This is a genomic window from Cupriavidus sp. CPT47-8839-RL05A, assembly GCF_058792255.1.
Window position 1 is genome coordinate 111,030 of record NZ_JBYTEG010000009.1, and the last position, 111,113, is coordinate 222,142.

Genomic DNA, 111,113 nt, shown 5'->3' on the forward strand with positions numbered 1-111,113 from the left:
CCAGGCCGAGGACATGATCGCCTATACGCAAGGGCTGATGGACCTGGGCGCCACGGTGTGCTCGCGCGGCAAGCCGGCCTGCCTGGCCGATGCCGGTGCGTGCCCGCTGTCGGCCGACTGCGTGGCGCGCCGCGACGGGCTCACCGGCGTGCTGCCCACGCCCAAGCCGCGCGCGGCCATCCCCGAGCGCAGCACGGTAATGCTGCTGGTGCGGCGCCAGCGCGAAGTGCTGCTGCGCCTGCGCCCGGGCAGCGGCATCTGGGGCGGCTTGTGGAGCCTGCCGGAGATGCCGGTCGACAGCGTGCCCTTCGACGCGGAAGCCGCCGAGGCGGCGGCGCTCGACTATGCCCGCGCCTTCGGCAAGCCCGCGCGCGCCGCGCTGACCGGCGAGCTGACCCACGTGTTCACGCACTTCCGCCTGCTGATCCGTGCCATCCGGGTCGATGTGAGCGCGGACGGCGCAAGCCTGATGGCGCAGGGCGGCGCCGCGGAAGCCGCGCAGCGCTGGATCTCGCTTGACGATCTCGATGCGGTGGGGACGCCCGCGCCGGTGCGCAGGCTGCTGGAGGACCAGGCGCGCGGCGGGCTGTTCTGAAGCCTGGCAGGCGCATCTGCGGGATCCGCGCCTAGAGCATGTGGTTCTGGCGCATGTAGCGGTGCACGATCTCGATGCGCATGCCGGCATCGGGCAGCGCCATCAGCATCTGCTTGGCCTTGAGCGGCACCGGCAGCAACTCGCACAGCCGGTTGGCGACCCAGCTCGGGTCGTCCCACAGGTAGGGCTCGTCGAACGGCAGCCGGTCGGGTTGCTCGGCATGCAGCCGCGTGACAATGCGCCGCAGCGCATCCAGGCATTCGCCCAGCAGCTCCAGCTTGCAGTCGATGATGTCGGGAGGAAGCACCTCGGCGCGGGCGACCAGCAGGCCGTCGTCGCGGGTGTCGTGGCTGACGATATGGAAGCGCTCGCGGCCGCGCGCGCGGATCAAGAGCACGCCCAGCTGTTCCATGTTGCAGTCGACGATCTCCGCCAGGCAGCCGACCGGTTCCGGCACGGTGGGCTGGTCCGGCCGGGCCACTTCCTCGCCGCTTTCGATCAGGCAAACGCCAAAGGGCGTGTTGTCGCGCAGGCAGTTGCGCACCATGTCGACATAGCGCGCCTCGAACACGCGCAATGGCAGCCGTCCACCGGGAAACAGCACGGTGTGCAACGGGAACAGCGGCAGGTTGTCGAGCGTCCGCGGCGGATCTTCTGATCCCGTGGGACGGTAGAGGTCGGTCGAGGACATGCAGTGCCAGCTTGGGTATCGCGCAGCAATGGGCCAGCCGGCCAACGCGGCGCGCAGATGCCAGTTGGCAGTCCCGCCTGCGTCAGCCCGCCGGTGCGAGCTCTCGGTGTCTTACCAGCACATTACCATGCGCCCGGAAGTAGTTGGCAAGCCTTTCCGCAATATAGACCGAGCGATGCTGGCCGCCGGTGCAGCCGATCGCGACGGTCAGGTAGCTGCGGTTGTCGGCAATGAAGCTTGGCAGCCACTTTTCCACGTAGGCGCGGATATCCTCGGCCATTGCCAGCACCATCGGCTGGGCCTGCAGGAAGTCGATCACCGGCGTGTCGCGCCCCGTCAGCGGGCGCAAGGCCAGGTCGTAATAGGGGTTGGGCAGCGAGCGCACGTCGAACACCATGTCCGCATCGCTGGGCACGCCGTGCTTGAAGCCGAACGACTCGAACAGCAGCGTCAGCCGCTGGCTGTCGTCGCGGATCAGCTCCTTGATCCAGCTGCGCAGCGTATTGGTGCGCACATTGCTGGTGTCGATGCGGTGCGCGGCCTCGGCCAGCGGGCTCAGCAGCGCGCGCTCCATCTCGATCGCTTCCATCAACGCGGTGTCGTTGAAGGCGGGTTCACCACCCGGGCCCGGCACGCCGTCGGTACGGACCGAGAGCGGGTGGCGGCGGCGCGTCTCGGAGTAGCGCTGCACCAGTGCATCGGTGCTGGCGGTCAGGAACACCACCTCGACCTGGTGCTCCGCGGCCAGCGCGCGCACGGTGTCGGGCAACTGGTCGAGCGACTCGCGGCTGCGGATGTCAGTGGCGACGCCCAGGTGCGTATAGCCCTGGCTGTCGAGATAGCGGGTCAGTTCCGGGATGAACTGAGCCGGCAGGTTGTCCACGCAGTAGTAGCCTGCGTCTTCGAGCACGTTCAGTGCGACGGACTTGCCGGAACCGGATATGCCGGTGATGAGGATGATGCGCATAGCACCTGAAGCATAGCATCACGTGATGAAGGCGTCATGACACCACGCGCAAAAGCAAGCATGGCGAACCTCGCGGTTCGCCATGCTTTTGGCGTCAGCTTGCGGAACTGGTTGCGGCTCAGGCTGCCTTGGACAGGCATTCCTTCATGTAGGCCTTGTATTCGTCGCCCTTCTTGCCCTTGCCCGACTTGCTGCAGGAGGCCATTTTCTCCTGCTGGGTCTTGGATGCGCCCTTGGACAGGCATTCCTTCATGAACGCCTTGCGTTCGTCGCCCTTCTTGCCGGCGGCTTGCGTATTGCAGGCCTTCATCTTGTCCTGCTGGGAATTGGCTGCGGGCTTGTCCGGGTTAGCCGGGGTGGCAGGCGTGGCAGGCATGGCCGGTGTTGCCGGGGCGGTGGCCGCTGGCTTGGCTGGCGTGGCGGGGGTTGCCGGCGTGGCAGTGGTCTGCGCAAATGCGCTGGCGGCGATCATCGGGGTGACCAGCGCGCACATCGCGATCAGTTTCTTCATGCTTGCTCTCCTGGGTGTGGAAAACTTCATGGCCGCGCGCCATTGCCGGCGTTGCAGCTTCCGTAACGGGCGCGATGCCCATTACAGCACAAAACGGAGCATGCCTGAAGAACGTTGACGTTCTGCGTCAACGTCGTTGTAAGCAAATGAAAACGCTGGCGCTCAGAGCAGGCGGCCCTGGCCGCGCGAAACCGCATCGGCCTGCATCGCGGCGCGCTGCCGGTCCATGAAGTCGCGCAGCGTATCGATGCCGCGCAGGCGCAGGATGGTGTTGCGCACCGCGGCCTCGACCAGCACGGCCAGGTTGCGCCCGGCCGCCACCTGGATCTTGACCATGTGGATCGGCAGGCCCAGCACGTCGAGGTATTGCGAATCGAGCGGCAGCCGCTCGAACTCGCCGTCATTGCGACGCACCAGCTGCACCACCAGCTTGATCTTCATCTTCCGGCGCACCGCGGTCTCACCGAAGATAGTCTTGATGTCGAGCAGGCCCAGGCCGCGTACTTCAAGCAGGTTCTGCAGCAGCGGCGGGCAGCGGCCTTCAATGAAATCCGGCCCCAGGCGCACGAAGTCCACGGCATCGTCGGCTACCAGCCCGTGGCCGCGCGAGATCAGTTCCAGGCCCAGTTCGCTCTTGCCCAGGCCCGATTCGCCCATGATCAGCACGCCCATGCCCAGGATGTCGAGGAATACCCCGTGCATGGTCACGCGCGGCGCGGAGATACGCGACAGGTACAGGCGCAGGTGGTCGATCACCGCGGCCGACGACACCGGCGTGGTGAACAGCGGCGTGGACGAGCGCGTGCAGCGCAGTTCCAGGTCGGGCGGCGGCTCCATGCCGTCGGCGATCACCAGGAAGGGCGGCTCCAGCAGGATCAGCTCGCCCATCTGGCGCTTGCGGGTCTCGTCGTCCAGCCGCTGGTAATAAGTGATCTCGGGCTTGCCGAGCACCTGGATGCGGTTGGGGTGGATCAGGTTCAGGTGGCCCACCAGGTCGGCGGCGGAGGTGGCTTCGCGGGCGAACTCCACGTCGAAGGCGCGGTCCGCACCTTCCAGGCCGGCCACCCACGAGAGTTTGATGTCGGCTGCGTTGTCGTCGAAGATGGACTGGGAGGTGACGCCGGTGAGTTCCATGCGGTATGACTGGTGGGGCGGTTTGCGAAGCGCCTTGGCGCCTGCCCGGTCTGGTGCCGGCCCGCTTGGGGGATCAGGGGATCAGGGGTGCCATGTGATCAGCAACTGATGGACGGCATCGGGCGTGGGCAGCGTGGCCAGCCCTTCACGCATGTCGCGGTCGGAAAGCAGTTGCGCGATTTCGGACAGGATTTCCAGGTGCTGCTGCGTAGCCTGTTCGGGCACCAGCAGGAAGATCAGCAGCGATACCGGCTTGCCATCGGGCGATTCGAACGGAATTGGTTCGGCCAGGCGCATGAACGCGGCCAGCGGCTGCTTCAGGCCCTTGATGCGGCCGTGCGGGATTGCCACGCCGGCGCCCAGGCCGGTGGATCCAAGCGACTCGCGCGCGAACAGGTTGTCCGTCACGATGGCGCGCGCCACACCATGGTTGTTCTCGAAGAGGAGCCCGGCCTGCTCGAACACACGCTTCTTGCTGGTGACGCTGACGTCGAGGGTGATGTTGCCGGGTGGCAGCAATTTGGCCAAACGATTCATGGGCGATGCGCAGGATTTCAGTTAGCGGGCGGACCGTTCCGCCGGGCAGTGGGCTGGCTCCGGCCTGCCGTTGGCCTGGCCGGAGGCGTCCGGCCCATTATAGAGCAGCGACTACTCCCGCATTGTGCAGCGCAACGGGGCAAGCCGGTGCAGAACGATACATGGTGATGCAATCGTGCCTCCGCGGCGGGGAGCCGGTGCACCGGTGCGGGGCACGGCCAGGATTCCCTCTCTTTGTATGGCGCAGCATACACCTTGGCGCAGCGCTTGCGAACACCCTTGCTCATTCGGGTGAAAAGCATTGGCTCCGGCGCCACAGCCGGGCCGCGCCGCCAGTGCGGGCGCGGCATGCCGGCGGCAACCGGGAACGCGAGGGCGCAAAAAAGCCGCGCTTCGTGGCGCGGCTTGCCTGTTCAATCCTGATTCAGCAGCCCGCTGCGGGGCTGCCGGGCACGGTCATTGCTGCATTTGCGCTGCGGCCATCTGGTACTTGACCGCTTCGCGGTCGTGGCCTTGCACGCGATCCTTGTAGCGGATCACCTGACGGTCCAGCTTGTCGACGAGTGCGTCGATCGCTGCATACAGGTCTTCGTGATGCGCTTCGACAAAGATGTCCTTGCCCTTGAGATGTAGATTGATTTCCGCGTACTGACGCCGGTCCTTTTCCTTATGGTTGTCGACAGAGAGCAGCACACTAACGCCAATGACTTGATCGAAATGCCTGACGATTCGCTCCAGCTTCGTTTCCACGTACTCACGCAGAGGGGGCGTGATGTCCAGGTGGTGTCCACTGATCTTGAAGTTCATAGCGCTTCTCCTTCTGAAAGAGCCTCACCAGGCAGGCGGTGGGCTCGGCTACAAAGACTTGCGGAGATTGACTGCGGGGATCTTCAGGGCTTCGCGATACTTGGCAACGGTGCGGCGTGCGACAACGAAGCCTTGTTCGCCCAGCAGTTCGGCAATGCGACTGTCGGAAAGGGGATTCCTCGGGTCTTCGGCTCCTATCAGTTGCTTGATCAAGGCGCGGATGGCCGTTGATGAAGCCGCGCCACCGGTTTCGGTGGACACGTGGCTGCCGAAGAAGTACTTCAGTTCGAAAGTACCCATCGGCGTTGCCATATATTTATTGGTCGTCACCCGGGAGATGGTTGACTCGTGTAAACCCAGTGTATCGGCAATCTCCCGCAAAACCAAGGGGCGCATGGCGATTTCGCCGTGGCTGAAAAAGTTCTTTTGACGCTCGACAATGGCCTGCGAGACACGCAGGATTGTGTCGAACCTCTGCTGGATGTTCTTGATCAGCCAGCGCGCCTCCTGCAGCTTCTGCTGCAGCCCGGCGGTGCCGGACTCACCCTTCGCGCCACGCAGGATTTGTGCATACATGTCATTGATGCGCAGCCTCGGCATCACATCCGGATTGAGCTGCGCGATCCAGCCGCCGCCACCCTTGCGCACGAACACGTCCGGCACCACGAAGTCCGCCTCCGGGCGGCTGTATGCATGGCCGGGGTAGGGCGCCAGCGAGCGGATCAGTTCGTGTGCGGACTTCAGCGCCGCTTCATCGACCTGCAGCGCCTTCTTCAGCCGCGTGTAGTCGCGTACTGCGAGCAACTCCAGGTGGTTGGTCACGATGTTCAGGGCCAGTTCGCGCTGCGGGTGCGTCAGGCGCCGCAACTGCAGGGCCAGGCACTCGGCGGCGTTGCGCGCGCCCACGCCGGGCGGGTCGAAGCTCTGCAGCAGCGTGAGGATGGCGTGGACTTCCTCGATCTCGAACTCGAGTTCTTCCGGCAACTCCGTGCAGATCTCCTCAAGCGATGCGCTCAGGTAGCCATCATCGTCGAGTGATTCGATCAGGAAGATGGCCAGGCCCTTGTCGCGCGCGGAGATCTTCAGCGGCGTGAGCTGTTCCATCAGGTACTCGCGCAGCGTGGGCTCGGCTTCACGCAGCTGCATCGGCGTTTTTTCATCCTCGTCGCCCTGGGGGCGGCGGGCAAAGTCGTCCAGGCTCCAGTCGCCGCTGCCATAGTCGTCGCCGTTGCCGCTGTCGCCATAGCTGTCGTCGTCAGCCGCGCCATCGGCGCGGGCCTCGCCATTGCCCTGCGGCTCTGCCGGCGCGGGCGCCGGTGCGCTCTGCAGGTTGACCGAGCCGTCGGCCGCAACGCGCAGCGGGCTTTCGATCCAGTCGTTCTCACGTTCGAGCAGAGGGTTTTCCGTCAGCGCCTGTTCGACCTCTTGCTGCAGTTCCAGCGTGGAAAGCTGCAGCAGCCGGATCGACTGCTGCAGTTGCGGGGTCAGGGCCAGATGCTGGGAAAGGCGGAGCTGTAGCGACGGTTTCATGCGACCTATTCTATGCGCATCTTTCCGTTGTTGGAACGGAAATTGCTATCGCTTATGCGGTCTGATCGCTGCTGGCTGTGGCAGGCCCACGTGCGCCCGCGAAGAGGCCTGCCGCTCCATGGCAGGCCGCTGCATCACATGCGGAAGTTCTCGCCCAGGTAGACGCGCCGCACTGCGTCATTGGCGATGATTTCCTCGGGCTGGCCCGCGGCCAGCACCGTGCCTTCGCTGATGATGTAGGCGTGGTCGCAGATGCCGAGCGTCTCGCGCACGTTGTGGTCGGTGATCAGCACGCCGATATTGCGCGCCTTGAGGAAGCTGACGATGCGCTGGATCTCGCCCACGGCGATCGGGTCCACGCCGGCGAAGGGTTCGTCCAGCAGGATGAAGCGCGGCGACGACGCCAGCGCGCGCGCGATTTCCACGCGGCGGCGCTCGCCGCCCGACAGCGACAGCGCCGGGTTGTTGCGCAGGTGCGCGATCTGCAGGTCGTCGAGCAGCGAATCGAGGCGGCGCTCGATCTCGGCCTTGGCCAGCGGCTTGCCCTTGTCCAGCTGCAGCTCCAGCACCGCGCGGATGTTCTCTTCGACGTTGAGCTTGCGGAATACCGAGGCTTCCTGCGGCAGGTACGACAGCCCCATGCGCGCGCGCTCGTGGATCGGCAGGCCGCTGATGTGGTCGCCGTCGAGCACGATATCGCCTTCGTCCAGCGCCACCAGGCCCACGATCATGTAGAACGACGTGGTCTTGCCCGCGCCGTTGGGCCCGAGCAGGCCGACCACCTCGCCGCTCTTCACGTCGAGCGAGACGTCCTTGACCACCGTGCGCGAGCCATAGCGCTTCTTCAGGTGGCGCACGACCAGGGTGCTGCCGCCGGCAAGGACGGTGGAGGCTTCGACGGAAGGCTTGTCGGCGATGGTTGCGGTATCGGTCATTGGCACAGTCTGGCGTTCAGGCGTTTCCGGCGCCGGCCGCATGCGATGCACGCAGCCGGCGCCAGGCGTCAGGGTTTGTTGGCAGGCGCGGGCGCCGGCTTCAGGTCCAGCGGCGAGCCGCTGCTGCCCGTGGCGCCGGCCTTCTGGTCCTGGCGCGGCGACAGCACCGCGCGTACGCGGCCGGACGGATTGGCGGCCGCGGCGTCGCCGCTGCCGCCGCCGGCAGCCGTGTAGAACTCCTTGCGGCTGTCGTAGGTCAGCACCGCGCCGCGGATCTCGTCGACCTGCTTGGCGCCCTGCAGGCGCGCCATGCGGGCATTGCCGATCAGCTTGGAGTACTCCTGCTTGCCGTCGTACTCGATGCGGTCGCCCCAGCCGTCGATGTATTCGTCGACGCCTTCGCGCTTCTGCCGGATGTAGGCCTGCTTGCCCGGCTTGGCGGTGGCCACCGCGAACTGGTAGCCCTCGGGATCGGTGCGCAGTTCGGCGGCGTCGGACTTCAGGATCATGGTGCCCTTGGTCAGCACCACGTTGCCGGTCAGCGTATAGATCTGCTTGACGTCGTCGTAGCTGGCGTTGTCCGCCTCCAGCACCATCGGCTTGTCGCGGTCCGCGCGCTCGGCCAGGGCGGGCTGGGCCAGCAGGCCGAAGGCCATGGCCAGGGCGAGCAGGGCCGGGGCGGTGCGTCGACGGGACGATGTCGTCAGGGAAGCAGTCATGTTGGCAGGGTTGCTTGAGGGCGTCTGGGTACGTTGGTGCGGGTTGGTGCGGCCCCCGGGCCGGGGCTCAGGACCCCGGCGCGCGGCCCGGGGTCGGCCCGGTGATGATGGTGCCGCGTACATTGCCGAGCAATTGTACTTCGCGCGTGACGTTGTTGAAGATCAGGCCGTTGGCGGTCATCACCGACGGCCCGCGCGTCAGCTTGACCGGCTTGTCGGTCTTGACGATGTCGTCATTGACCAGCAGCTGGAAATAACTGGATGCGGCGGTCAGCTGCGGGTCCTTGGACACGTCCACGCCCTGCTGGCGCATGACGAAGCCGTTGCCGTACAGGTCGATCACCGAGCCCTCGGCGTTCATGCGGCCCATATCGGCGCGGGCGGTGACCGGCGGGCGGTCCGGCTCGTACGCGCGCATGGCGGGCCGGGTCACCTCGTAGGTCTGGTCATCTTCGAAATGGATCATGCGCTCGCCGGTGAAGCGGATCTTGGTGCTGCCGTCCGGCGCCAGCTCAGTGGCCGAGAAGCGGTCCATGAAGTAATCGGGCTCATGCTTCTTGGCGCTTTGCGCGGCCGGGTCTTCCTTGGGGGAGTTGATCTGGACCAGCCAGAACGTGCTGCCCGCCACGAAGGCCATCAGCAGCAGCGGCAGCAGCCGCATGAAGATGCCGCTGAGGGAGGCGAGGAGTGCCTGCATGGTGTCCTTGGCGTTGTGCCGGTTGTGCCGGGCCGCGCCCGCTCAGATGACCTTGGCGCGGGTCAGGTCGTGGATATGCAGCGCGCCGGTCAGGCGGCCGTCGTCATCCACCACCAGCAGCTGGTTGATGCGGTTGGCCTCCATCACCTGCACCGCTTCGACGGCGAGCTGGTTCTCGTTGACCACGTGCGGGTTGCGGTGCATGACGTCGCCGATGGGAACGGTCTTCCAGTCGCGCGGGGTTTCCAGCAGGCGGCGCAGGTCGCCGTCGGTGAAGACGCCGATGGCGTGTCCGTCCGGGTCCACCACGGCGGTCATGGCCATGCCCTTGCGGGTGATTTCCATCAGCGCCTGGGCCAGCGGGGTGTTTTCACGCACCTCGGGCACGGCGTTGCCGGTACGCATCACGTCGCGCACATGGGTCAGCAGCTTGCGCCCGAGCGCGCCGCCGGGGTGCGAGCGGGCGAAGTCTTCCTCGCCAAAGCCGCGCGCATCCAGCACTGCCACCGCCAGCGCATCGCCCAGCGCCAGCGCCGCGGTGGTGCTGGCCGTCGGCGCCAGGTTCAGCGGGCAGGCTTCTTTCTCGACCGCCGCGTCCAGGTGGACGTCGGCCAGCTTGGCCAGGTTGGAGTCGGGGTTGCCGGTGACCGAGATCAGCCGCGCGCCGATGCGCTTGACGATCGGGATGATCGACAGCAGCTCGCCGGTCTCGCCAGAATTGGAGAAGGCGATCAGCACGTCGTCGCGCGTGACCATGCCCAGGTCGCCGTGGCTGGCTTCGGCCGGGTGCACGAAGAACGCCGGCGTGCCGGTAGAGGCCAGCGTGGCCGCGACCTTGCGCCCGATATGGCCGGACTTGCCGATGCCCGAGACGACCACGCGCCCGGTGCATTGCAGGATCAGCAGCACGGCACGGGCAAAGTCGCCGTTCAGGCGTCCGGAAAGTGCGGAAACCGCATCGGCTTCGGTCTGGAGAGTGTCGCGGGCGAGCCTGAGTGCTCGATCCGCATCGAAATTGGCTATCATGGCGACGAAGTATACCAACGAATGCGATGGCGCCTGGCCCGACCCATGGCGCACGTCGTGCTTGCCGTGCTCGCCGTATTTTGCCGGCAGGGTGCCCGTGCCGGGTCGGCCGCGCGCCTGGCCGGTCACCCAGACCGCCTGATGCATTCTCCGCTGGAACTGACCCTGGTGCTGCTGGCCGCCGCCGTCTTCGGCGTGGTCGCATTCCGCATGCTGCAGCTGCCGCCGATGCTCGGCTACCTGGCCGTCGGCATCCTGATCGGCCCCCATGCGCTGGGGCTGGCCAGCGACACCGCGCAGACCAAGTACCTGGCCGAATTCGGCGTGGTCTTCCTGATGTTCTCGATCGGGCTGGAGTTCAACCTGACCAAGCTGCGCTCGATGAAGCGGCTGGTGTTCGGCCTGGGCGGCTCGCAGGTGGTGCTGTCGATGCTGGCGGTGGTGCCGGCCAGCTGGGCTTTCAACTGGCTGTTCCCGCTGTCCTGGCAGGCGTCGGTGGCGCTGGGCGGGGCGCTGGCGATGTCTTCCACCGCGATCGTCTCCAAGATGCTGTCCGAGCGCATGGAGCTTGAGAGCGAGCAGGGCCGCAATATCATCAGCATCCTGCTGTTCCAGGATCTGGCGGTGGTGCCGCTGCTGATCGTGATCCCGGCGCTGTCGCGCGATCCGGGCGACCTGATGGTGGCGCTGGGCCTGGCCACGGTCAAGATCGTGGTGGCCCTGGGCGTCATCTTCTTCCTGGGCCAGCGCCTGATGAGCCGCTGGTTCCACGTGGTGGCGGCGCGCCGCTCGCAGGAACTGTTCATGCTGAACCTGCTGCTGGTGACGCTGGGCATGGCGGCGCTGACCGAGCGGCTGGGCCTGTCGATGGCGCTGGGCGCCTTCATGGCGGGCATGCTGATCTCCGAGACGCCCTACCGCCACCAGGTGGAAGAGGACATCAAGCCGTTCCGCGACGTGCTGCTGGGGCTGTTCTTCGTCACCATCGGCATGCTGCTCAATATCCGCGTGGTGCTCGACCACGTATGGCTGGTGCTGGCGCTGCTGGTGGTGCCGGTGCTGTTCAAGCTGGTGCTGATCGCGATGCTGGCGCGGGTCTTCGGCTCGCGCCAGGGGGTGGCGATCCGCACCGGGCTGGGGCTGGCGCAGGCCGGCGAATTCGGTTTCGTGCTGCTGAACCAGATCGACGGCCTGAACCTGGTCGACCCGGTGCTGATCCAGGTGATCCTGGCGTCGATGCTGCTGTCGATGCTGGCCGCGCCATTCCTGATCCAGTACAGCGACGCCATCGTGCTGCGCTTTGCCGCCAACGAATGGCTGATGCAGTCCCTGAACATGACCCGCATCGCCGCGCAGAGCCTGCAGACCGAGAAGCACGCGATCATCTGCGGCTTCGGCCGCAGCGGGCAGAACCTGGCGCACATGCTGGAGCGCGAGGGCATCAACTACGTGGCGCTGGACCTGGACCCCGACCGCGTGCGCGAGGCCGCCGCGGCCGGCGATACCGTGGTCTATGGCGACGCGGGCCGGCGCGAGGCGCTGATCGCCGCCGGCATCCACCGCGCCGCCGCCCTGATCGTCACCTATGCCAACACCCCATCGGCGCTCAAGGTGCTGCACCACGTGCAGGAACTGGCGCCGGCGCTGCCGGTGATCGTGCGCACGGTGGACGATTCAGAGCTCGACACGCTGCAGAAGGCCGGCGCCACCGAGGTGGTGCCCGAGATCATCGAGGGCAGCCTGATGCTGGCTTCGCACGCGCTGGTGCTGCTTGGCGTGCCGATGCGGCATGTGCTGCGCGGTGTGCAGGAGGCGCGCGACGCGCGCTACAGCCTGCTGCGCGGCTATTTCCACGGCCGCGACGATGATGAGGACATGGTCGAGCGCGATTCGGTGCGGCTGCACTCCGTGTCGCTCGGGCCGCAATCCACGGCGGTGGGGCGGCGCCTTGGCGTGCTGGGGCTGGAGCGGATCGGCGTGGAAGTGACCGCGGTGCGCCGGCGCGGCATCCGCGCCTTCGACCCGGAGCCCGAGACCGTGCTGGAACCGGGCGACATCGTGGTGCTGCGCGGCCCGCCCGAGGCGCTGGAAGCGGCAGAGACGCGCATCCTGAACGGCTGAGCGGGGCCGCCGGATGCGTCAGTGGGAACGCGCTTCGACCCAGGATTCCGGCAGGTTGTCGAGCACGGCGCGCGCGTCCAGCGACCGGATCGGCACGCTGGCGTCGGCCGGGATGCGGCCCTCGCCCTGCAGCATCAGGTAGCGCAGGCAGCACACGCGCAGGAAGGACGAGAAATTGCCCGCCACCGCCTCGCTGCCCCGATGTTCGGTGAGTTCATCGTGCAGGCGCGTGATCAGCTGGTTGACGGTCATGTCGTCGCGTCGCGCCAGTTCTTCCAGCACTTCCCAGAACAGGCTCTCCAGCCGGATGCTGGTGGCCACGCCATGCAGGCGCAGCGAGCGCGACTGGCTTTGGTACGACGCCGGATTGGCGCGGATAAAGATTTCACACATGGATGCTCCCGTGCGGGCGGCGCAGCCGGCGTGCATGTGCACGGCTCGCGCTATGGGGCGGGCCGTGCCTTCACGCGTGGGGGCGCCGCGTGCGGAAAGCTCTAATGTACGATCCGCGTGCCCAGCACGGCAAGGAACTGCGCCAGCCAGGCCGGATGCGCGGGCCAGGCCGGGGCCGTGACGAGGTTGCCATCGGTATGGGCCTGGTCGACGGGAATATCGGCATAGGTGCCGCCGGCCAGCTTCACCTCGGGCGCACAGGCCGGGTAGGCGGAGCAGGTCTTGCCTTCGAGCACGCCTGCCGCGGCCAGCAGCTGGGCGCCGTGGCAGACCGCGGCGATCGGCTTGTCCGCCTGGGCGAAGTGGCGCACGATCTCCAGCACGCGCGCGTTCAGGCGCAGGTATTCCGGCGCGCGGCCGCCGGGGATGACCAGTGCGTCGTAACCGGCGGGGTCGATCTCGGCAAAGCTCGCGTTGAGGGTGAAGTTGTGGCCTCGCTTCTCGGTGTAGGTCTGGTCGCCCTCGAAGTCATGGATGGCGGTGGCGCAGGCGTCGCCCGCCTGCTTGTCCGGGCAGGCCGCATGCACAGTGTGGCCGACCATCTGCAGTGCCTGGAACGGCACCATGGTTTCGTAGTCTTCGGCGTAGTCGCCCACCAGCATCAGAATCTTTTTTGCCATCGCGGTCTCCTGTATGGTTACGGGTGTCCGGCGGGTGCCGGACGCGGCAGCCCGGCCCCTGGCTAGCCAAGCGGGCCGGCAGGGCCATTGTGCTGGCCGCCCCGATGGCGCGGGTGGTAACTGGTTACCGCGCCGGCGGCCATCCTGCCGCGACCCGCTGCGACCCCTCTTTCTGATTGGCGCGCCACGCTGCGCGCCTACCGTTTCCAGAACCCTATGGCAGACTCCATCATCCAGTCCCCCGAGCTCGGCGACGTCACCGGCTACCTGCGCGAGCGCATCCGCACCGTGCCGGACTGGCCCATGCCGGGCGTGATGTTCCGCGACATCACCCCGCTGCTGCAGAACCCCAAGACGCTGCGCGTGCTGATCGATGTCTTTGTGCACCGCTACATGGATGCGCAGCTCGACCTGGTGGCGGGCATCGACGCGCGCGGCTTTATCCTGGGCGCGATCGTCGCGTATGAGCTGAACCTGGGCTTCGTGCCGATCCGCAAGAAGGGCAAGCTGCCGTTCCAGACCGTGGCCGAGGAGTACGAGCTGGAATACGGCAGCGCCACTGTCGAGATCCATGCCGACGCCTGCAAGTCCGGCGACCGCGTGCTGCTGGTCGACGACCTGATCGCCACCGGCGGCACCATGATGGCCGGGCGCAAGCTGCTGGAGCGCCTGGGCGCGACGGTGGTGGAGGGCGCCGCCATCGTCGACCTGCCCGAACTGGGCGGCTCGAAGCTGCTGCAGGACGGCGGGCTGCCGCTGTTCACCGTGTGCAAGTTCGAAGGTCACTGAGCCACGCTGACCGGCCCGCAAGATTTCCACGCAAGGAGACCCCATGCCTGACCTGTTGCTGTTCCTGCTGACTTCGATTGCCGTGACTGTGGCCCCGGGGCCCGACAACCTGCAGGTGCTGGCGCGCGGCATGGCACAGGGCCGGCGCGCGGGGCTGGTCGCGGCACTGGGCTTTTCGGTCGGGTGCCTGTTCCACACCGTGATTGCGGCGGTGGGGCTGGCCGCGGTGCTGCGCTCGTCGCCGCTGGCGTTCCAGCTGATCAAGTATGCGGGCGCGGCCTACCTGATCTGGATCGGCATCCAGGCGCTGCGCGCCAGGGGCGGGCTGGCGCAGGGCGGTGACGTCGATGCGGTGCCGCTGGGGCGCGTGTTCCGCCAGAGCGTGCTCGGCAACATCATGAATCCCAAGGTGACGCTGTTCTTCCTGGTGTTCCTGCCGCAGTTCGTGCGCGCCGATGCCGCGCACCCGGGGCTGCAGTTCCTGCTGCTGGGCGTGGTCTTCATGCTGCAGACGGCGGTGGTGTTCTCGCTGTTCGGGCTGTGCGCGGGCTGGCTGGGTGCCTGGCTGCGCCGCCGCCCGGCCACCGGCCGCTGGCTGGACCGCGCCGCCGGGGCGATCTTCGTCGGGCTGGGGATCAAGGTCGCGCTGCCCTGATCCCGGCCCGCCCAAACGCTGCGCAGCCACATGCGCGGCGTGGCTTTCCAGGGTGTTGTTCCTGTGCTGCCTGCGGCCCGCATCGCGGGCCCATGCCGTTGCCGGTGCCAGGTGTCGGGCGCATAATGCCCTCTTGACAACGACACGATGACCGGGCGGAGCCTCCAGTCAGTATTCGGCACCGGTCACACAAAGGCGCACCATGGGCGTACTCCTTCACCTGCTATCAGGCGTTGCCCTGCTCGTCTGGGGCACCAACATCGTCAAGGTCGGCATCCTGCGCGTCTACGGCGCGAACCTGCGCCATGTCCTGTCGACCAGCGTCTCCAACCGCTTCACCGCCTTCCTTGCCGGGCTCGGCGTCACCGGGCTGGTCCAGAGCAGCAACGCCACCGCGGTCATCGTCAGCTCCTTCGTCGGCCAGGGCCTGATCGCCGTGGCGCCGGCGCTGGCCATCATGCTCGGCGCCAACGTCGGCACCGCGCTGATGGTGCAGGTGTTCTCGCTGGACCTGTCCTGGCTGTCGCCGCTGCTGATCTTTGTCGGCGTGATCTGCCACCTGACCTGGAAGGGCAGCAGGGCCGGCCACGTCGGCCGCGTGCTGATCGGCCTGGGCCTGATCACGCTGGCGCTGGAACTGATCTCCATCGCCACCCGTCCGGTGGTGCAGGCCGCCGGTGTCAAGGTCTTGTTCGCCTCGCTGACCGGCGACGCGGGGCTGGACATGCTGGTCGGCGCCTTCCTGACCATCCTGTGCTATTCCAGCCTGGCCGTGGTGCTGTTCTGCGGCGCGCTGGCCTCGGCCGGCGTGGTGTCGATCCACGTGGCGCTGGCGCTGGTGCTGGGGGCCAACCTGGGTTCGGGCATCTCGGCGCTGCTGACCACCTCGGGCAACAACCAGCCGGGCAAGCGCGTGACGCTGGGCAACCTGCTGTCGCGCCTGCTGGGCTGCCTGGTGGCGCTGCCGCTGCTGGGCCAGGCCGAGGAGCTGCTGGCGCTGCTGGACCATGACCCGCAACGGCTGATCGTCAATTTCCACCTGCTGTTCAATGTCGCGCTGGCGGTGCTGCTGCTGGGCGCCACCGCGCCACTGGCGCGGCTGTGCGAGAAGGTGCTGCCCGGGCGCAATACCGGCGACAGCCAGGTCACGCCGCGCCACCTCGATACGGCCGCGCTGTCCACGCCCACGCTGGCGCTGGCCAACGCCGCGCGCGAAGTGCTGCGCATCGGCGACCGCGTCGAGCAGATGCTGGACAACATGCTGCGCGTGCTGCGCACCAACGACGCCAAGCTGGCCGACGCCACCTGCCGCATCGACAACGAGGTGGACGACCTCTACACCGCGATCAAGCTCTACCTGACGCGCATCAGCCTGGAAGCGCTGGACGAGCGCGACGGCCAGCGCTGGACCGAGATCATCTCGCTCACCATCAACCTGGAACACGCGGGCGACATCATCGAGCGCATCCTGCTCGATACCAAGGACAAGAAGATCGCCCACAACCTGATGTTCTCCGAGGCGGGCATGCAGGAAATCGCAGAGATGCACGCGCGCCTGGTCGCCAACCTGCGGCTGGGCCTGTCGGTGTTTCTCAACGGAGACCTCAAGAGCGCGCAGGCGCTGATGGCCGAGAAAGCGAACTTCCGCGAGCTGGAGCGCAAGTACGCGCGCACCCACCTGCAGCGCGTGGCGGTGCAGACCGCCGAGAGCATCGAGACCAGCTCATTGCACCTGGACGTGATCAGCGAGCTCAAGCGGCTGAATTCGCTGTTCTGTGCGACGGCTTATCCGGTGCTGGAGCAGGCTGGGGTGCTCAACCGCAGCCGGATGAAGGAAGACGACCTGCCGGCGGTGCCGACCGTGCAGGCAGCGCAGCACTGAGCGGCGACGCTAGAGCTTGTAGCCGAACTTCCGCAACAGCGCCTTGCGCTCGGCCACATCGGCATCGGTCTCGATCCCCAGCGGCGAGGCGCCATCGATCACGCCCACCACGCCGCGTCCGGCATCGGTCTGGGCGATGATCACCTCGGTCGGGTTGGCCGTTGCGCAGAAGATGCGGCACACCTCCGGCACTGCCCGCACCGCGGCCAGCACGTTGACCGGAAAGAACCCGTCGCCGAGGAAGATCACGAAGGTATGCCCGGCGCCGATGGCGCGGGCATTCTCGCAGGCCAGGTCGATCAGGTCTTCATCTGTGCCCGACCAGCGCACCAGGCGCTTGCCCGAGGCCTCGCAGAACGCCAGTCCGAAGAGGATGCCTGGCACCGTGCCGACCAGCGCCTCGTGCAGGTCTTCCACAGTCTTGATGAAATGCGAATGGCCGAAGATGAAGTTGGTGGCTTCCGGCTTGGTGACCGGTACGACCGTCAGTTCCATGGCTGGCTCCAGAATGGCGGCGCGGCTTGCCGCCATCCGGTTCATGGTAGGGCGCGGGGTGGTGAATGCAAGCGGGCAGGGATCCTCGCATGGCACGCGTACCTGCTATACCGGATGGACTGGCCCGTCACGGAGACGCCGATGCCGCTTCTTCGCCTCTTCCTCGCATGGCTTGCCATGGCGCCGTGCGTGGCCGCCGCCCAGGTCGTTCCGGCATCACAGGGCGAAATCGCCGTCAGTGAGCTGAAACGCCCCAATGTCGTCGTCGTGCTGCGGCATGCGAGTGCGCCGGGGGTCGGCGATCCGCCGGGCTTCAAGCTGGACGACTGTTCGACCCAGCGCAACCTGGACGCGAACGGCCGGCAGCAGGCGGCGAGGCTCGGTAGCAGCTGGAAGGCGGCGGGCTTCCGGCCGACGCGGGTCTACAGCAGCGCCTGGTGCCGCTGCCAGGACACCGCCCGCCTGATCGACCTGGGTCCGGTGCGGGTCCAGCCATTGCTCAATTCATTTTTTGGCGCGGATGCGCAGCGCCGGGAAGCGCAGACCGCGCAGCTTTCGCGCTTTATCGACGGGCTCGATCCGCGCGGCGGGCCTTACCTGCTGGTCACGCACCAGGTGGTGATCACCGCATTGACCGGCCATGGCGCCGACAGCGGCGGTGGGGCAGCAATCGAATTGCAGCCGAACGGCGCGGCCCGGCGCACGCGCGTGCTGCCGGCCGCCGGGCTGGACTGAACGCTCAGGCCCGCCTGAGCAGCGGTGCCAGATACTTGCCCGTAAAGCTCGCCTTGCTCCTGGCCACATCCTCCGGCGTGCCGCGCGCGATCACCTGGCCGCCGCCGGCGCCGCCTTCCGGCCCCATGTCGATCAGCCAGTCCGCGGTCTTGATGACATCGAGGTTGTGTTCGATGATGACCACGGTATTGCCCTGGTCGCGCAGCTTGTGGATGACCTTGAGCAGCAGCTCGATATCGTGGAAGTGCAGCCCGGTGGTGGGCTCGTCCAGGATGTAGAGCGTGCGCCCCGTATCGCGCTTGGACAGCTCCAGCGACAGCTTGACGCGCTGCGCCTCGCCGCCCGACAGCGTGGTCGCCGACTGGCCCAGGCGGATATAGCCCAGGCCCACGTCCAGCAGCGTCTGCAGCTTGCGCCGCACCACCGGCACCGCGCTGAAGAACTCGTGCGCCTGCTCGACGGTCAGGTCCAGCACCTCGGAGATGTTCTTGCCCTTGTACAGGACTTCCAGCGTCTCGCGGTTGTAGCGTTTGCCGTGGCAGACATCGCACGGCACATAGACGTCGGGCAGGAAATGCATCTCGACCTTGAGCACGCCGTCGCCCTGGCAGGACTCGCAGCGCCCGCCCTTGACGTTGAACGAGAAGCGGCCCGGATCGTAGCCGCGTTCCTTGGCCGAGGGCACACCGGCGAACAGTTCGCGGATGGGCGTGAACAGGCCCGTATAGGTGGCCGGATTGGAACGCGGCGTGCGCCCAATCGGGCTCTGGTCGACGTTGATGACCTTGTCGAAATGCTCGAGCCCCTCGATGCGGTCGTGCGGCGCCGGCTCCGGCGTCGAGCCGTACAGGTGGCGCGCCACCGCATGGTAGAGCGTGTCGTTGATCAGCGTCGACTTGCCCGAGCCGGACACGCCGGTGATGCAGGTCAGCAGGCCCACCGGCACCTCGGCGGTGACGTTGCGCAGGTTGTTGCCGCTGGCGTTGACGATGCGCAGCAGGCGCTCATCGTCGGGTGCGGCGCGTTCCTTCGGCACCTCGATGCGGCGCTGGCCGGACAGGTACTGCCCGGTCAGCGATGCCGGCGAATCCTCGATCTGCCGCGGTGTGCCCTCGGCCACGATCATGCCGCCGTGCACGCCGGCGCCCGGGCCGATGTCGACCACATAGTCGCAGGCGCGGATCATGTCCTCGTCGTGCTCGACCACCAGCACCGAGTTGCCGATGTCGCGCAGGTGCTTGAGCGTGCCGATCAGGCGGTCGTTGTCGCGCTGGTGCAGGCCGATCGAGGGTTCGTCCAGCACATACATCACGCCGGTCAGGCCCGAGCCGATCTGCGACGCCAGCCGGATGCGCTGGGCCTCGCCGCCTGACAACGTATCGGCGCTGCGCTCCAGTGACAGGTAGTCCAGCCCGACGTTGTTCAGGAAGTTCAGCCGCGCCGAGATCTCCTTGATGATCTTGTCGCCGATCTCGCGCTTGGCGCCATGCATGTCCAGCGTCAGGAAGTAGGTCAGCGCGTCGCGCAGCGGCCAGCCGTTGATCTCGAAGATCGCGCGTGCCTGCTCGCCTTCGCCCAGCTTGACGTGGCGCGCCTCGGTGCGCAGCCGGGTGCCTTGGCAGGCGGGGCAGGGCTGGTTGTTCTGGTACTTGGCCAGTTCCTCGCGCACGGCGACCGAATCGGTCTCGCGGTAGCGGCGCTCCAGGTTGGGGATGATCCCTTCGAACACATGCTCGCGCACGGTGGTGCGGCCGCGTTCGTTGATATAGGTGAACGGGATCTGCTGCTCGCCCGAGCCGTGCAGCACCGACTGCTGCACGTTTTCCGGCAGCTCCTCGAACGGGGTCTCGGTGTCGAAATCGTAGTACGCTGCCAGGCCTTGCAGCATCTGGAAGTAGAACTGGTTGCGGCGGTCCCAGCCCTTGATCGCGCCCGAGGCCAGCGACAGGTTGGGGAAGGCCACCACGCGCTTGGGATCGAAGAAGGTGATCTGGCCCAGCCCGTCGCAGCTAGGGCAGGCGCCCATCGGGTTGTTGAACGAGAACAGCCGCGGCTCCAGCTCCTGCAGCGAATACGAGCAGATCGGGCAGGCAAACTTGGAGCTGAACATATGCTCCTTGCCGCTGTCGAGTTCCAGCGCAAGCGCGCGGCCATCGGCCAGGCGCAACGCGGTCTCGAACGACTCGGCCAGGCGTTGCTTGATGTCGGCGCGCACCTTGACGCGGTCCACCACCACCTCAATGGTGTGCTTCTCGGTCTTCTTCAGTTTCGGCAGCGCATCGACCTCATAGACCTTGGCCTCGGCCTCGTGCGCGGTGCCGCCGCCCGAGCGGATGCGAAAGCGCACGAAGCCCTGCGCCTGCATGCTGTCGAACAGGTCCGAGTGCTCGCCCTTGCGGTCGGCCACCACCGGTGCCAGGATCATCAGCTTGGTGTCTTCCGGCAGGGCCAGCGCGGCGTCCACCATCTGCGACACGCTCTGCGCCTGCAGCGGCAGGTTGTGGTCGGGGCAGTAGGGCGTGCCGGCGCGGGCGTACAGCAGGCGCAGGTAGTCGTGGATCTCGGTGACGGTGCCGACCGTGGAACGCGGGTTGTGGCTGGTGGCCTTCTGCTCGATCGAGATCGCCGGCGACAGGCCTTCGATCAGGTCCACGTCCGGCTTTTCCATCAGCTGCAGGAACTGGCGGGCATAGGCGGACAGCGACTCCACGTAGCGGCGCTGGCCCTCGGCATAGAGCGTGTCGAAGGCAAGCGAGGACTTGCCCGAGCCCGACAGGCCGGTGATCACGATCAGCCGGTTGCGCGGCAGGTCGAGATTGATGTTCTTCAGGTTGTGGGTACGCGCCCCACGGATCTTGATTTCTTCCATATGCCGAAAAGTCGTCGCCAGACAGGCCGCCCTGCCGGGGTTGGCAAGGCTGTCTGAAGGAATCGCAAAACCCAGAAACAAGTACCGTATTTGGCACTTCCGACCGCTGGCGACGGCCGGAATGCGCGCCCGGGCACACGCCCGGGGGCCAACTGGCATGGCCAGGTGACCCGGGAAGCGCGAAGGAGCAAACCTGTTAATATACCCAACTTCGGTTTCCGGGGTGGCCCGCGCCATGCAGGCGCCCGGCGAAGCCGCCGCCGGCCCCGGGTTCCGGGCGGCAACTTCCCCCCGCGATCCCGATCGAAACTGCCGTTGCGATGCAACGGCAGCCAGCCTGACAGATTCCACGATCCCACGATCGCAATGCCGTCGATCCAGTCTTCTTCCCCGGGTGCGGGTGCCGCTGACGCATCCCAGGCCCCCGCCCGCGAACGCATGACCCGCGTCGAGCTGCGCGCCGCCGTGTCGCTGGCCAGCATCTTCGCGCTGCGCATGCTGGGCCTGTTCCTGATCCTGCCCGTCTTTGCCGAATACGCGCACAGCCTGCCCGACGGGCACGACGCCCAGCGCGTGGGCCTGGCCATGGGCATCTATGGCCTGATGCAGGCATTCCTGCACATCCCGCTGGGCTGGCTGTCCGACCGCATCGGGCGCAAGCCGGTGATGGTGGCCGGGCTGCTGCTGTTCATCGCCGGCGGGCTGGTGGCCGCCTTCTCCGACACGCTCAGCGGCATCATCGCCGGCCGCGCGCTGCAGGGCACGGGCGCGATCTCCGCGGCCATCACCGCCTGCATCGCCGACCTGACGCGCGAACGCCATCGCACCAAGGCGATGGCGATGGTGGGCGGCAGCATCGGCCTGACCTTCGCGTTGTCGCTGGTGATCGCCTCGCCGCTGCTGCACAGCATCGGCATGTCCGGCATCTTCGGGCTGATGTCGGTGCTGGGGCTGGTGGCCATCGGCGTGACGCTGTTCCTGGTGCCGACCCCGCCGCCGCCGCATCCGGTGCGCCTGCCGTTCCGCAAGGTGCTGCTCAACCCCGACCTGGCGCGCCTGAACGTCGGCGTGCTGGCGCTGCACGCTTCCCAGGTGGCCATGTTCATGGTGGTGCCCGCCATGCTGGCCGATGCCGGCATGCCGCTGGACCAGCACTGGAAGGTCTACCTGCCGGTGGTGCTGGTGTCCTTCGTGCTGATGCTGGGCCCGATGATGGCGGCCGAGCGCTACGGCCGCGTGCGCCCGGTGCTGCTGGGCGCGGTCGCGCTGATGACCGCGGTGCAGCTGCTGTTTGCCGCCGTGCACGGGCTGTGGGCCATCGTCGGCGTGCTGCTGCTCTTCTTTGTCGCGTTCAACGTGCTGGAGGCGATGCAGCCTTCGCTGGTGTCGCGCTACGCCGCGGCCGCGCGCGGGGCGGCGCTGGGCGTCTACAACACCACGCAGGCGCTGGGCCTGTTCCTGGGCGGCGCGGCCGGTGGCTGGCTGCTCAAGCACGAGGGGCGCAGCGCCGTGTTCGTCGGTTGCGCGGTGGTGCTGTTGCTCTGGCTTATAATCGCCTGGAGCATGAAGGCGCCGCCGGCGCGCGGGCAGGAAGCTGCACCGGCAACGCCGGCCTGATCCGCATCACATCGTAAAGAATCCGGCCTGGAAAAGGCCTAGCATGATCGCGCCACCCGACGTCTGGCCGGGGGCGCGATGTTCGTTTACGTCACCGCAGTATCGCGTCACACTACATCCGCTTTACCGTCATCGTATTGCCACGCTTTTCAACACAGCGCGTGGCTTTTGGAGAACATTCACATGGCATCGGTCAACAAAGTCATTCTCGTCGGCAACCTCGGCGCAGACCCGGAAACCCGCTACCTGCCCAGCGGCGACGCCGTGACCAATATCCGCCTGGCGACCACCGATCGCTACAAGGACAAGCAGAGCGGCGAGATGAAGGAGGCCACCGAATGGCACCGCGTCTCGTTCTTCGGCAAGATCGCCGAAATCGCCGGCCAGTACCTGCGCAAGGGATCGTCGGTCTATATCGAAGGCCGCATCCGCACCCGCAAGTGGCAGGACCAGTCGGGCCAGGACAAGTACTCCACTGAAATCGTTGCCGACCAGATGCAGATGCTCGGCTCGCGCCAGGGTGGCGGTGGCGGTGGCGGTGACGAAGGCGGCTACGGTGGTGGCGGCGCAGGTGGCGGCGGTGGCTACAGCCGCGAAGCGTCGGGCGGCGGCTACGGCGGTGGCCGCGGTGGTCAGGCGGGCGGCCAGGGTGGCGGCCAGGGCGGTGGCGCTGCGCGCCGGCCGCAGCAGCCGGCCTCGAATGGTTTCGAGGATATGGACGACGATATCCCGTTCTAAAGGCTACCTCTCCTCATTTTGTTAGGTTTTGCCCTGAAGCCCGCTTGCTGCGGGCTTTTTTGTTTTCTGTTGGCGTTCACGGGGTATTTGCACGCTCTCGTATGCGGGTAAGCGCCGCAAAAAGCTGGCATGCGTCGATCATCGGGTCTTCTCGATGAGGGAACGCCGGCTATTGGATAGGGGGCCCTTCTGGTGTAGCGGAGAAGTGGTGCTGCAGAATCTGCCACGCCCCCAGCCGCCTTGTCAGTACCCACGTCGTCCGTAGTGCCGAGGCGGTTTCGCGCCCGTCGGCGAGCACAAAGTGGAAGTTGGCGTGCCCCTGCGCCAGCAGCGTGTCCGCGCCAAGCTCGACCAGCGTTTGATCGACCAGGGACATCGATGCCGAGCGCAACGTCCCGGCGTACGAGGCGAAGTATCCCTGGATTGCCGCTTGGCCCACGGCGTGGCCAGGGCGGCCCCCGAAGAACAAGGCTTCGGGCGCGTACAGCGCGGTCAGCGCGTCGGAATTCCATGTCAGCGCGGCGGCGTTCCAGCGGCGCTCGACGTCTTGCAGGGCGGCCTGCGCTCGCGAGGCGTTCTCGCATGTGGCTTGGTGTTCGGTCATGATTGCCATGTCATTGCCTGGCGCTCCCCGGGCGTTCCCATCCATGCCTTCCTTGTGGGCTTTGCAGCAATGCTACGACGATGACGGTCGCCAGCTCAACCGAAAAGGCGGGGCGTTCCGTACCTTGGAACGCCGCAGCACCGGCGCCCGCACCCGCAGTCTGGATGCGACCGGCTCCAGTAAGGCGGGTAGGCATGAGGAAGGCAGCAAGTCAGGAGTTATTCACATGAACTTACTGCATCGGGCTCATGAAATTTACCTAACGTTTGTCAGGATAACGGGCGCGCCGGTTTGACGGCGGTGCTTGCCGAGATGTTTCAAAGTACGGGAGAGTTGGCGCAAAACCATTGGTCATCTGCCGCAGCTGCGGCATAGTGAATGTGTGCGTGCCGGAAACGGCATCTGTTGTCTCCATGCTCGCGTCCGAGCGAGCTTAAGCCCCAACCGGCTTGCCGCGGGGCTTCCTTTTTTGCGCCATTGGCGCCACGTTCGACCAAAGGCCTTTCCCCCATGCTGCGCATGACGTCCGCTGCCAGGTGATGCCGGGTCTTAGCGTTCGCCGGGCCGCACGTCCGCCAGGATCGACGCGATGTTCCCCACGTTCTCCAGGTCCCGCACCGCATCGATGACGCGATCGATCTTGGCCTCGGGGATGGCGTCCCGCGCGTTGTCGCGGAACTTCTGCACCAACTCTTCCGTGCTCATATGGCTGGCCGGGTCGGGGGACGGACTTCCCTTCGGATAGCGCCGCTCGCCGACAAAGGTCTGGCCGCGCGCCGACACCTCGATCTTCGCCGGCCGGCTGGCTGCGTGGCCGGTCAGAAGCGCCACATAGTCGGGGTGTACCGCGTGCTCGACCTTATCCATCAGACGCATCACGGATTCGCCGAACACCAGTTCGGGCTCCTGCCAGGCCTTGCCCGGCGGCACACGATGCGCACCCAGTGCGATGCCGTGCGCGATGCTGAACTGTGCGTCGTGCACATGCCGGATCTCACGGTTGAGCCAAACGGGCTGCTCGACAAATCCCTCGACCCAGACCCTGATGCCATCGATCTCGTCCGGCCGCAGTTCGTTCTGGTCGACGATCTCGTTGAGGCTGTCCAGCAGCGCATGCAGGATGCGGCAGTGCGGGTAGGGCTTGTAGGCCTGTTCGGTGGGGAACTGCCAGTCGGTGCCGAGTGCCGCGAGGATGCGATCCGGTTCCCAGCGCGTAGTGCCGATAAAGCGCGGGAAACCATATTCGCGGTCATCAAGTATCTGGAGGTCACCACGGTGGCCGAACTCGGCCATGTGCGCGGCGGCCATCGCCGCCTGCGTCAGCGCGCCGGCAAGCAGGTACTTGATGGTGGAGCTGGGCGCATGCTGGAACCAGGCGACCTGCGAGTTCACCGGGCTGATGCTGCCTGCAATCCCCAGCGCATGCGCTGTCGTCTCCGCGCCCAGTCCCTTCAGCTTGGCGACGGCCGCGGTCGCGCCGAAGACGGTGCTGCTGTAGCCATAGATCTTCGGTGGCGAGACCTTGCCGTCCTTGGTGTCGCGCAGGTAGTCCATGGCCTTGCCGAGCCGATACGACATCTCATGCGAGACCGCCAGCGCGGCAATCAGGTCCTGGCCGGACCGGCCCATGGCTTCGCCGACCGCCAGCGCGCCGGGCAGGACATAGGGCGTCACATGGCCCGGCGGCACCACCGCATCCATGTCGAGGGCGTTGATCAGCTCGCCGTTGGCAAAGGCCGCGCCGACGACCGACACCCGCTGGTCGGTGCCGATGATGGTGGCGTCGCCCGCGGCGCCGCCCATCAGTGCGCCGTAGTCGATCCCGATCTTGCCCTTGGGCTGGTCGACGGCGGCCAGCGCGCATCCCAGCGAATCGAGGACGATGCGCTTGCATTCGTCCACGACCGCCGGCGGCAGCGTGTCGTAGGTGCTTTGCTGTGTAAAGCCGGCCAGTTGCTCGACGATGGTTGTTGCCATTGCATTCTCTCCAGGTAAGGTGTCGCGCCCCTGCGGCAGGGGCTGGCAGGGGAGTTCGGCTTGTCGTCCGACTTACTCCTTCGGAATGCCCAGGTCCGCCACGACCTTGATATTGCGCTGCAGATCCTGACGCAAAAACTCGGTGAATTCCTCCGGGGACATGTTGCCGGCTTCGGCGCTGTCCTTGCGGAACCGCTCGCGCACGGCCTCGCTGGCCTGCGCCGCCTTCAATGCCTTCGCCAGCCGCATGACGACCGGCGTTGGCGTACCGGCCGGCGCCGTCAGGCCCATATAGACATAGAAGCTGTAGTTGGGCAGGCCCTGTTCGGCCAGTGTCGGAATGTCGGGAAATGCCGGCAGGCGCTTGGGGGAGGAGACCGCGAACGCGCGCAGCTTGCCGTCCTGGAGGTATGGGCCCGATGAGTTGGCGCCGTCAAATATCATGTTGACGCGGCCGCCAAGTACGTCCGGCATGGCGCCGGCGTTGCCCTTGTAAGGCACGTGAAGCATCTTGATGCCGGCCTGGTGCACGAACAGCGCGGCGGCCATATGGGTACTGGTGCCGATGCCCGCGGTGGCATAGGACATCGAGCCCGGGCTGGCTTTCGCATGCGCGACCAACTGGGGCAGGGTCTTGTCCGGCTGGGCGGAGAAGCCCACCATGATCAGCGGGGCCTTGTTCATCATGCCGATGCCGGTGAAGTCCCGCGCCAGGTCATAGCCCGGCTCCAGCTTGGTGGCCTGCGCCAGCGCCAGGGTGTTGGCGGTGGCGAGGATGGTGTAGCCATCCGGCTTCTGGGTCTTCACATAGCGGATGCCAAGCATTCCGGCAGCCCCCGCCATGTTTTCCACGACCACAGGCTGGCCGAGGTTGTCGGCCATCTGCTGCGCCACGGCGCGGGTCGTGACGTCGAGCAGCGCTCCCGGCGCCGAGTTGACGACGATCCGCACAGGCCTGGCCGGATAGGCGTCCACAGCCAATGTCGGCCCTGCCAGCGACATGATGATCGCGCCGCACAGGTGATGAAGGGAGTGGGTCATTGCTGTGGCCTCCTGTTTCGTAATCTCTGTTGGCAGCCCTGCGTGAAAGGGGGCAGGTATGCATGGTGGGAATGCGAGGCAGGCGAGGTCAATGCCCGGCTTGCGTGCGTTCCGTGCAATGAGCGGGTAAGGCGGAGCGGAAGGTGCTGGCGCCGGGGGTGTGGTGTCTGCGTGCATGAGCGCCGCGCGCACAAAGGGGCCCGCGCTCAGGCAAGTTGCGTTCACCAAAAAAAATGCACCTGACCGCGCTTTGTCACGCGAACAGGCGCCAGTTCCCTTTACCACTTCCCTTTTCTGCTTCTTATCTCGCTGCTTGGCCGCGCGGCATTGAAGTGACGCGGCCGGAGCCAATCCGTCAGAACTTATGGCGGATATTGACCATGACCCCCGTTTGGTTCTCGCCCGGCGTGATGGTGCTGCGGAAGCCGTTCAGGCCAAGGTTGGAGTTGTCCTTGTTGCGCACGTATCCCACGTTCAGGAAGGCATCAGTGCGCTTGGACAAGGCGTAATTGGCGGATGCGACCAGCATCCACGGATCCTGTCCGTTACGCCGGTTATTCAGGTAGTAGCCGGCACCGGTCAAAGTGAGGGCAGGCGTAGCCCGGAAACGGTATCCCAGCCAGAAGAGGTCGTTACGGCGCTGCGGCTGGCCCGGCGCGACACCAATGTCGCCATTGAACCAGCGATAGCCGGCCAGTATCGTCGAGCTGCCGAAGCTGAAGTTGGCCGCTGCTGCGATACGGCGGTCTGTCTGGCCCGAACTCTGCCCGGTGATGCCACGCGTACCTTGCTGCTGGTCATAGATCACGGTAGCTCCGAACTTTCCGCCGGCGTACTCCAGGCCGCCGCCAAAGGCACGGTCGCTCTTGACGTCGCCGGGGACCTCGGTGCCGAACGACGTAGTGCCGCCGCTGGCGATGCTGGTACCGCGCGCAAAGCTGTACAGGGCAGTTGCCGTGACCGGGCCGAACTTGCCGGTGTACTTGGCGGTGTTGTCGTAGCGACCCGCAAGGCTGGTATCGATCGACAGCGCCGAATAGCGCGCCGCCAGCACCATCGGCTCATAGTTGATCAGCAAGTCGAACAGCGCGTTCTGCTGTCGGCCGAGCGTGACGCGGCCCCATTGGTGGTCCAGGCCCACGAAGGCCTGGCGGCCGAACAGCCGGCCGCCCTGGCTCGATACACCGTTGTCGAGATCGAAGCCGCTTTCCAGCGCGTAGACCGCTTTCATGCCGCTGCCCAGGTCCTCCACGCCGCGCAGGCCCCAGCGCGAGCCCGACACGTTGCCGGACGTCATGCGAAACAGCTTGTCGCCGGCCGCATTGGTGTTGTTCAGGTATTCCATCCCGATATCCGCGACGCCATACAGCGTGACGGACGACTGCGCAGTGGCGAATGGTGCAGTCATGGACAACAGCACTGCAGCGTAATAACGACTCTTCATGGGCTCCTCCGTTGTGGTCTTGTGTGTGTGCGGAGTCTGTGAGATGTCGCGTGATGGCGTCAAAGCCCATCCGACAACTGTGCCGTGCAATGAAATGAGAGCACTTGGACGCCCGCGCCGCCGTCTGGCCCCGACACTCGATACACGGACACGAACGGCGCTCCGGACTGCGCCACGGCATTCCAAAGTACGGCACAACACCGCGCCGCGGATTGACTTGCTTCGGTGCGTCGCGCACGCTGGATCTATGCCATGGCGCTCCTGATGCTGCATGAACTGTGCTGACCACGTCGCGCCGCAGCAACTGTGCAACCAACATGCTGGATTTTCGATGAGTGACCCTCTGCACAATGACTGGATCCCTACGGGAGACGATATCGCCACGGCGAACGTGTCGGCGCTGGTCGCCCGCCTCGGCCTGAAGGACTACGACGAACTGCTGGCTTTCTCCAACGAGAAGCCCGACGCCTACTGGAACGCCGTCATCGAATTCTGCGGAATGGTGTGGGATGTTCCGTACACGCAGTACATGGATGCCCCCAAGGGTAAGCCGTTTCCAAAATGGTTCCCGGGCGGGCAACTGAACTGGGTCAAGTCCGCGCTCAAGTGGGCGGACGATCCCTCGATGGCGTGGCGCACCGCCGTGGTGGCGGAGAAAGAGAGCGGTGCGATCGAGCAACTGACCTATGCCGAACTGGCAAACAAGGTAGCCGGCTTCGCCGGCGGCCTGAAGGCGCTGGGCGTCAAGCGCGGCGACCGGGTTGGCCTGCTGATGGAAAATGGCGTCGAAGCGACCGTGACCTCTCTGGCCATTTCATGGATCGGCGCGGTGACGGTGCCCCTGTTCAGCGGATTCGGTGTCGATGCAATCGTATCGCGCTTGTCGTCGTGCTCGGCCAGCGCGCTGGTCGCTACGACCGGCTTCTCCCGCCGGGGAAAGTGGGTCGATACGCGCAGCCTGGTGGACGAAGCGCTGTCGCGCCTGCCGGACATCGGCACCACGGTCTGGAAGCATGCGGGCGAATCGATTGCCTTCGGCGACAAGGTGCTGGACTGGCAGCAAGTGGCCAGCGCGCAGCCGGATGCCGCGCCGGAGCGGATGTCGCCGGACGACCCCTTCATGATCATCTATACCTCCGGCACCACCGGGAAGCCCAAGGGCACCGTGCATACGCACGGCAGCTTCCCGATGAAGATCGCGCACGATTCGGCCATCCATTTCAATGTCAGCCCGAAGGATGTGTTCTGCTGGCCCGCTGACATGGGGTGGGTCGCCGGCACGCTGGTGATGTCGTGCGCGTTGCTGCGTGGCGCAACGCTGGTGTGTTATGACGGCGCCCCGGATTTCCCGGACTGGTCACGCATGTCGCGCATCGTCGAACGCCACGGCGTGACGCACTTTGGCTCGGCGCCGACGCTGATCCGGGGCCTGGCGGCGAACGAGGCTCTTGCCACGCAAGGCGATACGTCGACGGTCAGGCTGCTGATCACCGCCGGCGAGGGCATCGATCCAGAACACTTCCTGTGGTTCCAGAAAGCGTTCGGCGGCGGCCGCCGCCCGGTTATCAACTACACCGGCGGCACGGAGGTGTCGGGGGCGCTGCTGTCCAGCGTGATCGTCAGGCCGATCAGCCCGGCCGGGTTCAACACCGCCTCGCCGTCGGTGGCTGCCGACGTGGTGGATGGGGACGGCAAGTCGCTGACCAACACCGTGGGCGAGCTGGCGATCCGCCGGCCATTCGTCGGCATGACGCACTCGTTCTGGCAGGACGACGAGCGCTATCTGGACGCCTACTGGAACACCGTGCCGGGCATCTGGGTGCACGGTGATCTCGCGCTGCGCCGCGACGACGGCACCTGGTTCATGATGGGCCGCTCTGACGACACCATCAAGCTGGCCGGGAAGCGCCTTGGTCCCGCCGAGATCGAGGACGTGCTGCTCGAATTGCCCGAGATCGCCGAAGCCGCCGCCATCGGCGTGGAGGACCCGGTCAAGGGGCAGAAGCTGGTCGTGTTCCTGGTGCCATCGGCCGCCGTGACGCAGTCGAATGAGGCGCTGACGGCCGCTGTCAGCAAACATGTCGATGGCCGGCTGGGGCGCCCGTTCCGCCCTTCGGTGGTCCACGTGGTCGCGCAGCTGCCCAAGACGCGCAGCTCGAAGATCATGCGCCGCGTGATCCGCAGCGTTTACAACGGGCTGCCTCCCGGCGACCTGTCCGCGCTGGACAACCCGCCGGCACTTGAAGAGATTCGCGCCGCTGCCGCACATTGATGCCGCCATGCGGGCGCATTGATTGACGGGAGCATGTGTATTTCCTTTGTTCGCTGCACACGCCCCGCACTTTTGTTCAGGAGATTCCATGTCGAAAAGCAATGCCGCCGCAGGCGCGGCCTATGAGAACTATTCGAGCCTGGCGTTTGACCGCCCTGGCGAGGGCGTCCTGCGCATCACGCTGAACCGTCCCGAGCGCCTGAACGCGCTGGACGCTCGCGGCCACGACGAGATCGCCCGCGTCTGGCGCGATATCGATGCCGATCCGACCGTGAGCGCCGTGGTGCTGTGCGGCGCTGGCAAGGCCTTCTCTGCCGGCGGCGACTTCGAGATGGTCGAAGAAATGATCGATTCCTTCGACGCCCGCGCCCGCGTCTGGCGCGAGTCAAAGGACCTGGTTTACAACATCATCAATTGCTCCAAGCCGATCGTTTCGGCGATCCACGGCTCCGCCGTCGGTGCGGGGCTGGTTGCCGCGCTGCTGGCGGATATCTCGGTGGCGGCGCGCACCGCGCGGTTGGTTGATGGCCATACCCGCCTCGGCGTCGCCGCCGGCGACCACGCCGCGATCGTGTGGCCGCTGCTGTGCGGAATGGCTAAGGCCAAGTACCACCTGCTGCTGTGCGAACCGGTGAGCGGCGAGAAGGCGGAACAGATGGGCCTGGTGTCGCTGGCCGTGGATGAAGCGGTTCTGCAGGACAAGGCAGTGTCGATCGCCACGCGCCTGGCCAATGGCGCGCCGTCAGCAATCCGCTGGACCAAGTATGCGCTGAACAACTGGCTGCGCCAGGCGGGACCGACCTTCGATGCTTCGCTGGCGCTGGAGATGTTTGGCTTCGGTGGACCGGAGGTCAAGGAAGGCGTGGCCTCGTTCCGCGAGAAGCGCGGTCCGGTGTTCCCGCGCACCACCACGGCCTGAGCGGGAAGGCCGACAGCGGGACGGGCGAGCCGGTCCCGTGCACTGGCGCACAGGGTCGATGGTCACGATCGATTCCTCCAACCCTCGCCTTCTGCGGGCGCGGCAGCCAGTCAAATATGGAAACGAACAAGATGTCCAAGGTGCTTGAAGGTATCCGCGTCCTCGATTTCGGACGCTTCATCGCCGGCCCGTTCTGCGCAGCATTGCTCGCGGACTACGGTGCCGATGTCATCCGGATCGACCGCGTAGGTGGCAGCGAAGACCGCTTCATCGTGCCGGTCACGGAATCGGGGGAGGGGGCACTTTTCCTCCAGTGCAATCGCAACAAGCGGTCGATCACGCTGGACATCGACAGCGAGGAGGGCCGCGAGGCGGTCCGCCGCCTGGTGGAGACCGCCGACGTGGTGGTGGCGAACATGCCGCCGAAGACGCTGGCGAACCTGGGACTCGACTACGCGACGCTGAGTGCGATCAATCCAGCCATCATCCTGACTGCTTCGACGGCCTTCGGCTCGCATGAAGGCGCTGGCCACCGGGTCGGCTTCGACGGGGTGGGGCAGGCCATGAGCGGCGCTGTCTACATGTCGGGCACACCCGAAAGCCCCACCAAGGCGATGGTGCCGGTGGTCGATTTTTCGACTGCCTTGTCGTGCGCGCTCGGCACGGTAATGGCGCTGTACGAGCGGCGCAACAGCGGGCGCGGGCAATGTGTCGAGGCGTCGCTGCTGCAGACGGCGCTGAACCTTTCCAGCGGAGCGCTGATCGAGGAAGCGGCGCTTGCTATCGACCGGCAGGCGATGGGCAACCGCAGCCCCTCTTATGGGCCCTCGGACATCTTCCGCGTGGCCGACGGCTGGATCATCGCCCAGGTGATCGGACAGCCGCTGTTCCGGCGCTGGGCCAACCTGATCGGCGCGCCGGAACTGGTGGACGATCCCCGCTTCAGCGACGACTTGCGGCGCGGCGAGCACGGCGAGTTCCTGAGCGACCTGATGGGCAAATGGTGCGCCAGCCGCACCCGCGATGACGCGCTGTGCGAACTGGAGAAGGCCAGGATCCCGGCGGCGCCGATCTATTCCCCGCGCGAGGCGCTGGACGATGCGTCGATCCAGGAGTCCGGCGCTTACATCTGGCTCGACTACCCCGGCTTGCCGCGCAAGGCACCGATCGTCGCGCCACCGGCAGTCCTGTCGCGCACCCCGCCCGATGTTATGCGACGGCCGCCCACGGTTGGCGAACACACCGAAGAAGTGCTGGCTGAGGTAGGTTACGACCGCTCGCAGGTACAAGCCATGCGCAAGGCCGGCATTGTCTGACGGCACGATCCGCACCACGAGTAATTCGCACAATGCGAACTGGTGGTTCGCCAGGGACTACTTGAGCGCAACCGGCCGGCTCCACTAGCATTGAACCAAAGCAAAGGGGGCTGCCCGAGCCAAGCCAGGCCGGGAAAGCACGGCGCCGGCACCTAGCTAACAGTTGTAAGGCAATGGAAGTGACACGGGCCCGGCCGCATGACGGCGGGCCGACAAGAAAGGAGACAGTAGTGCCAGCAAATCAATCACGGCCGCTCGAGGGCATTCGTGTACTGGACCTGACCGTGGCGCTTGCCGGGCCGTATGGCTCGTTGCTGCTTGGCGGGATGGGCGCGGAGGTGATCCGCGTGGAAGCGCCGGGCGGTGGCGACATTGCACGCACCAACCCGCCTTTCGTGGGCAGCCATGGCATCCACTTCGGCCAGCGTGAGGACGACGAGGTATCTCTGACGGTCCTGAACCGGGCCCGCAACAAGAAGAGCATTACGCTGGACCTGAAGTCCGAACAGGGTCGCGAGCTGTTCATGCGGCTGGCGCAGGAATGCGACGTGGTGCTGGAGAACTTCAGCGAGGGCACCACCGCCAAGCTCGGTGTCGACTACGAGCAGGTCAGGCAGCGGAACCCGCGCATCGTCTATGCGTCGATCAAGGCCATGGGGGAGCCCAGTGCCTTCCCCGGACTCAAGGGCATGGACATCATCGTCCAGGCCCTCAGCGGCCTGATGGAAGTGACCGGCTACGCCGACGGCCCGCCGACGCGCTGCGGCCTGCCGATCGCGGACCTGGTGGCGCCGATGTATACCGTCAACGGCATTCTGGCAGCACTGATCCACCGCGGCCGCACCGGCGAGGGACAGCGCGTGCAGGTGTCGATGCTGGATTGCCTGGCGTCGTGGGTCGCCGAAGAGCACTTTGACGTCATGGGGCGGGAAGGCTACCCGTCGCGCACCGGCAACTACCACGACCGGCTGGCGCCGTTCGGGGTGTACCCGACGCAGGAAGGGCATGTGGCGATCGTGGCGTTCCAGCCGGACTGGTTGCGCGGGCTGCTGGAGTCGATCGGCCAGCCCGATCTGCTCGACGACCCGCGCTTCAGCAGCCGTGGGCCGCGCATGCGCAATGCCTCGGTGCTGAACGAGGCGATCGCGGGTTGGACCAGCCAGCGCAGCACTGCCGATGTGGTGGCCGAGCTGCTCGACAAGCGCGGGGTACCCTGCGCGCCGGTGCGCAAGCCCAACGAGGTGCTGCACGACCGCCGCCTGCATGACAGCGGCGCGTTGATGAACCTTGCCCACCCCCAGTTCGGCCCGGTGGATGCCGTGGGCATGGGCTTGCCGATCCGGTTCTCGGCCACGCCTTCGCAGTTTGACAAGCCCGCGATGGCGCTGGGCGGCGCGAATGAAGAGATCTACGGGGGCTTGCTCAAGCTCAGTCGCGCAGAGATTGCGGCATTGCGCGAGGAGGGAGTCGTCTAAGCGGCCGCCCGACGGCAGCTTGTTTGCTCGCCTCTTCCATTGATGGGCGAGGCGAGCAAACCGCCTGCTTCTCACCGAACATAAAGGAGACAAGAACAATGATGTCACGCCGTACTTGCCTGCAGCTCTTGCCAGCGCTGGCCACGCTACCGCTTACGGCGCTCGCGCAGTCTTACCCGGCGCGCCCGGTCCGCATCATCGTACCGCTCAGCCCCGGGTCGGGTACGGACGTCGTTGCGCGCTACATGAGCAGCGAACTGTCCAAAGCGATGGGCGGCTCGTTCGTCGTCGAGAACCGTGCCGGTGCAAGCGGGGTCATCGGCACTGACTTTGTCGCCAAGGCACCCGCCGACGGCTACACCATCCTGTTCAATTACGCCGCCCACTACTCAAACCAGTTCGTCGACAAGACGCCATACGACGCGGTAAGTGACTTCGAGCCAATCGCGCGCCTGGCGACCTCGGCGATGGTGCTGGTCACGGCCGCCAATTCGCCGCTGCACACGGTGCAGGACCTGATCGCCGCCGCCAGGCGCAAGCCGGGCGGGCTGACCTACGGTTCGCCAGGCAACGGTACCACCCCACACATGGCGGCGGCCCTGATGAGCAACATGGCCGGTATCCAGATGACCCACGTTCCCTACAAGGCGCCGGCGCAGGTCGTGGTCGATGTGGCGGGCGGGCAGCTGGATGTCGGCTTCGGCGGTGTGGCGACATCGCTGCCACTGGTGAAGGCAGGGCGCCTGCGGGTGCTTGCGGTCACCAGCCTACGCCGGTCGAGCTATTTTCCGGACGCCCCCTCCCTGGATGAGGCTGGCCTGAAAGGCTATGCGCTGGAAACGCCGATCTGGGCGTTTGCCCGGCGCGGTACGCCGCAGGACATCGTCACGCAATTGTCTGGCGCCATGACCAAGGCTGCCGCCGCGCCCGCCTTCAAGGCGTTCTGTACCAGCCAGGGACTGGAGGTCGACATCCAGTCCGCCGCGCAAGCCCGCGCTGATGCACCGGCCGAACTCGAGCGCTGGAAGAAGCTCGTGGCACTCTCCCAGGTGAAGGCGGGGTGACGCGCCAAGGTTGAGGTTCTCTCCGGCAAATGGAGAGAGAACCCAGCCGGCAAGGGGGCGCAGAAGCGGCCGGCTTACGAAGCCACGGCCTGCGCCCGCCGCGCTGGCTTGCGCACCTCCCTGGGCCGCACCCCTTCAAACAGGATCGTGCACAGTTCGTCGATCACCTTTTCGGGCGAACCCTTCCTGGGGTTGAACCAGGTCTGCACCGAGGCAATCGTGCTCAGGACAAAGACCCGGCACAAGGCGATGTCGATGTCTTCGCGCAGGCGGCCCTCGGCGCGCAGGTCTTCCAGCATGCCGTTCCAGAAGTCCTGATGCTGGGCCCGTCGCTTGATTTGCCGCTCGCGCACCTTGTCCGGCAACTCTGCGAGCTGGCGCCCGTGCGCCAGCGTGTAGTCGCCATACTTGATCATCGCGCCGATAAGGCCGAGCAGGCCGGCGCGGAAACGCTGCTCGGCGTCGGCGCCGGCCGGGAGTGCCGCGATGCGCGCCCGCGTATGCGCAAAGATGCTTTGGGCCCCGTGCTCCATCACCGCTTCCAGCAATTCTTCCTTCGAGGAGAAGTGGTAATAGATGCTGGCCGCTTCGATGCCGGCCTGGTCGGCAATCCCGCGCATGGTCGTAGCGGCATAGCCTTGCGTGCCAAAGGCGCGTGCCGCGAGGCGCAACAGCTTCTCGCGGGTGTCCACGTTGGTGGCATTGACCTGGCGTTTTGTCATGGTAAGGGAGGGTCTGGAAGCGGCGTATGCGCCGTGGGGTTCGTCCTCATGGAAGTTACTCCATCGGGCGCTCAAAATCTACCTAACGTTTGTGAGAGGTGGCCGTGGCCCACCGCCCCCAGTCCGCCCTGGAGGAGGGCGGCAATTCACGCCGGGCGCGTCCGGCATTCGCGCCGTGTTCGTTTGCTGCGCGCTGCTTTGGAGATAATCCGGTACGACGCTTGGGGAAGGATGTGATGCGCTTTGATCTGGTCGATCTGAAACTGTTCACCCATATTGCGGAGGCCAAGAGCCTGACCGGCGGTGCACAACGCTCCCACCTGTCCCTGGCTGCGGCCAGTACCCGCATCAAGAACCTGGAGGAACACGTTGGCGTCAAGCTGCTGAGCCGCAGCAGCCAGGGCGTGAAAGTGACTGGAGCGGGGGAGACGCTGCTGGCCCACGCGCGCCGCGTACTCCGCCAGCTGGAGCAGTTGAGCGGCGATCTGCAGGAGTACGTGTCGGGCGTGAAGGGCCATGTGCGCGTCTTCGCCAACACCACGGCAATGAGCGAGTTCCTGCCGGCCGTGCTGCGCACCTACCTCGTAAACCATCCGGACGTGACCATCGATATGCACGAACGGCTGAGTCCGGACATCGTGCGCGCGGTGCAGGAGGGGATGGTGGACATCGGCATCATTGCCGGCAACGTGCGTACCGAAGGGCTGGAGGTCATGCCATACCGGCGCGACCGCCTGGTCCTTGCCACCGCGCTGAGCCACCCCCTGGCCGAGCACAACAGCGTGGATTTCATCGAGACGTTGGACTACGACTTCATCGGCCTGCCAGAAGCAAGCGCGATCCACAGTTTCCTCAAGCGGGCCGCCGCGGATTTGCAGCGTGAGTTGCGCTGGCGCGTCCAGGTCAGCAACTTCGAGACCGCCTGCCGGATGATCGAGGCGAATGTCGGCATCGGCGTGCTGCCGGAGAGCACTGCCGCCCGTCACGCGGGTACGATGGCGCTGCGGATCGTCCAACTCAACGACGAGTGGGCCGAGCGCAAGCTGCAGATATGCGTCGCGGACCTCGGCGCATTGCCGCTGTTTGCGCGCAAGCTGGTGGACCTGCTGGTCGAAGATGGCGTCGGGCGGCAGGACTGAAGGGCACCCAGATGCCCCACAGCTGAGAGTAGGTGAGGTCGCGACCAGTGCAGACGCGAACTCAGGACTCCTTCGACAGTTGCGCGATGCGCTTCCAGTGCGCGTCCTCCTTCGGCAAGTCAGCCAGGAACTGGCGGCGATCCGCGATATCAACGTACATCGACTGATGGGCGCAGAACTCCTTGAACGCGGGCGACTGGGCGATTCGTACCAGTTCTTCGGACAGGCGCTCGACGATGGGGGCCGGTGTCGCAGCGGGTGCCAGGGCGCCGATCCACGACGCGACCTGAAAGCCCGCAACCCCCGCTTGCGCCGATGTCGGGACATCGGCAATCTCGCCCCACCGCCCGGCGCTCGTGACGGCCAGACCGCGCAGCTTGCCCGCCTTGATCATCGGCACCACGCTGGGTGCACCCTGGCATGTAAAGTCCACCTGGCCGGCAATGACGTCGGTCACGGCCGGGCCGTTGCCCTTGTAAGGGATATGCCGCGCGCGCGTCTTCGTCAGGTCGTTCAGCATCACTGCGCAAAGATGAGAGGTGCTGCCCGCTCCGCCGGATGAGTAGGTGATCTCGCCCGGCTTGCGCTTCATTGCCGCGACCAGGTCGCTCAGGGTCTTGTAAGGCGAGTCGGCCTTGACCACGATGCCAAGCGCGGAGCTGCTCACCTTGGCAATCGGCACGAAGTCCTTGACCGGATCGAACGTGACCGGACCATCTGCGAACCACCGCGTGGTCAGGTGGGGAACACCGGCGAACAGCAGCGTGTAGCCGTCCCCGGGAGCCTTGGCGACGGTGTCCGTGCCGATGAGCCCGCCGGCACCAGCACGGTTATCCACCATGACCGGGGTTTTCAGGTTCTTTGCCAGTGCTTCGGCAACAAAGCGTGCAGTAATGTCGACCGCTGTGCCTGGAGAGGCTGGCACGACGATTCGAATCGGCCGCGACGGATATTGCTGCGCAAACGCTGCTGGCGCGCAGGCAATGGCCCCTAGTGACGCCAGTGATTTCAGGAAATGCCTTCTGCTAAACATAATGTCTCCTCTTTTATGTCTCGAAGATAGGCGCGGCAGGTGGACTGGGCAATCGGCGCCGGTGCACCGTTCCGTGCTTTGAGAGCAGGCGCAGGGTTCACCTCTCAAAGCACGGAACGGCATGGGCTGGCGAGTTGAGTTCCACGGAGAGGGCGCGCACGATCGGCATGTGGCGGAAGTACGCGCCGCGGGCATCCGCGAGCCCGAGTCAGGCGGATCGGCCCCCCGACAATTCGGACCGCTCTCGCGCCCAATATAGGTGGCGCGCGGAAACCGGGCATAACTATCAGGAGACCATCGTGGGACCACTTGCTGGAGTGCGCATCGTGGAGCTGGCAGGCATCGGGCCGGCTCCCTTTTGCGCCATGTTGCTCGCCGATCTCGGCGCGACGATCATCCGCGTCGACCGCAAAGAGCCATCAGGGCTCGGCCTGTCACGGCCGCTGCAATTTGATCTGGTGCTGCGCAACCGAAAGTCGATCCAGGTCGACTTGAAGGATCCGGCTGAGCTGGAACTGGTTCGCACGCTGATCGACAAGGCGGACGCACTGATCGAGGGATTCCGCCCCGGTGTCACCGAGCGGCTCGGACTGGGGCCTGATGCCTGCCTCTCGCGCAATCCGAGACTGGTGTACGGCCGGCTGACAGGCTGGGGCCAGGACGGCCCGCTGGCCCAGACGGCGGGGCACGATATCAACTACATCGCGATCACCGGACTGCTTAATGCGATCGGGCGTGAGGGCCAGCCGCCGACGGTACCGCTCAATGTCGTCGGCGACTATGCCGGCGGCTCGGTCTATGCCGCACTCGGCATCGTGAGCGCCATCCTGGAGGCGCGTACCTCCGGCAAGGGTCAGGTCGTCGACGCAGCCATCGTCGACGGCGTGGCGTCGCTGCTGACTGTACATACCGGGCTGCGCGCGGCCGGCCTGACCGGATCGGAGCGAGGCACCAACCTGCTGGACTCGGGCGCACCCTTCTACGATGTCTACGAGTGTGCCGACGGCAAGTACGTGTCGATCGGTCCGATCGAGCCCAAGTTCTACCAGCAGCTGCTCGAACGGCTTGAGTTGGATGCGTCCGCGCTGGGCAAGCAGGCGGACCGTGCCGACTGGCCGGTCGCTCGCCACGTGTTTGCTGCGCAGTTCAGGACGCGGACCCGCGCGCAGTGGACCGAACTGCTCGAAGGCAGCGATGTGTGCTTCGCACCAGTGCTCGACCAGGAGGAGGCCTTTGAACATCCGCACCTGAAGGCGCGCGGCACCTTTGTCGAGGTGGATGGCGTAGTGCAGCCGCGCCCGGCGCCGCGTTTTTCGCGTACCAGACCGGCTGATCCGGTTCCCCCGGCTGCGGCCACCCCGGAGAACGCTGCACTGGCGCTGGCGGAATGGCTTTCCAAAGAGGAACTCGAAAAGTTTACCGTCGGCCTCGTCCAGAAGGGGGCAACGCGATGATGACACGCCGTACCTTCCTGCAGTCGCTGCCGGCGCTGGCGGCTATCCCGGCATCATTTCCGGCTTCAGTGCTCGCACAGGCTTATCCCTCCCGCCCCGTGCGAATCATCGTGCCCGTCAGCCCTGGCTCGGGCAGCGATGTCGTGGCGCGCTATATGAGCGCCGAGCTGACGAAGGCCCTGGGCTCTGCGTTTGTCGTGGAGAACCGCCTTGGCGCCAGCGGAATCATTGGCACGGATTTCGTGGCCAAGGCGGCACCGGACGGCTACACCTTGCTTTGCACGTATGCCGCGCACTATTCGAACCAGTGGGTCGAGAAGACGCCATATGATGCGGTCAGGGACTTCGAACCGGTCGCGCGGCTGGGCATGTCGGCGCTGCTGCTGACTACCGCGGCCGATTCGCGATTCCGCACGATCCAGGACGTCATCGCGGCGGCCAAGCGCAAGTCCGGGAGCGTGTCATTCGGGTCTTCCGGCAATGGCACCACGTCGCACATGGCGGCGGCGCTGATGAGCAGCATGGCCGGCATCGAGATGACCCACGTCCCATATAAGGGGCCTGCGCAGGTTGCGGTCGATACGGCGAGCGGCCAGGTAGACGTCGGCTTCGGGGGCGTGGCTTCGTCGCTGGCTCTGGTCAAGGCGGGACGCTTGCGCGTGCTTGCTGTCACCAGCCTGCAGCGTTCGAGCCAGTTTCCGGGTGTCGTGACGATGGACGAGGCCGGCCTGAAAGGCTATGAGCTGATCTCACCGATCTGGGTCATGGCGCCGCGAGGCACGCCGCCTGCCATCGTCACGCAACTGTCCAAAGCGATGACCGCGGCGGCTGCGACGCCCGCTTTCAAGTCTTACTGCATCGGTCAGGGCCTGGAGGTCGATATCGCGGATGCCGCTGCGGTTCGCGCCAGTGCACCGGCTGAACTGGAACGTTGGAAGAAGCTGGTTGCCCTGACGGAGGCCAAGGCAAAGGCCAGCTAAAAGCCGGCCGACAAATATCCGACAAGAAGAGCGAGCCGACCCAGGGTCGGCTCGCTTGTTCTATTACGAAAACCCCGGTGGCTACACCAGTTGCATGATCTCTTCATCAGACGCGCGGCTCGTCCTGAAGCTGTTCGCCGCATGATCGGGATCCGCGTAACCAAACGAAATCGCGCAGATCATCTTCCGGTCGTCGCCAATGCCAAAGTGCGAGCGCACGAACCTGGCATGCCGTGCCAGCGCCCCCTGCGGCGTGGTGGCAACACCATGCGCGTGCGCGGCCAGCAGGAACGATGCGATAAACCCGCCGCAATCGACAGCGGCGTACGGCCCGAGATCCGCGGCCATCGTGACAATTGCCACATGCGGCGCCCCGAACAGCCTGAAATTCTCGAAGCCCTGGCTGGCGCGGCGCTCCCGGTCGTGGCGTTCGATGCCCAGCGCTTCATAGAGCCGGTAACCCGTTTCCTGCCTGCGCTGAGCGTGGACGCCGCGATATTCCTCAGGAAATGGCAGGTCCGAATCGACCTCGGGTGAGCCGGCGGCGTGCTCGACCAGCGCATTGCGAAACTGCTCCGTGGTCGCCTGCGAGCCGATGACCAGATGCCAGGGCTGCACGTTGCACCAGGATGCGCTCTTCTTGGCAACGTTGACGATGCTTCGGATCATCGCATCCGGCACGGCTTTGTCGAGGTATGCGCGGCACGTGAAGCGCTCGGACATCAGTCTTGCGAGGGTGTCGACGTCGCTCCCGGGCGGGCTGCTGGCGGGGTGTTGCTGCATTGCTGATCTCCTGACTATCATGAGCGGCCGACCTGGCCCACTGTGCCGGGTCGGCGCGCTTACTGCCTAATGCCATGACTACTTAGTGCGTCATCGCCATCAGATCTGCAGCCTTGATGCGCGGATCCATCTTCCTGAGCGTGGCCAACAGCGTCTGCGCCCGGGTTTCGCCAAGCACGTCAACCGTCAGCTCCATGAATTTCGTGTCCTGCTCGGCTTCCGACATGGGGTTCGCCAGGGAGCCGATCGGATCTTCCACGAACACATGCTCGGACGTGCCATCGCGGAAGGTCACGGTGACATCGGCAACGAACTTGCCCGGGTAGCGCTGCTCGAGTTCCGGCGCCTCGGTAATGCCGATGCCGCGCGCCACTTCCTTCACGAGGCCCATGTCGAGCTTGCCGTCCAGGTAGTCGCGATGCACCTTGTAGCCATTGCCCATGCCGAGCACGGCGAATGCCATCTGCGTTGGCAGGCTGAACTGGACGTGCTCGATGTTCTTCGGCTCGTACGCGTTGGCATTGGCGGTGCCGACCACCACGTTGAAGGCGGGGTGGATGCGGGCCTGGATATCGGCGATGTCGGCGCGGCGACCGGCGAACGGGCGGATCGCGTCGATGTATGCATGGGTGCAATAGCAGGCGCAGTACGCCTTGAGCCAGACCGTGCCGATTTCGAACGGCTGGTCAAGGCGGAACCGTTCCTCGGCCCGATCGCCGGGGCCACGCTGCAGGAAGGTGCGGAAGAAGCCCTTGTTGCCGCTCAGGAACGCGCGCGGTCCGGTGATGCCAGCTTGCGCCATGTCCGCGGAGATCATGCCGCTGCGCGTGCCAATGCCCGCATGCACGCGCTTGACCGAGCCGCCGGTGGAGGTGTATTCGGTGGTGCCGGCCGCATGGCTCAGCGCGATGGAGAGCGCGTGCAGGGTGGTTTCCGCATCGAACTTGCGCAACTTGGCCGAGACTGCCGCGGCGCCGAAGCTGGACAGTACGGCATGTGGGTGATAGCCGCGTTTGAGCAGGTCCGGCGCCGCCAGCACGCCGATCCGGGTGTAGACCTCGTAGCCGGCCACGATCGCGGTAATGACTTCCTCCAGGGTCGAACCCAGTTCCTCACCGATCGCGATCGCTGCGGGAATGACGCAGCTGCCGGGATGGCTGGCGCTGGCGCCGTGGGCGTCGTCGTACTCGAAACCATGACCATAGGCGCCATTGATGAAGGCGGCGTCCGCGGCACTCATTGTGGCGGTGCTGGCGGCAACCCGGCTGCGCCCGGGTCGTTGCTGCGCGGTGGCGAAGGCCAGCACCTGTTGCGACCAGGGCATCTGCGAGGTGCCGATCTGCAGCGCGAGCTGGTCGCGCATGAGCCGGCTTACCCCGGCATGCGCCGGCGCGTCGAGCTGATCGGAGGTCAGCTCGAGAATCATGCGAACCACTGCCTGCTCAAGGGGTGGGCAGTTGGCCGGCGAACTGGAATCGGGTTGGCTGGTAGTCACAGAAGCGTCCCTGAGGAAATTGTCGTGGATGCATCGCTCGTTTGACGAGCGATGTGCATTGGCTTGGCGACCAGATTCCTCGCAAGCATCGGGCGTGTCAATTCGAGGCGGGCTCCGGTTCCGTACACTGAGCGGATGCCGCGCCCCGGGTGACGGGGTTATTCGCCGGATGGTTCCGGAAATCGAAAACAAGAGCCTTTGCATCAAGCGTGTACGCGCCTGGGCCGCGGCAGTGCCGGCTCACCGGACATGACGGTATACTCGCGGGGGGATTCGGCCTGAGTAGCGCGATGCTGCTGCGCAGCATGCGCGTGCCGCCCGGCCCGGCAGCAGACCGGCGCCAGAAATAAAGGAGACACCATGAGCACGCTGAGCGTGCATGGCCTGACCCGGCGGGTCGACCTGTTTACCCTGCGGCTGTTCCTGACCGTGGTGGAAGAGCGCCAGATCCGCCGCGCCGCCATCCGCGAGAACATTGCCGCTTCCGCGGCAACCAAGCGCATCCAGGACCTGGAAGATATCGCGGGCGTGCAGTTGTTCGAGCGCAATCCCGGCGGCGTGGCGCCGAGTGCGGCCGGCGAAGTCCTCGCGCGCCATCTGCGCCTGCTGTTCGATAATCTGGAGGATATGCGCCGGGAACTCGGCGAGTTCTCCGAAGGCGTTCGTGGCCACGTCACTGTGGGCACTACAGGCGCCGTCATCATCCAGTACCTGGCGCGCGAGATCGGCGAGTTTTCCCGCAACTTCCCGCTGGTCGAGCTGGAGCTGAAACAGGACGCCAACACGAATCTGGTGCGTTCTGTGTTGGCGGGTGATGTCGACCTGGCGGTGTATATCGTCAGCCCGGATATCGATGATGGACCGCTGGACAGCCTCCCGTATCGCGTCGACCGTCTGGTCGCGCTGGTACCCCATGGCCACGCGCTTGGCGAGCAACCCGAGGTGGCGTTGGCAGACCTGATCCGCGAGCCGTTCATCGCCATGCACCCGAACACCACGCTGATGTCCGACGTCAACCGCGCGGCGCGCGAGATCGGCCAGGTAGTGCATCCCAAGTTCACGATCAATGGTCCCGAGGCGGCGCGCAGCCTGGTTGAGGCGGGCCTTGGCGTGACAATCCTGCCGGAGTGCATGGTCTCGCTAGAAGCCAGTACACGCTCGACGGTGCTGCGGATTCCCGAACCATGGACGATCCGCAGCGTGCGGATCGGCACGCGCCGCGGCAAGGCGATCACGGCGGCGACACGCGCGCTGATCCGCCAGTTGACCGAGCAGCCTGAGCCGGCGTCATCCTGAGTCCGCCGTCCGGCACACCTGAATGCCGGATCGCGGATGGCGAAGCGCCCCGTCGCGGAACACCACTTGGCGCATCGCCGCCTGCTGATTACCCTTGAAGCGTAATGGGACGCTGCGTCGTGGCATGCACATGCAAGTCCCGTCTTTCAAGGGAATGCACCCATGCCCGACGCCGCGAGCGGCCGTTATTTCGAGGACTTTGTCATTGGCAGCGCCTGCCGGCATGCCATCCGCAAGACCATCTCGGAGGCCGATAGCCTTCTGTTCAGCACGCTGACCTATGGCATGGAGCCATTGCACGTGGACCAGGCGTATGCCGAAGCCGCGGCATATGGCATGCGTGCCGTCAACAGCATCCTCCTGCTGGGGCTGGCAAGCGGCATCTGTGCGGCCGGACTGGAACGGAGCTTGGTGTCAGGCACCATTGCCTTCAGCGACGTGCGATTCACGCGGCCAGTCTTCATCGGCGACACCATCCATGTTGAAAGCGAGGTGCTGGACAAGCACGACGATCCCGCCCGCGCCGACGCCGGCTTGGTCGAGCTGGAGCGTCGCGCCTATAACCAGCGCAACGAGGTGGTGGCCAAGTTTCGCTGCCTGCAACGGTTGCCGAGACGCTATCCGGCAGGCTGAACCCACCCATGCATCGCCGATTCGCGCAACGCGAATCGGTGGTTCGCCAGTCACCACTTGAGTGAAACCGTCTGACCCACCTAGCATCAAGGCCACGGGATTCCCAAAAATTTTTTGCTGTTTATCTAACGATTGTAAGGCCACAATCATTACCAGGAGACGAGGATGAGTATGAGTGCCATGAAACCGATGCGATCCATGATGTTCGTACCGGGCAACAAGCCGGGCTGGATTGAAAAATCGGTGGCAGCCAAAGCGGATGCGCTGATCCTGGATTTGGAGGACAGCGTGCCGCCGGCCCAGAAGGCCGAGGCGCGTGAGATCGTCAAGTCCAGGCTGGACTGGCTGGCAGGGCAGAAACCGCGCATCTGGGTGCGCATCAATCGCAGCGCACATCTATATGACTTCGATGACATCCTGGCCATCGTCAATCCTGTGGTAGAAGGCATCGTGATCTCCAAGCCCTGCGGGCCCGAGGACATCCATACCGTCTCGTCCATGCTGGCTGAGGCAGAGTACCGCGCCGGCGTGCCGGTCGGCCACACCCGGGTGATTCCGCTGCTGGAGACCGCCCGCTCGCTGCAATACGCCTACGAGATCGCCCAGCACGAGCGCGTGCCCGCCATCGTCGGCGCCACGGCCAAGAACGCTGACGTGGCCCGTGCCCTCAAGACAGTCTGGTCGCTCGAAGGACGCGAGACCCTGTACCTGAAATCGCGCATCGTCATGGCCGCGCGCGCCGCGGGCAAGCTGCCCATCGGCGGCGTATGGCAGCAGGTGCATGACCTGGAAGGGCTAAAGGTCTCGTCTGCCAACGACCGCCAACTGGGCATGAGCGGTGAACTAGTGCTGCACCCCTCCAACGTCGAGATCGTCAACCAGACCTACAGTCCCACCGAGGAAGAAGTGGCCTTCTACCAGGGAATGATCGATGCACTGGAAAAGTCCCAGGCCGAGGGCCGTGCCTCGTGCATTTATGACGGCGAGCACATCGACATCGCACATGTGAAGACGGCGCGCGAAATTATCGAGCTCGCACGCTCGTTCAACAGCTGATTGCGACCACTCAAGGAGATAGAAAAATGGCAGGCCTTTACTTCGAAGAATTCAAGCCAGGCATGGTGATCGAGCACGCCATCCGCCGCACCGTAACCGAGACCGACAACGTCCTGTTCTCGGCCATGACCTACAACTGTGCACCGCTGCACATCGACGCCGAATACAGCAAGAACACGTTCTACGGCCAGCGCCTGGTCAACAGCATGTTCCTGCTGGCGCTGGTGGCCGGCATCACGGTGTACGAGACCACGCTGGGCACCACACTGGGCAACCTGGGCTTTGGCGAGATTGCTTTCCCCAAGCCCACCTTCCACGGCGACACCATCCGCGTCGAAACCGAGATCATCGAAACCCGCATCTCCAAGAGCCGCACAGACTCTGGCATCGTCACCTTCAAGCACGTTGCCAGGAATCAGCGCGACGAAATCGTCTGCACTGCCGTGCGCACCGGCCTGATGATGCTGCGTCCTGCCGACAAGGCCTGATTTCATACCTGCAGGAGTATTGCGATGGACTACCAACTCAGCGCCGATCAGCTCGCCATTGTCGATGCAGCGGAAAAGATCTGCGCGGACTTCCCGCTCGAATACTGGCGGAACAAGGACAAGAATCACGAGTTTCCGCACGAATTCTTCGAGGCCGTTGCCAGCGGCGGATGGCTCGGAATCTGCATGCCCGAGGAATTCGGCGGCGCGAACCTTGGCGTAACCGAAGCCGCGCTCTTCCTGCGTACCGTGGCTGAGTGCGGCGGGCAGGCGGCAGCTTCCACCATCCACATGAACATCTTCGGCTTGCAGCCGGTGGTGCATTTCGGTACCGAGGCGCAGAAGAAGGCCTGGTTGCCGGCCTTTGGCCGTGGCGAGAACAAGGCCTGCTTCGCGGTCACCGAGCCGGACACCGGCCTTGATACCACCAAGCTCAAGGTGGTGGCGAAGAAGCAGCCCGATGGAAACTACCTGCTCTCGGGCAAGAAAGTCTTCATCTCGACCGCGCAGGTCGCCGACCACATGCTGATTCTCGCGCGCACCACGCCGATCGAGGACGTCAAGAAGCACGGCGAAGGATTGAGCCTGTTCTACACCAAGCTTGACCGGAAATATGTCCAAATCCGGGAGATCGACAAGCTTGGCCGTGCCGCTGTCGACACCAACGAATTGTTCATCGACGATCTGCCGGTGTCCAAGGACTCCCTGATCGGTGAAGAAGGGAAGGGCCTCAAGTATATCTTCCACGGCATGAACGCCGAGCGTGTCTTTGTTGCCGCCGAGCAGGTCGGTATCGGCCGCGCCGTGCTCAAGCTTGCCACGCAATACGCCAAGGAGCGCGTCGTCTTCGGACGTCAGATCGGCAAGAACCAGGGTGTCCAGCATCCGCTGGCCCGCAACTGGGCGGAGCTCGAGGCTGCCAACCACATGCTGCTCGCCGCTGCCGACCTCTACGACAAAGGACTCTCCTGCGGCTCCGAGGCAAACGCGGCGAAGCTGCTGGCATCCGAAGCCTGCATGAATGCCTGCCAGACCTCGATTCTCACGCATGGCGGCTTCGGCTACGCGAAGGAGTATCACGTGGAGCGATTCATGCGCGAAGCCTGGATTGGCTACATTGCGCCCGTCACCCCGCAGCTTATCCTTTCGAACATTGCCGAGCGCAAGCTCGGACTGCCAAAGTCGTACTGAGGTCCCGGGCAGGCAGTTGGAATAACGGCTCGGCCCAATGAAGGCCGGGCCGGAAAAGATGGAGACAGCCATGGCAACCATTCAGGCGGTGAAGCAATCGAACCGTGATATCCACAAGGATGACGTGCGGGTGGTGCCGCTGGCCCGCGGCCTGGCCGTGCTGGCTGCGTTCAGCGCCGAGCATCCGTGGATGGGCAACCAGGAGATTGCCGCGGAGACCGACATTCCGGCGCCTACCGTGTCCCGGATGCTGCATTCTCTGGCAGCACTGGGCTATTTGCGCTACGACGGGAGCCGGCGCAAGTACCGGCTTGCCTCGGCCGCATTGACCCTGGGCTACGCGGCCGTCTCGAGCGACAGCGTGCAACGCGCCGCCCGCATCGAGATGCAGAAATTTGCCGACGCCAGCGATACCCATGTCATCCTGGGTGCGCGCGACCGGCTCGATGTCATTGTCAGCGAATCGCAGGTTGGCAAGAACGCCTGTCTCGATACCCACCTTGCTGCCGGGATCCGCGTGCCGATCGCTTCGTCCCCGATGGGCTGGGCGCTGCTCGCAGCATTGCCGGAACGGGAGCGTTTCTACCTCCAGAGCAACGTCGAACGCAAGAGCGGCCGTGACTGGCCTTTGCTGCGCAGGCAGATGGCCGAGGGCATGTCACAGCTCCACCAGTACGGGTTCTGCATGTCGCCATGCGGGCGCGAACTGGCTTCGGTTGCGGTGCCTGTCAGCGTGCCGGGACATCCGTCGGTGGTGCTTGCCAGCGTTGGCCGCAGCGCGGGTATGAATCGCGCCAGGATGGAGCGGGAACTGGGTCCGAGGCTCGCTGCGACGGCACATGCCTTGGAGGAGCGCTTGAGCACCCATCACTAGTGCCGCAGTGGCGCCCTCAAAGGCGCCGCGGATTGACCGTCAGATCTGCGTATCAACATCCCGCAGCAGTTCCACGAGATCGGCAGCTGCGGCCTTCAGCACAGGCGCGAGGCGTTCGGTGATGGCTGCCATGTCTGGCTCCAACTCAACAGCGCCACAGCTCAGCGACATCAGTGTGGCCGAACGTCCCACCGTGACAGGGAGGGCAATCCCGTAAGCATTGCGCTGATACTTGCCCAGGGAAGTGCAGACCCCGAGGGTCTGAAGTTCCTGGAAGGCCCCAGCGATGCCGCGTTCGAGTTCGGCGATGCGCGCGCCGTCCACGCGCTTGAGGGATTCCAGGTATCCATGGCGAGCTTCTGGGCGCAAGCCCCACAGCCAGGCGCGGCCGGTCGCCGTCCAGCCCATCGGCAGCAGCGAGCCAACGCCGAGGCGTAGCGTTCCAATGCGCGAACTGGTTCGATGTGCGATATAGAGCATGTCGAGCTGATCAGGCACGGCAAGGGCGACCGACACATTAAGCCGGTCCGCCAGCTCCTGCAGTAAGGGATTCACGCGATCGGTGACTGGGTTGGTTTCCAGGTAGGTGTCCCCGATGTGGAGGGAGGCCGGGGCCAGCTCGAACTGCGTGCTGCCGGCAACGCGGCGCAGGAAGCCCAGCGCGATCAGGGTGGTGGTCAGGCGCGACACCGTCGCTTTTGGCAGGCCGGTGCGCTTGACGATCTCGCTGTTTGTGAGCGAGGCACGCTCGGCACGGAAGGCGCGAAGCACATGAAGGCCCCGTTCCAAGGTCATCGTGATCTGTGCGGGACGTGTCATGAATGTGTTGCCCTTTCAGCGTACCAGTCCGGGAGGGTGCTTGTCTGATCTCTTGTCGGCGCCGTCGTGCGCGGCGTTTTCCATACCACTGGAATCGATGGTAGAGGCGGCAACCGCACGGCTCAAATGCCAATTCACGAGCCGGCGATTGCCGGAACGCGAACGGTATTCGCGGGGAGCGAATCATGGTTTCGCCGATTATCCTTTGATGCGATGCGGTACGGCTTATCCGAGTCCAGTATCCGTCCTGCCCTGGTGCCGGGCCGCCCGTCTATCGCGATGGCATCCGCCGCCGCGACCAATAAGGAGCAGTGGGCTAGGGACGTTGCATTTGGTATCCCGACTCCGTGCTCGAGGCGGTGATTCCATCCGAAAACCACTCGGCATCGATCGCCTTCAGCATCTCGCCATGCGTAATCTGTTGGCCCATGCGCCCTCGCAGGATGTAACGGTGCTCGAAGGAGCCGGCGCCGCGCTGCATCACCGTCGCGCGGAAGGCTTCGATGTACTCAGGGCCGAAATGGCTGTTGAAGGTGTTGAACAGGACGACGCGCTTGCCGTCGAAGCGGTTGTTTTCCGCGAAGGCCCACATGGGCGGAGCCGGGCTGTAGAGCCAGACAGAGCCGAGATAGACCGTGTCGAATTGCGTCAAGTCGATGGTGCGCGGCGTGATCTCCGCCACGTGCCCGCGCGCGTCGTTCATCGCATGTACCCAACCCGCCAGGCCAAGTGCATAGTCGGTCGAGTGCAGCTGGAAAAGTCGGGCGTTCAGCCGCTGCGCCACCTGGCGTGCGGCCAGCCCGGTGTTGCCCGAGCGAGAGAAGTACACCACCGCAGTCTGACCGGATTGGACAGCTGAGTCTGGTGGGTAAGGGACCATATCCTGTACCTGGCGCGCCTGGCGATTCTCGATCCAGGTGACCGTGATCGGCACCAGTGCCGCAGCGACCAGGGCCAGCCCCAGTGCGATGAATAGCCATTGCATGATGGACATCGGTTTTCTCACATTTGCGGCCATCGTGACAGGATTTCATCCGTACAGGCTTACATGAAATATGGCTTGTCGCTATCGCTGTCTGGCTTGCTCACGCCGAGGTTGGCGCCGGAATGCAACTGGGGCGATTCGATGACCTTCACGATCAGATCCGCTACGCTCTTGCGCGACACCACGGTACCTTTGAAAGGCTCATGGCGCTCAGTCAACTCGTAGTCCACCTCATCCTCGTCGGTCAGCCAGGCCGGACGCAGGATGGTGTAATCCAGGCCCGAGGCTTCGATGGCGTCGGCGGCGCGGCGGAACGGCTTGAGGTCTTCACCGACGGTGGCCCGGTTCCCGCATAAGCGGGCTTTTTTTGCGTCCGCATTTTCCGCGCAAACCGTATTTCCTCATGCGCACACATTCGTATGCGGATGTGCGGCCACACCCTATATTTTGCATTCTTAATTTGTATGCAAAACGGAGGGTGGTGCGTGAAGTCCGAGAACACAAGGCGCAGTCACGCCATGGCGCTTGCCGGCGTGCTGGCGGCGACGGATTCGCGCACCGGCGTGGTCGCCCATTTGTCGGGCGAGAAGGTGCGCCCCGGGCTGAAGGGGCGCGCGGCGTTTCTCTATGGCGTGCGTAGCGTGGTGCCTGGCCTGCCGGCACTCACGACCTTCTGCGGCAACCAGCACGATCCGGCGTTGGCCGCCGACGCGGTTGCCGCGCAGGCCCGCGCCGGTGCCGATATCGTCTTTGCGATGATCGACGGCGGCCGCGACGGTGCCATCGCCGCCTGCCGTGCCGCGGGCATCCGCCAGATCGGCAACGTGGTCGACTGGACCAGCAGGCATCCCGATGTCTTCCTGGCTTCCGCGGTGGCCGACAGCGGCTTGTGCGTCGAGCAGGCGATCGGGGATTTCGAACGGGACCAAATTGCGTGGGGAACCACCCGCAGCTTCGGGCTGGAAGCGCCGGCGGCCGTCCGCCTTGCCCTGGGCCGCGATGTCAGCCAGGCCGCGCGCGCGGCGATCGACCACTGGAGCCAGCGGTTGCTCGATGGCGGCGTGGCCGTGGCGCAGGGCTATGACGGGCCGGAGTTTGCGGTGGCGGGCACGCCCACGGTTGCTTAGCCGCGCCGGACGGGAGGCACGGCAGCATCATGCCAGCACCGGCAAGCCGGCCTCCCGTTCCCACTCCACGCAATTCCTGCCCTTGTTCTTGGCCGCATACAGCACGTTATCCGCGCGCATCAGCAGCGCTTCCAGGTCTTCGCCGGGCCGCAGCGTGGCCACGCCAAAGCTGGCGGTCACTGTGTGCATGCCCGGCAGGACGTCCATTTCCGTGCTCTCCAGCGTCTGGCGCAAGCGTTCGGCCAGATGCAAGGCTGCATCGGGCGGGGTATCGGGCAACAGCACGACGAACTCCTCGCCGCCCAGGCGTGCGGCGATATCGCGCCGCCGGATGCCGGCGGCGATGATTCGGCCGATTTGCGCCAGCACCGCGTCGCCGGCGCTGTGGCCGTAGTTGTCGTTGATGAACTTGAAGAAATCGAGGTCGCACAGCAGCACGCTCAGCGGCTTGCCCTGAGGTGGCGGGATTTCCCGCGCGGCGAGCGCCTCCAGGCTGCGGCGCGTGTGCAGCTGCGTCAGCGGATCGGTGTCGCGTTCATGCCGCAGGCCGTCGATCACGTCCAGCGTGGTCGCCGCCAGCAGCGCCAGCGCCAGCGTGAGCAGCAGCAATGCCATGGTGACCTGCAGCCACAGCCAGTAGGCCGAGCGGGTGAGGGCGGCAGCGTCCTGTCCGATGACCGGAGCAATGGTCAGCACGGTGCGTGGCAGGAAATGGAGGGCAAACAGCAGGAAGACCCAGAACAGCACCTGGTCCGCGGTGCTGCCTGTGCGCAGGCGGGCCAGCGGCGCGATGCCCAGCAGCAGGATCAGCGCGATGCCGACATTCAGGATGTAGATGCGGGCGACCAGCTGGGGCTGCATGAAATCAAACCAGGCAAGCGCAGCAAACAGGGCCAGCGGCAGCGACACCAGCGCGCAGGTATCGACGCGCGCGCCGATGCGCGCCAGCATGCCACGCAGCATCAGCACGGCGCTGCCCAGGTAGAGCGCACCGGTGACGGTGGCGTTGCCGCCGCCGTTGCGCGGCTGCCAGATGATCTGCACGGTGATGGCAACCGCGTACAGCAAATAGCAGGCACCTAGCTCCAGCAGGTAGTGCCGCGTGCGCTCATGGTTCCAGGCCAGCAGGAAGCAGAGCGAAAGCAGGATGGCCATGGCGGGATTGACCAGGGCCAGGAATTGACCAGTATCGTGCAACACGGAGAGTCCCCAGTTTTTATGGTTCTCTGGCAGGGACGGGTGCCCGCGTGCGAAGCGCCGTGAACAGGGCGTAAGCCAGGGAACATCGAGGGCGGTACGCGCCCGCGGCGCGGGCCGCGGGGCCGCGGCCCGCTGACAGACTGAGTAGCGGCCGCCCGTAACAAATTGTTTCTGTCAGGACCCATTCTAGTCATGGGTGGCGTCGGCGGCTCCCCCCCAATGGGTGCGAACCGGCAAACAATTGTGAACAATCTGTCAGGGCGCGAATGCCCCGTCGGTCATATCGAGCGCCGGCGCATGGACGGCGGATGCCGCAGTTGTCCGCATTTGTGACTAATCTGGTAGATGCTGTCCGGATCCTCCGGCAGTTCGGTTTTCCCGTACGCAAGGAGATCACGATGAAGACCAAGAAAGCGATGCCGGCACTATTGCTGGCGGCAAGCGTGCTGGCGGCGCCGTTTGCGATGGCGCAGGGTGGTGCCAAGTCCAAGCCGATGGCAGATCCCATGGCCGCCTCCGCGCCGGCGGCGCAGAACTCGCCTTATATGCAGGTGCAGCAGTGGAAGAAGGGTGACCGGCTGCCCGCCGAGTTCAGGGACCGCCAGTATGTGATCGACGACTACAAGCAATACAACCTGCCCGCGCCGCGCAAGGGCACGCGCTGGGTCGGGATTGGCGCGGAATATTACCTGGTGGCGCCCAACGGTGTGGTCCAGCAGGTCGGATCGGGGTCCTGACCCGGCCTGCTGCGGCGACGATCGCGGGAAAATAAACAAAGCCGCCACGCCTGGGCGCGTGGCGGCTCTTCTTTGCGATGGGCCTCAGATACCCAGGATCTTTTTCGCTTCGAGCAGCGATTTCATCGATTCGTCATGCTTGCCGGCCTTGTGATAGGCCTCGCCGTCGGCGCGCAGCTTGGCAACCTTGGCGGAATTTTCCGGCGACAGCGCCGGCTTGGTCGACAGTTTGGCGTCGATCGCCTTCATCTCGTTGGGGCAGTTATGGGCCAGCGCCAAGCCGGGGGCGCCGGCCAGCAGCAGTGCCGTAAGGACAAGGACAGGTTTGCGCACGATGGCCTCCGCGAGGACGCTGTTGGAATTTCCAGCATAGTCCATCGCCGCGCCATGCTGCGCCTGGCCGTTTGCCGGTGCCGCGCATATCCCCCCACGAAGGGGTAAATGGCGATTATTCGTTTCTCCTTTGAACAGCCCGGAGCCACGCTATCCCATCCGCAAATCAACCGTTTGGGCGAGATATTGCCGGTATTTCCTGGCCGCACCGGCGCGCACGGATGCGGTTGCGTGGTGCTTGAATTCGCCCGCTCTGAATCGGGCCAGGTGCCCGCCAGGCGCGGTAATCCGGGTATTTTCATAATTATTATCCCGAGTCATCCGGGATTTCAAACGGGCGTTGACGCTATTAGGACGGGGGCAGTTTTTCGCTGCTCCGGAAACGCGCTTCATTAATGAAACAGCCCGTGCAAATGCACGATTTATCGGAATCACCGCGATCTCTAGATTGAACTCACCCGGCACAGATCCGGGCATGCCATTCATGAGAAACCGGGGGGCTTCCATCGTGCAACACATCGACCTGAAACTCGTGGCGATCCCGCTCGCCTGCCTCGCCATCCTGCTCGCAGGATGCGGTGGCGGCGGCGATTCCGCGCGAGCCAGCGCCGCGCCATCCGCCAGCGCGGCCGGCCCAGCCGGCGCGAACGGCAAGACCATCCTGTCCGGCGCCAATGCGCCCGCGGCGGACGCTGGCACGGACGGCGACTTCTACCTCAATGCCTCGACCTCGACGCTCTACGGACCCAAGGCTGACGGGGCCTGGCCTGCCGGCGTGTCGCTGGTCGGCCCGCAAGGCGTGGCCGGGGCGCCCGGCGCCGTGCTGCTGCACGGCGCGGCAGATCCCACCGCTGCCGATGGCAGCGAAGGCAGCTTCTACCTCAATACGGCCACCAATACGCTGTTCGGCCCGAAGACGGCCGAGGGCTGGCCGGCCGGGGTCTCCGTGGTTGGCCTGACTGGTCCGGTCGGGGCGCAAGGTCCGCAGGGCGAGAAGGGCGAAAAGGGCGACACCGGCGAAACTGGCGCCACCGGCCCCCAGGGCCAGCAAGGAGAGACAGGCGCCGGAGCGACGATCTACACCGCCAACTTCGCTGTGTACGACTCGCCGGATGGCAATGGCACCTATGTCATGACCGGCACCGCGCTGGACCGGCAAAGCAACGATCCGAATTTCGGCGCGGTGATGCCGGTGGGCTGCAGCGGCGGCCTGACCCTGAACGCGAGCCTGGCGGGCCCCGTGCCCGATGACGAGGTCAAGTACGCCCTGGTGGCATACCGTGTCGCCAGCGGCGCGGCGCTGGAAACGATCGCCCCGCTTGCCATCACCGACGCGTCCGCCTGCTCGCTCGGCGCCACCGTGCGGACCTGCTCGGCGCCGGCCACGACGGCGGTGGCGGCCAACGACATTGTCCAGGTGCAGGTCAGTGGCAACCGCAACTTCAAATGGGGCGGCGGGTTGTACGTCAACCTCTCCTGCAAGAGCAGCATCTGATCCATGCGGCGGCCACCCGGCCGCCACCGACCCTCTGCCAGGGCTACGAGCACGGCCGCGCGCCAGCCGCACCCGCTCCCTGGTTTTCCTGCACGCCTTCCAGTGTTATTTTGGAGGGCGGCTTTTTTTTCCGCGTTGTTCCCGATCGTCACGGACACCGACCAGGCCTGCCGCTGCGCATGGAAACCTCCGCCGAACACTATTCGCTGGCCCTGCTGTGCGCCGCCGTCCTGACCGTGACCGTGGTCGGCATCCACTACGAGGCACTGCGGCTGCTGTCAGCGATACACCCCCGGCGCTGGAGCGGGCGCATGAACATCGGCGTGCTGATCGTCTGCATCATCGTGGTCCATTGCCTGGAAGCGCTGGTGTTCGCGCTGGGTTTCTGGTTCGCCGACCAGGTGCTGGGCCTGGGCGGACTGACCGCGATGGGCGTTGCCGGCGTGTCCGGCGTCCACACGCAGCCAGGCGCGCTGGTCTACGCCTACTTTGCGCTGGAGACCTTCACCACGCAGAGCCTGGGCGACATCGTCCCGGTGGGCGCCAGCCGCCTGATCGCCAGCATCGAGCCTCTGGTCGGCCTGATCCTGATCGGCTGGTCCACCTCGTTCACCTATGTCATGATGCGCCGCGACTGGGAGCTCGAGCGCGACGAGGGCGGCGGGCGCCGCGCGCCCTAGCGGAATCTCCGCGCCACAGCTTGCTGTTGGCCGTATTGTCCTGTGGCCCAACCACGGGCCGCCCTCGGCGGCGGCCGGCAACGGAAGGAGGAAGACCGGACATGGCAAGACTGGTGATGATCCTGCTGGGCGTAGACTACCTGCGCACGCGCTGGCGCGGCCTGCTGCGGCTGGGCTGCCTGAGCGTGCTGCTGGGGCTGGCCATGTTTGTCGATGCGCTGGACAACGCCATCTATTTCCCGATGACGCCGTTCGCGGTGGTGTTGCTGCTGGAAGGGCTGGCAACGCTGGTGGTGGCGCGCACCGGCATCGGCGGGCAGCGCACGCTGCGGCAGGTCAAGGGCGTGTCGTTCTGCTTTGCCGCGGTGCTGATCGTGGCCGGCCATCATCACGGCAACTTCGTGCTGTCGATGATCTTCGGCACGCTGTTCCTGGCGGACGGGCTGCTGCAGGTCGTATCGGCCCGGGTGATACGGTTCCGCACCTGGCGCCTGGCGGTAGCCGTCGGCGTGTTCGAGATCGCGCTGGCCATCTTCTTCTACCAGCCGTACCCGACCCACTATGTCGGCACCGTGCCCTATTGCCTGGCCCTGGGGCTGATCTTCGGCGGCTGGAACATGCTGCTGCTGGCCTCACGCCTGCGCCGGCTGGACCGCAACCCCGGCATGGACGAAGCCGACGCCGCACCGGCCGCTTCCGCCGCCGGCCCGGCAACCGATACGGCTGCTGCCGCCGATGCGCCCGACATGACCATCTGGGACGGTCCGCCCGGACCCGGCGAGCACGCGCTGACCGTCCATGTCTGGACTCCGGTTGGGTCCGCCCGCGGCGAAGCGCGCCGCCAGCCGCTGGTCGACCGCTATATCGCCGCGGTGGACCGCGACGGCGTGATCTCCACCGGCCATGCCGCGCTGGAATCGCCCGAGGGCATCTATATCAGCCTGTACCCGGCCGAGGAGATCGACCGCTCGCCCGACGAATTCACCCGCATCCTGCGCGCCACCCGCGAAAACGACGTGGGCGGCAAGTTCCAGCCGGATTACCAGACCGAATCGCGCGCCTGGTGCCCGTCGACCGTGCAGGTGCGCATCCGCAACTATGACCCCGGGCGCCTGGACCGCTTCTGGAACGCCTACCGCCGGAACACCACCTACAACCTGACCCACCGCAACTGTTCCAGCACCGTCTCGCACGCGCTGGAAGCGGCGCTGGAAGGCGCGTCGGCCCGGGTCTGGCGCGAGGCCAGGGGCTGGCGGCCGCTCTGGCGCCTGCTGACCACGCCGGAGTTGTGGGTGGCGGCGCAGATCCGCAAGCGCGCCAAGACCATGGCCTGGACGCCCGGCCTGACGCTGGACTACGCGCGCGCGCTCAGCATGCTGGCCGATCCGCGGCCGTCCGGCTGGGCCAGCATGACCCGGCTGGCGCTGGGGCAGATGCGGCGCTGGCGCCAGGACTGGCGCGAGGCGGCGCGTACCCAGGCAGGCGCAGGTGGCATCGACGCCGCAAATGCCGGAAATGCCGGTAGTGTCAGACAGGCCGCGAACGATTAAGCTGGCAGCCTTTGCATAAATTCATCGAGCCACAGGAGAGAAGTCATGCCGAGCCAGCGAACCCTGACCCGCATTGCCGCCATCGCTGCCCTGGCGATGGCCTGCAGCGCGCATGCGCAGAGGCCGGACGGGGACAGCGCTGCCGCCGCCGCCATCAACGAAGCGGTGCAGCAGGGCACCACGCCCTACCGTCCCGACCCGGCCGCGACGCCGGGCAGCATCCAGTCGGACGAATGCCGCGCCCTGGCCGCGCAGATCGCCGAAGCGCCCAAGCGCGAATACCGTGCCACCCAGCCGGCCATCGAGACCGCGCAGGGCCGCATGATTCCGGAACTGGAGCGTGACCGGCCGAAGAAGTCGCTGCAGCAGGCGTACCGGGAGAAGTGCACGCAGTAGTGATGAGTGACTGGGGGCCACCTTCACTCGCGCCCCGCCACCACATACGCCCCGGTCCGGTGCAGCTCGCCCTCGGCCTGCTCCAGCGCACGGATCGCGCCCTTGCCCTTGCGCGCCAGCAGCTGCTCGACCAGGGCCTCGACCACGGCCACGCCGGCGGTGACTGACGGAAAGAACGACGGGCTTTCCACCGAGAACAGCAACGTGCAGTCCGCCGCCAGCGCGATCGGCGCGACCGTGCTGTCGGTCAGCGCGATCACCTTGCAGCCGCACTCGCGCGCGGCGGCGGCGACGCGGATGCTTTCCTGCGAGTAGGGGGCGAAGCTGACCACCAGCACCGCATCCTTGGGCGCCAGGCCGCGCAGCTCCATTTCCAGCGTGCCGGCATCGGCGCGGATCAGGTGCACCGTGCTGCGGAACAGCCGGTAGACATAATGGAAGGTGAACGCGATCGGAAAGCACGAGCGGAAACCCGCCACATGCACGCACGCCGCATGCGACAGCAGTTCCGCCGCTTGCTGCAGCGTCTTCTCGTTGTTGGCGGCAATCATGTCCAGGTTGTGGTGCTGCGCGTCCAGCATCTCGCCCAGCATGCGGCTGGAGCTGCTTTCACGCACCACCTTGCGCGCGCGGCGCGCGTACGGCTGGCTGCCGCCGCGCAGCGCATCGACGAACAATTCACGCAGCCCCTGCCAGCCCTCGAAGCCCAGATGCTGCGACAGCCGCACCAGGGTGGCAGGCTGCACCCCGGCACTGGCCGCGATCTTGCGCATCGACAGCACCGGCACGTCCTGCGGATGGTCGAGCAGGTAGCGCGCGCCGCCCTGGAACTGCGTGCTGAGCGTGGGGAAGTTGCTGCGCAGCAGCGCCAGCAGGGCGTCCAGGTCCTGCGGCGGCGCTTGCGGCGATGGGGTGGGGCTGTCGGGCGGCATGGGCATTCCAGATTCAGAGTTTGTAACGATTGTTGCACAGGTGCGCCCGGGCACGCATCGGGCCGGGTCGAACAGGGCGGGTCAGGGTTCCCCCTCACTGACGGATAACGTCTGCCATATGCCTTGGCTGTATGTCCTGAGCAGATCTCGTAACGCCACTGTCTGTTCGCTACAACGCCGGCCAGCCGGCATCATATTTTCCTTACCCACTTAACAGATCGTGACTTACACTCCGCGCCATAACCACCGGAATTCGGTCATCCGGAACATAATTGGTATCGGAGCGCGAGCATGGGACATAGAAGCCCGGCAGTGCGACACGGCGGGAGGGTCAACCCGTCGTTTCGGGTCATTGGGGAAGTTGGGGCAACCGGCAATCCGTGCCGGGGCTGGCGCCTGCGCGGCGCCAGGGCAGCGCATGGCTTCACGCTGATCGAGGTGATGATCACCGTGGCAGTCATTGCCATTCTTGCCGCCGTCGCCATTCCAAATTACAGCCGTCACGTCGTGCGCTCGCACCGGGCCGCAATCGAGTCCTTCATGCTGGAGGTCTCGGGCGCCCAGGAGCGCTACCTGGTCGACAACCGCGCCTACGCCGCCAATCTGGGCGCGCTGGGCATGTCGGTGCCGGCCGCGCAGGCAACGCGCTACGACGTCGCCGTGACGCCGAACGCGGCGCTGCCGCCCGGCTACAGCATCGTGGCCACGCCCAAGGGCAGCCAGCTCGCCGCCGACGCCGACTGCGGCTCGCTGACGCTGACCAGTGCCGGCGCAAAATCCGCGTCTGGTGCAGGCACCGACTGCTGGAACTGACCATGCGGCGCGCCACATTCCCGCCGTCTTTGCCCGGCCGGCCCAGCCGCCGCGGCTTCACCCTGGTCGAACTGCTGTGCGCCATGTCGGTGCTGGCGATCCTCGCAGTCGCGGCGGCGCCGTCGTTCTCGTCACTGATCGCCAACCAGCGCGTGCGCGGTGCCTCGCTTGACCTGACCTCGGCGCTGCTGCTGGCGCGCAGCGAGGCGGTCAAGCGCAATGCCACGGTCACGCTGGCAGCCACCGGTGCCGCCTGGACTGCCGGCTGGGCGGTCACCGCGGGCGCCGAGACGGTGCGCAGCTTCGGGCCCTATGGCGGCCTGACCATCACGCCCAGCGCTGCAGGGGCCCTGGTGCTTGGCAACGACGGCCGGCTCACGGGCGCGGCCATGACTTTCGAAGTGGCGCCCAACGGCGATACGGCAGCGACGTCGCGCGTCTGCGTGCAGGTCAGCGAGACTGGCCGCGTCGCCTCCGCCACGGGAGCCTGCTCATGAAGCAAAGAATTCCGCGGCCGCGGCCGCGCATGACTGGCCGCCGCACACAGGGCGGCTTCCTGCTGATCGAGGTGCTGGTGGCGGTGGTGATCCTGCTGGTCGCGCTGCTTGGCACCGCCGGGCTGGTGGCGCGCTCGGGGCAGACCGAGATGGAGTCCTACCAGCGCGTGCAGGCGCTGGCGCTGCTGCAGGACATGGTTGCGCGCCTCAACGCCAACCGCCAGGTGGCATCGTGCTATGCCAACGGCGCGACCGGCATGCAGCTGGGCAGCGCGGCGGCGCCGCCGGCGGCGTGCACGCAGGGCACCGCCGCGCAGAAGGCTACCGCCGATGCGGACCTGCAGGCCTGGAACACGGCGCTGCTGGGTAGTGCCGAGATGCGCCTGGGAGCCAGCGCCGCTGATGCCGCCCAGGCCGTCGGCGCCATGATCGGTGCGCGCGGCTGCATCGAGACCGTCGACGCCGTCAACAATATCTACCGCATCACCGTGGCCTGGCAGGGCCTGGCCACCACCGGCGCGCCCGCGCTGGGCTGCGGCAAGGGCCAGTACGGCAACGATGCCAATCGCCGCGCGGTCAGCACGCAGATCCGCATCGGCACCCTGGGAACCGTGTCATGAGCCCCCTGCGCCTGTCCGCGCGCCGCCTGCGCCGCCAGCGCGGCATCTCGCTGGTCGAGCTGATGATCGGCATCACCATCGGCCTGGTGCTGCTGACCGCGCTGGCGAGCCTGTACCTGGCCAACAGCCTGTCGCGCACCGAATTCACCAAGTCTGCCGAGCAGGTCGAGAACGGCCGCTACGCGCTGGAGCAGATCCGGCGCGAGGTGGAGCTGGCCGGGTTCTTCGGCGTCGGCAACATTGCACGCAGCACCAAGGCCGCGGATCCGGCGCTGTGCGCGACGGATTCCGCCGCCCTTGGCTTCTCGCCTACTGCCGAAACCGTGCCGGTGGCGCTGACCGGCTATGCGCCGGGCGTCGCGGCACCATGCCTGCCGGATCTGGCGCCGACTTCCGAGGTGCTGGTGATCCGGCGCGTGTCGACCACGGCGGTTGCCGCCCCGGCGCCGGGCGTGCCCTACCTGCAGGTATCGGCCTGTTCGCAGGACACGCAGACCTTTGTCTTCGATGCCAGCGGCGCGGCGGCCTTCGGGCTGCGCACCAAGGCCTGCGATCCGGCCCAGCCGGCCGAACTGCGCCGCGCCATGGTGCGCATCTTCTACCTGGCCGGCTGCGACCGCTGCAGCAACGGCGGCGACGGCATCCCCACGCTGAAGATGGCCGAACTGGTCAACGGTGCGTTCCAGTCGCGCTCGGTCGCGCAGGGGGTGCAGGACATGCATGTGCTGTACGGCGTCGACCAGGACAGCAACGGCTCGGCCGACTGCTACGTGTCCGACCCCCGCGCGAACAACAGCGCCGTCTGCACCGCCGTTCCCGGCTATGACTGGGGCGTGGTGCTCAACAACCTGGCCAATGTCACCACGGTGCGCGTGCACCTGCTGGCGCGCACGCTGAAGCCCTCGGGCGGGCATTCAGACAACCGCACCTATGACCTCGGCCGCGCGGCGGCCGCAGGCCCGTTCAATGACGGCTACAAGCGCCACGTATACGCGCAGGTGGCGCGGCTGGTCAATGTGGCCGGGCTGCGCGAACAATAACGCCATACCGATTCAACACAGCGAAGAGCGAGCAATGATGAAGTCAACGGGCAGGCCGCTGCGCCGCAGGCAATCCGGGGTCACGCTGGTGGTGACGCTGGTGTTCATGGTGCTGTTCCTGCTGATCGCCGTGGCCATGGTCAATTCCGGGCTGGTCAACGTCAAGGTGGCTGCCAACCAGCAGCACAGCGCCGAAGCGCGCGACGTGGCGCAGCAGGCGATCGAGCAGGTGATCAGCGACGACTTCACCAAGGCGCCGGTTGCGGTGGATGTGCCGGTGGACGTGACGGGTGACGGCAAGGCGGATTACATCGCGCAGGTGGCGGCACCGACCTGCGTGACCAGCAAGCCAGTGGCCAAGGTGATCGATCCGGAAAAGCACCCGGAGGATGCCGAATGCACGCTGGGCAGCAGCACCGGCAATGGCAACCTGGTCATGGGCGCAAGCGGTGTCAGTGCGATCAGTTCGCTTTGCAACGATACGCAGTGGGATGTGGCAGCCACCGTCAATGACGTCAATACAACCGGCGCCGTCGCGACGGTGCACCAGGGCGTGGCGGTGCGCACGCTCTATGGCTCCACTTGCCCCTGAAGTCTCGGGCCAGATCCGGATCTTGAAAGGAAGAACCAGCATGTCCATGCCCGCTCGCCGGCTTCGCGCTTCCGCCGCCTGTGCCACAGCCCTGCTCGGGCTGGCTGCCGCGCCCGCGGCGATAGCCGAAGACATCGACCTGTTCACCGGCCTGCAGGCCAACTCCGGGTCGCGTCCCAACGTGCTGCTGATACTCGACAACGCATCGGCGTGGAATGCCAATGCCCAGGTCGATTGCGAAACGCAGAACGTGGTGAGCGCCAACAACGATAACACCAACGTTGGCGCCGAGCAGTGCGCGCTGTACAAGGCGGTGTCGGACCTGATCAATGATGACAAGACGAACGGCAAGATCAACCTTGGCGTGATGATGTTCGGGCAGGGCACCAATACGGGTGGCCAGTTCCGCTTCCCGAAGGTGACGCCGCCCACCGCGCCGTCCGGGCTGGTGCTGATGGAGAAAGGTGCGGGCGGACAGGACATGCTCGACTACATCAAGACCATCGACCGTACCAAGGACAGTGCCAACAACTCGCAGGTCGGCGGCGCCATGCAGGAGGCATGGGCCTTCTTCTCCGGCAAGACGGGATTGTCCGGCACCACATACAAGTCGCCGATCACCAACCCGTGCCAGAAGAACTTCATCATCTACATCGCCAACGCGCTCAACAACGGCAAGCCGCAGGACTCCGGCCAGGATGCCTACAACAAGCTCAAGGAGGCGGGCGCCACCACCGCGCAGCTCACTCCGATCCCGCTGCCCAGGGGCAACAACATCGACAACTGGGGCGATGAGTGGGCGCGCTTCCTGAACGACCTGGACCTGAACGCCGCCAACAACGCGGGCTCGACCACGGCGACGCGCCAGAACATCATTACCTACACCATCGGCGTCACTGACGGTAGCCAGCAAAGCCAGGACTACCTGCAGTTCGTCACCAGCATGGCCCAGAAGGGCGGGGGCGGCAACTTTACAGTCCGGGCCGGAGATGACGACGCGCTTTCGAAGGCGCTGAAGGACATCTTCAACGAGATGCAGGCGGTCAACAACGTGTTTGCCTCGGTCAGCCTGCCGGTCAGCGTGAACGGGCAGGGTTCGTACCTGAACCAGGTCTATATCGGCATGTTCCGCCCGGACGGCAAGGCCCGTCCGCGCTGGGTGGGCAACCTCAAACAGTACAAGCTGGGCTATGACAGCAACGGCAATCTGGTGATGCTCGACGCCGGGGTGCAAGGCGCGATCGACCAGCCCCCGAAGAATGCGGTTAGCAACGCGGGGACCGGGTTTATATCGCCCAATGCCCGCAGCTACTGGACCGAGGATCCGCCGAAGGCGGTGGGCAGCTCCAGCATCGTGACGGACTGGCCCTCGGACGGGTTCTGGAAGAATGCCTCGTCGCTGCTGCGCAATGCCAAGGATTCACCCGACGGCGAGGTCGTCGAGAAGGGCGGCGCCGGAGAAATGCTGCGCGCAGACTACCTGACCAGTCAGGCCGGGCGCCGGCTGCTGACCTGCGCCGACGCGAAATGCAGCAAGGGGACCGCGCTGGCGAATTTCGATACCGCCAACAAGGCCCTCACCGAGGGCAACGGTCCGTCGCTGCTGAAGACCACTGCCGCGGATGTAGCCAATATGATCAACTGGGTGCGCGGCAAGGATGTCTTCGCCACGCTGACCGGCACCGACCCCAAGAAAGAGGCGGAGCCCGGCCCTGGCGGCAACGTCACGGTGCGCGGCTCGATCCACGGCGACGTGCTGCATTCGCGCCCGGTGGTGGTCGACTACGGCGGCACCACTGGCGTAGTGGTCTTCTACGGTGCCAATGACGGTGTGTTCCATGCCGTCAACGGTAACCGCACTGCAGCCATTTCCACCACCGCGGGCACGGTGCGCGCGGGCGGTGAACTGTGGGGCTTCATCGCTCCCGAGTTCTACGGCAAGCTGGCGCGGATCTATAGCAACGCGCCCGAGGTGCGGCTGACGGGCAGCCCGCAGGACACCGCCGAGGTCCAGTTTGCTCCACGCGACTATTTCTTCGACGGCACCACCACGGTCTACCAGGACCTGAGCACCCCGGCCACGCCGCAGGTAAAGATCTACCTGACCGCACGGCGCGGCGGTCGCCTGATTTATGCATTGGACGTCAAGGATCCGGCAAAGCCGGAGTACCTTTGGAGCAAGACCAACGCCGACATCCCTGAACTGGGGCAGACCTGGTCGCAGCCGCGGGTGATGCGCGTGCGCGGCTACCCGACGCCTGTGCTGATCATGGGTGCGGGCTACGACCCCGACGGCGAGGATACCGACCCCGCGCTCAATGGCATCGCCACGGCGACGAACAAGCAAGGCCGCGGCGTGATCGTGCTCGACGCCGGGACGGGCAATGTGGTCTGGGCAGCCCTGGCCAATTGCGCTGGCATCAGCACGGGCACCTGCGTCACCATCAACAGCCGCGCGATTCCTTCCGACGTTGCCGTGGTGGACCGCAATGGTGATGGCTATGCCGAAAAGGCTTATGTCGGCGACGTCGGCGGCAATGTCTGGCGTATCGACTTCGGATCGACGGATACGGATACTCCGTCGACGTGGACGGTCGGCAAGCTCGCGCAATTGGGCGGCGCAGTGGACACCAACGATGCGCGCAAGTTTCTCTATCCGCCCGATGTCGTCGCCACCGGCAAGTACGACGCTGTGATGATCGCCTCGGGCGACCGCGAAAAGCCGCTGTACTCGCTGAGCCAGACCCCGGGCGCGGCGCAGAACGTGCAGAACCGTTTCTTCATGGTCAAGGACCCGAACGTCGACGGGAAGCTGCCTTCGACCTGGACGGCGGTCAAGGCGGCCGATCTTGTCGACGCGACCAACGTGGCCTACCGCGATTCGGCGGTGGCGAGCGGCTTCTACTTGTCGCTGGAATTCGGCGAGAAGGCGGTCAATGCGCCGCTGACCGTTGCGGGCTATACGTACTTCGGCACCAACACGCCTTCCAAGGTCGAGCCCGGGGCCTGCTATCCCGACCTGGGCGTTGCGCGGGGCTACGCGGTGTCATTCCTGACCGGGCTTGGCATGAACAACGGGCCGCGGTTCGTCAGGTTCGACAATGGCGGGCTGCCGCCGTCGCCGGTGTTCGGCATGGTGTCGGTCACGCAGACCGACGGATCGACCCGGCTGGTCCCGGTGCTGATCGGGGGCGGCAAGGCTGGTGCCTCGGGCGGCGACGACAAGTCATCGCTGGGCGGCCAGGAGGTGAAGCCCGCCAGCACCGGCAAGCGCAAGCGCACCTACTGGCACACGCAGAGCGACAAGACCTAGCCAGCCGCCATCACCGCGGCGCTGCCGCCACAGCGCCGCCTTCCTCCTCCCACCACCCACCCCCCAACGCCTGCAGCAGCGCCGCCGAATCCGCCAGCCGGTCGGCGCGCGCCTGCGCCAGTTCCAGCGACGCCTGGCGCGACTGCCGTTCGGCATCCAGCACCGTCAGCTGGCTGACGCCGCCGAGCCGGTACTGCTCCGACACCACTGCCAGCGTATCGCGCGCCTGCCGCGCGCTGTCGGCGCGCTCGCGCAGCGCGGCGGCATCGGTTTCGAGTGCGCGCAGCGAATCGGCCACGTTCTGCAGGCCCTGCAGCACGGCTTGCCGATACGCGGCCAGCGACTGCTCATAGGCCGCCTCCGCCGCGCGTTTGCGTGCCTGCAGCTCGCCGCCGCGGAATACGGGCTGCACCAGCCCCGCGGCCAGGCTCCATACGTTCAGGCTGCTGAACAGGTCGCGCGCCGCGGTGGCTTGCGTGCCGCCGCTGGCGCTCAGCGTGATCCGCGGATAGAGGTTGGCCGTAGCCACGCCGATATTGGCCGAGGCCTGGTGCAGCAGGGCCTCGGCCGCGCGTATATCGGGACGGCGGCGTGCCAGCGTGGCCGGCAGGCTGACCGGCAGCGTGTCGGGCAGGTGCAGGTCGTCGAGGCGGAACTCGGGCAGTGTGGCCGAGGCCGGGGTCTGGCCCGTGTACACCGCGAGCTGGTGCCGCGTGGCATCGAGCTGGCGTTGCAGGGCCGGAACCAGGGTCTGGGTTTGCGCAAGCTCCGCGCGCTGGCGCTGCACGTCGACGCGCGCGACGCCGCCCGCGCGCAGGCGTTCCTCGGTGATGCCAAGCTGGCGCTGCTGGGCCGCCGCCACGGCGGCGGTATCGGCCAGTTGCGCGCGCAGGCCGGCTTCGCGGATGGCCGCGGTGGCCACGTTGGCGGCCAGCGCCAGGCGCGCGGCTTCCAGTTCATAGCGCTGGTAGTCCACCGCTGCCTGCAGTCCTTCCAGTTCGCGCCGCTGGCCGCCGAACAGGTCGAGCACGTACGACACCTGCACCGTGGCGCCGTAAAGCGTGAACGGGCCCGGGCTGGGGATCGCGGTGATGCCCAGGGACTGGAAGTCGACCTGCTGGCGCGTGGTGTTCAGTTTTGCGTCGACGGCGGGCCAGCGCGTCGCGCCGGTGCGCGCGGCCAGGTTCTCCTGCGCCTCGCGCAGCCGGGCGCGCGCCTGCGCCAGCGTCGGGCTGGCATCCAGCGCGCCGCGGATGGTGGCGTCCAGTGCCGGGCTGCGGAACAGTGTCCACCACTGCGCGGGCACGTCGGCGCCGGCGGCCAGGGTTTGCGCGTGGGATTGCCTGCCCGCGTCCGCGGCGTCGGCCGCGACGGTTGCCACCGGCTGCGGGCCCGGCACGTAGCCGGCGTCGTCCGGCGGTGCGGGCGCGCGGAAGTCGGGGCCTACGGCGCAGCCGCACAACAGTGCCGCGGCGGCAAACAGAGGCGTGAGTCGTTGCATGGCCAACCCCTTCAGTCCAGCGTGCGGCGGTAGAAGCGCACCGCAATCGTCATCACCACCACGATGAACAGCGCCATCGGCCACACATTGGGCCATAGCTCGACCCAGCCGTTGCCCTTGAGCAGGATGCCGCGCACCATGCGGTGGAAATACGTCATCGGCAGGATGTTGCCAATGGCCTGCGCCCAGCCCGGCATGCCGGCGAACGGGAACATGAAGCCGGACAGCAGGATGTTGGGCAGGAAGTAGAAGAATGTCAGCTGCATCGCCTGCAGCTGGTTCTGCGCCAGCGACGACAGCGTGATGCCCACCGTCAGGTTGGCCGCGATAAACAGCAGCGTCGCCAGGTACACCGCCAGCACCGAGCCAACGAACGGCACGCTGAAGATCCAGCGCGCGGCCAGCAGCACGATGGTCGCCTGGATCAGGCCGATGAAGATATAGGGCACGATCTTGCCGGTCATCACCTCGAGCGGCCGCACCGGCGTGGCCAGCAGGTTCTCCATGGTGCCGCGCTCGCGTTCGCGCGTCATGGCCAGGCCGGTCATCATCACCATGGTCATCGTCAGGATCACGCCCATCAGGCCGGGAATGATGTTGTATTGCGTGATGCCTTCCGGGTTGTAGAGCCGCTGCACCTGCACGTCGAAGGGCGGCTTGCCGCCGGCCAGCGGCGCCAGCGATCCGTTCAGGTCATGCGCGGCTACGCGGTAGGGCAGCTGCGGCAGCGCGGCGATGGCCTGGCCGGTGGCGGAGGGATCGGTGGCATCGGCCTCGACCAGCAGCGCGGGCCGTTCGCCGCGCAGCAGACGGCGCGTGAAGTCGGGCGGGATGGTCAGCACGAACTGCACCTCGCCCTTCATCAGCGCCTCGCGCCCGGCCTGTTCGTCCGGCAGCGTGCCGACCAGCTTGAAGTAGGTGGACTGCTCCATGCTGGCGATGAACGAGCGCGTGAATTCGCTCTGGTCGGCGGCGATCACCGCGGTCGGCAGGTGGCGCGGATCGGTGTTGATGGCAAAGCCGAACAGCAGCAGCTGCATGATCGGCAGTCCGACAATCATGCCGAAGGTGACGCGGTCGCGCCGCAGCTGCAGGAATTCCTTGAGCACGATGCTCCACCAGCGTTGCAACGAGAAGCGCTGTTGCGCGGCCGGCTTGCGGGCGGCGGCTGTCATGACGCCTCCCTGGCCTTGCGGACAGCCATATTGTCTTCGGCCCCGCTCATCATGTGGATGAACACGTCTTCCAGGCTGGTCTGGGTTTGCTCGACGCGCCGGCCCGGTCCCGCCAGCCGCGCAAGCGTATCGGCCAGCGCCTGCGCATCGCGCCCGGTCACATGCAGCGCGGTGCCGAAGGCCACGGTCTGCCCCACGCCCGGCGCACCCTGCAACTGCTCGGACAGCGCGGCGAGGTCGTCGCCTTCCACGCTCCAGGTCGACAGCTTCTGGCTGGCCACCACTTCATCGGCGGTGCCCTGCGCCAGCAGCTTGCCGTAGGCGATATAGGCCAGCTTGTGGCAGCGCTCGGCCTCGTCCATGTAGTGCGTGCTGACCAGCACCGAGATGCCGCGCGCGGCCAGCTGGTGCAGCTGCTCCCAGAAGTCGCGCCGGGCCTTGGGGTCCACGCCCGCGGTGGGTTCGTCGAGCAGCAGCAGCTCGGGCTCGTGCAGCAGGCAGGCCGCCAGCGCCAGCCGCTGCTTCCAGCCGCCCGACAGTGCGCCGGCCAGCTGCGCCGAGCGCGAGGCGAGGCCCAGGTCTTCCAGTGCGCGGTCGACTGCCTCGCGCCGGTTCGGCATGCCGTAGACGCGCGCGACGAAGTCCAGGTTCTCGCGGATCGACAGGTCGTCCCAGTAAGAGAATTTCTGTGTCATGTAGCCGACGCGGCGCTTGATCTCGTCGGACTCGCTGCGGATGTCGTAGCCCAGGCAGGTGCCCTCGCCGGAATCGGGCGTCAGCAGCCCGCACATCATGCGGATCGAGGTGGTCTTGCCGCTGCCGTTGGGGCCGAGGAAGCCGAAGATCTCGCCGCGCGCGACCTGCATGCTCAGGTCGTTGACCACGTGCTTGTCGCCGAAGTGCTTGTTCAGGCCGCGCACGTCGATGGCGAGTTCGCTTGCGCTGCCGTTGATTGTCGTGTTCATTGCCGCACCACTTCAACGGGCTGGCCCGGCCGCAGCCTGGGCGCATCGGCCGCCGCCGGGCGCGCTTCGACCAGGAACACCAGCTTGCGCCGCGTCTCGTTGCTGTAAATCACCGGCGGCGTGTATTCGGCCTCGTTGGCGACGTAGCTGATGGTGGCCGCCACCGGCGCGGCGCAGCCGTCGCAGCGCACCTGCACCGCCTGGCCGTTGCGCAGCGCGCCCACCACGGTCTCCGGCACATAGAAGCGCACCTTGACGTTGCCCGGCGGCAGCATGCGCACCACCGGGCTGCCCGCCGGCACCCATTCGCCGAGGCGGTAGGGCGTGTCGTAGACCAGCCCCGCCTGGGTCGCGGCAACGGTCTTGCGCGACAGCTTCCACTCGGCCTGCGCCAGCGCCGCGCGCGCGGCGGCCACCTGCGCGGCCTGCGCGGCTTGCTGCGCATCCCGGCCCGGCAGCCGGGCCACGTCGATATCGCGCTGCAGTTCGCGCACACGTGCGGCGTCGCTGCTGGCTTGCGCGCGCGATTCGTCCAGCTGCGCTTGCGCGATGCCGCCGATCTCATACTGGCGCTGGTCGCGCCGCAAGGCCGCGGCACTGCGCTGCGCCTGGGCCTGTGCCTGCGCCAGCTGGGCGCGGCTGACCTCGACTTCGACCGGGCGCTTGCCGGTCTTCAGGTCTTGCAGCTGTGCCTCGGCCGCGCGCAGCTGGTCTTCGGCCTGCTGGCGCGCGGCGCGCTCGTCGTCGGATTCGAGGGCAAACAGCGCGGCGCCCTGGCCGACCTGCTGGCCGCGCTGCACCGACAGCGTGTCGAGGCGCCCGGCGAACGGCGAGGCCACGCTGACGAATTCGCCTTCGACATAGCCTTGCCAGGTGTCGGCGCGCTCACGGCTGCAAGCGGCGACCAGCAGCACCGCCGCCAGCGTGGCAAGCACCGCTGCCGGCAGTTGCGGGCGGGTAGGGTGGGCGGGGTTCATGATGCCTCCGGAGAAAGCCTGGACTTGCCGGCATCGGGCGCCGGCGCCAGCCCGTGCGTCAGCAGCGCGGATACGTGGCGCACCAGCGTGTCGGTATCGACCGCTTCGCCGCCGGGCAGCCGGCGCCAGATATGGGTGGTGGCCAGCGGCAGCAGCGTCAGGCCGATCAGCGACGGCATCACCAGCGCCGGCTCCAGTCCGCTATTGAGCTGCCCGCGCGCGATCGCGGCCGCCAGCGGCGCGCTCAGTGCACCGGCGCGCTGCAGCGCGAAGCGGTCCAGCACGCGCTCGCGCAGGGCGCCGTCGGCACTGGCGACTTCGCGGATCCACAGCCCGGGAAACCAGGGCGTGGCGGCCGCGGTGCGGATCAGCTGGCCGGCGATGCCGATCAGCATGGCCATCGGCTCGGCATCCCCGGCGGCAGCGAAGACGCTGGCCACCAGCGGCTGCAGCTTTTCCTCGACCACGGCGTCCAGCAGCAATTCGCGGTCGCTGAAGTAGTAATGGACCAGCGCCGGCGTTACGCCGGCCTGGGTGGCGATCGCCTTGACCGGGGTGCCGGCCACGCCCTGGCGCGAGAACAGGTCGGTGGCCGCATCGAGGATGCGTTCGCGCTGGCCGGGCTGGCCGGCCGCAGGACGACCGGGGCTGCGGCGGGCGGAGGGTTTCGGTTTGGCGGGCGGGCGCGGCATGGGCAAACGGATGCAAGCGGTCTCCAGTGAATATTAATTTTTTCGTTAATTAATTCAAGGACGGTTACAACGTCGGCCTTCCGGCACACCCTTTGGCAGGTAGACATGTCATGGGCGCTTGGCTACGCTGCGGGCGCCGGAGCGCGCCGTCTCGGGCACTTCCCTTGCCGATCGCCTCTGCCGATGCCGTTTCCGCCACTTGCCACCGCTCCCGTTCGTCTCCGTTTTCGTCGTGTGCTGGCCGCGCTGGCCTGTTGTGCGTGCCTGCCAGCGATGGCGCAGCAAGCGGAGCCGATGCAAGGCCCGGCTGAAGCGGAGAGCCCGTTCGCCTTTCACGGCCAGAGCACCTACATCTGGCAGCGCAAGCCATCATTCGGCGCGGCCTACTCCGGCCCCAACAGCCTGGGTACCGAACGAGCCAAGAGCTACTCGTTCAGCGCGACGCTGGATCTGGGACTGAAGCTGTGGCAAGGCGCGGAGTTCCACTTCAACCCGGAGGCCACGCAAGGCGTGCCGTTTGCCGGCCTGCACGGCCTGGGCGGCTTGTCCAACGGTGAACTGGGCAAGGCCGCCAGCACCAATCCGGTGTTCTACCGCGCGCGCGCGTTCGTGCGGCAGACCTGGGGCCTGGGCGGCGGCAGCGAGGCACTGGAAGCGGATTTCAACCAGTTTGCGCGCACGGTCGACCGGCAGCGCGTGGTGCTGACGGCGGGCAACTTTGGCGTGCTGGATGTCTTCGACCAGAACGAGTTCGGCTCGGACCCGCGCACGCAATTCATGAACTGGTCGTTCATGACGCATGGCGCCTTCGACTATCCGGCCGATGCACGCGGCTATAGCTGGGGCCTGTCGCTGGAATACATCGGCGACGGCTGGTCGGCGCGCATCGGGCGCTTCCTGCAGCCGCTGGAATCCAACGGGCTGCGGCTCGACACCCGCATGTTCGAGCACTACGGCGACATCATCGAAGTGGAGAAGCGCTACCAGCTCGCCGGCCGGCCCGGCACCGCGCGGCTGCTGTGGTTCCGCAACAAGGCGCGCATGGGCGCGTTCAGCGATGCCATCGGCTTCGGCATGGCCAACAATACCACCCCGGATGTCGCCGACGTGCGCCGCGAGCACGCCAAGAGCGGCGTGGGCGTGACACTGCTGCAGCAGGTCACCGATTCACTGGGGATGTTCGCGCGCGCCAGCCTGTCCGACGACAAGACCGAGACCTACGCCTTCACGGAAATCGGCCGCCAGGTGTCGGCCGGCGGCGTGCTGAAGGGCGATGCGTGGGGACGGGCGCGCGATGCGCTGGGCGTGGCGGTGGCCATCAACATGCTGGGCCCAAACCACCGCAACTACCTGGCCGCGGGCGGGCAGGGCGCGTTCCTGGGCGACGGTGCGCTGCGCTACGGGCCCGAGCAGATCCTGGAGATCTACTACAGCTTCCAGCCGGTGAAGTACCTGAGCATCAGCCCCGACTTCCAGTACGTGCGCAACCCGGGCTACAACCGCGACCGCGGGCCGGTGAAGTTCTACGGGGTGCGGTTTCACGGGGAGTTCTGATCCTCCCCGCCTGCCTCACTGCCGCGCGTTGCGCTTGTTATCCGGCCACGCCGTATTGAAGTTGGTCCGGAACGGATTGATATCCAACCCGCCCCTACGCGTATAGCGCGCATACACCGCCAGCTTGACCGGCTTGCACTCGCGCATCACGTCCATGAAGATCCGCTCCACGCACTGCTCGTGGAACTCGTTGTGGTTGCGGAACGAGATCAAGTACTTGAGCAACCCTTCCTGGTTGATCGGCGCACCCACGTAGCGGATCTGCACGCTGCCCCAGTCCGGCTGGCCGGTGACCAGGCAGTTGGACTTCAGCAAATGCGACACCAGCGTTTCCTCCACCGGCGATTCTTGCTGGTCGGCAGAGAGCAGCTCGGGCGCGGGCTCATAGCGGTCCACCTCGATATCGAGCCGGTCCAGCAGCAGGCCGTCGAGCTCCCCCATCTTCTGCTTGCCCAGGTCCGCTTCAGTCACCAGCCGCACCTGCACGGTGCCGCCGGTGGCTTCGGACAGGTCGTGGTGCAGCAGCTGCTGCAGCGCCTCGGGTGAAGCAATCCTGGTCTGGTTGAACGAGTTCAGGTACAGCTTGAACGACTTGGACTCGATGATATTGGGCGTGTCCGACGGGATGATGAAGCTGGCCAGCGCCACCTGCGGCTTGCCCTTCAGGTTCAGCCACGACAGCTCGTACGCGTTCCAGATATCGACGCCGAAGAACGGCACCGGCTTGCCTTCGGGCAGGCCGATCTCGGTGCGCTTGGGCTGGCGCGGGATCGGGAACAGCAGCGAGGCGTCGTATTCGGTCTTGTAGGCCGAGGGCTTGCCCAGCGGCGAGTGTTCAGGGAGGCTCATGGGGCGCTCAGCAGGTGTCAGGACAGGAACAGCTTGTACACCGGGTTGTCGGTCTCGTCCCAGTGTACGTAACCCAGCGTCGAAAGGAAGGCGCGGAAGGCGCGCTTCTCGTTCTTCGGCACCTGGATGCCGACCAGGATGTTGGAGGTATCCGCACCCTGGTTGCGGTAGTGGAACAAGCTGATATTCCAGTTCGGGCTCATGCTGGACAGGAACCGCATCAGCGCGCCCGGCCGCTCGGGGAACTCGAAGCGGTACAGCAGCTCGTCATGCGCCAGCGCCGAGCGCCCGCCCACCATGTATCGGATATGCTGCTTGGCCAGCTCGTCGTTGGACAGGTCCAGCGTGTCGAAGCCGTGCTTGCGGAAGCTGGCCGCGATCTTGTCGTTCTCGGCGCGGCTGGCGATCTGCACGCCGACGAAGATATGCGCCATGCTGGTATCGGCGATGCGGTAGTTGAACTCGGTCACGCTGCGCGTGCCCACCAGCTCGCAGAAGCGCTTGAAGCTGCCGCGCTCCTCGGGGATGGTCACGGCGAACACGGCTTCGCGCGCCTCGCCCACCTCGGCGCGCTCGGCGACAAAGCGCAGGCGGTCGAAGTTCATGTTGGCGCCGCAGGCGATCGCCACCAGGTGCTGGCCCTTGAGCTTCTCGCGCTCGGCATAGGCCTTCAGGCCTGCCACGGCCAGCGCGCCGGCCGGCTCCAGGATGCTGCGGGTGTCCTGGAACACGTCCTTCAGGCCAGCGCAGATGGCGTCGGTATCCACCAGGATGATGTCGTCGACCAGCTCGCGCGTGATGCGAAAGGTCTCCTTGCCGACCAGCTTGACCGCGGTGCCGTCCGAGAACAGCCCCACTTCCTTCAGCTCGATGCGCTTGCCGGCGTCGACCGAGCGCTTCATCGCGTCAGAGTCCACCGTCTGCACGCCGATCACCTTGATCTCGGGGCGCACCGCCTTGATGTACGAGGCGATGCCAGAGATCAGCCCGCCGCCGCCAATGGCGACGAACACGGCATGGATCGGGCCCGGGTGCTGGCGCAGGATCTCCATGGCGATGGTGCCCTGGCCGGCGATGACCTCGGGATCGTCGAACGGATGGATGAAGGTCAGCTTGTGCTTCTTCTCCAGCTCCGCAGCGTGGTTGTAGGCGTCGCTGTAGGACTCGCCGTGCAGCACGATTTCCACCCACTGGCCGCCGCGTTCGCGCACCGCGTCGATCTTCACCTGCGGCGTGGTGACCGGCATGGCGATGATGGCCTTGCACTGCAGGCGCGCCGCGGACAGCGCCACGCCCTGCGCGTGGTTGCCGGCCGAGGCGGCGATCACGCCGCGCTTGAGCTCTTCCTGCGTCAGCGAGGCCATCTTGTTGTATGCGCCGCGCAGCTTGAAGGAGAAGACCGGCTGGGTGTCCTCGCGCTTGAACCAGACCGCATTGCCGGTGCGCGCCGACAATTGGTGCGCGTAGGTCAGTTCGGTCTCCTGCGCCACGTCGTAGACCTTGGCGGTCAGGATCTTCTTCAGGTAATCGGGTCGGGCGGCGGACGTGCGGGTCATGGTCTCGGGGCGGGCCGTGGGGCGGCGCAAAAAAAGGCGGAAATTCTGGCGGAAACCGTCAATGATAAAGGATGGCGGCGACTTCCACCTGGCCCGGGCGACGCTCCCGCCGCCCGCGGCGGGCGGCCCGGGCCGCGCGGAGGTCGCTCTTCGTGTGGATGACGGTGCACTCATGCGGGGCGCGGCGAGCCACGCGGGGCGGGGCCGCAGACGCTTGGCCCTGGACTTGCGTCGAGGCCAGGTTGCGTGCGCGCCATGTAGGACGGCGTCCGGTGGACGCCGGTCAAAACGACGTGTTACGGTGTAACGCGATGCCACAACTACCGCTAATCGAACCCAATACCGCCCTGTTTCTCGACTTCGACGGCACCCTGGCCGACCTGGCCCCGCGCCCGGAACTGGTGCAGGTCGAACCGGAACTGGTCGGCACGCTGCACACGCTATTCGAGCGTCTGGACGGCGCGCTGGCCGTCATCTCCGGGCGGCCGATCTCTGAACTCGACCACTTCCTGCAGCCCCTGCGGCTGCCGGCCGCCGGCGTGCATGGTGCTGAATTCCGCACCGACGGCGGCATGGTGTCAAAGACTTCCGCCCCCGGCCTGGAACCGCTGATCCCCCACCTGGAAGCGCTGGTGCGCGCCTATCCCGCCCTGCGGCTGGAGCGCAAGTCCGTTGCCGTCGCCATCCACTACCGCCAGGCGCCTGAACTGGCCGGCGTGGTCGATGCCGCGGTCACCGAGGTGCTGCGCCATGCCGTCGGACTGGAAGCGCTGCCCGGCAAGATGGTGGTCGAGATCAAGCCGGCCGGCGTCGACAAGGGCGACGCCATTGCCGCATTCATGAAATCCGCGCCCTTCGCCGAGCGCGTGCCGCTTTTTGCCGGCGACGACCTGACCGACGAGCCGGGCTTTGCCGCTGTGCGCAAGCTCGGCGGGCTGGGCGTGCTGGTGGGCCAGCGCGAGACCGTGGCCAGCGTCAGCGTGCCCGGACCGGCCGCGCTGCGCAGCTGGCTGCACCGCTCGGCCCGCGCGCTGGAAGGCGCCGGCGGCGAGCCGCGCGCCGTGCCGAATGAGGCCGAGCCAGGCCCGGCCCGGCGCACAACGACATCCTGAGGGAGGTATCGCTGTGACCAATCCGAGCAGCCCGAGCGAACCGGGCCAGCCGCCGACCGAAGGCGTGCACAAGACCGTGGACGGCGGCAGCCGCTTTGCCAATCCGTCGTTGTCGCTTGGCATGATCGGCAACTGCGCCATTTCTGCGCTGGTGGACTGCCGCGCGCGCATTGTCTGGTCGTGCCTGCCGCGCTTCGATGGCGATCCGGTGTTCAACGCCCTGCTGGACCCGAGCGAGAACGCCGGCCATTTCTCGATCGAGATCGAAGACTTCCAGTCGTCGCGGCAATGGTACGAGCCCAATACCGCGGTGCTGCGCACGCGGCTGACGGACATCCACGGCAACTGCCTGGAAATCACCGACTTTGCGCCGCGCTTCTTCCGGCTCGGGCGCTATTTCCGCCCGACCACGCTGGTCCGGCGCATCCGCCCGGTGCGCGGCGCGCCGCGCGTGCGCGTGGTGGTGGCGCCGCGCTTCGAGTGGGGCCGCAAGGCGCCGCAGACGACGCGCGGCAGCAGCCACGTGCGCTATATCGGCGACGACATGACCCTGCGCATGACCACCGACGCGCCGATGGCCTATGTGCTGTCGCATACGCCATTCCTGGTCACGCGCGGGTACAACTTCATCCTCGGCCCGGACGAGACCCTCGCGCACGGCGTGGAAGAAACCGCGCGTGACTTCGAGCAGGAGACCACCGCCTACTGGCGCCTGTGGAGCCGCCGCCTGGCGGTGCCGCGCGAATGGCAGGACGCGGTGATCCGCGCGGCCATCACGCTGAAGATGTCGCTGTTCGAAGAGACCGGCGCCATCGTCGCGGCGATGACCACCAGCATCCCCGAGGCGCCGGGCAGCGGCCGCAACTGGGACTACCGCTTCTGCTGGCTGCGCGACGCCTTCTTCGTGGTGCGCGCGCTCAACAGCCTGTCCGAGGTCGGCACCATGGAGGACTACCTGCGCTGGCTGTCCAACGTGGTGATGCAGTCGCAGGACGGGCATATCCAGCCGCTGTACGGCATCGGCCTTGAGCGCGAGCTGCCTGAAAGCATGCTCGACCATCTGCCCGGCTACCGCGGCATGGGCCCGGTGCGCGTGGGCAACCAGGCGCAGGAGCACTTCCAGCACGACGTCTACGGCAACGTGGTGCTGGGCGCGGCCCAGGCCTTCCATGACCACCGGCTGCTGCACCGCGGCGGCCCCGCTGAATTCCGCCGGCTGGAAGAGGTCGGCGAACAGGCAGTGAAAGTGTTCGGCACGCCCGATGCCGGCATGTGGGAGCTGCGCACGCGGGCGCGCGTGCATACGTCGTCGGCGCTGATGAGCTGGGCCGCCTGCGACCGTCTGGCCAAGGTTGCCGACAAGCTCCAGTTGCAGGCGCGTGCCGCCTACTGGCACGACCATGCCGAGCGCATGAAGGAGCGCATCCTGGCCGAATCCTGGAGCGAGGAGCGCCAGGCCTTTGCCGAGAGCTTCGGCGGGCGCGAGCTGGATGCCAGCGTGCTGCTGATGGCCGAAGTCAATTTCATCGAGCCGCGCGATCCGCGCTTCATCGCCACCGTCAAGGCGCTGGAGGCATCGCTGTGCGACGGACCCTATATGCGCCGCTACGAGGCGCCCGACGATTTCGGCAAGCCCGAGACCGCGTTCAACATCTGCACGTTCTGGCGCATCGATGCCCTCGCGCGCATCGGCCGGCGCGAGGAAGCGCGCGAGATCTTCGAGTCGATGCTGGCCTCGCGCAATCCGCTGGGGCTGCTGTCCGAGGATACCCATCCGGTGACCGGCGAGATGTGGGGCAATTTCCCGCAGACGTATTCGATGGTCGGGCTGATCAATGGCGCGATGCGGCTGTCGGCGCCGTGGGACACGGTGATCTGAACCGCCTGCGCCCACGGCAACCAGAACAGAGGACTCCAAGAACAACATATGCCAAGACTTGTAGCGGTATCCAACCGGGTCGCCGACCCCCGCAACGTGGCGGCGGGCGGCCTCGCCGTCGCGCTTTCCGAAGCCCTGCGCCAGACCGGCGGCATGTGGTTCGGCTGGAGCGGCAAGGCACTGGAAACCGCCCAGGGCGGCACGCCCGGTGAAGGCGACCTGCACCTGCAGCAGGCCGGCAACGTGACGCTGGCCACCGTCGACCTGAGCCGCGAGGACCACGACGCCTACTACCTGGGCTACAGCAACGGCGTGCTGTGGCCGGTGTTCCACTACCGGCTGGACCTGGCGGACTTCGACTCCAATTTCCTGAACGGATACCGGCGCGTGAACCAGCTGTTCGCGCGCAAGCTGGCGCCGCTGCTGCAGCCCGATGACATCATCTGGATCCATGACTACCACCTGATCCCGCTGGCGTCAGAGCTGCGCGCCATCGGCTGCGGGCAGAAGATCGGCTTTTTCCTGCATGTGCCGCTGCCGCCGCCGCTGATCCTGGCCGCCATCCCGCAGCACGAGTGGCTGATGCGCGCGCTGTTCGCCTACGACCTGCTCGGCTTCCAGAGCCATGCGGATGTCGAGCACTTCTCGCGCTATGTGCAGGCCGAAGCGCAGGCCGAGCCGATGGGCGAGCACCGCTACCGCGCCTTCCACCGCACGGTGCGGGCGCAGGCCTTTCCGATCGGTATCGACGTGGACGAGTTCATGGAGCTGGGCCGCGGCGCGGACGCGCAGGAAACCTACGAGATGATGTGCGCGCAGTACGCGCGCCGCAGGCTGCTGCTTGGCATCGACCGGCTCGACTATTCCAAGGGCCTGCCGCATCGGCTCAAGGCGTTCTACCGGTTGCTGGCCGAGTACCCGGAGAACCGCTCGAGCGCAACGCTGGTGCAGATCGCCGCGCCCTCGCGCGAGTCGGTCGATGCCTACGTTGACCTGCGCCGCGAGATGGAGCAGTTGAGCGGCTCCATCAACGGCGAGTTCGGCGAGCTGGACTGGATGCCGGTGCGCTATATCCACCGCACCACCGCGCGCAAGCGGCTGCCCGGCCTGTGCCGCGCCAGCCGCGTGGCGCTGGTGACGCCGCTGCGCGACGGCATGAACCTGGTGGCCAAGGAGTTCATCGCCGCGCAGGACCCGGAGGACCCGGGGGTGCTGGTGCTGTCGCGCTTTGCCGGCGCCGCCGAGCAACTGCGCGAGGCGCTGCTGGTCAATCCGTACGACACCCGTGCCACCGCGCAGGCGATCCAGCAGGCGCTGCACATGCCGCTGGCCGAGCGCCAGCAGCGGCACCGGAAATTGCTGGAGCGCATCCGCGCGCAGGATGTGCACTGGTGGAGCAGCGAGTTCCTGCGCGCACTGACTGAGACCGAAGGGGCCTGAGGCGCGGGCTGTTCTTCCGGTCGGGGAGCATGACCATGAGCGAAGACCTGGCAGCGCAATCGTGCACGCCTTGCCGTGGCGGGGTGCCGCCGCTGGCGCCGGCTGAAGCCGAGGCGTTATTGCAGCAGGCGCCGGGGTGGGAGCTGGTCGATAGCGCGACGCGGCTCGAACGGCGTTTCACCTTCGGCAATTTCGCGCAGGCGCTGGCGTTCGTGAACGGCGTCGGGCAACTGGCCGAGGCGCAGGGGCATCATCCCGAGATCAGCTTTGGCTGGGGGCATGCCACAGTGTCGTGGCGGACCAAGAAGATCAAGGGCTTGCACCGGAATGATTTCATCATGGCGGTGAAGACGAGCGAGTTGGCGGAGGGGATCGGGTGAGGTTGGTGGGGTCACTTCAGATCCCCGGGCGTATCAATATCCCGAAACGCCCCTTCATCCTCGGTCAGGATCCGCGTCACAGGCTTGTCCTTCAGCAACGCCCGCGCCCCCTCATCCCCATCCAGCTTCAGCAATTCCTCGCGCCAGGCCGCGCCAAAACCCACCGGATGCCCACGTTGCCCGTTGCGCCAAGGGGCGGCGATGGTGTCCGGCGTGGTGATCGTCAACGCCACCGCCCGGATCAGCTCCATCGGCAGCCAGGGCATGTCCGCCAGCGCCACCACCCAGCCGCGCGCTTCGGGCGTGGCGGCCACGGCAGCTCGCAGGGCTGCGCCCATGCCGGCCTCGGCGTCGGGCGACTCCAGCACGCGGCAGCCGCCGCGGCGCAGTTCCTCCGCCAGTGCCGGGTTGCCCGGACGAATGACGGCGATCGATTCCGGCAGCGCCGCGGCCAGCGTGCGCGCGCTGCGCCAGGCCACGGAGCGGCCGCCGGGCAGCACCTCCAGCAGCTTGTTGCGTTTGCCGGCGGCGTCGAAGCGGCGGCCGTAGCCTGCGGCCAGCAGGATGCCGGTGGGCAGGTCGGTGCGGAGCAGGGGAGCGTTGGGGGCGGCAGTCATGGCGGCACTCGCGAGGTCGTCAGGTGGGATCGGGCGCGACGTCGCAGCTGCTGCCGGTGCCGGCAGCCATCTCGCGTGCGGCCTTGGCGCCTTCCACCTGCAGGATGTCGGGCAGCGATACGTGGTTCCTGGCCGCGATCACCTCGGCCAGGATCGAGATGGCGATCTCGGGCGGCGTGCGGCTGCCGATGTAGATGCCCACGGGGCCATGCAGCCGCGCCAGCTGCAGCCCGGTCAGGTCGAATTCCTTGAGCCGTTCGCGGCGCGCCTGGTTGTTGCGGCGCGAACCCAGCGCGCCCACGTAGAAGGCCCGGGTGCGCAGCGCTTCCATCAGCGCCAGGTCGTCCAGCTTGGGGTCGTGCGTGAGCGCGATCACGGCGCAGCGCTCGTCCAGCTTCATGTCGGTGACGGTGTCGTCCGGCATGGTGCGCACCATGGTCACGCCGGGGATGTCCCAGGTCTCGGTGTATTCCTCGCGCGGGTCGCACACGGTGACCTGGAAGCCCAGGCCCACGGCGATCTGGCACAGGTACTTGGATAGCTGCCCGGCGCCGATCACCAGCATGCGGTAGCGCGGGCCGTGGATGGTAAGCAGGGTCTTGCCGTCGAACACCAGGCCGTCGGTGGCGTTGGCCGGGCCCAGCGTGGCGGTGCCGGTGGCCATGTCGAGGGTGCGCGCGACCAGGCGGCCGTTCTCAACGGCATCGAGCAGCTCGGCGATGCCGCTGGCCGGGGTCAGCGGTTCGGTCACCAGCTCGATGGTGCCGCCGCACGGCAGCCCGAAGCGGTGGGCTTCCTCGGCGCTGATGCCGTACTTGATCGCTTCCGGGTGGTCGGCGGTGATGCCCTGCCGGCGCACGCGGTCGATGATGTCGTCCTCGATGCAGCCGCCCGAGACCGAGCCCACCACCAGGCCGTCGTCGCGCACGGCCAGCATCGCGCCTTCGGGCCGGGGCGACGAGCCCCAGGTCCGCACTACCGTGACCAGCAGCACGCGATGGCCTTGCTGCTGCCACTGCACACTGTTCTTCAGGACTTCGAGATCCACGCTGTCCATGATCGTTTCCGCTTCGGTTCCTCTGTTGGTTCATTGTCGCCGGCGGCTGCGGCGGGGGCGCCCTCGGCCGCTGGCGTGTCGTCGGTGGCGTCAGGGGTGACGGCCTCGGTGAAGCGCGCAAAGAAGGTGTCTGCCATCTTGCGCGCCGCGGCGTCCACCAGCCGCGAGCCGATCTGTGCGATCTTGCCCCCCACGTGGGCGTTGACGGTGTAGGTCAGCACGGTCTCGTCACCGTCTGCTTCCAGCCGGACCCGGGCGCTGCCCTTGCCGAATCCCGCCGCGCCACCCTGGCCATCGAAACGGATGGTGTAGCTGTCGGGGGCCTGGATGTCTTCCAGTGCCATGCGGCCCTTGAAGCGCGCCTTGACCGGGCCCACCGCGGCCGTCAGGGCCAGCTGGTAGGCGTTGTCGCCGTCGGGCTCGATACTCTCACATCCCGGGATGCAGTGCTTGAGCAGCTCGGTGTCGTTGAGCGCTTCCCATGCCACCTGCTGCGGGACCGGCAGGCGCTGGCTCTGGTTCATTTCCATGGCGGGGCTTCCTTGTTGTGCCTGGCGAGGGCAGGGGCGGCGGCCCGGGGCGGGCCGCCATGGTCGGACAGCAGCGTCTCGAGCGCCAGCAGGCTGTCCAGGTTATGGGCCGGGCGCAGCGCGTCCACGTGCGGCAGGATGGCTTGCACGCCACGCGCCTGCGGGGTGAAGCCGGGGTAGCGCAGCAGCGGGTTGAGCCAGACGATGCGGTGCGCAAAGCGGCGCAGCCGTGCCATTTCGTCGCCGAGCAGGTCGATATGCTCGTGGTCCAGGCCGTCGGTGACCAGCAGTACGGTGGCGCGCCCGGACAGCGTGCGCCGCGCCCAATGGCGGTTGAAGCTGGCCAGCGCCGCGCCGATGCGGGTGCCGCCGGCCCAGTCGCGCACCTGGCCGGTGATCAGCGCGACGGCCTCGTCGGGGTCGCGTTCGCGCAGCGAGCGCGTGATGTTGGTCAGCCGCGTGCCGAACAGGAATACCGACAGCCGCTCGCGCGACTGCATCAGCGCATGGCAGAAGTACAGCACCGCGCGCGAGTACTGGCTCATCGAGCCGGAGATGTCGAGCAGCAGCACCACCGGCGGCTTGCGCTCGGCGTGCTTGCGGAATTTCCAGCGCAGCCACTCGCCATGCTGGCGCACCGCCAGGCGCGCGCTGGCGCGCAGGTCGGCATGGGTGCCGCAAGTGGCGGCGCGCAGGCGGCGGGTGCGCTGCAAGGCCAGGTGGGCGCGGCGCGTGCGCACCAGGTGCTGCAGCGCGCGCCATTCCTGCGCGGTCAGGGTTTCAAAGTCGCGCTGCGCCAGGCGTTCCTGGTCGGAGAAGGTCAGCGGCACATGGATGCGCTCGGCTTCGGCCTGTGCCGGGCGTGACTGCGCTTCGGGCTGGCGCGCGGCCAGGGCATCGGCAAGCCGGTTGCTGCGTTTCGGTGGCGGCGCGCCGCTGTCGACGCGCGGCAGCAGCAGCGCGCGCAGCTTGCCTTCCCAGTCGGGATCGCGCCAGAACAGGTCGAAGGCGGCATCGAACAGCGGGCGCTGGTCGGGGCCGGACAGCACCAGCGCCGCCAGCGCGGCACGTACCTCGTCGCGCTGGCCGATATCGACATGGCGCAGCGCCTGCAAGGCATCGACCGCATGGGCCGGCGACAGCGCGAAGCCGCCGTCGCGCAACAGCCGCATGAAGTGCGTGACGTTGCGCGCCAGCACCGGCAGGGCCGGTGCGGCGGGCCGTGCGGCGGCATGCAGCGTGGCCACGGTCAGCCTCCCGGCGTGGCACCCGCCAGCAGCTCGGCCACGGTGGGGCCGTCCACGCGCGCCAGGTCGTCCTGGTACTTGAGCAGCACGCCCAGCGTGTCGCGCACGGACTGCGGATCGAGCTCGGTCGCGCCCAGCGCGGACAGCGCGCGGCACCAGTCGATGGCCTCGGCGATGCCCGGCGCCTTGAACAGGTCGATGCCGCGCAGCCGGTGGATAAAGTCGATGGCCTGGGCCTGCAGCGCCGCGGCGGCCTCGGGGGCGCGCGCGGCCACGATCTGCAGTTCGCGGTCGCGCTCGGCGTAGCCCATCCACTGGTACAGGCAGCGGCGCTTGAGGGCGTCGTGGACTTCGCGGGTGCGGTTGGAGGTGATCACGATCAGCGGCGGACGCTCGGCGCGGATCACCCCGATCTCGGGGATCGACACCTGGAATTCGGACAGCACCTCCAGCAGGAATGCTTCGAAGGGCTCGTCGGCGCGGTCGATCTCGTCGATCAGCAGCACGCGCGGCACGTCCGGCGCGGCGGGGTCGGGCAGCAGGGATTCCAGCAGCGGGCGCTTGAGCAGGTAGTCATCGTGGTACAGCGACTGCGCCTCGGGCCGCTCGCCGCGCGCCTCGGCCAGGCGCAGCGCCATGATCTGGCGCGGGTAGTCCCATTCGTACAGCGCGCTGGCGGCGTCCAGCCCTTCATAGCATTGCAGCCGCAGCAGCCGCGTGCCGAGCACGCCCGCCATCGCATGCGCCATGGCGGTCTTGCCGACGCCGGGCTCGCCTTCCAGGAACAGCGGGCGCTGCATGCGCAGGGCGAGATAGAGCACCGTGGCGGTCTCGCGGTCGGCGAAGTATTGCTGGCGTTCCAGCTGGGCGATGGTGTCGTCGATGGAGGTGGGAAGCATGAGCAATCTTGTGTGCCGATGCGGAAATACGCCGGCGGTTTGCGCCCCTCTCCCGCCGTGCGGGAGAGGGGAGACAACATGCGGCGGCGAAGCGCTACCCCTTCGCCGCCGCCTCCACTGCCCTTGCCGCCAGCACCGGGATCAAATGCGCCCGGTACTCCGCCGACGCATGCAGGTCGGCATTCAGCGTCGACGCATCGACCTTCACCCCACGCGCCGCCTGCGCGGTGAAGCCGGCCGACAGCGCCTGCTCCAGCGGCTGGCAGCGGAACACGCTGTCGGCCGCGCCTGTCACCGCCACGCGCACCGTGTTGCCGGTGCGCGCCACCATCACGCCCACCAGCGCGAAGCGCGAGGCCGGGTTGCGGAACTTGGCGTAGGCCGCCTGCTCCGGGATCGGGAAGCGCACCGCGGTGATCAGCTCGTCCGGTTCCAGCGCGGTTTCATAGAGACCCTTGAAGAAGTCGTCGGCGGCGATGGTGCGGCGGTCGGTGACCACGGTCGCCCCCAGCCCCAGCACAGCGGCGGGATAGTCGGCGGCGGGATCGTCATTGGCGAGCGCGCCGCCGATGGTGCCCATGGCGCGCACCTGGCGGTCGCCGATGCCGCCGGCCAGTGCCGCCAGCGCCGGGATGCGCCGGCGCACCTCGGCATGCTCGGCGACGTCGGCATGGCGCGCGGCGGCGCCGACCACGATCTCATTGCCTTCGACGCGGATCTCGGCCATGCCGGGAATACGCGCCACGTCGACCAGCACGGAGGGCGCGGCCAGCCGCAGCTTCATCGCGGCCAGCAGGCTCTGGCCGCCGCCGAGGAACTTGGCGTCGGGATCGGCCTTGAGCGTGGCCACGGCCGCCTTGGCATCCGCGGCGCGTTCAAAATTGAATGCGTACATGTCGGTTTCCTTTGCGGTGTGCGTGGATCACGGCCGGGCGGCCTGGATGGCCTGCCAGACCCGGTGCGGCGTGGCGGGCATCTGGATGTCCTTCACGCCCAGCGGGCTGAGCGCATCCACCAGCGCGTTGATGAACGCCGGCGGCGAGCCGATCGCGCCGGCCTCGCCGCAGCCCTTCACGCCCAGCGGGTTGTGGGTGCAGGGCGTGCCGGTGGCGGTCTCGACGGTGAAGTCGGGCAGGTCGCCGGCGCGCGGCATGGCGTAGTCCATGTATGAGCCGGTCAGCAACTGGCCGCTGTCGTTGTCGTAGACGCACTGCTCCAGCATGGCCTGGCCCAGCCCCTGGCCGATGCCGCCATGGACCTGGCCTTCGACGATCATCGGGTTGATGATGTTGCCGAAGTCGTCCACCGCGGTGAACTTGACCACCTGCGACTCGCCGGTATCGGGATCGACCTCCACCTCGCACACATAGGCGCCGGACGGGTAGGTGAAGTTGGTGGGGTCGTAGAACGCGTTTTCGTTCAGGCCCGGCTCCAGCTTGTCGAGCGGATAGTTGTGCGGCACGTAGGCGGAAAGCGCGACTTCGCCGAAAGTCTTGGTGCGGTCGGTGCCGGCCACGCGGAACACGCCGTCGCTGAATTCGATGTCGGTGTCGGCGGCTTCCAGCAGGTGCGCGGCGATCTTCTTGGCCTTGGCCTCGATCTTGTCGAGCGCCTTGACGATGGCCGAGCCGCCCACCGCCAGCGAGCGCGAGCCATAGGTGCCCATGCCGAACGGCACCCGGCCGGTGTCGCCGTGCACGATCTCGACCTGGTCCAGCTGCAGCCCGAGCCGGTCGGCGACCACCTGCGCAAAGGTGGTCTCGTGTCCCTGGCCATGGCTGTGCGAGCCGGTGAACACGGTCACGGTGCCGGTCGGGTGCACGCGGATCTCGCCCGCTTCGAACAGCCCCGCACGCGCGCCCAGCGCGCCGGCGATGTTGGACGGCGCCAGCCCGCAGGCCTCGATGTAGCAGGAGTAGCCCAAGCCGCGCAGCTTGCCGCGCTGCTTCGCTTCATCACGCCGGGCCGGGAAGCCCTTGACGTCGGCCAGCTTCTGCGCGCGTGCCAGGCAGGGCTCGTAGTCGCCGGTGTCGTAGGTCAGGCCGACTGGCGTGGCGTGCGGGAACTGGCGGATAAAGTTCTTGCGGCGCAGCTCGGCCGGGTCGATCTTCATCTCGTGCGCGGCGGTTTCGACCAGGCGCTCGACCACATAGGTGGCCTCGGGTCGTCCGGCGCCGCGGTAGGCATCCACCGGCGCGGTGTTGGTGAACACCGCCTGCACCTCGGCGTAGATCGCGGGCGTCGCGTACTGGCCCGCCAGCAGCGTCGCATACAGGATGGTCGGCACGCAGCTGGCGAAGGTCGACAGGTAGGCGCCCATGTTGGCGGTGGTATGCACGCGCATCGCCAGGAACTCGCCGTCGGCGTCGAGCGCCAGCTCGGCCCTGGTCACATGGTCGCGCCCGTGCGCATCGGTGAGGAAGGATTCGGAACGGTCCGCGGTCCACTTGACCGGCCGCCCGATCTTCCTGGAAGCCCAGGTCAGCGCCACATCTTCCGGGTACAGGAAGATCTTGGAGCCGAAGCCGCCACCCACGTCGGGCGCGATGATGCGCAGGCGCGATTCGGGCAGCCCCAGCACGAACGCGCCCATCAGCAGCCGTTCGACGTGCGGGTTCTGGCTGGCCACGTAGACGGTGTAGCTGTCGTCGTGGCGCGTGTAGCTGGCGTTGACCGCGCGCGGCTCGATCGCGTTGGGGATCAGCCGGTTGTTGACGATGTCCAGCGTGGTCACGTGCGCGGCCTTGGCAAAGGCGGCGTCGGTGGCGGCCTTGTCGCCGTGGCCCCAGGTGTAGCAGGTGTTGGCGGGAACGTCGTCATGCACCAGGGTGGACGCCTTGGCGGCATCCGCGGCGCTGACCACGGCGGGCAGTTCTTCATAGTCGACGTCGATCTTCTCTGCCGCGTCGCGCGCCTGCTGCAGGGTCTCGGCGATGACCAGCGCGACCTGGTCGCCGACGTGGCGCACCTTGTCGTGGGCAATCACCGGGTGCGGCGGCTCCTTCATCGGCGTGCCGTCGATGCTGTGGATCAGCCAGCCGCAGGGCAGGCCGCCGACCTTGTCGGCCGCCAGCTCGTCGCCGGTCAGCACGGCGATCACGCCGGGCGCGGCCAGGGCCTCGGTCTTGTCGATCGAGCGGATGCGCGCATGCGCATGCGGCGAGCGCAGGAAGTACGCGTAGCTTTGCTGCGGCAGCACGACGTCGTCCGTGTACTGGCCGTTGCCGGTCAGGAAGCGGTAGTCTTCCTTGCGCTTGACCGGCGCGCCTACCAGGCGCTGGCTTTCGGGTGCGTTCATGGCCGGTCCCCCTTATTCAGCGCTGGCGGCGGTGCCCTGCATGGCCGCCTGGCCCTGCTGCACTGCGCGCACGATGTTGTGGTAGCCCGTGCAGCGGCACAGGTTGCCTTCCAGGTGGGCGCGGATGGTGGCGGCGTCGGCGCCCGGATGTTCCTGCACCAGCGCGGTGGCGCTCATCACCATGCCGGGCGTGCAGAAGCCGCATTGCAGGCCGTGGCATTCACGGAAGGCTTCCTGCATCGGGTGCAGGCCGTTGCCGGCCTTGTCGCCGGCGAGGCCTTCGATGGTGGTCACGGCGGCGCCGTCGGCCTGGACCGCGAGGATATTGCACGACTTGACCGCCCGGCCATCCAGGTGGACCGTGCAGGCGCCGCACTGCGCGGTGTCGCAGCCGACGTGGGTGCCGGTCAGGCGCAATTGTTCGCGCAGGAACTGGACCAGGAGGGTGTTGGGTTCTACCTGCGCGTCAACGGGCTTGCCGTTGACCGTCAGGCGGATCGGAATCGCCATGCTTGTCTCCATGTGGGGTGGACGCGCATGACCAATTGCCCGAAATCCCGAAAGAACTGCGCGGGACTGGCCACGACGCGGTACTGCCGCTTAAGACGGCTATAGGACGGCTAAATCGTGATATTGGTGCTGCCGCTACAACTGCTGTAGGTGCGCCAGCGCACGCGGCGAGCGGCTTCAATGCTGGCGCGAATGCTGCGGCCGGCGAACGATTGGCCGCAACAGGCTCTAACAGTTAATCACAAATCGTGGGGCGCTGCCATGTGGTTTGCCCGCGCCCCGTTCGGGGCACAGCAGCTAGAATGAGCCGCGCCCACTGGCACCTGCCCCCCTTACATGGAAGCTTTCTTCGACTGGCTGTTCGAAACCATTGCCCTGCCCAAGGTGGGCCTGCCCGCGATCTTTGTGGTCAGCCTGATCTCGGCCACGCTGCTGCCGCTGGGCTCGGAGCCGGCGGTGTTCGGCTACGTCAAGCTCAACCCGCAGATGTTCTGGCCGGCGATCGTGGTGGCCACTGCCGGCAACACCGTGGGCGGCGCCATCGACTGGTGGCTGGGCTATGCCGCCAAGCTGGCGCTGGTGCGCTACCACAAGCGGCGCCGGGCGCGCGAGCACGACCGTGAGCACCTGGAGCACCGCGAGCACGCGCGCAAACCGCCCAAGCCCAAGCTCGACGCGCGCTACTTCCGGTGGATGCGCCGGCTTGGGCCGCCTACGCTGCTGTTCTCGTGGTTGCCCGGCATTGGTGATCCTTTGTGCACTTTAGCCGGCTGGCTGCGCCTGTCCTTCTGGCCCAGCCTGGCCTGGATGGCGGTCGGCAAGTTCATCCGCTACCTGTTCATGACCGCCAGCCTGCTTTGGATCCCGGACAGTTTTTGGCAGAACATTGCGCAAATGTTCAAGGCCTGGTTCTGATCCGGTGCGCTGCAGGCACCACCATGGGGCGCAATTGCCAGGCCAGAAAGCCGCCTAATCCCTTGTTCCGACAAGGATTCCTCTATGTTGCGGTGCAGCGAAAGCAGGGGTTGAAGTACAATCGCCCTTTAATGAACGATTCGCGCACAGTCCCCGTGCGCAGCAGGAAGCGGTCCCCCAATGAACGCCCCACTCGTGCTCGACGCCAAGCTCGCCGCGCAGGACGCCCCGCCGCGCCTGCGTGAAATCCCCTATAACTACACGTCCTTCTCGGACCGCGAGATTGTCATCCGCCTGCTGGGCGAGGAAGCCTGGCGCATCCTGGACGAGCTGCGCAGCGAGCGCCGCACCGGACGCTCGGCCCGCATGCTGTACGAGGTGCTGGGCGATATCTGGGTGGTTCGCCGCAATCCTTACCTGCAGGACGACCTGCTGGAAAATCCCAAGCGCCGCCAGATGCTGGTCAGCGCGCTGCACCACCGCCTGAACGAGATCGAGAAGCGCCGCGCCGCCGACCGTGCCGAGCACGCCGAGCCCGCCGCCGAGGACCGCTCGCACCGCGTGGAGCAGCTGGTCGCCTTCGCCAAGCAGGCGATCGAGGATTTCAAGAACGAATTCGCCGCCGCCTACGACCTGCGCAAGCGCGCGCAGCGCGTGCTGGGCCGCGTCACGCAGAAGGACAACATCAAGTTCGACGGCCTGTCGCGCGTGTCGCACGTGACCGACGCCACCGACTGGCGCGTGGAATATCCGTTCGTGGTGCTGACCCCGGATACCGAGGAAGAGATCGCCGGCCTGGTCAAGGGCTGCTTCGAACTCGGCCTGACCATCATCCCGCGCGGAGGCGGCACCGGCTATACCGGCGGCGCCGTGCCGCTGACGCCGATGAGCGCGGTGATCAATACCGAGAAGCTGGAACAGCTCGGCCCGGTCGAGCAGACCGACCTGCCCGGTGTGTCGCATCAGGTTGCGACCATCTTCTCCGGCGCCGGCGTGGTGACGCGCCGCGTGGCCGATGCCGCCGACAAGGCCGGCCTGGTGTTCGCGGTCGACCCGACTTCGATCGATGCCTCGTGCATCGGCGGCAACGTGGCCATGAACGCCGGCGGCAAGAAGGCCGTGCTGTGGGGCACCGCGCTGGACAACCTGGCCTGGTGGCGCATGGTGGACCCGGAGGGCAACTGGCTGGAAATCACCCGGCTGGACCACAACCTGGGCAAGATCCACGACGTGCCGGTGGCCACCTTCGAACTGAAGTGGTCAGACGGCAACCGTGCGCCGGGCGAGAAGGTGCTGCGCACCGAGACGCTGGCGATCGAAGGCCGCAAGTTCCGCAAGGAAGGCCTGGGCAAGGACGTCACCGACAAGTTCCTGGCGGGCCTGCCCGGCGTGCAGAAGGAAGGCTGCGACGGCATCATCACCAGCGCGCGCTGGATCCTGCACCGCATGCCGAAGTTCATCCGCACGGTGTGCCTGGAGTTCTTCGGCCAGGCGCGCGACGCCATCCCCAGCATCGTCGAGATCAAGGACTTCCTCGACGCCGAGACCAAGAAGCCCGGCGGCGCCATCCTGGCCGGCCTGGAGCACCTGGACGAGCGCTACCTGCGCGCGGTCGGCTACGCCACCAAGAGCAAGCGCAACGCCTTCCCGAAGATGGTGCTGATCGGCGATATCGTCGGCGACGATGAAGACGCCGTGGCGCGCGCCACCTCGGAAGTGATCCGCATGGCCAACGGCAAGAGCGGCGAAGGCTTTATCGCCGTCAGCCCGGAGGCGCGCAAGAAGTTCTGGCTCGACCGTTCGCGTACCGCCGCCATCGCCAAGCACACCAACGCCTTCAAGATCAATGAAGACGTGGTGATCCCGCTGAACCGGATGGGCGAGTACACCGACGGCATCGAGCGCATCAATATCGAGCTGTCGATCAAGAGCAAGCTCAAGCTGGTCGACACGCTCGAAGCATTCTTTGCGCGCGGCAACCTGCCGCTGGGCCGCAGCGACGACGCCAACGAGATCCCCAGCGCCGAGCTGCTGGAAGACCGCGTGCAGCACGCGCTGACGCTGCTGCGCGAGGTCCGCGCGCGCTGGCGCTACCTGCAGGACCACCTGGACCTGCCGCTGGTGCAGGCCAAGGCCTCGCTGATCGGGCATGGGCTGGGGCTGCTCGGGCAGGAGTTCGAGGCGCGGCTGCAGCAGCAGCCGGACGCCAACGTGTTCCACCTGCTGCAGGACCGCACCATCCGCGTGTCGTGGAAGAACGAGATCCGCGCCGAGCTGCGCAAGATCTTCAACGGCGGCGAGTTCAAGCCGATCCTGGACGAAGCCCAGAAGATCCACAAGCAGGTGCTGCGCGGCCGCGTCTTCGTGGCGCTGCACATGCACGCCGGCGACGGCAACGTGCACACCAATATCCCGGTCAACTCCGACGACTACGACATGCTGCAGGACGCGCACCGCGCGGTGGCCCGCATCATGGAGCTGGCGCGTTCGCTGGACGGCGTGATTTCGGGCGAGCACGGCATCGGCATCACCAAGCTGGAATTCCTGACCGAGGAAGAGATCGGCGACTTCCGCGCCTACAAGCTGAAGGTCGATCCGCAAGGGCGCTTCAACAAGGGCAAGCTGCTGCCTGGCGCCGACCTGCGCAATGCCTACACGCCGTCGTTCGGCCTGATGGGGCATGAGTCGATCATCATGCAGCAGAGCGATATCGGCGCCATCGCCGAGAGCGTCAAGGACTGCCTGCGCTGCGGCAAGTGCAAGCCGGTGTGCGCCACGCACGTGCCGCGCGCCAACCTGCTGTACAGCCCGCGCAACAAGATCCTGGCGACCTCGCTGCTGGTCGAGGCCTTCCTGTACGAAGAGCAGACCCGCCGCGGCATCTCGGTCAAGCACTGGGACGAATTCTCCGACGTGGCCGACCACTGCACGGTCTGCCACAAGTGCGTGACGCCGTGCCCGGTCAAGATCGACTTTGGCGATGTGTCGATGAACATGCGCAACCTGCTGCGCAAGATGGGGCAGAAGAAGTTCAACCCCGGCACCGCGGCGTCGATGTTCTTCCTCAACGCCACCAACCCCGAGACCATCAATCTGACCCGCAAGGTCATGATCGACTGGGGCTACAAGGCGCAGCGCCTCGGCAACGACGTGCTGAAGAAGTTCGCCAAGAAGCAGACCGCGCATCCGCCCGCGACCGTGGGCAAGGCGCCGGTGCGCGAGCAGGTGATCCACTTCATCAACAAGAAGATGCCGGGCAACCTGCCCAAGAAGACCGCGCGCGCGCTGCTCGACATCGAAGACAACGAGATCGTGCCGATCATCCGCGACCCGAAGGCGACCACGCCGGAAACGGAAGCGGTGTTCTACTTCCCGGGCTGCGGCTCGGAGCGGCTGTTCTCGCAGGTGGGCCTGGCCACGCAGGCGATGCTGTGGCACGTCGGCGTGCAGACCGTGCTGCCGCCGGGCTACCTGTGCTGCGGCTATCCGCAGCGCGGCAACGGCCAGTATGACAAGGCCGAGAAGATCGTCACCGACAACCGCGTGCTGTTCCACCGCGTGGCCAACACCCTGAACTACCTCGACATCAAGACCGTGGTGGTGAGCTGCGGCACCTGCTACGACCAGCTTGCCGGGTATGAATTCGACAAGATCTTCCCGGGCTGCCGCATCATCGACATCCACGAATACCTGCTCGAGAAGGGCGTGAAGCTGGAAGGCGTGACCGGTACCCGCTACATGTACCACGATCCCTGCCACACCCCGATCAAGACCATGGACCCGACCAAGCTGGTCAATGACCTGATGGGCGGCAACACCGGCCTTGGCAAGATCGAGAAGAACGAGCGCTGCTGCGGTGAATCGGGCACGCTGGCGGTAACGCGTCCGGATATCTCGACGCAGGTCCGCTTCCGCAAGGAAGAGGAAATGACCAAGGGCGCCGACAAGCTGCGCGCCGACGGCTTCACCGGCGACGTCAAGATCCTGACCAGCTGCCCGTCGTGCCTGCAGGGGCTGTCGCGCTACAAGGAAGATGCCACGGTGCAGGCTGACTACATCGTGATCGAGATGGCGAAGCATCTGCTCGGGGAGAACTGGATGCCTGAGTACGTCGCGAAGGCGAACGCCGGCGGTATCGAGCGGGTGCTGGTCTGAGTCTCGACGATGGCGCGCGTATCCAACTGCCCCTTGTGCGAGACCGACGGCGGCGAACTGGTCTGGATGGGCGACCGCGCCCGGCTGATCCTGGTCGAGCATGACCGTTTCCCGGGCTTCTGCCGCATCGTCTGGAACGATCACGTGGCCGAGCTGAGCGACCTGGACGATGCCGACCAGGCCTGGCTGATGCGGCTGGTCGCACGTGTCGAACGGGTGGTGCGCGAGGTCATGGCGCCGGACAAGGTCAACCTGGCGGCCTTTGGCAATATGGTGCCGCACCTGCACTGGCACATTATCCCGCGCTACCGCTGGGACACCCATTTCCCCGAGGCAATCTGGGCCGCGCCGCAGCGCGCGGCGGATGCCGTGCGCGTGCAGGAGCTGGCCAGCCGGCTGCCGGCGCTGCGTACGGCGCTTTCGCTGCTCGAAGCCGGCGACGCCTGAGGGGCGCGCGGAACCCACGCCTGGCCGTGACCGTCTGAATGCTGTTGCCGCCGTGGCCTGCCGCCACGGTATCCAGAACAACAAGCCCGGCCGGCATCCGCTGACGGGCCAAGCACTGCCGCTATGTCCTCCACTCCGACCTCAGTCACCGTACCGGGCCCTGCCGTCCCTGCCCGGGCCCTAAAGATCCAGAGCCGGCTGCGCATGGCCGCCACCTGGGCGCTGATCAAGCCTTACTGGAAATCCGAAGACCGCGTCGCCGGGCTTGGCCTGCTGGCGCTGGTGGTGGTGCTCAACCTTGGCATCGTCTATATCAACGTGCTGCTCAACGAGTGGAACCGCGTGTTCTACAACGCCCTGGAGCAGCGCGACTACGCCTCGTTCAAGGTGCTGCTGCTGCGCTTCTCGTGGATCGCGGCGTTCTTCATCGTGGCGGCGATCTCGCGCCAGTACTACACCATGATGCTGCAGATGCGCTGGCGTACCTGGATGACCGGCCGCTTCATGGGCCACTGGCTCGGGCACCAGGCCTATTACCGCATCGAGCAGACCCACACCACCGATAACCCTGACCAGCGTATCGCCGACGATTTGCGCCAGTTCACCGACGGCGCGCTGTCGTTGTCGCTCGGGCTGCTCAACTCGGTGGTGACGCTGCTGTCCTTCGTCGGCATCCTGTGGACGGTATCGGGGCCGATCAGCTTTGCGCTGGGCGGCACCGAGTGGACCATCCCCGGCTATATGGTGTGGTTCGCGGCGGGCTATGCGGTGATCGGCTCGCTGGTGGCGCACGTGGTTGGCCGCCCGCTGATCGGGCTGAACTTCCAGCAAGAGCAGTACGAGGCGGATTTCCGTTTCACGCTGGTGCGCCTGCGCGAGAACAGCGAGCCGGTGGCGCTGTACCGCGGCGAGCCCACCGAGCAGGCCGGCCTGCGCGCGCGCTTCGACCGCATCCGCGCCAACTGGAACCAGCTGATGCGCTATACGCGGCGGCTGACCTTTGTCAGCTCCGGCTATGCGCAGTTCGCCATCATCTTCCCGATCCTGGTGGCGGCGCCGCGCTACTTCGCCGGCAAGATGACGCTCGGCGGCCTGATGCAGACCAGCTCCGCCTTCGGCCAGGTACAGGGCGCGCTGTCGTGGTTTGTCGACAGCTACGCCACGCTGGTGGGCTGGAAGGCGGCCGCCAACCGCCTGATCGATTTCCAGGAAGCGATCCGCGTGGCCGAGCGCCAGGACCTGGCGCCGGGCGGCGTGCGCGATATCGAGGTGGAACATACCGGCAAGCCGCAGAATGGCATCACCATCGACGGCCTGGCGCTGGCACTGCCGGTACGCGCCGCGCGCAGCGCGGCCGTGGGCCAGCGGCCGCTGGTGGCGCCGTTCTCGCTGTCGGTCGCGCCGGGCGAGCGCTGGCTGGTCAGCGGCCCGTCCGGCTGCGGCAAGAGCGTGCTGTTCCGCGCGCTGGCGGGGATCTGGCCGTACGGCAGCGGCACCGTGACCATGCCCGACGGCGCGCGCATGCTGTTCCTGCCGCAGCGCAGCTACCTGCCGATCGGCACGCTGGCCGATGCGCTGGCTTACCCGGACGCCGGCACCGTGCATAGCGCGGAAGCGCTGCAGGCGGCGCTGCGCCAGGCGCGGCTGGCGGCGCTGGCGGACCAGCTCGACGTGTTCGACAACTGGGCGCTGCGGCTTTCGCCGGGCGAGCAGCAGCGTCTGGCCTTTGCGCGCGCGCTGCTGCAGAAGCCGGACTACCTGTTCCTGGACGAAGCCACCAGCGCGCTGGACGAGGAAACCGAAGGCGCCATGTACCGGCTGATGGTGGAGTCGCTGCCGCAGGCGGCCATCATCAGCATTGCCCACCGCAGCACCGTGGCGGCCTATCATCAACGGCGCCTGCGTTACGTGCCGCAGGACGGGGAAGCGGCCCGGGCTGCGCAAGCCGGCGAGCCTGGGGTAAGCTATCGGGTCGTATGCGATGCGTGATGCCGTGCCGTACCGGCAGCATCGCGCGGCAATCACCCCCTCAGGAGCGACCCTAACCGGGCCGCGATCATCATGGCAGGCCTGGAAAAAGACACCCCTCATCCCACCGCGCTGACCGTCCATACGCAATCCCGCGTGCTGGAGATCGGCTTCGACAACGGCCGCAGCTTCCGGCTGCCGTTCGAGCTGCTGCGCGTGTATTCGCCGTCCGCTGAAGTCCAGGGCCACGGCCCGGGGCAGGAAGTGCTGCAGACCGGCAAGCGCGAGGTGGGCGTCAACGCGGTCGAGCCGGTCGGCAACTACGCGATCCTGATCCGCTTTACCGACGGCCACGATACCGGCATCTATTCCTGGGACCTGCTATACCGCCTCGGCGACAACCAGGATGCGCTCTGGCAGGACTACCTGCAGCGCCTGGAAGCCGCCGGCGCCGACCGCGACAGCCCGATGCCCGCCGCCGGCGCTGCCGGCGGCCACGGCTGCGGCCATCACTGAGCCGCGCCGAACCGATTACCCTGGAGTCTGAAAGATGAGTGAAACCCACTTCGGGTTTGAAAAGGTCGACGAAGCGGAAAAGGCCGACAAGGTTGCCGGCGTGTTCCATTCGGTGGCGAGCAAGTACGACGTGATGAACGACCTGATGTCGGGCGGCATGCACCGGCTCTGGAAGATGTTCACCATCGCCCAGGCCGGCGTGCGCCCCGGCCACAAGGTGCTGGACATCGCCGGCGGCACCGGCGACCTGGCCAAGGCGTTCGCGAAGCAGGCCGGTCCGACCGGAGAGGTCTGGCTGACCGACATCAACGAGTCGATGCTGCGCGTGGGCCGCGACCGGCTGCTGAACAAGGGTATCGTCACCCCGGTGTGCCTGTGCGACGCCGAGCGCATCCCGTTCCCGGACAACCATTTCGACCTGGTGACCGTGGCCTTCGGCCTGCGCAACATGACGCACAAGGATGCCGCGCTGGCCGAGATGCGCCGCGTGGTCAAGCCGGGCGGCAAGGTCATGGTGCTGGAGTTCTCCAAGGTGTGGAAACCCCTGGAGAAGGCCTACGACGTCTATTCTTTCAAGGTGCTGCCGTGGCTGGGTGAGCGGGTGGCAGGGGATGCCCCCAGCTATCGCTATCTCGCGGAATCGATCAGAATGCATCCAGACCAGGCTTCACTTGTACGCTTGATGGAACATGCCGGCCTGGAAAATGTCGAATACTTCAATCTGACGGCCGGAGTGGTGGCGCTCCACGTCGGGCGCAAGTATTAAGAAGACTTGAAATCGCCATGCCTCGCCCGCATATAGGGTGAAACTGACAGGGGATAGCAGAATATGTCGTCATTTCGTGGAAAATTCCTGGTTGGGTCGCTGATTACCGCGATTGCCTTGGGAGTGATGTTCGACGCCAATGCCAAGCGCATGGGCGGTTCGCGCAGCATCGGCAAGCAATCCGAGTCGGTCACGCAGCGCCAGCAGGCGCCGCAGCCCACTTCGCCCACCCAGCAGGCGCAGCAGCCCGCACAACAGGCGGCTCCGGCAACGGCCGGTGCAGCCGGCGCGGCCGCGGCCGCGGCGCCCAAGCGCAACTGGGGCGGCATCCTGGGCGGCATCGCCGCCGGCCTGGGTATCGGCTGGCTGCTGTCGCACTTCGGCCTGGGCGGCGCGGCGCTGAGCTTCCTGTCCAACCTGATCCTGATCGCGCTGGTGGCGTTCGCCGCGATCTGGCTGATCCGCAAGTTCCGTGGCGGCAGCAAGCGCACCCAGCAGCCGGCCTACGCCGGCGCCGGCAACGCGCCGAACCTGGGCCGCAACGCCGAGCCCATGTTCCGCGGCGAGCCGACGCCTGTGTCGTCGGGTAGCCCGGCAGGCCCGGCCGCCAATACGGTACTGCCGGCAGCATCGGCAGCCCCGGTCGCGGCCGATGCGGTGGCCCAGCAGCCGTGGGGCGTGCCGGCCGACTTCGATACCGAAGCCTTCCTGCGCAACGCCAAGGTCCACTTCGTGCGCCTGCAGGCCGCGTGGGATGCCGGCAACCTGGACGACATCCGCGAGTTCACCACGCCGGAGATGTTCGCCGAGATCAAGATGGACCTGGCCGACCGCGGCGCCGAGGTCAACAAGACCGACGTGGTCACGCTCGAAGCCCAGCTGCTCGGCATCGAGTCGGCCGCGGCCCAGCATATCGCCAGCGTGCGCTTCTCGGGCATGATCCGCGAGAAGTCCGGCGAGGCGGCCCAGCCGTTCGGCGAGGTCTGGAACCTGGCCAAGCCTGCCAGCGGCACCGGCGGCTGGCTGCTGGCCGGCATCCAGCAAGAGTCCTGATGCCGCACCCCGCGGCGGTGATGCGCCGGGGGGAGTAGCTTAGAATGGAGGCCCACGCGAAAGCGTGGGCCTTTTTTGTTTGGGACGCCCGACCTGCGGCGTCGCTGCCTGCCCGCCAACCGCGCTGTCATGAATACTCTGCCTTCCGCCCTGGCCATGCCCGCCATCTCGGCGCTGAACCACCTGCTTGAGCAGGAGCCGTGGGCCCGCAACCAGCTCACGCCGTTTGCCGGGCGCGTGATCCGCTTCGATGCGGCCGCCTTCGTGCTGTCGCTGAAGGTGACGGAGCACGGCTGCACCGAACCGGCGCCCGAGGCCGAGGCGCCCGCGGTGACGCTGCGCGTGCCGGTGCAGCAGTGGCCGCTGGTGGCCGCCGACGTGGCCGAAGGCGGCCAGGCCGCCGCCATGCGCCATGTCCGTATCGAGGGCGACGCCGAGCTGGCCAACACCGTCTCGACGCTGGCGCGCAACCTGCGCTGGGACGCCGCCGAAGACCTGTCGCGCGCGCTGCGCGGCATCCTGGGCGGGCCCGTCAGCGACAGCGTGGCGCAGCGCATGGTCGACGGCGCGCGCCAGGTGCATGAGCAGGCCACGCGCGTTGGCCGCGCCCTGGTCGACAACGTCACCGACTACCTGCTGGACGAGCATCCGACTCTGGTGCGCCACGCCGCGCTCGATGCCTTCGGCACCGACGTGGGCCGGCTGCGCGACAGCCTGGCCCGGCTCGAAAAACGATTGGAGCGGCTGGAGCGCGCCGGCCCGCGGCCGGCTTCCGGACAGTCGGGCCAGTCGGGCCAGTCCGGCAAGCTGCCGTCGCCGCACCGCTGAGCCGGCCGCGCCCCGATCCCATCCACCAACAACATGACTGCCTGCCCGGCCCTGTGAAGACTCCCGAATGACCCGCCTCCTGCGCCTTGGCAAGATTCTCTTCGTCATCCTCTATTACGGCCTGGACGAGCTGGTGCTCTCGGGCTTCAGCAGCCGCAGGATCCGCTTCCTGGTGCGCGTCATCACCATCGGGCGCAAGCTCGAGATGCCGCGCGGCGAGCGCCTGCGGCTGGCGCTGACGCGGCTGGGCCCGATCTTCGTCAAGTTCGGCCAGGTGCTGTCGACCCGGCGCGACCTGATGCCGGCGGACATTGCCGACGAACTGGCCAAGCTGCAGGACCAGGTGCCGCCGTTCGATTCGGTGGTGGCGGTGAAGATCATCGAGCGCGCGCTGGGGCGGCCGCTGGACCAGCTGTTCGAGACCTTCGAGCACCAGCCGGTGGCCAGCGCCTCGATTGCGCAGGTGCACTTCGCCACGCTCAAGGGTGGCCCCTGCCACGGCCGCGAGGTCGCGGTGAAGGTGCTGCGCCCGGGCATGCTGCCGGTGATCGACAGCGACCTGGCGCTGATGCGCGACATGGCGACCTGGATGGAACGCTTCTGGGCCGACGGCAAGCGCCTGAAGCCGCGCGAGGTGGTGGCCGAGTTCGACAAATACCTGCACGACGAGCTCGACCTGATGATCGAGGCGGCCAACGCCAGCCAGCTGCGCCGCAATTTTTCCGACTCCAGCCTGCTGCTGGTGCCCGAGGTGTTCTGGGACTGGTGCAGCAGCACCGTGTTCGTGATGGAGCGCATGCACGGCATCCCGATCTCGCGCACCGAGTCGCTCAAGGCCGCCGGCGTGGACATGCACCTGCTGGCGGAAGAGGGCGTCGAGATCTTCTTCACCCAGGTGTTCCGCGATGGTTTCTTCCATGCCGACATGCATCCGGGCAATATCCTGGTGTCGGTGCAGCCCGAGACCTTCGGCCGCTATATCGCGCTGGACTTCGGCATCGTCGGCGCGCTGTCCGAGTTCGACAAGAACTACCTGGTGCAGAACTTCATCGCCTTCTTCCGGCGCGACTACCACCGCGTGGCGCTGCTGCACGTGGAGTCCGGCTGGGTGCCGCCCGACACCCGCATCGAAGAGCTGGAAAGCGCGGTGCGCGCCTGCTGCGAGCCGTACTTCGACAAGCCGCTCAAGGAAATCTCGCTGGGCATGGTGCTGATGCGCCTGTTCCAGACCTCGCGCCGCTTCAATGTCGAGATCCAGCCGCAGCTGGTGCTGCTGCAGAAGACGCTGCTCAATATCGAAGGCCTGGGCCGCCAGCTCGACCCCGACCTGGACTTGTGGAAGACCGCCAAGCCTTTTCTGGAACGCTGGATGCACGAGCAGGTGGGCTGGAAGGGCGCCTGGGAGCGGGTCAAGGTGGAGGCGCCGCTGTGGGCCAAGATGCTGCCCGACTTCCCGCGCCTGGCGCACCAGTTCCTGGAGCGGCGCGCGCTGACCAGCAACGGCGAGCAGGACAAGCTGCTGGCGATGCTGGTGGTGGAGCAGCGCCGCACCAACCGGCTGCTCGGCACCGGGCTGCTGTTGCTGGGCGGCTTTGTCGCCGGCATCGTGCTGACGCATGTGCTGGGCTGGGCGGGCTACTGGTAGCGCACCCCTGGCTGATCCATATTAGAGATGACCATGAGCGACCCTGCCAAGCCCGCGCCGACCTTCGCCACCCGCAACGCCGCCGACCCGGCGTTCTGGGACGAGCGTTTCGAACAGGGCTTCACGCCCTGGGACCAGGGCGGCGTGCCCGAGGAATTCCGGCAGTTCATTGAAGGCCGCGCGCCATGTCCGACCCTGGTGCCAGGCTGTGGCAACGGCTGGGAGGCCGCGTGGCTGTTCGAGCGTGGCTGGCCGGTGACGGCAATCGACTTCTCGCCGCAGGCGGTGGCGTCGGCGCGGCGGACGCTGGGGCCGGCGGGGGTAGTGGTGCAGCAGGGCGATTTCTTTGCCTTCACGCCGCAGCCGGCGTGCGAGCTGATCTACGAACGGGCCTTCTTGTGCGCGTTGCCGCCGGCGATGCGGGCCGACTATGCCGCCCGGGTCGCGCAACTGCTGCCGCCGGGCGGCCTGCTGGCCGGCTACTTCTACCTCGGCGAAAACCGCGGCGGGCCGCCGTTCGCGATGCCGGCCGAGGCGCTGGACGCGCTGCTGGCACCGGCCTTCGAGCGACTGGAGGACCGGCCCTCGGCCGCGCCGCTGCCGGTGTTCCAGGGGCAGGAGCGCTGGCAGGTCTGGCGCCGCCGGTCCGGCTGAGGCAGCCGCCGGCCAGCCCTTGTGGCGCAGGCGATGCTCCGCGTGGCGCATTTGCGCCAGCGGGGAATTTTTTTCGCCCACGCTGGTCTGCGTCGCTATAATCCGCGTTTTGATTCGGCTACGACCGCAGCCCCGGCCGCGTTTTCCGCCCAGCGCGAGAACTCCAGGCAGCTCGATATGCGGCCCCGACCGATGAATTGGACTCCGGGCAGATGCGCGCAAGCAACGTGCACTCATGCGCCGCCCGGCATTCGGTTTTTCGCCACAAGGGCACTTCTGCATAGGGCAGCGGCATGCTGATCTGGTTCGTCATCATCTACTGGGTAATCTCGGTCGGCATCGGCCTGTGGGCGGCGCTGCGCGTACGCAACACCACCGATTTCGCCGTCGCCGGGCGCAGCCTGCCGTTCCATATCGTCACCGCCACCGTCTTTGCCACCTGGTTCGGCTCAGAGACGGTGCTGGGCATCCCCGCCGTATTTCTCAAGGAAGGCCTGTCGGGCGTGGTCTCCGACCCCTTCGGCTCGTCGCTGTGCCTGATCCTGGTGGGCCTGTTCTTCGCCCGGCCGCTGTACCGGATGAACCTGCTGACCATCGGCGACTACTACCACAACCGCTATGGCCGGCTGGCCGAGGTGCTGACCACGCTGTGCATCGTGGTGTCCTACCTGGGCTGGGTGGCGGCGCAGATCAAGGCGCTCGGGCTGGTGTTCTTTACCGTCTCGGACGGCGCGCTGTCGCAGGAGGCCGGCATGATGATCGGCGCGGCCAGCGTGCTGGTCTATACGCTGTTCGGCGGCATGTGGTCGGTGGCCATCACCGACTTCATCCAGATGATCATCATCGTGATCGGCATGCTCTATATCGGCTACGAGGTCAGCGGCCAGGCCGGCGGCGTCACGGCGGTGGTGTCGCACGCGGCCGCGGCCGGCAAGTTCGAGTTCCTGCCATCGCTGGATTTCATACAGATCATCGGCTTTGCGGCGGCGCTGTTCACCATGATGCTGGGCTCGATCCCGCAGCAGGACGTGTTCCAGCGCGTGACCTCGTCGCGCACCGAGCAGATCGCCGGGCGCGCCTCGGTGCTGGGCGGCGTGCTGTACTTCTGCTTCGCCTTCATCCCGATGTTCCTGGCGTATTCGGCCACAATGATCGACCCCGGCATGGTGGCCAAGTACATCGACACCGATTCGCAGCTGATCCTGCCGAAGCTGATCCTGCAGCACGCACCGATGTTCGCCCAGGTGATGTTCTTCGGCGCGCTGCTGTCGGCGATCAAGAGTTGCGCGTCGGCCACGCTGCTGGCGCCGTCGGTGACCTTTGCCGAGAACATCCTGCGCCCGTACTTCCGCCACCTCGACGACCGGCAGTTCCTGCGCGTGATGCAGACCGTGGTGCTGGTATTCACCGCGCTGGTGACGCTGTTCGCGCTCAACTCGCACCTGTCGATCTTCCATATGGTCGAAAATGCCTATAAGGTCACCCTGGTTTCGTCGTTCGTGCCATTGGCCTTCGGCATGTTCTGGAAGCACGCCACCCGCCAGGGCGGGCTGGCGGCGATCCTGCTGGGCCTGTCTTCGTGGCTGACCTGCGAGGTGGCCTTTGCCGATGCCGTGGTGCCGCCGCAAATGGTGGGCCTGCTGTTCTCGATCAGCGGCATGGTGATCGGTTCACTGCTGCCGCAGTGGATTGCAGATCACGCGCCGGTCAAGGAAGTGCATATCGCCTGACGGCCCGGGGTCTGCCACCCCCTCATTTCCGGCGATCAGGCGGCCCCGGAACGGTTTATAATTCAAGGCTTTGCATCGTCGCACGGGAATTTCCCGCGGCCGCCATGGCCCGCGCCGATGTCCGCCTTTGTACCAATTCCGAAGTTTTCTCGCGAAATAACACCATGCCGATCTATGCCTACCGTTGCGACGCCTGCGGCCACGGGCGCGATGTGCTGCAGAAAATGAGCGATGCCCCGCTGACGGACTGCCCGTCGTGCGGCACCGCCGGCGCGTTCAAGAAACAGCTGACCGCTGCTGGTTTCCAGCTCAAGGGCTCGGGCTGGTACGTGACCGACTTCCGCGGCGGCAGCGCCGGCGCGCCGGCAGCGACCGGCGCCGCGGGTGGCGCCACTGCAGCGGCGGCCAGCACCCCGGCGGCGGCTGAATCGCCGGCCAGTCCTGCCACGTCCGCTTCGGCCACGCCCGCGGCAGCTGGCGGCTGCGGCAGCGCCTGCGCCTGCCATTGAGCCGGACCCGCCCCGTGGTTGCCAAGAAGACTTCCGCCCTGAAAACCTGGTTCCTGACCGGGCTGCTGGTGCTGGTGCCGCTGGGCATCACGCTGTGGGTGCTCAGCCTGATCATCGGCACGATGGACCAGAGCCTGGCGCTGCTGCCCGAGGCCTGGCGCCCGGACCGGCTGATGTTCGGCAAGCGCGTGACCGGCCTGGGCGCCATCCTCACGCTGCTGGTGATCCTGCTGGTCGGCCTGCTGGCGCATAACTTCATCGGCCAGCGCCTGGTGCGCTGGTGGGAAGCGCTGCTGGGCCATATCCCGGTGGTGGGCCCGATCTACACCAGCGTCAAGCAGGTCTCGGACACGCTGCTGTCGTCCTCGGGCAATGCCTTCCGCAAGGCGCTGCTGGTGCAGTACCCGCGCGAGGGCTCGTGGACTATCGCCTTCCTGACCGGGCGCCCCGGCGGCGACGTGCAGAACCACCTGCAGGGCGAATACGTCAGCGTCTACGTGCCGACCACGCCGAATCCGACCTCGGGCTTCTTCCTGATGATGCCCAAGGCCGACACCATCGAACTCGACATGACCGTCGACGCCGCGCTCAAGTACATCGTCTCGATGGGCGTGGTGGCACCGGCGGAATTGCCGCGCAAGAACGGCAGCATGTCCCGGCCGGCAGCCCCGGCCAGTCCGGCCAATCCGGCCGGCAGGGCCAGCAGCGAGGAAACGGTCGAGACGACCGATCCTTAAGCATCCAATCTGATCACGGGCCGCCCGATGTGCTTCGGGCGGCCGCGTTTTACCGGGAATCTCCTTATGTCCTCCATGCGTACTCACTACTGCGGTCTGGTGACCGAACAATTCTCGGGCCAGGAAGTGGCCCTGACCGGCTGGGTCCAGCGCCGCCGCGACCATGGCGGCGTGATCTTCATCGACCTGCGCGACCGCGAAGGCCTGGTGCAGGTGGTGTGCGACCCGGACCGCCCCGAGATGTTCAAGGCTGCCGAAGAGATCCGCAATGAGTTCTGCATCCGCGTCACCGGTAAGGTCCGTCCGCGCCCGGCCGGCACCGAGAACGCCAACCTGACCTCGGGCAAGATCGAGGTGCTGTGCCATGAGCTGACCGTGCTGAACCCGTCGGTCACGCCCCCGTTCCAGCTCGACGACGACAACCTGTCGGAAACCACGCGCCTGACGCACCGCGTGCTGGACCTGCGCCGCCCGCAGATGCAGTACAACCTGCGCCTGCGCTACAAGGTGGCGATGGAAGTGCGCAAGTTCCTCGATGCGCAGGGCTTTATCGACATCGAGACCCCGATGCTGGGCAAGAGCACGCCCGAAGGCGCGCGCGACTACCTGGTGCCGTCGCGGGTCAACCCGGGCCACTTCTTCGCGCTGCCGCAGTCGCCGCAGATCTTCAAGCAGATGCTGATGGTCTCCGGCTTTGACCGCTACTACCAGATCACCAAGTGCTTCCGCGACGAAGACCTGCGCGCCGACCGCCAGCCGGAGTTCACGCAGATCGACTGCGAGACCTCGTTCCTGACCGAGCAGGAGATCCGCGACCTGTTCGAGGACATGATGCGCACGGTGTTCAAGAACGCCATCGACGTCGACCTGGACGCCAGGTTCCCGGTGATGGAGTTCCGCGAGGCCATGGCCCGCTTCGGCTCGGACAAGCCTGACCTGCGCGTCAAGCTGGAATTCACCGAGCTGACCGAGGTGATGAAGGATGTCGACTTCAAGGTGTTCTCAAGCCCCGCCAACAGCGACAACGGCCGCGTGGTCGGCCTGCGCGTGCCGGGCGGCGGTGCGATCTCGCGCGGCGAGATCGACGCCTACACCCAGTTCGTCGGCATCTACGGCGCCAAGGGCCTGGCCTGGATCAAGGTCAACGAAGTGGCCAAGGGCCGCGACGGTCTGCAATCGCCGATCGTCAAGAACCTGCACGACGCCGCCATTGCCGAGATCCTCAAGCGCACCGGCGCCCAGGACGGCGACATCATCTTCTTCGGCGCCGACAAGGCCAAGGTGGTCAACGACTCGATCGGCGCGCTGCGCCTGAAGATCGGCCACTCTGACTTCGGCAAGGCCAACGGCCTGTTCGAAGACACCTGGAAGCCGCTGTGGGTGGTCGACTTCCCGATGTTCGAGTACGACGAGGAAGACGCGCGCTGGGTGGCCATGCACCACCCGTTCACCAGCCCCAAGGACGAGCACCTGGAATACCTGGAGACCGACCCGGGCAAGTGCCTGGCCAAGGCCTACGACATGGTGCTGAACGGCTGGGAAATGGGCGGCGGCTCGGTGCGGATCTTCCGTTCGGACATCCAGAGCAAGGTGTTCCGCGCGCTCAACATCAATGACGACGAAGCCCGCGCCAAGTTCGGCTACCTGCTGGACGCGCTGCAGTACGGCGCGCCCCCGCACGGCGGCCTGGCCTTCGGCCTGGACCGCATCGTCACGATGATGGCCGGCGCCGACTCGATCCGCGACGTGATCGCCTTCCCGAAGACCCAGCGCGCCCAGGACCTGCTGACCCAGGCTCCGAGCTCGGTCGACGAGAAGCAACTGCGCGAACTGCACATCCGCCTGCGCGCCACGGAGCCCAAGCCGACGGCCTGAGTTGCCCGGAGCCCGCAAGGAAGCCGCGCGATTGCGCGGCTTTTTTGCTTTATGCGCAACGTCGGGTCGCCTGCGCTGTGAGGCGCGCGGCGCATTGGTTTCGATTTGTTACCGGTCGGAACGAAGGGCGCCGCGGCGGGGTCTGCTCTCTTTGACACGTAATTTGCCGAGCGGCCTCGCAATGAAGGCTTCCGGCACTCGGGAGGAAATTCGTGACCCTGGATATCGACCTGATCCGCCAGTTCCTGCTGGCCCATGACCAAACCATCCTGACCTGGCTGGTGGCCGGACTGGTGATGATGCTGCTGGCACGCTTCGAGCTGCGCCGCGCCGTGCGCCGCTCGGCGCAGGCCATGTCTGAATCGGTGGCCACCACGGTGGCCGCCTGCGTGCCCGACATCGCCCATGCGGTGCAGTCGGCCACGCCCGCCGCGGCGGCCGAGCCGGTGGAAATGCAGCGCGCCGAAGCGCTGCGCCGGCTGGCGCTGGATACCGTCGGCGTGGTCATGACGCGCGGGCGCTGGCTGGACGAGCTCGGCAACCTGCGCCTGGCTGATGACGCCTTGCTGGCCGGCCAGCGCGCCGACGGCGCCGACCCGCTGCTGGTGGTGGCGCCGCAGCCGGTGGTGCAGGCCTACCTGGATGCGCAGCGCGTGTTCGAGGACGAGGCCGCGCAGGTGCAGGCACTGCGCCGCGACGCCCAGCGCGTGCAGGAGGCGCTGCAGGCCCTGGACGCGGAGGTTGCCCATATCGAGCAGGAAACCGGCAGCATCGTGCTGCGTTTCGAGCAGGTCAACGCGCAGGCGGCGCAGGGCATGGACGGCGGCGATTACCAACGCTTCCTGATCCAGAAGTACAACTCGCTGGGACAGCGCGAGAAGGAAATCGCGCTGGAGCGCACGCGGCTGCAGGGCGAGGTCCGGCACCGCGCCGACGCCCTGGCCACGCACGCGCATGGCGCGTCCAAGCGCTACCGCCAGGCGCTGGCGCCGCTGATGGACCAGCTGCGTGCGGCCTGGGGCCACGGCGATTCGCCCCAGGTGTTCGACACCTGGCAGCGCACCGCCGCCGACGAGCCGTACCTGGCACCCCGTGCCACCTATGGCGCGCGCAGCGCCGCCTGAAGGCTGCCGCGGGCCGCCTCGGGCGTGCGCCGCCACGCTTTCGCGTGGCAACGTGGCGCGGCTGCGCTATCCTTGGGTTTGTCCTTTCGCCCAGACCCATGTCCTACAAGATCCCGGAATCCGTGCTGGTGGTGATTTTCACGCCAGATCTTCAAGTCTTGCTGCTGGAACGCGCCGATCGCCCGGGGTTCTGGCAGTCCGTGACCGGCAGCCTCGACACCCTGGACGAACCCCTGGCCCTGACCGCCGCGCGTGAAGTGGCCGAGGAAACCGGCATCATCGCCGGCGAGCACCAGCTGACCGACTGGGCCCACACCATCCAGTACGAGATCTACCCGCAGTGGCGCCACCGCTATGCCGAAGGCGTCACGCGCAATACCGAGCACTGGTTCGGGCTGCGTGTGCAGCAGGCGCTGCCGGTGACGCTGGCGCCACGCGAACATCTGCAATACCAGTGGCTACCGTGGGAGCAGGCCGCGCAGCAATGCTTTTCCAGCAGCAATGCCGAGGCCATCCGCCAGCTCGCCTGGCGCGCGGCCGGGGCTGGCGCTGGCGAGCGGCAGGCGGTGTACGGAGCGCAGCCATGAAGCTGCGCGTGGTCACCTACAACATCCACAAGGGAGTGACCGGCATCTCGCGGCGCCCGCGCATCCAGAACGTGCGCGCCGGCCTGCATGCGATGGATGCGGACATCGTCTTCCTGCAGGAAGTGCAGGACCGCAACGACCGGCTGGTGGCCGCGGCGCTGTTTGATCCGGAGCATACGCAGCTCAACTACCTGGCCACTGACGCCTATCCGCATTCGGTCTACGGCCGCAACGCGGTCTATGACTACGGCCATCACGGCAACGCGATCCTGTCGCGCCACCCGATCCTGATGTCCGAAAACCTCGATATTTCTGACCACCGTTTCGAGCAGCGCGGGCTGCTTCATGCGGTGGCGGATGTGCACGGGGTGGAAACCCACTTGATCTGCGTGCATTTCGGCCTGTTCGCGCGCAGCCGCGTACGCCAGGCCGAGGCCCTGGTGGAGCGTGTGCGCACCGTGGTGCCGGCCGGCATGCCGCTGGTGATCGCCGGCGACTTCAACGACTGGAACCACCGGCTCGATGCGCAGATCTGCAATACGCTGGGCGCGGTCGAGGCCTCGCACGCGCGCGGCGCGCGGCTGCATACCTTCCCCAGCCATATGCCGTGGTGGCAGCTCGACCGCATCTATGTGCGCGGCTATGAGATCGAGCGCGCGCATGCGCTGACCGGCCGCGACTGGGCGCAGCGCTCGGATCACGTGCCGCTGGTGGCGGAACTGGGGCATCCGCAGGGCGAGCTGGCCATGCCCGCGGAGCCCGCCGGCAAGGCCGCCTGAACTCAGCGCGCGCTGTCCGGATAGTCGCGGATGAAGGCGAACACCGCCTGCGGGTCGTTCAGGTCCAGCACCGGCAGCGCGGTCATGGCAGCGACCGCGGCAGGGTCGTCGCTTGCCACCGCCACCACGCCCGGCACCTCGTCCCACAGCGGCGTGCGCCCCAGTGCCGGGCGATATACCTCCAGCTTGGGAAAATCACTGCGCTTGTAGCCCTCCACCAGCACCAGTTCGGTGTCGGCCGGCAGCACGGCGAGCGCATCGTCCAGTTCGGGCGAGGGCACCGCTTCCGGGTAGTGGCGCATCAGCGTCAGGTGGCGCGCGCCGACCAGCACGACATTGGCGCAGCCGGCCTCGCGCATGCGCCAGGAGTCCTTGCCGGGCGTGTCGGGGTCAAAGCCGTGATGGGTATGCTTGACGCCGGCCACGCGCAGGCCGGCGGCGACGAAACAGGGGATGAGCTGGTCCAGCAGCGTGGTCTTGCCGCTGCCGGACGATCCGGTAATGCCGAATACCTTCACAATGGGTTCCGTGGGGGCGTCAGTCGTCGATTGCCCGTCGCTGGCTGCGCGGGCAAGCATCAGTCTCGACGATAGCAGAGATGCGCCTGCCAATGTGCGCGCGGCGCCTTGCGCCCGGCAATCTGTCCGATAATCACGGCATGTCACGGATCTCCCACTCCGCTCATGCCGACACCAGCGCGCACGACTCCGCCGCGGCCGGCGACCACGCGCCGCGCCGCCACATGCTGCGCTGGACCTGGCGCCGCGGCAAGCCCACCACCGGCAATGCGGTGCGGCTGCTGCACGGCGGCCAGGACTTCTTCCCCGCGCTGATCGCCGCCATCGACCAGGCCGCGTTCCAGGTGATGCTGGAAACCTACATCTATGCCGATGACGAAGTCGGCCGCGCGGTCAGCGACGCGCTGATCCGCGCCGCCGCGCGCGGCGTGACCGTGCGCGTGACCGTGGACGGATTCGGCGCCGGCGACATGCCCGCCGCGCTGGCCGCGCGGCTGCGCGCCGGCGGCGTGCAACTGCGCGTGTTCCGCATGCTGCGCGGCTTCCGGCTGGCGCGGCGCCACCTGCGCCGGCTGCACCGCAAGCTGGCGGTGATCGACCGGCGCGTGGCTTTCGTCGGCGGAATCAATATCATCGACGACCACAACCACGGCCCGTTCGAAGGCGCCAACCTGGGGCCGCGCTATGACTTCGCGGTGCAGGTCGGCGGCCCGCTGGTGGACGGCATCGCGCTGTCCGCCGAGCGGCTCTGGTGGCGCTTGTCGCTGCGCGATATGCACGGCACCGAACGCGCCGCCGCGGTGGCCGACTACCCGCTCGTCACCGACCTGCCGCCGCGCCCGGAAGCCGCGGGCGGCGTACGCGCCGCGCTGCTGCTGCGCGACAACCTGCGCAACCGCCGCACCATCGAGCGCGAATACCTGCGCGCGCTGGGCGCCGCGCGCCACGACGTGATCCTTGCCAACGCCTACTTCCTGCCTGGCCACAAGATGCGGCGCGCGCTGCTGGCGTGCCGCGCGCGCGGCGTGCGCGTGCGGCTGCTGCTGCAGGGGCGGGTCGAATACCGGCTGCAGCACTACGCCACCCATGCGCTGTATGCCTCGCTGCTGGAGGCCGGCGTCGAGATCTACGAGTATGCCGAGAGCTTCCTGCACGCCAAGGTGGGCGTGGTCGACGAGGCCTGGGCCACGGTCGGGTCGAGCAATATGGACCCGTTCAGCCTGCTGCTCGCGCGCGAAGCCAACGTCGCCGTTTATGATGCGGCCTTCGCTGCTGAACTGCGCACCGCGCTGGAATACGCCATTGCGCACCGCAGCGTGCGCGTGATGCCGGAGGTGCATGCGCGCCGCTCGCCGCTGCACCGGCTGGCCAACTGGGCGGCCTATATGCTGCTGCGCCTGGGTGTCGTCATTGCCGGTGTCGCGGGGCGCTACTGAACGATAAGCCGCGAGCGCGGTGTGCGTTTGCTGCCATGCGGCACGGCGCTCGCTGCAACCGGTCGCGGCGCAAGCCATGACCGACATGACGGGCATGCTGCATTGCAGTCCGTTTAGAAACAGCGGTCTAATTAAAAGCTTGATGGTCGGCTGCTGCGCCAGAATAATCTGAACGACCGTTCTTTTTTGGCTTAGACTGCGTGCATTCGCGGTATGCACCGGCAAATCCGCCGGTTCGGCCGCAAGCAAATAATGCAACGTCAGGGTCATACGCGGGGCCGCAGCAGGGCCCCGCAGAACGGAGAAAAAACATGCGACACCAGTCAGCCCGTCTCGAATCCGCCGCCGCCTCCCCCGCGCCAATGCGCAAGGGTGAAATGACGCGCGTGGCGATTCTGGATGCCGCACTGGAATTGTCGTCCCGCGACGGGCTCGAAGGTCTGACCATCGGGCTGCTCGCGGAACGCATGCAGATGAGCAAGAGCGGTGTCTTCGCGCATTTCGGTTCGCGCGAAGACCTGCAGGTGGAGGTGGTGCGGGAGTATCACCGCCGGTTCGAGCAGGAGGTGTTCTATCCCTCGCTGCAGGAGCCGCGCGGCCTGCCCCGGCTGTGGTCGATGGTGCGGCGCTGGATGGAGAAGCGCATCCAGGAAGTGACGACTGGATGCATCTACATCAGCGGCGCCGTGGAGTACGACGACCGTGCCGGCAGCCTGGTGCGTGACGAGCTGGTCAAGAGCGTCACCATCTGGCGGGCAGCGCTCACGCGCGCCATCAACCAGGCGCGGGAGGAAGGGCACCTGCGCGCGGACTGCGATCCGCGCCTGATGCTGTTCGAGATGTACAGCCTTGAACTAGGCTTGCATCATGACGCCCGTTTCCTGCGCCTGCCTGACAGTGCCGAGCTTGCCATGGTCGCGCTCAACAAGCTGATTCAGTCTTACCGTACCTGAGGTCGCCCCGGTCGGACCGTATCGCGCAAGCGGGACGGGCGGCGTGGCGGCATCGCACAACTCCAAGGAGTCTCAGATGGGCCAGTACACCGCACCGTTGCGCGACATGCAGTTCGTGCTCCATGAACTGCTCGGCGCCGAAGCCGAACTCAAGGCGATGCCGCCGCACGCG

At 66.7% G+C, this 111,113-nt stretch carries 104 protein-coding genes and 1 pseudogene (2 of these 105 cut by a window edge); 59 read left to right on the forward strand and 46 right to left on the reverse strand.

All coding sequences use genetic code 11. The features are described 5' to 3' along the window. On the forward strand, nucleotides 1-595 hold the 3' portion of the coding sequence (gene mutY / locus AC3WVS_RS13050) for an A/G-specific adenine glycosylase (protein ID WP_492318959.1). It extends 584 nt beyond the left edge of the window; the window shows 595 of its 1,179 coding nt (coding positions 585-1,179); the start codon falls outside the window, past its left edge; it ends in the stop codon at nucleotides 593-595. A 31-nt stretch (nucleotides 596-626) separates the two neighbouring features. Here the strand turns inward: mutY and AC3WVS_RS13055 are convergent, their stop codons facing one another. The 11 genes from AC3WVS_RS13055 to AC3WVS_RS13105 form a co-directional block, all read right to left on the reverse strand. Continuing rightward, entirely contained in the window at nucleotides 627-1,286 is a 660-nt protein-coding gene (locus tag AC3WVS_RS13055) for an LON peptidase substrate-binding domain-containing protein (protein WP_492318960.1), read from the reverse strand. A gap of 82 nt (nucleotides 1,287-1,368) precedes the next feature. Beyond that, a complete protein-coding gene (gene rapZ / locus AC3WVS_RS13060) occupies nucleotides 1,369-2,253 on the reverse strand; it encodes an RNase adapter RapZ (protein ID WP_010814382.1) in 885 nt (294 codons plus the stop codon). A gap of 118 nt (nucleotides 2,254-2,371) precedes the next feature. Then, nucleotides 2,372-2,764, reverse strand: a complete 393-nt coding sequence (locus AC3WVS_RS13065) for a PsiF family protein (RefSeq protein ID WP_492318961.1) — start codon at nucleotides 2,762-2,764, stop codon at nucleotides 2,372-2,374. A 162-nt stretch (nucleotides 2,765-2,926) separates the two neighbouring features. Continuing rightward, nucleotides 2,927-3,898: an HPr(Ser) kinase/phosphatase gene (gene hprK / locus AC3WVS_RS13070; RefSeq protein ID WP_010814384.1), complete on the reverse strand. Its 972-nt coding sequence runs from the start codon at nucleotides 3,896-3,898 to the stop codon at nucleotides 2,927-2,929. Nucleotides 3,899-3,979: 81 nt separating this feature from the next. Beyond that, nucleotides 3,980-4,435 (reverse strand): PTS IIA-like nitrogen regulatory protein PtsN, encoded by a 456-nt coding sequence (gene ptsN / locus AC3WVS_RS13075; RefSeq protein WP_492318962.1) that lies wholly within the window; start codon nucleotides 4,433-4,435, stop codon nucleotides 3,980-3,982. Between the two features lie 456 nt (nucleotides 4,436-4,891). Beyond that, nucleotides 4,892-5,242 carry a ribosome hibernation-promoting factor, HPF/YfiA family gene (gene hpf / locus AC3WVS_RS13080; protein ID WP_010814386.1) on the reverse strand — a complete coding sequence of 117 codons (351 nt, stop codon included), beginning with the start codon at nucleotides 5,240-5,242 and terminating at the stop codon, nucleotides 4,892-4,894. Between the two features lie 48 nt (nucleotides 5,243-5,290). After that, complete coding sequence (locus AC3WVS_RS13085; RefSeq protein ID WP_439671233.1) at nucleotides 5,291-6,772, reverse strand: RNA polymerase factor sigma-54; 1,482 nt, start codon at nucleotides 6,770-6,772, stop codon at nucleotides 5,291-5,293. Between the two features lie 134 nt (nucleotides 6,773-6,906). Beyond that, a complete protein-coding gene (lptB, locus tag AC3WVS_RS13090; RefSeq protein ID WP_492318963.1) occupies nucleotides 6,907-7,707 on the reverse strand; it encodes an LPS export ABC transporter ATP-binding protein in 801 nt (266 codons plus the stop codon). A 68-nt stretch (nucleotides 7,708-7,775) separates the two neighbouring features. Then, complete coding sequence (lptA, locus tag AC3WVS_RS13095; RefSeq protein ID WP_492318964.1) at nucleotides 7,776-8,426, reverse strand: lipopolysaccharide transport periplasmic protein LptA; 651 nt, start codon at nucleotides 8,424-8,426, stop codon at nucleotides 7,776-7,778. Nucleotides 8,427-8,493: 67 nt separating this feature from the next. After that, nucleotides 8,494-9,123: an LPS export ABC transporter periplasmic protein LptC gene (gene lptC, locus AC3WVS_RS13100; protein WP_492318965.1), complete on the reverse strand. Its 630-nt coding sequence runs from the start codon at nucleotides 9,121-9,123 to the stop codon at nucleotides 8,494-8,496. A 42-nt stretch (nucleotides 9,124-9,165) separates the two neighbouring features. Next, nucleotides 9,166-10,149, reverse strand: a complete 984-nt coding sequence (locus AC3WVS_RS13105) for a KpsF/GutQ family sugar-phosphate isomerase (protein ID WP_010814391.1) — start codon at nucleotides 10,147-10,149, stop codon at nucleotides 9,166-9,168. A gap of 141 nt (nucleotides 10,150-10,290) precedes the next feature. Here AC3WVS_RS13105 and AC3WVS_RS13110 point away from each other — a divergent pair, with 141 nt between their 5' ends. Further along, nucleotides 10,291-12,270, forward strand: coding sequence for a monovalent cation:proton antiporter family protein (locus AC3WVS_RS13110; protein WP_492318966.1), 1,980 nt, complete (start codon nucleotides 10,291-10,293; stop codon nucleotides 12,268-12,270). Between the two features lie 18 nt (nucleotides 12,271-12,288). Here AC3WVS_RS13110 and AC3WVS_RS13115 read toward each other — a convergent pair whose 3' ends face one another. Together AC3WVS_RS13115 and AC3WVS_RS13120 are read right to left on the reverse strand one after the other, a co-directional pair. Next, nucleotides 12,289-12,663, reverse strand: coding sequence for a ribbon-helix-helix domain-containing protein (locus AC3WVS_RS13115; protein ID WP_492318967.1), 375 nt, complete (start codon nucleotides 12,661-12,663; stop codon nucleotides 12,289-12,291). 101 nt (nucleotides 12,664-12,764) lie between these two features. Beyond that, nucleotides 12,765-13,343, reverse strand: a complete 579-nt coding sequence (locus AC3WVS_RS13120; protein ID WP_010814394.1) for a DJ-1/PfpI family protein — start codon at nucleotides 13,341-13,343, stop codon at nucleotides 12,765-12,767. Nucleotides 13,344-13,559: 216 nt separating this feature from the next. Between AC3WVS_RS13120 and AC3WVS_RS13125 the strand changes: the two genes are divergently transcribed. The 3 genes from AC3WVS_RS13125 to AC3WVS_RS13135 all read left to right on the forward strand — a co-directional run bounded on the left by AC3WVS_RS13125 (nucleotide 13,560) and on the right by AC3WVS_RS13135 (nucleotide 16,669). After that, entirely contained in the window at nucleotides 13,560-14,132 is a 573-nt protein-coding gene (locus AC3WVS_RS13125) for an adenine phosphoribosyltransferase (protein ID WP_010814395.1), read from the forward strand. A 43-nt stretch (nucleotides 14,133-14,175) separates the two neighbouring features. Next, nucleotides 14,176-14,787 carry a LysE family translocator gene (locus tag AC3WVS_RS13130; RefSeq protein ID WP_492318968.1) on the forward strand — a complete coding sequence of 204 codons (612 nt, stop codon included), beginning with the start codon at nucleotides 14,176-14,178 and terminating at the stop codon, nucleotides 14,785-14,787. 202 nt (nucleotides 14,788-14,989) lie between these two features. Beyond that, nucleotides 14,990-16,669, forward strand: coding sequence for a Na/Pi cotransporter family protein (locus AC3WVS_RS13135; protein ID WP_492318969.1), 1,680 nt, complete (start codon nucleotides 14,990-14,992; stop codon nucleotides 16,667-16,669). A 9-nt stretch (nucleotides 16,670-16,678) separates the two neighbouring features. On the opposite strand, the gene AC3WVS_RS13140 is transcribed toward AC3WVS_RS13135, so the two are convergent. Then, complete coding sequence (locus tag AC3WVS_RS13140; RefSeq protein ID WP_010814398.1) at nucleotides 16,679-17,164, reverse strand: adenosine-specific kinase; 486 nt, start codon at nucleotides 17,162-17,164, stop codon at nucleotides 16,679-16,681. 141 nt (nucleotides 17,165-17,305) lie between these two features. On the opposite strand from AC3WVS_RS13140, the gene AC3WVS_RS13145 reads away from it, so the two are divergent. Next, a complete protein-coding gene (locus tag AC3WVS_RS13145; protein WP_492318970.1) occupies nucleotides 17,306-17,899 on the forward strand; it encodes a histidine phosphatase family protein in 594 nt (197 codons plus the stop codon). Between the two features lie 4 nt (nucleotides 17,900-17,903). Here AC3WVS_RS13145 and uvrA read toward each other — a convergent pair whose 3' ends face one another. Next, entirely contained in the window at nucleotides 17,904-20,768 is a 2,865-nt protein-coding gene (gene uvrA / locus AC3WVS_RS13150) for an excinuclease ABC subunit UvrA (RefSeq protein ID WP_492318971.1), read from the reverse strand. 366 nt (nucleotides 20,769-21,134) lie between these two features. On the opposite strand from uvrA, the gene AC3WVS_RS13155 reads away from it, so the two are divergent. Together AC3WVS_RS13155 and AC3WVS_RS13160 are read left to right on the forward strand one after the other, a co-directional pair. After that, nucleotides 21,135-22,385, forward strand: coding sequence for an MFS transporter (locus tag AC3WVS_RS13155; protein WP_492318972.1), 1,251 nt, complete (start codon nucleotides 21,135-21,137; stop codon nucleotides 22,383-22,385). A gap of 183 nt (nucleotides 22,386-22,568) precedes the next feature. Beyond that, complete coding sequence (locus AC3WVS_RS13160) at nucleotides 22,569-23,123, forward strand: single-stranded DNA-binding protein (RefSeq protein WP_492318973.1); 555 nt, start codon at nucleotides 22,569-22,571, stop codon at nucleotides 23,121-23,123. Nucleotides 23,124-23,292: 169 nt separating this feature from the next. On the opposite strand, the gene AC3WVS_RS13165 is transcribed toward AC3WVS_RS13160, so the two are convergent. The 4 genes from AC3WVS_RS13165 to AC3WVS_RS13180 form a co-directional block, all read right to left on the reverse strand. Continuing rightward, nucleotides 23,293-23,736 carry a YybH family protein gene (locus AC3WVS_RS13165; protein WP_492318974.1) on the reverse strand — a complete coding sequence of 148 codons (444 nt, stop codon included), beginning with the start codon at nucleotides 23,734-23,736 and terminating at the stop codon, nucleotides 23,293-23,295. A gap of 540 nt (nucleotides 23,737-24,276) precedes the next feature. Continuing rightward, nucleotides 24,277-25,704 carry an MmgE/PrpD family protein gene (locus tag AC3WVS_RS13170; RefSeq protein WP_492318975.1) on the reverse strand — a complete coding sequence of 476 codons (1,428 nt, stop codon included), beginning with the start codon at nucleotides 25,702-25,704 and terminating at the stop codon, nucleotides 24,277-24,279. Between the two features lie 72 nt (nucleotides 25,705-25,776). Next, on the reverse strand, nucleotides 25,777-26,745 hold the full coding sequence (locus AC3WVS_RS13175; RefSeq protein WP_492318976.1) for a Bug family tripartite tricarboxylate transporter substrate binding protein: 969 nt from the start codon (nucleotides 26,743-26,745) through the stop codon (nucleotides 25,777-25,779). A gap of 355 nt (nucleotides 26,746-27,100) precedes the next feature. Continuing rightward, nucleotides 27,101-28,189, reverse strand: coding sequence for a porin (locus AC3WVS_RS13180; RefSeq protein WP_492318977.1), 1,089 nt, complete (start codon nucleotides 28,187-28,189; stop codon nucleotides 27,101-27,103). Nucleotides 28,190-28,520: 331 nt separating this feature from the next. On the opposite strand from AC3WVS_RS13180, the gene AC3WVS_RS13185 reads away from it, so the two are divergent. The 5 genes from AC3WVS_RS13185 to AC3WVS_RS13205 all read left to right on the forward strand — a co-directional run bounded on the left by AC3WVS_RS13185 (nucleotide 28,521) and on the right by AC3WVS_RS13205 (nucleotide 35,235). Next, nucleotides 28,521-30,461: an AMP-binding protein gene (locus AC3WVS_RS13185; RefSeq protein ID WP_492318978.1), complete on the forward strand. Its 1,941-nt coding sequence runs from the start codon at nucleotides 28,521-28,523 to the stop codon at nucleotides 30,459-30,461. Between the two features lie 88 nt (nucleotides 30,462-30,549). Beyond that, nucleotides 30,550-31,380, forward strand: a complete 831-nt coding sequence (locus AC3WVS_RS13190) for an enoyl-CoA hydratase/isomerase family protein (protein ID WP_492318979.1) — start codon at nucleotides 30,550-30,552, stop codon at nucleotides 31,378-31,380. 131 nt (nucleotides 31,381-31,511) lie between these two features. Continuing rightward, nucleotides 31,512-32,696 carry a CaiB/BaiF CoA transferase family protein gene (locus AC3WVS_RS13195; protein ID WP_492318980.1) on the forward strand — a complete coding sequence of 395 codons (1,185 nt, stop codon included), beginning with the start codon at nucleotides 31,512-31,514 and terminating at the stop codon, nucleotides 32,694-32,696. A gap of 230 nt (nucleotides 32,697-32,926) precedes the next feature. Further along, a complete protein-coding gene (locus AC3WVS_RS13200; protein ID WP_492318981.1) occupies nucleotides 32,927-34,171 on the forward strand; it encodes a CaiB/BaiF CoA transferase family protein in 1,245 nt (414 codons plus the stop codon). A gap of 98 nt (nucleotides 34,172-34,269) precedes the next feature. After that, nucleotides 34,270-35,235 (forward strand): tripartite tricarboxylate transporter substrate binding protein, encoded by a 966-nt coding sequence (locus AC3WVS_RS13205; protein WP_492318982.1) that lies wholly within the window; start codon nucleotides 34,270-34,272, stop codon nucleotides 35,233-35,235. A 74-nt stretch (nucleotides 35,236-35,309) separates the two neighbouring features. Here the strand turns inward: AC3WVS_RS13205 and AC3WVS_RS13210 are convergent, their stop codons facing one another. Further along, nucleotides 35,310-35,957: a TetR/AcrR family transcriptional regulator gene (locus tag AC3WVS_RS13210; RefSeq protein WP_454739885.1), complete on the reverse strand. Its 648-nt coding sequence runs from the start codon at nucleotides 35,955-35,957 to the stop codon at nucleotides 35,310-35,312. A gap of 236 nt (nucleotides 35,958-36,193) precedes the next feature. Here AC3WVS_RS13210 and AC3WVS_RS13215 point away from each other — a divergent pair, with 236 nt between their 5' ends. Further along, the gene (locus AC3WVS_RS13215; protein ID WP_492318983.1) at nucleotides 36,194-37,096 is read left to right on the forward strand and encodes a LysR family transcriptional regulator; all 903 of its coding nucleotides are present in this window, start codon (nucleotides 36,194-36,196) and stop codon (nucleotides 37,094-37,096) included. Between the two features lie 61 nt (nucleotides 37,097-37,157). On the opposite strand, the gene AC3WVS_RS13220 is transcribed toward AC3WVS_RS13215, so the two are convergent. Beyond that, entirely contained in the window at nucleotides 37,158-38,129 is a 972-nt protein-coding gene (locus AC3WVS_RS13220) for a Bug family tripartite tricarboxylate transporter substrate binding protein (protein WP_492318984.1), read from the reverse strand. A gap of 299 nt (nucleotides 38,130-38,428) precedes the next feature. Between AC3WVS_RS13220 and AC3WVS_RS13225 the strand changes: the two genes are divergently transcribed. Both AC3WVS_RS13225 and AC3WVS_RS13230 read left to right on the forward strand, forming a co-directional pair. Then, nucleotides 38,429-39,583 carry a CaiB/BaiF CoA transferase family protein gene (locus AC3WVS_RS13225; protein ID WP_492318985.1) on the forward strand — a complete coding sequence of 385 codons (1,155 nt, stop codon included), beginning with the start codon at nucleotides 38,429-38,431 and terminating at the stop codon, nucleotides 39,581-39,583. After that, on the forward strand, nucleotides 39,583-40,563 hold the full coding sequence (locus AC3WVS_RS13230; protein WP_492318986.1) for a Bug family tripartite tricarboxylate transporter substrate binding protein: 981 nt from the start codon (nucleotides 39,583-39,585) through the stop codon (nucleotides 40,561-40,563). The genes AC3WVS_RS13225 and AC3WVS_RS13230 overlap by 1 nt, the downstream gene beginning before the upstream one ends. Before the next feature lie 81 nt (nucleotides 40,564-40,644). Here AC3WVS_RS13230 and AC3WVS_RS13235 read toward each other — a convergent pair whose 3' ends face one another. Both AC3WVS_RS13235 and AC3WVS_RS13240 read right to left on the reverse strand, forming a co-directional pair. Next, nucleotides 40,645-41,346 (reverse strand): nitroreductase, encoded by a 702-nt coding sequence (locus AC3WVS_RS13235; RefSeq protein ID WP_183300178.1) that lies wholly within the window; start codon nucleotides 41,344-41,346, stop codon nucleotides 40,645-40,647. A gap of 82 nt (nucleotides 41,347-41,428) precedes the next feature. Next, nucleotides 41,429-42,772, reverse strand: a complete 1,344-nt coding sequence (locus AC3WVS_RS13240) for an MmgE/PrpD family protein (protein ID WP_492318987.1) — start codon at nucleotides 42,770-42,772, stop codon at nucleotides 41,429-41,431. A gap of 429 nt (nucleotides 42,773-43,201) precedes the next feature. Between AC3WVS_RS13240 and AC3WVS_RS13245 the strand changes: the two genes are divergently transcribed. From AC3WVS_RS13245 to AC3WVS_RS13270, 6 genes are all read left to right on the forward strand, one after another. Then, nucleotides 43,202-44,137, forward strand: a complete 936-nt coding sequence (locus AC3WVS_RS13245) for a LysR family transcriptional regulator (RefSeq protein ID WP_354673583.1) — start codon at nucleotides 43,202-43,204, stop codon at nucleotides 44,135-44,137. Nucleotides 44,138-44,299: 162 nt separating this feature from the next. Next, nucleotides 44,300-44,770: a MaoC family dehydratase gene (locus AC3WVS_RS13250; protein WP_492318988.1), complete on the forward strand. Its 471-nt coding sequence runs from the start codon at nucleotides 44,300-44,302 to the stop codon at nucleotides 44,768-44,770. 180 nt (nucleotides 44,771-44,950) lie between these two features. After that, nucleotides 44,951-45,826 (forward strand): HpcH/HpaI aldolase/citrate lyase family protein, encoded by an 876-nt coding sequence (locus AC3WVS_RS13255; RefSeq protein WP_375790502.1) that lies wholly within the window; start codon nucleotides 44,951-44,953, stop codon nucleotides 45,824-45,826. A 26-nt stretch (nucleotides 45,827-45,852) separates the two neighbouring features. Then, complete coding sequence (locus tag AC3WVS_RS13260; protein ID WP_183300181.1) at nucleotides 45,853-46,314, forward strand: MaoC family dehydratase; 462 nt, start codon at nucleotides 45,853-45,855, stop codon at nucleotides 46,312-46,314. A 24-nt stretch (nucleotides 46,315-46,338) separates the two neighbouring features. After that, nucleotides 46,339-47,505, forward strand: coding sequence for an acyl-CoA dehydrogenase family protein (locus AC3WVS_RS13265; protein WP_492318989.1), 1,167 nt, complete (start codon nucleotides 46,339-46,341; stop codon nucleotides 47,503-47,505). 70 nt (nucleotides 47,506-47,575) lie between these two features. Further along, nucleotides 47,576-48,379, forward strand: coding sequence for an IclR family transcriptional regulator (locus AC3WVS_RS13270; protein WP_492318990.1), 804 nt, complete (start codon nucleotides 47,576-47,578; stop codon nucleotides 48,377-48,379). A 39-nt stretch (nucleotides 48,380-48,418) separates the two neighbouring features. On the opposite strand, the gene AC3WVS_RS13275 is transcribed toward AC3WVS_RS13270, so the two are convergent. From AC3WVS_RS13275 to AC3WVS_RS13285, 3 genes and pseudogenes are all read right to left on the reverse strand, one after another. Beyond that, the gene (locus tag AC3WVS_RS13275) at nucleotides 48,419-49,198 is read right to left on the reverse strand and encodes an IclR family transcriptional regulator (RefSeq protein WP_492318991.1); all 780 of its coding nucleotides are present in this window, start codon (nucleotides 49,196-49,198) and stop codon (nucleotides 48,419-48,421) included. A 316-nt stretch (nucleotides 49,199-49,514) separates the two neighbouring features. Next, on the reverse strand, nucleotides 49,515-50,192 hold the full coding sequence (locus AC3WVS_RS13280) for a flavodoxin family protein (protein WP_492318992.1): 678 nt from the start codon (nucleotides 50,190-50,192) through the stop codon (nucleotides 49,515-49,517). Between the two features lie 50 nt (nucleotides 50,193-50,242). Then, nucleotides 50,243-50,521: pseudogene (locus tag AC3WVS_RS13285) on the reverse strand (NAD(P)H-binding protein); the annotation flags it as partial. Between the two features lie 180 nt (nucleotides 50,522-50,701). Between AC3WVS_RS13285 and AC3WVS_RS13290 the strand changes: the two are divergent. Continuing rightward, on the forward strand, nucleotides 50,702-51,310 hold the full coding sequence (locus tag AC3WVS_RS13290; RefSeq protein WP_492318993.1) for a BMP family ABC transporter substrate-binding protein: 609 nt from the start codon (nucleotides 50,702-50,704) through the stop codon (nucleotides 51,308-51,310). 27 nt (nucleotides 51,311-51,337) lie between these two features. Here AC3WVS_RS13290 and AC3WVS_RS13295 read toward each other — a convergent pair whose 3' ends face one another. After that, complete coding sequence (locus tag AC3WVS_RS13295; RefSeq protein ID WP_492318994.1) at nucleotides 51,338-52,510, reverse strand: GGDEF domain-containing protein; 1,173 nt, start codon at nucleotides 52,508-52,510, stop codon at nucleotides 51,338-51,340. A 398-nt stretch (nucleotides 52,511-52,908) separates the two neighbouring features. Here AC3WVS_RS13295 and AC3WVS_RS13300 point away from each other — a divergent pair, with 398 nt between their 5' ends. Further along, complete coding sequence (locus AC3WVS_RS13300; protein WP_492318995.1) at nucleotides 52,909-53,247, forward strand: RcnB family protein; 339 nt, start codon at nucleotides 52,909-52,911, stop codon at nucleotides 53,245-53,247. An 84-nt stretch (nucleotides 53,248-53,331) separates the two neighbouring features. Here the strand turns inward: AC3WVS_RS13300 and AC3WVS_RS13305 are convergent, their stop codons facing one another. Next, nucleotides 53,332-53,580: a PA2433 domain-containing protein gene (locus AC3WVS_RS13305; RefSeq protein WP_492318996.1), complete on the reverse strand. Its 249-nt coding sequence runs from the start codon at nucleotides 53,578-53,580 to the stop codon at nucleotides 53,332-53,334. A 150-nt stretch (nucleotides 53,581-53,730) separates the two neighbouring features. Beyond that, nucleotides 53,731-54,066 carry a hypothetical protein gene (locus AC3WVS_RS13310; protein WP_492318997.1) on the reverse strand — a complete coding sequence of 112 codons (336 nt, stop codon included), beginning with the start codon at nucleotides 54,064-54,066 and terminating at the stop codon, nucleotides 53,731-53,733. Between the two features lie 22 nt (nucleotides 54,067-54,088). Here AC3WVS_RS13310 and AC3WVS_RS13315 point away from each other — a divergent pair, with 22 nt between their 5' ends. The 4 genes from AC3WVS_RS13315 (at nucleotide 54,089) to AC3WVS_RS13330 (ending at nucleotide 57,701) form a co-directional block, all read left to right on the forward strand. After that, the gene (locus AC3WVS_RS13315; RefSeq protein ID WP_492318998.1) at nucleotides 54,089-55,075 is read left to right on the forward strand and encodes a collagen-like protein; all 987 of its coding nucleotides are present in this window, start codon (nucleotides 54,089-54,091) and stop codon (nucleotides 55,073-55,075) included. A gap of 179 nt (nucleotides 55,076-55,254) precedes the next feature. Continuing rightward, nucleotides 55,255-55,755, forward strand: a complete 501-nt coding sequence (locus tag AC3WVS_RS13320; RefSeq protein ID WP_010814410.1) for a potassium transporter Kef — start codon at nucleotides 55,255-55,257, stop codon at nucleotides 55,753-55,755. 101 nt (nucleotides 55,756-55,856) lie between these two features. Continuing rightward, nucleotides 55,857-57,305, forward strand: coding sequence for an HdeD family acid-resistance protein (locus AC3WVS_RS13325; protein WP_492318999.1), 1,449 nt, complete (start codon nucleotides 55,857-55,859; stop codon nucleotides 57,303-57,305). Nucleotides 57,306-57,350: 45 nt separating this feature from the next. After that, on the forward strand, nucleotides 57,351-57,701 hold the full coding sequence (locus AC3WVS_RS13330; RefSeq protein ID WP_035822695.1) for a hypothetical protein: 351 nt from the start codon (nucleotides 57,351-57,353) through the stop codon (nucleotides 57,699-57,701). Nucleotides 57,702-57,724: 23 nt separating this feature from the next. On the opposite strand, the gene AC3WVS_RS13335 is transcribed toward AC3WVS_RS13330, so the two are convergent. Further along, nucleotides 57,725-58,633 carry a MurR/RpiR family transcriptional regulator gene (locus AC3WVS_RS13335; RefSeq protein ID WP_010814413.1) on the reverse strand — a complete coding sequence of 303 codons (909 nt, stop codon included), beginning with the start codon at nucleotides 58,631-58,633 and terminating at the stop codon, nucleotides 57,725-57,727. A gap of 291 nt (nucleotides 58,634-58,924) precedes the next feature. Between AC3WVS_RS13335 and AC3WVS_RS13340 the strand changes: the two genes are divergently transcribed. From AC3WVS_RS13340 to AC3WVS_RS13365, 6 genes are read left to right on the forward strand one after another with little or no spacing between them, the layout of a single operon-like run. Next, nucleotides 58,925-59,446 (forward strand): type IV pilin protein, encoded by a 522-nt coding sequence (locus AC3WVS_RS13340; RefSeq protein WP_492319000.1) that lies wholly within the window; start codon nucleotides 58,925-58,927, stop codon nucleotides 59,444-59,446. A 2-nt stretch (nucleotides 59,447-59,448) separates the two neighbouring features. After that, nucleotides 59,449-59,943: a GspH/FimT family pseudopilin gene (locus AC3WVS_RS13345; RefSeq protein ID WP_492319001.1), complete on the forward strand. Its 495-nt coding sequence runs from the start codon at nucleotides 59,449-59,451 to the stop codon at nucleotides 59,941-59,943. Next, nucleotides 59,940-60,563 (forward strand): type IV pilus modification protein PilV, encoded by a 624-nt coding sequence (gene pilV, locus AC3WVS_RS13350; RefSeq protein WP_492319002.1) that lies wholly within the window; start codon nucleotides 59,940-59,942, stop codon nucleotides 60,561-60,563. The genes AC3WVS_RS13345 and pilV overlap by 4 nt, the downstream gene beginning before the upstream one ends. After that, nucleotides 60,560-61,603, forward strand: a complete 1,044-nt coding sequence (locus AC3WVS_RS13355) for a PilW family protein (protein ID WP_492319003.1) — start codon at nucleotides 60,560-60,562, stop codon at nucleotides 61,601-61,603. Before pilV ends, AC3WVS_RS13355 begins: the two co-directional genes overlap by 4 nt. A gap of 34 nt (nucleotides 61,604-61,637) precedes the next feature. Continuing rightward, nucleotides 61,638-62,195 (forward strand): pilus assembly protein, encoded by a 558-nt coding sequence (locus AC3WVS_RS13360; protein WP_492319004.1) that lies wholly within the window; start codon nucleotides 61,638-61,640, stop codon nucleotides 62,193-62,195. 40 nt (nucleotides 62,196-62,235) lie between these two features. Then, on the forward strand, nucleotides 62,236-65,508 hold the full coding sequence (locus AC3WVS_RS13365) for a pilus assembly protein (protein WP_492319005.1): 3,273 nt from the start codon (nucleotides 62,236-62,238) through the stop codon (nucleotides 65,506-65,508). A gap of 10 nt (nucleotides 65,509-65,518) precedes the next feature. Here the strand turns inward: AC3WVS_RS13365 and AC3WVS_RS13370 are convergent, their stop codons facing one another. Genes AC3WVS_RS13370 through AC3WVS_RS13390 form a run of 5 tightly spaced genes read right to left on the reverse strand, consistent with a single transcriptional unit; the run spans nucleotide 65,519 to nucleotide 70,818 of the window. Continuing rightward, the gene (locus tag AC3WVS_RS13370) at nucleotides 65,519-67,009 is read right to left on the reverse strand and encodes an efflux transporter outer membrane subunit (protein WP_492319006.1); all 1,491 of its coding nucleotides are present in this window, start codon (nucleotides 67,007-67,009) and stop codon (nucleotides 65,519-65,521) included. Nucleotides 67,010-67,020: 11 nt separating this feature from the next. Beyond that, nucleotides 67,021-68,184 (reverse strand): ABC transporter permease, encoded by a 1,164-nt coding sequence (locus tag AC3WVS_RS13375; protein WP_492319007.1) that lies wholly within the window; start codon nucleotides 68,182-68,184, stop codon nucleotides 67,021-67,023. Continuing rightward, the gene (locus AC3WVS_RS13380; RefSeq protein WP_492319008.1) at nucleotides 68,181-69,149 is read right to left on the reverse strand and encodes an ABC transporter ATP-binding protein; all 969 of its coding nucleotides are present in this window, start codon (nucleotides 69,147-69,149) and stop codon (nucleotides 68,181-68,183) included. Before AC3WVS_RS13380 ends, AC3WVS_RS13375 begins: the two co-directional genes overlap by 4 nt. Further along, nucleotides 69,146-70,126, reverse strand: a complete 981-nt coding sequence (locus tag AC3WVS_RS13385; protein WP_492319009.1) for an HlyD family secretion protein — start codon at nucleotides 70,124-70,126, stop codon at nucleotides 69,146-69,148. The genes AC3WVS_RS13380 and AC3WVS_RS13385 overlap by 4 nt, the downstream gene beginning before the upstream one ends. Next, entirely contained in the window at nucleotides 70,123-70,818 is a 696-nt protein-coding gene (locus tag AC3WVS_RS13390; RefSeq protein ID WP_492319010.1) for a TetR/AcrR family transcriptional regulator, read from the reverse strand. The genes AC3WVS_RS13385 and AC3WVS_RS13390 overlap by 4 nt, the downstream gene beginning before the upstream one ends. A gap of 183 nt (nucleotides 70,819-71,001) precedes the next feature. On the opposite strand from AC3WVS_RS13390, the gene AC3WVS_RS13395 reads away from it, so the two are divergent. Next, complete coding sequence (locus AC3WVS_RS13395; protein ID WP_492319011.1) at nucleotides 71,002-72,372, forward strand: carbohydrate porin; 1,371 nt, start codon at nucleotides 71,002-71,004, stop codon at nucleotides 72,370-72,372. A gap of 15 nt (nucleotides 72,373-72,387) precedes the next feature. On the opposite strand, the gene queF is transcribed toward AC3WVS_RS13395, so the two are convergent. Next, complete coding sequence (gene queF / locus AC3WVS_RS13400) at nucleotides 72,388-73,221, reverse strand: NADPH-dependent 7-cyano-7-deazaguanine reductase QueF (RefSeq protein WP_010814426.1); 834 nt, start codon at nucleotides 73,219-73,221, stop codon at nucleotides 72,388-72,390. Between the two features lie 17 nt (nucleotides 73,222-73,238). Further along, on the reverse strand, nucleotides 73,239-74,777 hold the full coding sequence (ilvA, locus tag AC3WVS_RS13405; protein ID WP_492319012.1) for a threonine ammonia-lyase, biosynthetic: 1,539 nt from the start codon (nucleotides 74,775-74,777) through the stop codon (nucleotides 73,239-73,241). 311 nt (nucleotides 74,778-75,088) lie between these two features. Between ilvA and otsB the strand changes: the two genes are divergently transcribed. Genes otsB through AC3WVS_RS13425 form a run of 4 tightly spaced genes read left to right on the forward strand, consistent with a single transcriptional unit; the run spans nucleotide 75,089 to nucleotide 79,588 of the window. Next, nucleotides 75,089-75,889, forward strand: coding sequence for a trehalose-phosphatase (gene otsB / locus AC3WVS_RS13410; RefSeq protein ID WP_492319013.1), 801 nt, complete (start codon nucleotides 75,089-75,091; stop codon nucleotides 75,887-75,889). 13 nt (nucleotides 75,890-75,902) lie between these two features. Next, nucleotides 75,903-77,768 (forward strand): glycoside hydrolase family 15 protein, encoded by a 1,866-nt coding sequence (locus tag AC3WVS_RS13415; protein WP_010814429.1) that lies wholly within the window; start codon nucleotides 75,903-75,905, stop codon nucleotides 77,766-77,768. A 48-nt stretch (nucleotides 77,769-77,816) separates the two neighbouring features. Continuing rightward, nucleotides 77,817-79,208, forward strand: coding sequence for an alpha,alpha-trehalose-phosphate synthase (UDP-forming) (gene otsA, locus AC3WVS_RS13420; RefSeq protein ID WP_492319014.1), 1,392 nt, complete (start codon nucleotides 77,817-77,819; stop codon nucleotides 79,206-79,208). A 35-nt stretch (nucleotides 79,209-79,243) separates the two neighbouring features. After that, the gene (locus AC3WVS_RS13425) at nucleotides 79,244-79,588 is read left to right on the forward strand and encodes a 4a-hydroxytetrahydrobiopterin dehydratase (RefSeq protein WP_492319015.1); all 345 of its coding nucleotides are present in this window, start codon (nucleotides 79,244-79,246) and stop codon (nucleotides 79,586-79,588) included. An 11-nt stretch (nucleotides 79,589-79,599) separates the two neighbouring features. On the opposite strand, the gene AC3WVS_RS13430 is transcribed toward AC3WVS_RS13425, so the two are convergent. From AC3WVS_RS13430 to AC3WVS_RS13465, 8 genes are all read right to left on the reverse strand, one after another. Continuing rightward, the gene (locus AC3WVS_RS13430; RefSeq protein ID WP_492319016.1) at nucleotides 79,600-80,205 is read right to left on the reverse strand and encodes a nucleotidyltransferase family protein; all 606 of its coding nucleotides are present in this window, start codon (nucleotides 80,203-80,205) and stop codon (nucleotides 79,600-79,602) included. A 19-nt stretch (nucleotides 80,206-80,224) separates the two neighbouring features. Next, complete coding sequence (locus AC3WVS_RS13435; protein ID WP_492319017.1) at nucleotides 80,225-81,262, reverse strand: XdhC family protein; 1,038 nt, start codon at nucleotides 81,260-81,262, stop codon at nucleotides 80,225-80,227. Further along, nucleotides 81,235-81,792 carry an SRPBCC family protein gene (locus AC3WVS_RS13440; protein WP_492319018.1) on the reverse strand — a complete coding sequence of 186 codons (558 nt, stop codon included), beginning with the start codon at nucleotides 81,790-81,792 and terminating at the stop codon, nucleotides 81,235-81,237. Before AC3WVS_RS13440 ends, AC3WVS_RS13435 begins: the two co-directional genes overlap by 28 nt. Further along, nucleotides 81,783-83,039 carry a vWA domain-containing protein gene (locus tag AC3WVS_RS13445; RefSeq protein WP_492319019.1) on the reverse strand — a complete coding sequence of 419 codons (1,257 nt, stop codon included), beginning with the start codon at nucleotides 83,037-83,039 and terminating at the stop codon, nucleotides 81,783-81,785. The genes AC3WVS_RS13440 and AC3WVS_RS13445 overlap by 10 nt, the downstream gene beginning before the upstream one ends. A 2-nt stretch (nucleotides 83,040-83,041) precedes the next feature. Beyond that, a complete protein-coding gene (locus AC3WVS_RS13450; RefSeq protein ID WP_492319020.1) occupies nucleotides 83,042-83,938 on the reverse strand; it encodes an AAA family ATPase in 897 nt (298 codons plus the stop codon). A gap of 94 nt (nucleotides 83,939-84,032) precedes the next feature. After that, entirely contained in the window at nucleotides 84,033-84,833 is an 801-nt protein-coding gene (locus AC3WVS_RS13455; RefSeq protein WP_492319021.1) for an FAD binding domain-containing protein, read from the reverse strand. Nucleotides 84,834-84,860: 27 nt separating this feature from the next. Next, on the reverse strand, nucleotides 84,861-87,236 hold the full coding sequence (locus AC3WVS_RS13460) for a xanthine dehydrogenase family protein molybdopterin-binding subunit (protein WP_492319022.1): 2,376 nt from the start codon (nucleotides 87,234-87,236) through the stop codon (nucleotides 84,861-84,863). A gap of 12 nt (nucleotides 87,237-87,248) precedes the next feature. Beyond that, a complete protein-coding gene (locus AC3WVS_RS13465; RefSeq protein ID WP_492319023.1) occupies nucleotides 87,249-87,746 on the reverse strand; it encodes a (2Fe-2S)-binding protein in 498 nt (165 codons plus the stop codon). A gap of 336 nt (nucleotides 87,747-88,082) precedes the next feature. On the opposite strand from AC3WVS_RS13465, the gene AC3WVS_RS13470 reads away from it, so the two are divergent. From AC3WVS_RS13470 to AC3WVS_RS13550, 17 genes are all read left to right on the forward strand, one after another. Further along, entirely contained in the window at nucleotides 88,083-88,661 is a 579-nt protein-coding gene (locus AC3WVS_RS13470; protein WP_492319024.1) for a YqaA family protein, read from the forward strand. A 180-nt stretch (nucleotides 88,662-88,841) separates the two neighbouring features. Next, a complete protein-coding gene (locus tag AC3WVS_RS13475; protein ID WP_492319025.1) occupies nucleotides 88,842-92,816 on the forward strand; it encodes a DUF3683 domain-containing protein in 3,975 nt (1,324 codons plus the stop codon). A gap of 9 nt (nucleotides 92,817-92,825) precedes the next feature. Beyond that, nucleotides 92,826-93,263 carry an HIT family protein gene (locus tag AC3WVS_RS13480; RefSeq protein WP_492319026.1) on the forward strand — a complete coding sequence of 146 codons (438 nt, stop codon included), beginning with the start codon at nucleotides 92,826-92,828 and terminating at the stop codon, nucleotides 93,261-93,263. A gap of 123 nt (nucleotides 93,264-93,386) precedes the next feature. Beyond that, nucleotides 93,387-95,252 carry an ABC transporter ATP-binding protein/permease gene (locus tag AC3WVS_RS13485; RefSeq protein WP_492319027.1) on the forward strand — a complete coding sequence of 622 codons (1,866 nt, stop codon included), beginning with the start codon at nucleotides 93,387-93,389 and terminating at the stop codon, nucleotides 95,250-95,252. A 72-nt stretch (nucleotides 95,253-95,324) separates the two neighbouring features. Continuing rightward, nucleotides 95,325-95,747, forward strand: coding sequence for a gamma-butyrobetaine hydroxylase family protein (locus tag AC3WVS_RS13490; protein WP_492319028.1), 423 nt, complete (start codon nucleotides 95,325-95,327; stop codon nucleotides 95,745-95,747). A 34-nt stretch (nucleotides 95,748-95,781) separates the two neighbouring features. Continuing rightward, nucleotides 95,782-96,513: a bifunctional demethylmenaquinone methyltransferase/2-methoxy-6-polyprenyl-1,4-benzoquinol methylase UbiE gene (gene ubiE, locus AC3WVS_RS13495; protein WP_010814445.1), complete on the forward strand. Its 732-nt coding sequence runs from the start codon at nucleotides 95,782-95,784 to the stop codon at nucleotides 96,511-96,513. 63 nt (nucleotides 96,514-96,576) lie between these two features. Next, nucleotides 96,577-97,566 (forward strand): Tim44 domain-containing protein, encoded by a 990-nt coding sequence (locus tag AC3WVS_RS13500; RefSeq protein ID WP_492319029.1) that lies wholly within the window; start codon nucleotides 96,577-96,579, stop codon nucleotides 97,564-97,566. Nucleotides 97,567-97,695: 129 nt separating this feature from the next. Then, nucleotides 97,696-98,394 (forward strand): ubiquinone biosynthesis accessory factor UbiJ, encoded by a 699-nt coding sequence (locus AC3WVS_RS13505; protein WP_492319030.1) that lies wholly within the window; start codon nucleotides 97,696-97,698, stop codon nucleotides 98,392-98,394. 67 nt (nucleotides 98,395-98,461) lie between these two features. Continuing rightward, nucleotides 98,462-100,039, forward strand: coding sequence for a ubiquinone biosynthesis regulatory protein kinase UbiB (gene ubiB, locus AC3WVS_RS13510; RefSeq protein ID WP_492319031.1), 1,578 nt, complete (start codon nucleotides 98,462-98,464; stop codon nucleotides 100,037-100,039). 33 nt (nucleotides 100,040-100,072) lie between these two features. Continuing rightward, entirely contained in the window at nucleotides 100,073-100,693 is a 621-nt protein-coding gene (locus AC3WVS_RS13515; protein ID WP_492319032.1) for a methyltransferase domain-containing protein, read from the forward strand. Nucleotides 100,694-100,986: 293 nt separating this feature from the next. Further along, nucleotides 100,987-102,423 (forward strand): high affinity choline transporter 1, encoded by a 1,437-nt coding sequence (locus AC3WVS_RS13520; protein WP_492319033.1) that lies wholly within the window; start codon nucleotides 100,987-100,989, stop codon nucleotides 102,421-102,423. Between the two features lie 164 nt (nucleotides 102,424-102,587). Next, a complete protein-coding gene (locus AC3WVS_RS13525; RefSeq protein WP_492319034.1) occupies nucleotides 102,588-102,932 on the forward strand; it encodes an FmdB family zinc ribbon protein in 345 nt (114 codons plus the stop codon). Between the two features lie 14 nt (nucleotides 102,933-102,946). After that, complete coding sequence (locus AC3WVS_RS13530) at nucleotides 102,947-103,669, forward strand: DUF502 domain-containing protein (RefSeq protein WP_035822762.1); 723 nt, start codon at nucleotides 102,947-102,949, stop codon at nucleotides 103,667-103,669. A gap of 66 nt (nucleotides 103,670-103,735) precedes the next feature. After that, a complete protein-coding gene (gene aspS, locus AC3WVS_RS13535; protein ID WP_011614526.1) occupies nucleotides 103,736-105,544 on the forward strand; it encodes an aspartate--tRNA ligase in 1,809 nt (602 codons plus the stop codon). Nucleotides 105,545-105,756: 212 nt separating this feature from the next. Further along, nucleotides 105,757-106,668, forward strand: a complete 912-nt coding sequence (locus tag AC3WVS_RS13540) for a hypothetical protein (protein ID WP_492319035.1) — start codon at nucleotides 105,757-105,759, stop codon at nucleotides 106,666-106,668. A gap of 98 nt (nucleotides 106,669-106,766) precedes the next feature. After that, nucleotides 106,767-107,255 (forward strand): dihydroneopterin triphosphate diphosphatase, encoded by a 489-nt coding sequence (nudB, locus tag AC3WVS_RS13545; protein ID WP_492319036.1) that lies wholly within the window; start codon nucleotides 106,767-106,769, stop codon nucleotides 107,253-107,255. Next, on the forward strand, nucleotides 107,252-108,034 hold the full coding sequence (locus AC3WVS_RS13550) for an endonuclease/exonuclease/phosphatase family protein (RefSeq protein WP_492319037.1): 783 nt from the start codon (nucleotides 107,252-107,254) through the stop codon (nucleotides 108,032-108,034). Before nudB ends, AC3WVS_RS13550 begins: the two co-directional genes overlap by 4 nt. A gap of 2 nt (nucleotides 108,035-108,036) precedes the next feature. On the opposite strand, the gene mobB is transcribed toward AC3WVS_RS13550, so the two are convergent. After that, nucleotides 108,037-108,552, reverse strand: a complete 516-nt coding sequence (mobB, locus tag AC3WVS_RS13555) for a molybdopterin-guanine dinucleotide biosynthesis protein B (RefSeq protein WP_010813932.1) — start codon at nucleotides 108,550-108,552, stop codon at nucleotides 108,037-108,039. Between the two features lie 92 nt (nucleotides 108,553-108,644). Between mobB and clsB the strand changes: the two genes are divergently transcribed. The 3 genes from clsB to AC3WVS_RS13570 all read left to right on the forward strand — a co-directional run. After that, nucleotides 108,645-109,988 carry a cardiolipin synthase ClsB gene (clsB, locus tag AC3WVS_RS13560; protein ID WP_492319070.1) on the forward strand — a complete coding sequence of 448 codons (1,344 nt, stop codon included), beginning with the start codon at nucleotides 108,645-108,647 and terminating at the stop codon, nucleotides 109,986-109,988. Between the two features lie 362 nt (nucleotides 109,989-110,350). Then, entirely contained in the window at nucleotides 110,351-110,941 is a 591-nt protein-coding gene (locus AC3WVS_RS13565; protein ID WP_026201385.1) for a TetR/AcrR family transcriptional regulator, read from the forward strand. Nucleotides 110,942-111,017: 76 nt separating this feature from the next. Then, nucleotides 111,018-111,113 carry the start of an acyl-CoA dehydrogenase C-terminal domain-containing protein gene (locus AC3WVS_RS13570; RefSeq protein ID WP_492319038.1) on the forward strand. Its footprint extends 1,692 nt past the window's final position, so only the first 96 of its 1,788 coding nucleotides appear in the window; the start codon lies at nucleotides 111,018-111,020; its stop codon lies off the right edge, out of view.

What these genes read in the sequence shown, in the direction of transcription:
- AC3WVS_RS13055 (WP_492318960.1), bottom strand. Translation starts at nt 1,286, where the DNA reads ATGTCCTCGACCGACCTCTACCGTCCCACGGGATCAGAAGATCCGCCG.
- rapZ (WP_010814382.1), bottom strand. Translation starts at nt 2,253, where the DNA reads ATGCGCATCATCCTCATCACCGGCATATCCGGTTCCGGCAAGTCCGTC.
- AC3WVS_RS13065 (WP_492318961.1), bottom strand. Translation starts at nt 2,764, where the DNA reads ATGAAGAAACTGATCGCGATGTGCGCGCTGGTCACCCCGATGATCGCC.
- hprK (WP_010814384.1), bottom strand. Translation starts at nt 3,898, where the DNA reads ATGGAACTCACCGGCGTCACCTCCCAGTCCATCTTCGACGACAACGCA.
- ptsN (WP_492318962.1), bottom strand. Translation starts at nt 4,435, where the DNA reads ATGAATCGTTTGGCCAAATTGCTGCCACCCGGCAACATCACCCTCGAC.
- hpf (WP_010814386.1), bottom strand. Translation starts at nt 5,242, where the DNA reads ATGAACTTCAAGATCAGTGGACACCACCTGGACATCACGCCCCCTCTG.
- AC3WVS_RS13085 (WP_439671233.1), bottom strand. Translation starts at nt 6,772, where the DNA reads ATGAAACCGTCGCTACAGCTCCGCCTTTCCCAGCATCTGGCCCTGACC.
- lptB (WP_492318963.1), bottom strand. Translation starts at nt 7,707, where the DNA reads ATGACCGATACCGCAACCATCGCCGACAAGCCTTCCGTCGAAGCCTCC.
- lptA (WP_492318964.1), bottom strand. Translation starts at nt 8,426, where the DNA reads ATGACTGCTTCCCTGACGACATCGTCCCGTCGACGCACCGCCCCGGCC.
- lptC (WP_492318965.1), bottom strand. Translation starts at nt 9,123, where the DNA reads ATGCAGGCACTCCTCGCCTCCCTCAGCGGCATCTTCATGCGGCTGCTG.
- AC3WVS_RS13105 (WP_010814391.1), bottom strand. Translation starts at nt 10,149, where the DNA reads ATGATAGCCAATTTCGATGCGGATCGAGCACTCAGGCTCGCCCGCGAC.
- AC3WVS_RS13110 (WP_492318966.1), top strand. Translation starts at nt 10,291, where the DNA reads ATGCATTCTCCGCTGGAACTGACCCTGGTGCTGCTGGCCGCCGCCGTC.
- AC3WVS_RS13115 (WP_492318967.1), bottom strand. Translation starts at nt 12,663, where the DNA reads ATGTGTGAAATCTTTATCCGCGCCAATCCGGCGTCGTACCAAAGCCAG.
- AC3WVS_RS13120 (WP_010814394.1), bottom strand. Translation starts at nt 13,343, where the DNA reads ATGGCAAAAAAGATTCTGATGCTGGTGGGCGACTACGCCGAAGACTAC.
- AC3WVS_RS13125 (WP_010814395.1), top strand. Translation starts at nt 13,560, where the DNA reads ATGGCAGACTCCATCATCCAGTCCCCCGAGCTCGGCGACGTCACCGGC.
- AC3WVS_RS13130 (WP_492318968.1), top strand. Translation starts at nt 14,176, where the DNA reads ATGCCTGACCTGTTGCTGTTCCTGCTGACTTCGATTGCCGTGACTGTG.
- AC3WVS_RS13135 (WP_492318969.1), top strand. Translation starts at nt 14,990, where the DNA reads ATGGGCGTACTCCTTCACCTGCTATCAGGCGTTGCCCTGCTCGTCTGG.
- AC3WVS_RS13140 (WP_010814398.1), bottom strand. Translation starts at nt 17,164, where the DNA reads ATGGAACTGACGGTCGTACCGGTCACCAAGCCGGAAGCCACCAACTTC.
- AC3WVS_RS13145 (WP_492318970.1), top strand. Translation starts at nt 17,306, where the DNA reads ATGCCGCTTCTTCGCCTCTTCCTCGCATGGCTTGCCATGGCGCCGTGC.
- uvrA (WP_492318971.1), bottom strand. Translation starts at nt 20,768, where the DNA reads ATGGAAGAAATCAAGATCCGTGGGGCGCGTACCCACAACCTGAAGAAC.
- AC3WVS_RS13155 (WP_492318972.1), top strand. Translation starts at nt 21,135, where the DNA reads ATGCCGTCGATCCAGTCTTCTTCCCCGGGTGCGGGTGCCGCTGACGCA.
- AC3WVS_RS13160 (WP_492318973.1), top strand. Translation starts at nt 22,569, where the DNA reads ATGGCATCGGTCAACAAAGTCATTCTCGTCGGCAACCTCGGCGCAGAC.
- AC3WVS_RS13165 (WP_492318974.1), bottom strand. Translation starts at nt 23,736, where the DNA reads ATGGCAATCATGACCGAACACCAAGCCACATGCGAGAACGCCTCGCGA.
- AC3WVS_RS13170 (WP_492318975.1), bottom strand. Translation starts at nt 25,704, where the DNA reads ATGGCAACAACCATCGTCGAGCAACTGGCCGGCTTTACACAGCAAAGC.
- AC3WVS_RS13175 (WP_492318976.1), bottom strand. Translation starts at nt 26,745, where the DNA reads ATGACCCACTCCCTTCATCACCTGTGCGGCGCGATCATCATGTCGCTG.
- AC3WVS_RS13180 (WP_492318977.1), bottom strand. Translation starts at nt 28,189, where the DNA reads ATGAAGAGTCGTTATTACGCTGCAGTGCTGTTGTCCATGACTGCACCA.
- AC3WVS_RS13185 (WP_492318978.1), top strand. Translation starts at nt 28,521, where the DNA reads ATGAGTGACCCTCTGCACAATGACTGGATCCCTACGGGAGACGATATC.
- AC3WVS_RS13190 (WP_492318979.1), top strand. Translation starts at nt 30,550, where the DNA reads ATGTCGAAAAGCAATGCCGCCGCAGGCGCGGCCTATGAGAACTATTCG.
- AC3WVS_RS13195 (WP_492318980.1), top strand. Translation starts at nt 31,512, where the DNA reads ATGTCCAAGGTGCTTGAAGGTATCCGCGTCCTCGATTTCGGACGCTTC.
- AC3WVS_RS13205 (WP_492318982.1), top strand. Translation starts at nt 34,270, where the DNA reads ATGATGTCACGCCGTACTTGCCTGCAGCTCTTGCCAGCGCTGGCCACG.
- AC3WVS_RS13210 (WP_454739885.1), bottom strand. Translation starts at nt 35,957, where the DNA reads ATGACAAAACGCCAGGTCAATGCCACCAACGTGGACACCCGCGAGAAG.
- AC3WVS_RS13215 (WP_492318983.1), top strand. Translation starts at nt 36,194, where the DNA reads ATGCGCTTTGATCTGGTCGATCTGAAACTGTTCACCCATATTGCGGAG.
- AC3WVS_RS13220 (WP_492318984.1), bottom strand. Translation starts at nt 38,129, where the DNA reads ATGTTTAGCAGAAGGCATTTCCTGAAATCACTGGCGTCACTAGGGGCC.
- AC3WVS_RS13230 (WP_492318986.1), top strand. Translation starts at nt 39,583, where the DNA reads ATGACACGCCGTACCTTCCTGCAGTCGCTGCCGGCGCTGGCGGCTATC.
- AC3WVS_RS13235 (WP_183300178.1), bottom strand. Translation starts at nt 41,346, where the DNA reads ATGCAGCAACACCCCGCCAGCAGCCCGCCCGGGAGCGACGTCGACACC.
- AC3WVS_RS13240 (WP_492318987.1), bottom strand. Translation starts at nt 42,772, where the DNA reads ATGATTCTCGAGCTGACCTCCGATCAGCTCGACGCGCCGGCGCATGCC.
- AC3WVS_RS13245 (WP_354673583.1), top strand. Translation starts at nt 43,202, where the DNA reads ATGAGCACGCTGAGCGTGCATGGCCTGACCCGGCGGGTCGACCTGTTT.
- AC3WVS_RS13250 (WP_492318988.1), top strand. Translation starts at nt 44,300, where the DNA reads ATGCCCGACGCCGCGAGCGGCCGTTATTTCGAGGACTTTGTCATTGGC.
- AC3WVS_RS13255 (WP_375790502.1), top strand. Translation starts at nt 44,951, where the DNA reads ATGAAACCGATGCGATCCATGATGTTCGTACCGGGCAACAAGCCGGGC.
- AC3WVS_RS13260 (WP_183300181.1), top strand. Translation starts at nt 45,853, where the DNA reads ATGGCAGGCCTTTACTTCGAAGAATTCAAGCCAGGCATGGTGATCGAG.
- AC3WVS_RS13265 (WP_492318989.1), top strand. Translation starts at nt 46,339, where the DNA reads ATGGACTACCAACTCAGCGCCGATCAGCTCGCCATTGTCGATGCAGCG.
- AC3WVS_RS13270 (WP_492318990.1), top strand. Translation starts at nt 47,576, where the DNA reads ATGGCAACCATTCAGGCGGTGAAGCAATCGAACCGTGATATCCACAAG.
- AC3WVS_RS13275 (WP_492318991.1), bottom strand. Translation starts at nt 49,198, where the DNA reads ATGACACGTCCCGCACAGATCACGATGACCTTGGAACGGGGCCTTCAT.
- AC3WVS_RS13280 (WP_492318992.1), bottom strand. Translation starts at nt 50,192, where the DNA reads ATGTCCATCATGCAATGGCTATTCATCGCACTGGGGCTGGCCCTGGTC.
- AC3WVS_RS13290 (WP_492318993.1), top strand. Translation starts at nt 50,702, where the DNA reads ATGGCGCTTGCCGGCGTGCTGGCGGCGACGGATTCGCGCACCGGCGTG.
- AC3WVS_RS13300 (WP_492318995.1), top strand. Translation starts at nt 52,909, where the DNA reads ATGAAGACCAAGAAAGCGATGCCGGCACTATTGCTGGCGGCAAGCGTG.
- AC3WVS_RS13310 (WP_492318997.1), bottom strand. Translation starts at nt 54,066, where the DNA reads ATGAATGGCATGCCCGGATCTGTGCCGGGTGAGTTCAATCTAGAGATC.
- AC3WVS_RS13320 (WP_010814410.1), top strand. Translation starts at nt 55,255, where the DNA reads ATGGAAACCTCCGCCGAACACTATTCGCTGGCCCTGCTGTGCGCCGCC.
- AC3WVS_RS13325 (WP_492318999.1), top strand. Translation starts at nt 55,857, where the DNA reads ATGGCAAGACTGGTGATGATCCTGCTGGGCGTAGACTACCTGCGCACG.
- AC3WVS_RS13330 (WP_035822695.1), top strand. Translation starts at nt 57,351, where the DNA reads ATGCCGAGCCAGCGAACCCTGACCCGCATTGCCGCCATCGCTGCCCTG.
- AC3WVS_RS13335 (WP_010814413.1), bottom strand. Translation starts at nt 58,633, where the DNA reads ATGCCGCCCGACAGCCCCACCCCATCGCCGCAAGCGCCGCCGCAGGAC.
- AC3WVS_RS13340 (WP_492319000.1), top strand. Translation starts at nt 58,925, where the DNA reads ATGGGACATAGAAGCCCGGCAGTGCGACACGGCGGGAGGGTCAACCCG.
- AC3WVS_RS13345 (WP_492319001.1), top strand. Translation starts at nt 59,449, where the DNA reads ATGCGGCGCGCCACATTCCCGCCGTCTTTGCCCGGCCGGCCCAGCCGC.
- pilV (WP_492319002.1), top strand. Translation starts at nt 59,940, where the DNA reads ATGAAGCAAAGAATTCCGCGGCCGCGGCCGCGCATGACTGGCCGCCGC.
- AC3WVS_RS13355 (WP_492319003.1), top strand. Translation starts at nt 60,560, where the DNA reads ATGAGCCCCCTGCGCCTGTCCGCGCGCCGCCTGCGCCGCCAGCGCGGC.
- AC3WVS_RS13360 (WP_492319004.1), top strand. Translation starts at nt 61,638, where the DNA reads ATGATGAAGTCAACGGGCAGGCCGCTGCGCCGCAGGCAATCCGGGGTC.
- AC3WVS_RS13365 (WP_492319005.1), top strand. Translation starts at nt 62,236, where the DNA reads ATGTCCATGCCCGCTCGCCGGCTTCGCGCTTCCGCCGCCTGTGCCACA.
- AC3WVS_RS13370 (WP_492319006.1), bottom strand. Translation starts at nt 67,009, where the DNA reads ATGCAACGACTCACGCCTCTGTTTGCCGCCGCGGCACTGTTGTGCGGC.
- AC3WVS_RS13375 (WP_492319007.1), bottom strand. Translation starts at nt 68,184, where the DNA reads ATGACAGCCGCCGCCCGCAAGCCGGCCGCGCAACAGCGCTTCTCGTTG.
- AC3WVS_RS13380 (WP_492319008.1), bottom strand. Translation starts at nt 69,149, where the DNA reads ATGAACACGACAATCAACGGCAGCGCAAGCGAACTCGCCATCGACGTG.
- AC3WVS_RS13385 (WP_492319009.1), bottom strand. Translation starts at nt 70,126, where the DNA reads ATGAACCCCGCCCACCCTACCCGCCCGCAACTGCCGGCAGCGGTGCTT.
- AC3WVS_RS13390 (WP_492319010.1), bottom strand. Translation starts at nt 70,818, where the DNA reads ATGCCGCGCCCGCCCGCCAAACCGAAACCCTCCGCCCGCCGCAGCCCC.
- AC3WVS_RS13395 (WP_492319011.1), top strand. Translation starts at nt 71,002, where the DNA reads ATGCCGTTTCCGCCACTTGCCACCGCTCCCGTTCGTCTCCGTTTTCGT.
- queF (WP_010814426.1), bottom strand. Translation starts at nt 73,221, where the DNA reads ATGAGCCTCCCTGAACACTCGCCGCTGGGCAAGCCCTCGGCCTACAAG.
- ilvA (WP_492319012.1), bottom strand. Translation starts at nt 74,777, where the DNA reads ATGACCCGCACGTCCGCCGCCCGACCCGATTACCTGAAGAAGATCCTG.
- otsB (WP_492319013.1), top strand. Translation starts at nt 75,089, where the DNA reads ATGCCACAACTACCGCTAATCGAACCCAATACCGCCCTGTTTCTCGAC.
- otsA (WP_492319014.1), top strand. Translation starts at nt 77,817, where the DNA reads ATGCCAAGACTTGTAGCGGTATCCAACCGGGTCGCCGACCCCCGCAAC.
- AC3WVS_RS13425 (WP_492319015.1), top strand. Translation starts at nt 79,244, where the DNA reads ATGAGCGAAGACCTGGCAGCGCAATCGTGCACGCCTTGCCGTGGCGGG.
- AC3WVS_RS13430 (WP_492319016.1), bottom strand. Translation starts at nt 80,205, where the DNA reads ATGACTGCCGCCCCCAACGCTCCCCTGCTCCGCACCGACCTGCCCACC.
- AC3WVS_RS13435 (WP_492319017.1), bottom strand. Translation starts at nt 81,262, where the DNA reads ATGGACAGCGTGGATCTCGAAGTCCTGAAGAACAGTGTGCAGTGGCAG.
- AC3WVS_RS13440 (WP_492319018.1), bottom strand. Translation starts at nt 81,792, where the DNA reads ATGGAAATGAACCAGAGCCAGCGCCTGCCGGTCCCGCAGCAGGTGGCA.
- AC3WVS_RS13450 (WP_492319020.1), bottom strand. Translation starts at nt 83,938, where the DNA reads ATGCTTCCCACCTCCATCGACGACACCATCGCCCAGCTGGAACGCCAG.
- AC3WVS_RS13455 (WP_492319021.1), bottom strand. Translation starts at nt 84,833, where the DNA reads ATGTACGCATTCAATTTTGAACGCGCCGCGGATGCCAAGGCGGCCGTG.
- AC3WVS_RS13460 (WP_492319022.1), bottom strand. Translation starts at nt 87,236, where the DNA reads ATGAACGCACCCGAAAGCCAGCGCCTGGTAGGCGCGCCGGTCAAGCGC.
- AC3WVS_RS13465 (WP_492319023.1), bottom strand. Translation starts at nt 87,746, where the DNA reads ATGGCGATTCCGATCCGCCTGACGGTCAACGGCAAGCCCGTTGACGCG.
- AC3WVS_RS13470 (WP_492319024.1), top strand. Translation starts at nt 88,083, where the DNA reads ATGGAAGCTTTCTTCGACTGGCTGTTCGAAACCATTGCCCTGCCCAAG.
- AC3WVS_RS13475 (WP_492319025.1), top strand. Translation starts at nt 88,842, where the DNA reads ATGAACGCCCCACTCGTGCTCGACGCCAAGCTCGCCGCGCAGGACGCC.
- AC3WVS_RS13480 (WP_492319026.1), top strand. Translation starts at nt 92,826, where the DNA reads ATGGCGCGCGTATCCAACTGCCCCTTGTGCGAGACCGACGGCGGCGAA.
- AC3WVS_RS13485 (WP_492319027.1), top strand. Translation starts at nt 93,387, where the DNA reads ATGTCCTCCACTCCGACCTCAGTCACCGTACCGGGCCCTGCCGTCCCT.
- AC3WVS_RS13490 (WP_492319028.1), top strand. Translation starts at nt 95,325, where the DNA reads ATGGCAGGCCTGGAAAAAGACACCCCTCATCCCACCGCGCTGACCGTC.
- ubiE (WP_010814445.1), top strand. Translation starts at nt 95,782, where the DNA reads ATGAGTGAAACCCACTTCGGGTTTGAAAAGGTCGACGAAGCGGAAAAG.
- AC3WVS_RS13500 (WP_492319029.1), top strand. Translation starts at nt 96,577, where the DNA reads ATGTCGTCATTTCGTGGAAAATTCCTGGTTGGGTCGCTGATTACCGCG.
- AC3WVS_RS13505 (WP_492319030.1), top strand. Translation starts at nt 97,696, where the DNA reads ATGAATACTCTGCCTTCCGCCCTGGCCATGCCCGCCATCTCGGCGCTG.
- ubiB (WP_492319031.1), top strand. Translation starts at nt 98,462, where the DNA reads ATGACCCGCCTCCTGCGCCTTGGCAAGATTCTCTTCGTCATCCTCTAT.
- AC3WVS_RS13515 (WP_492319032.1), top strand. Translation starts at nt 100,073, where the DNA reads ATGAGCGACCCTGCCAAGCCCGCGCCGACCTTCGCCACCCGCAACGCC.
- AC3WVS_RS13520 (WP_492319033.1), top strand. Translation starts at nt 100,987, where the DNA reads ATGCTGATCTGGTTCGTCATCATCTACTGGGTAATCTCGGTCGGCATC.
- AC3WVS_RS13525 (WP_492319034.1), top strand. Translation starts at nt 102,588, where the DNA reads ATGCCGATCTATGCCTACCGTTGCGACGCCTGCGGCCACGGGCGCGAT.
- aspS (WP_011614526.1), top strand. Translation starts at nt 103,736, where the DNA reads ATGTCCTCCATGCGTACTCACTACTGCGGTCTGGTGACCGAACAATTC.
- nudB (WP_492319036.1), top strand. Translation starts at nt 106,767, where the DNA reads ATGTCCTACAAGATCCCGGAATCCGTGCTGGTGGTGATTTTCACGCCA.
- AC3WVS_RS13550 (WP_492319037.1), top strand. Translation starts at nt 107,252, where the DNA reads ATGAAGCTGCGCGTGGTCACCTACAACATCCACAAGGGAGTGACCGGC.
- clsB (WP_492319070.1), top strand. Translation starts at nt 108,645, where the DNA reads ATGTGCGCGCGGCGCCTTGCGCCCGGCAATCTGTCCGATAATCACGGC.
- AC3WVS_RS13565 (WP_026201385.1), top strand. Translation starts at nt 110,351, where the DNA reads ATGCGCAAGGGTGAAATGACGCGCGTGGCGATTCTGGATGCCGCACTG.